This is a genomic window from Marichromatium sp. AB31 (assembly GCF_003718685.1).
GTDB classification, from domain to species: Bacteria; Pseudomonadota; Gammaproteobacteria; order Chromatiales; family Chromatiaceae; genus Marichromatium; species Marichromatium gracile.
Window position 1 is genome coordinate 1 of record NZ_RHFI01000006.1, and the last position, 111,360, is coordinate 111,360.

At 69.6% G+C, this 111,360-nt stretch carries 105 protein-coding genes, 1 tRNA gene and 1 pseudogene (1 of these 107 only partly in view); 61 read left to right on the forward strand and 46 right to left on the reverse strand.

The annotated features are described in order from the left end of the window. The 10 genes from EBL84_RS06310 to galE all read left to right on the forward strand — a co-directional run. The coding region (locus EBL84_RS06310) for a translocation/assembly module TamB domain-containing protein (protein WP_123140046.1) at positions 1-3,903 on the forward strand (3,903 nt) is incomplete at its 5' end. Continuing rightward, on the forward strand, positions 3,903-4,829 hold the full coding sequence (locus EBL84_RS06315) for a lysophospholipid acyltransferase family protein (RefSeq protein ID WP_123140047.1): 927 nt from the start codon (positions 3,903-3,905) through the stop codon (positions 4,827-4,829). The genes EBL84_RS06310 and EBL84_RS06315, both read left to right, overlap by 1 nt. 8 nt (positions 4,830-4,837) lie before the next feature. Beyond that, on the forward strand, positions 4,838-5,758 hold the full coding sequence (locus EBL84_RS06320) for a lysylphosphatidylglycerol synthase transmembrane domain-containing protein (RefSeq protein WP_223806169.1): 921 nt from the start codon (positions 4,838-4,840) through the stop codon (positions 5,756-5,758). A gap of 176 nt (positions 5,759-5,934) precedes the next feature. Further along, complete coding sequence (gene sdhC / locus EBL84_RS06325; RefSeq protein ID WP_123140049.1) at positions 5,935-6,318, forward strand: succinate dehydrogenase, cytochrome b556 subunit; 384 nt, start codon at positions 5,935-5,937, stop codon at positions 6,316-6,318. Continuing rightward, entirely contained in the window at positions 6,315-6,659 is a 345-nt protein-coding gene (gene sdhD, locus EBL84_RS06330; RefSeq protein ID WP_062271791.1) for a succinate dehydrogenase, hydrophobic membrane anchor protein, read from the forward strand. The genes sdhC and sdhD overlap by 4 nt, the downstream gene beginning before the upstream one ends. Positions 6,660-6,667: 8 nt before the next feature. Next, on the forward strand, positions 6,668-8,431 hold the full coding sequence (sdhA, locus tag EBL84_RS06335) for a succinate dehydrogenase flavoprotein subunit (protein WP_123140050.1): 1,764 nt from the start codon (positions 6,668-6,670) through the stop codon (positions 8,429-8,431). A 127-nt stretch (positions 8,432-8,558) separates the two neighbouring features. After that, complete coding sequence (locus EBL84_RS06340) at positions 8,559-9,251, forward strand: succinate dehydrogenase iron-sulfur subunit (protein WP_005222533.1); 693 nt, start codon at positions 8,559-8,561, stop codon at positions 9,249-9,251. An 87-nt stretch (positions 9,252-9,338) separates the two neighbouring features. Beyond that, positions 9,339-9,608 (forward strand): succinate dehydrogenase assembly factor 2, encoded by a 270-nt coding sequence (locus EBL84_RS06345; protein WP_123140051.1) that lies wholly within the window; start codon positions 9,339-9,341, stop codon positions 9,606-9,608. Between the two features lie 76 nt (positions 9,609-9,684). Next, positions 9,685-10,143: a protein YgfX gene (locus tag EBL84_RS06350; RefSeq protein WP_123140052.1), complete on the forward strand. Its 459-nt coding sequence runs from the start codon at positions 9,685-9,687 to the stop codon at positions 10,141-10,143. A gap of 50 nt (positions 10,144-10,193) precedes the next feature. After that, positions 10,194-11,207 (forward strand): UDP-glucose 4-epimerase GalE, encoded by a 1,014-nt coding sequence (gene galE / locus EBL84_RS06355; protein WP_123140053.1) that lies wholly within the window; start codon positions 10,194-10,196, stop codon positions 11,205-11,207. A gap of 6 nt (positions 11,208-11,213) precedes the next feature. Here galE and EBL84_RS06360 read toward each other — a convergent pair whose 3' ends face one another. The 6 genes from EBL84_RS06360 to mobA form a co-directional block, all read right to left on the reverse strand. Continuing rightward, entirely contained in the window at positions 11,214-11,477 is a 264-nt protein-coding gene (locus EBL84_RS06360) for a hypothetical protein (protein WP_123140054.1), read from the reverse strand. Beyond that, positions 11,474-12,436 carry a DUF72 domain-containing protein gene (locus tag EBL84_RS06365; protein ID WP_123140055.1) on the reverse strand — a complete coding sequence of 321 codons (963 nt, stop codon included), beginning with the start codon at positions 12,434-12,436 and terminating at the stop codon, positions 11,474-11,476. Before EBL84_RS06365 ends, EBL84_RS06360 begins: the two co-directional genes overlap by 4 nt. Positions 12,437-12,440: 4 nt before the next feature. Next, a complete protein-coding gene (locus tag EBL84_RS06370) occupies positions 12,441-13,799 on the reverse strand; it encodes a Do family serine endopeptidase (RefSeq protein WP_123140056.1) in 1,359 nt (452 codons plus the stop codon). Positions 13,800-13,933: 134 nt separating this feature from the next. Then, positions 13,934-14,407: an Hsp20 family protein gene (locus EBL84_RS06375; protein ID WP_123140057.1), complete on the reverse strand. Its 474-nt coding sequence runs from the start codon at positions 14,405-14,407 to the stop codon at positions 13,934-13,936. 300 nt (positions 14,408-14,707) lie between these two features. After that, a complete protein-coding gene (locus tag EBL84_RS06380) occupies positions 14,708-15,625 on the reverse strand; it encodes a hypothetical protein (protein ID WP_223806964.1) in 918 nt (305 codons plus the stop codon). 327 nt (positions 15,626-15,952) lie between these two features. After that, on the reverse strand, positions 15,953-16,591 hold the full coding sequence (mobA, locus tag EBL84_RS06385; protein ID WP_123140058.1) for a molybdenum cofactor guanylyltransferase MobA: 639 nt from the start codon (positions 16,589-16,591) through the stop codon (positions 15,953-15,955). Between the two features lie 133 nt (positions 16,592-16,724). Between mobA and EBL84_RS06390 the strand changes: the two genes are divergently transcribed. Continuing rightward, a complete protein-coding gene (locus EBL84_RS06390) occupies positions 16,725-19,139 on the forward strand; it encodes a diguanylate cyclase (protein WP_123140170.1) in 2,415 nt (804 codons plus the stop codon). Between the two features lie 14 nt (positions 19,140-19,153). Here the strand turns inward: EBL84_RS06390 and moaA are convergent, their stop codons facing one another. Further along, a complete protein-coding gene (gene moaA, locus EBL84_RS06395) occupies positions 19,154-20,176 on the reverse strand; it encodes a GTP 3',8-cyclase MoaA (RefSeq protein ID WP_123140059.1) in 1,023 nt (340 codons plus the stop codon). Positions 20,177-20,450: 274 nt separating this feature from the next. On the opposite strand from moaA, the gene EBL84_RS06400 reads away from it, so the two are divergent. The 3 genes from EBL84_RS06400 to EBL84_RS06410 all read left to right on the forward strand — a co-directional run bounded on the left by EBL84_RS06400 (position 20,451) and on the right by EBL84_RS06410 (position 23,846). Continuing rightward, positions 20,451-21,470, forward strand: a complete 1,020-nt coding sequence (locus EBL84_RS06400) for a PHB depolymerase family esterase (RefSeq protein ID WP_123140060.1) — start codon at positions 20,451-20,453, stop codon at positions 21,468-21,470. 164 nt (positions 21,471-21,634) lie between these two features. Beyond that, on the forward strand, positions 21,635-22,180 hold the full coding sequence (locus EBL84_RS06405; RefSeq protein WP_123140061.1) for a cytochrome b: 546 nt from the start codon (positions 21,635-21,637) through the stop codon (positions 22,178-22,180). Positions 22,181-22,214: 34 nt separating this feature from the next. Next, on the forward strand, positions 22,215-23,846 hold the full coding sequence (locus EBL84_RS06410; RefSeq protein ID WP_123140062.1) for a c-type cytochrome: 1,632 nt from the start codon (positions 22,215-22,217) through the stop codon (positions 23,844-23,846). A 59-nt stretch (positions 23,847-23,905) separates the two neighbouring features. On the opposite strand, the gene murU is transcribed toward EBL84_RS06410, so the two are convergent. Continuing rightward, a complete protein-coding gene (gene murU / locus EBL84_RS06415; protein ID WP_123140063.1) occupies positions 23,906-24,571 on the reverse strand; it encodes an N-acetylmuramate alpha-1-phosphate uridylyltransferase MurU in 666 nt (221 codons plus the stop codon). After that, positions 24,568-26,325, reverse strand: a complete 1,758-nt coding sequence (locus tag EBL84_RS06420) for a SulP family inorganic anion transporter (RefSeq protein ID WP_123140064.1) — start codon at positions 26,323-26,325, stop codon at positions 24,568-24,570. The genes murU and EBL84_RS06420 overlap by 4 nt, the downstream gene beginning before the upstream one ends. A 229-nt stretch (positions 26,326-26,554) precedes the next feature. On the opposite strand from EBL84_RS06420, the gene EBL84_RS06425 reads away from it, so the two are divergent. From EBL84_RS06425 to murI, 3 genes are all read left to right on the forward strand, one after another. Then, complete coding sequence (locus EBL84_RS06425; protein WP_123140065.1) at positions 26,555-26,872, forward strand: hypothetical protein; 318 nt, start codon at positions 26,555-26,557, stop codon at positions 26,870-26,872. 1 nt (position 26,873) lies between these two features. Continuing rightward, the gene (gene xthA / locus EBL84_RS06430) at positions 26,874-27,692 is read left to right on the forward strand and encodes an exodeoxyribonuclease III (RefSeq protein ID WP_123140066.1); all 819 of its coding nucleotides are present in this window, start codon (positions 26,874-26,876) and stop codon (positions 27,690-27,692) included. Between the two features lie 379 nt (positions 27,693-28,071). Further along, positions 28,072-28,905: a glutamate racemase gene (gene murI, locus EBL84_RS06435; protein WP_123140067.1), complete on the forward strand. Its 834-nt coding sequence runs from the start codon at positions 28,072-28,074 to the stop codon at positions 28,903-28,905. A gap of 87 nt (positions 28,906-28,992) precedes the next feature. Here the strand turns inward: murI and EBL84_RS17470 are convergent, their stop codons facing one another. From EBL84_RS17470 to EBL84_RS06460, 6 genes and pseudogenes are all read right to left on the reverse strand, one after another. Beyond that, positions 28,993-29,175, reverse strand: a complete 183-nt coding sequence (locus tag EBL84_RS17470; protein WP_255420155.1) for an endonuclease domain-containing protein — start codon at positions 29,173-29,175, stop codon at positions 28,993-28,995. A gap of 79 nt (positions 29,176-29,254) precedes the next feature. Continuing rightward, positions 29,255-29,302, reverse strand: a pseudogene (locus tag EBL84_RS17475) (hypothetical protein); the annotation flags it as partial. Between the two features lie 539 nt (positions 29,303-29,841). Beyond that, a complete protein-coding gene (gene mtaB / locus EBL84_RS06445; RefSeq protein ID WP_123140068.1) occupies positions 29,842-31,161 on the reverse strand; it encodes a tRNA (N(6)-L-threonylcarbamoyladenosine(37)-C(2))-methylthiotransferase MtaB in 1,320 nt (439 codons plus the stop codon). A gap of 196 nt (positions 31,162-31,357) precedes the next feature. Then, a tRNA-Ser gene (locus EBL84_RS06450) sits at positions 31,358-31,447 on the reverse strand. Positions 31,448-31,574: 127 nt separating this feature from the next. After that, positions 31,575-32,162 (reverse strand): murein L,D-transpeptidase family protein, encoded by a 588-nt coding sequence (locus EBL84_RS06455; protein WP_123140069.1) that lies wholly within the window; start codon positions 32,160-32,162, stop codon positions 31,575-31,577. Between the two features lie 21 nt (positions 32,163-32,183). Beyond that, positions 32,184-33,632 (reverse strand): LysM peptidoglycan-binding domain-containing protein, encoded by a 1,449-nt coding sequence (locus EBL84_RS06460; protein ID WP_123140070.1) that lies wholly within the window; start codon positions 33,630-33,632, stop codon positions 32,184-32,186. A 176-nt stretch (positions 33,633-33,808) separates the two neighbouring features. Between EBL84_RS06460 and EBL84_RS06465 the strand changes: the two genes are divergently transcribed. The 3 genes from EBL84_RS06465 to dnaQ are packed head-to-tail and all read left to right on the forward strand — an operon-like array spanning position 33,809 to position 35,732. Then, a complete protein-coding gene (locus EBL84_RS06465) occupies positions 33,809-34,570 on the forward strand; it encodes a class I SAM-dependent methyltransferase (RefSeq protein ID WP_123140071.1) in 762 nt (253 codons plus the stop codon). Further along, positions 34,563-34,994, forward strand: a complete 432-nt coding sequence (rnhA, locus tag EBL84_RS06470) for a ribonuclease HI (RefSeq protein WP_123140072.1) — start codon at positions 34,563-34,565, stop codon at positions 34,992-34,994. The genes EBL84_RS06465 and rnhA overlap by 8 nt, the downstream gene beginning before the upstream one ends. A gap of 6 nt (positions 34,995-35,000) precedes the next feature. Next, the gene (gene dnaQ / locus EBL84_RS06475) at positions 35,001-35,732 is read left to right on the forward strand and encodes a DNA polymerase III subunit epsilon (protein ID WP_123140171.1); all 732 of its coding nucleotides are present in this window, start codon (positions 35,001-35,003) and stop codon (positions 35,730-35,732) included. 110 nt (positions 35,733-35,842) lie between these two features. On the opposite strand, the gene fnr is transcribed toward dnaQ, so the two are convergent. Further along, positions 35,843-36,601, reverse strand: coding sequence for a fumarate/nitrate reduction transcriptional regulator Fnr (gene fnr, locus EBL84_RS06480; protein WP_062275660.1), 759 nt, complete (start codon positions 36,599-36,601; stop codon positions 35,843-35,845). Here fnr and EBL84_RS17055 point away from each other — a divergent pair. Beyond that, positions 36,543-36,791, forward strand: coding sequence for a hypothetical protein (locus EBL84_RS17055; protein WP_165913445.1), 249 nt, complete (start codon positions 36,543-36,545; stop codon positions 36,789-36,791). The genes fnr and EBL84_RS17055 overlap by 59 nt on opposite strands. A gap of 13 nt (positions 36,792-36,804) precedes the next feature. Here the strand turns inward: EBL84_RS17055 and EBL84_RS06485 are convergent, their stop codons facing one another. Beyond that, entirely contained in the window at positions 36,805-37,218 is a 414-nt protein-coding gene (locus EBL84_RS06485; RefSeq protein ID WP_123140073.1) for a sulfur globule family protein, read from the reverse strand. 258 nt (positions 37,219-37,476) lie between these two features. Here EBL84_RS06485 and EBL84_RS06490 point away from each other — a divergent pair, with 258 nt between their 5' ends. The 7 genes from EBL84_RS06490 (at position 37,477) to truD (ending at position 43,987) form a co-directional block, all read left to right on the forward strand. Continuing rightward, entirely contained in the window at positions 37,477-39,120 is a 1,644-nt protein-coding gene (locus EBL84_RS06490) for a CTP synthase (protein WP_190287899.1), read from the forward strand. Then, on the forward strand, positions 39,120-39,968 hold the full coding sequence (gene kdsA, locus EBL84_RS06495; protein ID WP_123140074.1) for a 3-deoxy-8-phosphooctulonate synthase: 849 nt from the start codon (positions 39,120-39,122) through the stop codon (positions 39,966-39,968). The genes EBL84_RS06490 and kdsA overlap by 1 nt, the downstream gene beginning before the upstream one ends. Before the next feature lie 79 nt (positions 39,969-40,047). Further along, positions 40,048-41,325, forward strand: a complete 1,278-nt coding sequence (gene eno / locus EBL84_RS06500; RefSeq protein ID WP_062275654.1) for a phosphopyruvate hydratase — start codon at positions 40,048-40,050, stop codon at positions 41,323-41,325. Between the two features lie 59 nt (positions 41,326-41,384). Next, positions 41,385-41,681 carry a cell division protein FtsB gene (gene ftsB / locus EBL84_RS06505; RefSeq protein WP_123140075.1) on the forward strand — a complete coding sequence of 99 codons (297 nt, stop codon included), beginning with the start codon at positions 41,385-41,387 and terminating at the stop codon, positions 41,679-41,681. Further along, positions 41,678-42,388: a 2-C-methyl-D-erythritol 4-phosphate cytidylyltransferase gene (gene ispD / locus EBL84_RS06510; protein ID WP_123140076.1), complete on the forward strand. Its 711-nt coding sequence runs from the start codon at positions 41,678-41,680 to the stop codon at positions 42,386-42,388. Before ftsB ends, ispD begins: the two co-directional genes overlap by 4 nt. Before the next feature lie 70 nt (positions 42,389-42,458). After that, the gene (gene ispF, locus EBL84_RS06515) at positions 42,459-42,929 is read left to right on the forward strand and encodes a 2-C-methyl-D-erythritol 2,4-cyclodiphosphate synthase (RefSeq protein ID WP_062275677.1); all 471 of its coding nucleotides are present in this window, start codon (positions 42,459-42,461) and stop codon (positions 42,927-42,929) included. Next, positions 42,926-43,987, forward strand: a complete 1,062-nt coding sequence (gene truD / locus EBL84_RS06520) for a tRNA pseudouridine(13) synthase TruD (protein WP_123140077.1) — start codon at positions 42,926-42,928, stop codon at positions 43,985-43,987. The genes ispF and truD overlap by 4 nt, the downstream gene beginning before the upstream one ends. On the opposite strand, the gene EBL84_RS06525 is transcribed toward truD, so the two are convergent. Genes EBL84_RS06525 through EBL84_RS06535 form a run of 3 tightly spaced genes read right to left on the reverse strand, consistent with a single transcriptional unit; the run spans position 43,984 to position 49,689 of the window. Then, on the reverse strand, positions 43,984-47,328 hold the full coding sequence (locus tag EBL84_RS06525; RefSeq protein ID WP_123140078.1) for an EAL domain-containing protein: 3,345 nt from the start codon (positions 47,326-47,328) through the stop codon (positions 43,984-43,986). The genes truD and EBL84_RS06525 overlap by 4 nt on opposite strands. A 4-nt stretch (positions 47,329-47,332) precedes the next feature. After that, the gene (locus tag EBL84_RS06530) at positions 47,333-47,764 is read right to left on the reverse strand and encodes a response regulator (RefSeq protein WP_123140079.1); all 432 of its coding nucleotides are present in this window, start codon (positions 47,762-47,764) and stop codon (positions 47,333-47,335) included. Beyond that, on the reverse strand, positions 47,761-49,689 hold the full coding sequence (locus EBL84_RS06535; protein WP_223806965.1) for an ATP-binding protein: 1,929 nt from the start codon (positions 49,687-49,689) through the stop codon (positions 47,761-47,763). The genes EBL84_RS06530 and EBL84_RS06535 overlap by 4 nt, the downstream gene beginning before the upstream one ends. A gap of 327 nt (positions 49,690-50,016) precedes the next feature. Between EBL84_RS06535 and cbiM the strand changes: the two genes are divergently transcribed. The 5 genes from cbiM to EBL84_RS06560 are packed head-to-tail and all read left to right on the forward strand — an operon-like array spanning position 50,017 to position 54,324. After that, on the forward strand, positions 50,017-50,643 hold the full coding sequence (gene cbiM, locus EBL84_RS06540) for a cobalt transporter CbiM (RefSeq protein WP_123140080.1): 627 nt from the start codon (positions 50,017-50,019) through the stop codon (positions 50,641-50,643). Between the two features lie 4 nt (positions 50,644-50,647). Then, the gene (gene cbiQ, locus EBL84_RS06545; protein ID WP_123140081.1) at positions 50,648-51,388 is read left to right on the forward strand and encodes a cobalt ECF transporter T component CbiQ; all 741 of its coding nucleotides are present in this window, start codon (positions 50,648-50,650) and stop codon (positions 51,386-51,388) included. After that, positions 51,381-52,544, forward strand: a complete 1,164-nt coding sequence (locus EBL84_RS06550) for an ABC transporter permease (protein ID WP_123140082.1) — start codon at positions 51,381-51,383, stop codon at positions 52,542-52,544. Before cbiQ ends, EBL84_RS06550 begins: the two co-directional genes overlap by 8 nt. Further along, a complete protein-coding gene (locus EBL84_RS06555; protein ID WP_123140083.1) occupies positions 52,541-53,293 on the forward strand; it encodes an ABC transporter ATP-binding protein in 753 nt (250 codons plus the stop codon). The genes EBL84_RS06550 and EBL84_RS06555 overlap by 4 nt, the downstream gene beginning before the upstream one ends. Further along, on the forward strand, positions 53,290-54,324 hold the full coding sequence (locus EBL84_RS06560) for an MlaD family protein (RefSeq protein ID WP_123140084.1): 1,035 nt from the start codon (positions 53,290-53,292) through the stop codon (positions 54,322-54,324). The genes EBL84_RS06555 and EBL84_RS06560 overlap by 4 nt, the downstream gene beginning before the upstream one ends. A gap of 4 nt (positions 54,325-54,328) precedes the next feature. Here EBL84_RS06560 and EBL84_RS17480 read toward each other — a convergent pair whose 3' ends face one another. Then, positions 54,329-54,460: a hypothetical protein gene (locus EBL84_RS17480; protein ID WP_255419368.1), complete on the reverse strand. Its 132-nt coding sequence runs from the start codon at positions 54,458-54,460 to the stop codon at positions 54,329-54,331. 123 nt (positions 54,461-54,583) lie between these two features. On the opposite strand from EBL84_RS17480, the gene EBL84_RS06565 reads away from it, so the two are divergent. Further along, positions 54,584-55,090 carry a hypothetical protein gene (locus EBL84_RS06565; protein WP_223806966.1) on the forward strand — a complete coding sequence of 169 codons (507 nt, stop codon included), beginning with the start codon at positions 54,584-54,586 and terminating at the stop codon, positions 55,088-55,090. Positions 55,091-55,502: 412 nt separating this feature from the next. On the opposite strand, the gene EBL84_RS06570 is transcribed toward EBL84_RS06565, so the two are convergent. The 8 genes from EBL84_RS06570 to murJ all read right to left on the reverse strand — a co-directional run bounded on the left by EBL84_RS06570 (position 55,503) and on the right by murJ (position 62,971). Continuing rightward, positions 55,503-55,721 carry a FeoC-like transcriptional regulator gene (locus EBL84_RS06570; RefSeq protein WP_062274077.1) on the reverse strand — a complete coding sequence of 73 codons (219 nt, stop codon included), beginning with the start codon at positions 55,719-55,721 and terminating at the stop codon, positions 55,503-55,505. An 18-nt stretch (positions 55,722-55,739) separates the two neighbouring features. Further along, the gene (gene feoB, locus EBL84_RS06575; RefSeq protein WP_123140085.1) at positions 55,740-58,073 is read right to left on the reverse strand and encodes a Fe(2+) transporter permease subunit FeoB; all 2,334 of its coding nucleotides are present in this window, start codon (positions 58,071-58,073) and stop codon (positions 55,740-55,742) included. After that, entirely contained in the window at positions 58,070-58,303 is a 234-nt protein-coding gene (locus tag EBL84_RS06580; RefSeq protein ID WP_005222635.1) for a FeoA family protein, read from the reverse strand. The genes feoB and EBL84_RS06580 overlap by 4 nt, the downstream gene beginning before the upstream one ends. Before the next feature lie 53 nt (positions 58,304-58,356). Then, positions 58,357-58,638 carry a FeoA family protein gene (locus EBL84_RS06585; RefSeq protein WP_123140086.1) on the reverse strand — a complete coding sequence of 94 codons (282 nt, stop codon included), beginning with the start codon at positions 58,636-58,638 and terminating at the stop codon, positions 58,357-58,359. A 106-nt stretch (positions 58,639-58,744) separates the two neighbouring features. Continuing rightward, positions 58,745-59,152 (reverse strand): DUF2177 family protein, encoded by a 408-nt coding sequence (locus tag EBL84_RS06590; protein WP_123140087.1) that lies wholly within the window; start codon positions 59,150-59,152, stop codon positions 58,745-58,747. Between the two features lie 67 nt (positions 59,153-59,219). Next, positions 59,220-60,107, reverse strand: coding sequence for an alpha/beta fold hydrolase (locus EBL84_RS06595; protein WP_123140088.1), 888 nt, complete (start codon positions 60,105-60,107; stop codon positions 59,220-59,222). Between the two features lie 55 nt (positions 60,108-60,162). Beyond that, complete coding sequence (gene ribF / locus EBL84_RS06600) at positions 60,163-61,107, reverse strand: bifunctional riboflavin kinase/FAD synthetase (RefSeq protein ID WP_123140089.1); 945 nt, start codon at positions 61,105-61,107, stop codon at positions 60,163-60,165. Between the two features lie 322 nt (positions 61,108-61,429). Beyond that, positions 61,430-62,971 carry a murein biosynthesis integral membrane protein MurJ gene (murJ, locus tag EBL84_RS06605; RefSeq protein ID WP_123140090.1) on the reverse strand — a complete coding sequence of 514 codons (1,542 nt, stop codon included), beginning with the start codon at positions 62,969-62,971 and terminating at the stop codon, positions 61,430-61,432. A 150-nt stretch (positions 62,972-63,121) separates the two neighbouring features. Between murJ and rpsT the strand changes: the two genes are divergently transcribed. After that, a complete protein-coding gene (gene rpsT, locus EBL84_RS06610) occupies positions 63,122-63,385 on the forward strand; it encodes a 30S ribosomal protein S20 (protein ID WP_123140091.1) in 264 nt (87 codons plus the stop codon). A gap of 121 nt (positions 63,386-63,506) precedes the next feature. On the opposite strand, the gene lgt is transcribed toward rpsT, so the two are convergent. Both lgt and EBL84_RS06620 read right to left on the reverse strand, forming a co-directional pair. Further along, positions 63,507-64,343 (reverse strand): prolipoprotein diacylglyceryl transferase, encoded by an 837-nt coding sequence (gene lgt / locus EBL84_RS06615; protein ID WP_123140092.1) that lies wholly within the window; start codon positions 64,341-64,343, stop codon positions 63,507-63,509. 42 nt (positions 64,344-64,385) lie between these two features. Continuing rightward, positions 64,386-64,943 carry a Smr/MutS family protein gene (locus EBL84_RS06620; RefSeq protein WP_123140093.1) on the reverse strand — a complete coding sequence of 186 codons (558 nt, stop codon included), beginning with the start codon at positions 64,941-64,943 and terminating at the stop codon, positions 64,386-64,388. A 248-nt stretch (positions 64,944-65,191) separates the two neighbouring features. Between EBL84_RS06620 and surE the strand changes: the two genes are divergently transcribed. The 12 genes from surE to ccoS all read left to right on the forward strand — a co-directional run bounded on the left by surE (position 65,192) and on the right by ccoS (position 77,552). Beyond that, a complete protein-coding gene (gene surE / locus EBL84_RS06625; RefSeq protein ID WP_123140094.1) occupies positions 65,192-65,944 on the forward strand; it encodes a 5'/3'-nucleotidase SurE in 753 nt (250 codons plus the stop codon). Positions 65,945-66,012: 68 nt separating this feature from the next. Beyond that, complete coding sequence (locus EBL84_RS06630) at positions 66,013-66,873, forward strand: peptidoglycan DD-metalloendopeptidase family protein (protein ID WP_123140095.1); 861 nt, start codon at positions 66,013-66,015, stop codon at positions 66,871-66,873. A 20-nt stretch (positions 66,874-66,893) separates the two neighbouring features. Continuing rightward, complete coding sequence (rpoS, locus tag EBL84_RS06635; RefSeq protein ID WP_123140096.1) at positions 66,894-67,943, forward strand: RNA polymerase sigma factor RpoS; 1,050 nt, start codon at positions 66,894-66,896, stop codon at positions 67,941-67,943. Between the two features lie 197 nt (positions 67,944-68,140). Beyond that, complete coding sequence (locus EBL84_RS06640; protein WP_165913453.1) at positions 68,141-68,971, forward strand: SEL1-like repeat protein; 831 nt, start codon at positions 68,141-68,143, stop codon at positions 68,969-68,971. A gap of 406 nt (positions 68,972-69,377) precedes the next feature. Continuing rightward, complete coding sequence (gene ccoN / locus EBL84_RS06645) at positions 69,378-70,811, forward strand: cytochrome-c oxidase, cbb3-type subunit I (protein WP_123140098.1); 1,434 nt, start codon at positions 69,378-69,380, stop codon at positions 70,809-70,811. 14 nt (positions 70,812-70,825) lie between these two features. Beyond that, positions 70,826-71,572, forward strand: coding sequence for a cytochrome-c oxidase, cbb3-type subunit II (ccoO, locus tag EBL84_RS06650; protein WP_123140099.1), 747 nt, complete (start codon positions 70,826-70,828; stop codon positions 71,570-71,572). Beyond that, positions 71,565-71,783: a CcoQ/FixQ family Cbb3-type cytochrome c oxidase assembly chaperone gene (locus EBL84_RS06655; RefSeq protein ID WP_123140100.1), complete on the forward strand. Its 219-nt coding sequence runs from the start codon at positions 71,565-71,567 to the stop codon at positions 71,781-71,783. Before ccoO ends, EBL84_RS06655 begins: the two co-directional genes overlap by 8 nt. Next, a complete protein-coding gene (ccoP, locus tag EBL84_RS06660; protein ID WP_123140101.1) occupies positions 71,770-72,684 on the forward strand; it encodes a cytochrome-c oxidase, cbb3-type subunit III in 915 nt (304 codons plus the stop codon). Before EBL84_RS06655 ends, ccoP begins: the two co-directional genes overlap by 14 nt. A 134-nt stretch (positions 72,685-72,818) precedes the next feature. Next, positions 72,819-74,237 carry a cytochrome c oxidase accessory protein CcoG gene (gene ccoG, locus EBL84_RS06665; RefSeq protein WP_123140175.1) on the forward strand — a complete coding sequence of 473 codons (1,419 nt, stop codon included), beginning with the start codon at positions 72,819-72,821 and terminating at the stop codon, positions 74,235-74,237. 39 nt (positions 74,238-74,276) lie between these two features. Continuing rightward, positions 74,277-74,795 (forward strand): FixH family protein, encoded by a 519-nt coding sequence (locus EBL84_RS06670; protein ID WP_123140102.1) that lies wholly within the window; start codon positions 74,277-74,279, stop codon positions 74,793-74,795. A 10-nt stretch (positions 74,796-74,805) separates the two neighbouring features. Continuing rightward, positions 74,806-77,313, forward strand: coding sequence for a heavy metal translocating P-type ATPase (locus EBL84_RS06675; protein ID WP_123140103.1), 2,508 nt, complete (start codon positions 74,806-74,808; stop codon positions 77,311-77,313). Positions 77,314-77,330: 17 nt separating this feature from the next. Then, positions 77,331-77,552 carry a cbb3-type cytochrome oxidase assembly protein CcoS gene (gene ccoS, locus EBL84_RS06680; protein WP_123140104.1) on the forward strand — a complete coding sequence of 74 codons (222 nt, stop codon included), beginning with the start codon at positions 77,331-77,333 and terminating at the stop codon, positions 77,550-77,552. Here the strand turns inward: ccoS and amt are convergent. The 3 genes from amt to EBL84_RS06695 all read right to left on the reverse strand — a co-directional run bounded on the left by amt (position 77,542) and on the right by EBL84_RS06695 (position 81,542). After that, complete coding sequence (gene amt / locus EBL84_RS06685; protein WP_123140105.1) at positions 77,542-79,800, reverse strand: ammonium transporter; 2,259 nt, start codon at positions 79,798-79,800, stop codon at positions 77,542-77,544. The genes ccoS and amt overlap by 11 nt on opposite strands. A 235-nt stretch (positions 79,801-80,035) precedes the next feature. Continuing rightward, positions 80,036-80,962: a GIDE domain-containing protein gene (locus EBL84_RS06690; RefSeq protein WP_123140106.1), complete on the reverse strand. Its 927-nt coding sequence runs from the start codon at positions 80,960-80,962 to the stop codon at positions 80,036-80,038. A 10-nt stretch (positions 80,963-80,972) separates the two neighbouring features. Further along, entirely contained in the window at positions 80,973-81,542 is a 570-nt protein-coding gene (locus EBL84_RS06695) for a LemA family protein (RefSeq protein WP_005222678.1), read from the reverse strand. A gap of 210 nt (positions 81,543-81,752) precedes the next feature. On the opposite strand from EBL84_RS06695, the gene EBL84_RS06700 reads away from it, so the two are divergent. The 4 genes from EBL84_RS06700 (at position 81,753) to rapA (ending at position 91,448) form a co-directional block, all read left to right on the forward strand. Then, positions 81,753-82,757 carry an efflux RND transporter periplasmic adaptor subunit gene (locus EBL84_RS06700; RefSeq protein ID WP_123140107.1) on the forward strand — a complete coding sequence of 335 codons (1,005 nt, stop codon included), beginning with the start codon at positions 81,753-81,755 and terminating at the stop codon, positions 82,755-82,757. A 7-nt stretch (positions 82,758-82,764) separates the two neighbouring features. Further along, positions 82,765-86,247: an efflux RND transporter permease subunit gene (locus EBL84_RS06705; RefSeq protein WP_123140108.1), complete on the forward strand. Its 3,483-nt coding sequence runs from the start codon at positions 82,765-82,767 to the stop codon at positions 86,245-86,247. 218 nt (positions 86,248-86,465) lie between these two features. After that, positions 86,466-88,310, forward strand: a complete 1,845-nt coding sequence (locus tag EBL84_RS06710; RefSeq protein WP_123140109.1) for a methyl-accepting chemotaxis protein — start codon at positions 86,466-86,468, stop codon at positions 88,308-88,310. A gap of 357 nt (positions 88,311-88,667) precedes the next feature. Continuing rightward, on the forward strand, positions 88,668-91,448 hold the full coding sequence (gene rapA, locus EBL84_RS06720; protein WP_223806967.1) for an RNA polymerase-associated protein RapA: 2,781 nt from the start codon (positions 88,668-88,670) through the stop codon (positions 91,446-91,448). On the opposite strand, the gene EBL84_RS06725 is transcribed toward rapA, so the two are convergent. The 3 genes from EBL84_RS06725 to EBL84_RS06735 are packed head-to-tail and all read right to left on the reverse strand — an operon-like array spanning position 91,445 to position 92,698. Next, positions 91,445-91,933, reverse strand: a complete 489-nt coding sequence (locus EBL84_RS06725; RefSeq protein WP_165913454.1) for a Slp family lipoprotein — start codon at positions 91,931-91,933, stop codon at positions 91,445-91,447. The two genes, rapA and EBL84_RS06725, sit on opposite strands and share 4 nt — an antisense overlap. Before the next feature lie 26 nt (positions 91,934-91,959). Beyond that, complete coding sequence (locus EBL84_RS06730; RefSeq protein WP_123140112.1) at positions 91,960-92,529, reverse strand: Slp family lipoprotein; 570 nt, start codon at positions 92,527-92,529, stop codon at positions 91,960-91,962. Beyond that, entirely contained in the window at positions 92,492-92,698 is a 207-nt protein-coding gene (locus tag EBL84_RS06735; protein WP_005222694.1) for a Trm112 family protein, read from the reverse strand. Before EBL84_RS06735 ends, EBL84_RS06730 begins: the two co-directional genes overlap by 38 nt. 536 nt (positions 92,699-93,234) lie before the next feature. On the opposite strand from EBL84_RS06735, the gene EBL84_RS06740 reads away from it, so the two are divergent. Both EBL84_RS06740 and EBL84_RS06750 read left to right on the forward strand, forming a co-directional pair. Next, entirely contained in the window at positions 93,235-94,803 is a 1,569-nt protein-coding gene (locus EBL84_RS06740; RefSeq protein WP_223806968.1) for a S9 family peptidase, read from the forward strand. 415 nt (positions 94,804-95,218) lie between these two features. Continuing rightward, on the forward strand, positions 95,219-95,665 hold the full coding sequence (locus EBL84_RS06750; protein ID WP_123140177.1) for a hypothetical protein: 447 nt from the start codon (positions 95,219-95,221) through the stop codon (positions 95,663-95,665). A gap of 10 nt (positions 95,666-95,675) precedes the next feature. Here the strand turns inward: EBL84_RS06750 and nifM are convergent, their stop codons facing one another. From nifM to EBL84_RS06785, 7 genes are all read right to left on the reverse strand, one after another. Further along, positions 95,676-96,524, reverse strand: coding sequence for a nitrogen fixation protein NifM (gene nifM / locus EBL84_RS06755; RefSeq protein WP_123140113.1), 849 nt, complete (start codon positions 96,522-96,524; stop codon positions 95,676-95,678). Continuing rightward, positions 96,521-96,988: a nitrogen fixation protein NifZ gene (locus tag EBL84_RS06760; protein WP_123140114.1), complete on the reverse strand. Its 468-nt coding sequence runs from the start codon at positions 96,986-96,988 to the stop codon at positions 96,521-96,523. Before EBL84_RS06760 ends, nifM begins: the two co-directional genes overlap by 4 nt. After that, positions 96,972-97,310, reverse strand: coding sequence for a nitrogenase-stabilizing/protective protein NifW (gene nifW / locus EBL84_RS06765; protein ID WP_123140115.1), 339 nt, complete (start codon positions 97,308-97,310; stop codon positions 96,972-96,974). The genes EBL84_RS06760 and nifW overlap by 17 nt, the downstream gene beginning before the upstream one ends. A gap of 13 nt (positions 97,311-97,323) precedes the next feature. Beyond that, on the reverse strand, positions 97,324-98,475 hold the full coding sequence (gene nifV, locus EBL84_RS06770; protein ID WP_123140116.1) for a homocitrate synthase: 1,152 nt from the start codon (positions 98,473-98,475) through the stop codon (positions 97,324-97,326). Positions 98,476-98,671: 196 nt separating this feature from the next. Then, positions 98,672-99,895 (reverse strand): cysteine desulfurase NifS, encoded by a 1,224-nt coding sequence (nifS, locus tag EBL84_RS06775; protein ID WP_123140117.1) that lies wholly within the window; start codon positions 99,893-99,895, stop codon positions 98,672-98,674. 56 nt (positions 99,896-99,951) lie between these two features. After that, positions 99,952-100,830, reverse strand: coding sequence for a Fe-S cluster assembly protein NifU (gene nifU, locus EBL84_RS06780; RefSeq protein WP_062277399.1), 879 nt, complete (start codon positions 100,828-100,830; stop codon positions 99,952-99,954). 202 nt (positions 100,831-101,032) lie between these two features. Continuing rightward, entirely contained in the window at positions 101,033-101,449 is a 417-nt protein-coding gene (locus tag EBL84_RS06785; protein ID WP_123140118.1) for a hypothetical protein, read from the reverse strand. A 564-nt stretch (positions 101,450-102,013) separates the two neighbouring features. Here EBL84_RS06785 and EBL84_RS06795 point away from each other — a divergent pair. The 6 genes from EBL84_RS06795 (at position 102,014) to EBL84_RS06820 (ending at position 108,381) form a co-directional block, all read left to right on the forward strand. Next, the gene (locus tag EBL84_RS06795) at positions 102,014-102,958 is read left to right on the forward strand and encodes a transketolase (RefSeq protein WP_123140119.1); all 945 of its coding nucleotides are present in this window, start codon (positions 102,014-102,016) and stop codon (positions 102,956-102,958) included. Next, positions 102,958-103,965, forward strand: coding sequence for a transketolase family protein (locus EBL84_RS06800; protein WP_190287900.1), 1,008 nt, complete (start codon positions 102,958-102,960; stop codon positions 103,963-103,965). The genes EBL84_RS06795 and EBL84_RS06800 overlap by 1 nt, the downstream gene beginning before the upstream one ends. A 4-nt stretch (positions 103,966-103,969) precedes the next feature. Next, entirely contained in the window at positions 103,970-104,563 is a 594-nt protein-coding gene (locus EBL84_RS06805) for a GNAT family N-acetyltransferase (protein WP_123140120.1), read from the forward strand. A gap of 35 nt (positions 104,564-104,598) precedes the next feature. Then, the gene (locus EBL84_RS06810; RefSeq protein ID WP_123140121.1) at positions 104,599-105,732 is read left to right on the forward strand and encodes a RuBisCO large subunit C-terminal-like domain-containing protein; all 1,134 of its coding nucleotides are present in this window, start codon (positions 104,599-104,601) and stop codon (positions 105,730-105,732) included. A 121-nt stretch (positions 105,733-105,853) separates the two neighbouring features. Beyond that, the gene (locus tag EBL84_RS06815; protein WP_190287901.1) at positions 105,854-107,794 is read left to right on the forward strand and encodes a hypothetical protein; all 1,941 of its coding nucleotides are present in this window, start codon (positions 105,854-105,856) and stop codon (positions 107,792-107,794) included. Between the two features lie 20 nt (positions 107,795-107,814). Continuing rightward, a complete protein-coding gene (locus tag EBL84_RS06820; protein WP_123140179.1) occupies positions 107,815-108,381 on the forward strand; it encodes a hypothetical protein in 567 nt (188 codons plus the stop codon). Here the strand turns inward: EBL84_RS06820 and EBL84_RS06825 are convergent. Beyond that, a complete protein-coding gene (locus EBL84_RS06825; protein ID WP_123140123.1) occupies positions 108,327-109,271 on the reverse strand; it encodes a DMT family transporter in 945 nt (314 codons plus the stop codon). The two genes, EBL84_RS06820 and EBL84_RS06825, sit on opposite strands and share 55 nt — an antisense overlap. Before the next feature lie 369 nt (positions 109,272-109,640). Between EBL84_RS06825 and EBL84_RS06830 the strand changes: the two genes are divergently transcribed. Continuing rightward, positions 109,641-110,000 (forward strand): HPF/RaiA family ribosome-associated protein, encoded by a 360-nt coding sequence (locus EBL84_RS06830; RefSeq protein ID WP_062275241.1) that lies wholly within the window; start codon positions 109,641-109,643, stop codon positions 109,998-110,000. A gap of 192 nt (positions 110,001-110,192) precedes the next feature. Beyond that, complete coding sequence (locus EBL84_RS06835) at positions 110,193-111,116, forward strand: SDR family oxidoreductase (RefSeq protein ID WP_123140124.1); 924 nt, start codon at positions 110,193-110,195, stop codon at positions 111,114-111,116. Positions 111,117-111,122: 6 nt separating this feature from the next. Here EBL84_RS06835 and EBL84_RS06840 read toward each other — a convergent pair whose 3' ends face one another. After that, on the reverse strand, positions 111,123-111,360 hold the 3' portion of the coding sequence (locus EBL84_RS06840; protein ID WP_123140125.1) for a DUF4147 domain-containing protein. 1,016 nt of this gene lie beyond the right edge of the window; the window shows 238 of its 1,254 coding nt (coding positions 1,017-1,254); its start codon lies off the right edge, out of view; its stop codon occupies positions 111,123-111,125.

The following is a 111,360-nucleotide window of genomic DNA, read 5'->3' on the forward strand; positions in this document are numbered from 1 at the left end:
ACCTTGCTGCTCGTCTTGGTGTTGCTGCTCGGCTGGCTGCTCGGCACCCAGCGCGGGCTGCACGGCCTGCTCGCGCTGGGCGAGCGTCTCGCCCCCGGGGTGGTGCAGGTCGAGCGCGCCGAGGGGCGGGTGCTCGGCCCGCTCGACCTCACCGGGCTGGCACTGCGCCTCGAGGGCATCAGTCTCGACGTCGAGCACGCCCGGCTCGACTGGTCGCCCGGCGCGCTGTTGCGCGGTCGGCTGCGGGTGCGCGCACTGACCGTCGCCGGGGTCGATCTCGCGCTCGCGCCGAGCCCGGAGGAGCCCGACCCGACGCCGCTGACCCTGCCCGATCTGAGCCTGCCGCTGGCCGTCGAGGTCGACTCGCTGACCCTCGAGCGGCTGCGGCTCCGCGCCCCGGAGACGGCCCCCTGGCTGGTGCTCGAACGCGCCGAGCTGGGCGCCGCGCTGACCCGGGGGGCGCTGACGCTGGAGGTGCTGGAGGTCGAGCTGAGCGAGCCGCGCGCCGCGCTCACCGCCGCCGGTGGGGCGACCCTGAGTGGTGACTATCCGCTCGATCTTGCCCTCGACTGGCGCCTCGGGCTGGACCCCGCGATCGCGCTCCGGGGCGAGGGCTTTGCGCGGGGTGATCTCGCCCGGCTCGCCCTCGAGCAGCGTCTGAGCGGCACGGTCGAGGCGCTGCTCCGAGGCGAGGTCGAAGGGGTGCTGGAGGCGCCGCGCTGGTCGGCGACGCTGGAGCTGGCCGGGGTGCGTCTGGCCGACATCCAGCCTGACGCGCCGGCGGTCGAGCTCAGCGCCAGCCTGCGCAGTGCCGGCGATCTCGATCGCGCCACCCTCGATGGACAGCTCGACGCCCGCGCCCCGGGGCTGCCCGACTTCGGTCATCTGGCGCTGCGGCTCGACGGCGACTGGCTGGCCCCGGCGTTGGAGCTGCGCGCGCTCGAGATCACCGAGCAGGTCTCCGGGGCGCGGCTCGCCGCCAGCGGTCGGGTGGTGCTCGACCCGGCGCCGCCGGCGCTGCAGCTCGAGGCCGACTGGTCGCGACTGCGCTGGCCGCTGAGCGGCGCGGCGCTGGTGCGCGCCCCCGAGGGCTCGCTGCGTCTCGACGGCACCCTGGAGGACTTCGCCTATCGTCTTGCCGCGGCGATCGAGGGGGAGTCCTTCCCCGCGCTCGAGCTGCGGGCGTCGGGGCAGGGGAGTTCGACCCAGGTCGCGCTCGACAGTCTGCGTCTGGAGACGCTCGACGGGACGATCAGCGGCGAGGGCGAGCTGGCCTGGGCGCCGGGGTTGCGCTGGCGTCTGGCGCTCGACGGCGAGGGGCTGGACCCGGGGCAATGGATCGACGGGCTCGACGATCGGGTCGCGCTGTCGCTGGCCAGCACCGGCGACCTCGCGGCCTTCGACTACCGGCTGGAGGCGAGCACCCGGGGGCCGGGTCTGCCGGTACTGGCGCTGCACGCCGAGGGTGCCGGCAGCGCCGAGCGGATCGCGCTCGAGCAGCTCACCCTCGACGGGCTCGATGGCCGGGTCAGTGGCGAGGCTGAGGTGACGCTCGCGCCCGAGACGGCATGGCAGGGCGCGGTACGGATCGCCGGGATCGACCCCGGGGTGCTCGACCCGGCCTGGCGCGGTCGGCTCGATGGCGCCATCGATCTCGACGGCGGGCTGGGTGCGGACGGGCTGCGCCTCGATGCCCGGCTCGAGCGGATCGCCGGCACCCTGCGCGGTTATCCGGTGGCGCTTGCCGGCCGGCTCGCGCTCGCCGGCGAGGTGCTGCAGATCGACGGGTTGCGGCTCGACTCCGGGCCGACCCGCGCCAGCCTCGCCGGCAGCCTGGCGCGCGAGCAACTGGCACTCGATCTCGGCTTCGACTCGCCCGATCTCGGCAGCCTGCTGCCGGACGCTCGCGGCCAGCTGCGCGTCTCCGCTCGGCTCGGCGGCAGCGTCGCCGATCCGCGCCTCAAGCTGCGCGCGCTGGCGCGCGATGTGCTGGTGGCGGGGCAGGGGGTGGCTCGGCTCGAACTCGACGGCGCGCTCGGACTCGATCCCGCCGCGCCGCTGGAGATCCGGCTCGATGCCCGTGATCTCAGCCTCGGCGGTGCCTGGTCGCGGCTGACGCTCGCCGGGAGCGGGACCACCGCCGCGCACCGGCTCGATGCCGAACTCGCCGGTGAGCTGCTCGAGGCCCGCCTCGGCCTTGCCGGTGGACTCGATGCCGAGGGCCGCTACGATGGGCGTCTGGCGGCGCTGCGGGTGGCCGGCGAGGCACTCGGCGACTGGTCGCTGACGCGTCCGGCGCCGCTGCGCCTAGCCCTGCCCGAGGCTGGGGTGGGGCCGCTGTGTCTGCGCGAGCGCGGCGGCTCGGGCGGCTGTCTTGACGCGGCGCTCCATGAGACCGGCTGGGAGGCTGGGATCGACGGACTGAGGCTCGATCTCGGGCTGGTCGAGCAGGCGCTCGACGACACGCTCGATCTCGCCGGGACGCTCGCCGTCGACGGCCGGCTGCGCGCCGAGTCGACGGTGCTCGACGGCGGGTTGGTGGCCCGGGTCGAGGACGGGCGGCTGCGTACCCTGATGACCCGGGGGGAGGAGGCGCTGGTCGAGTTCTCGGGCAGCGCGCTGCGTCTCGAGGCCGGTCCGGCTGCGCTCGTCGCACGGCTCGAGCTGCCGCTGCGCGGGCTCGGCGCCCTCGCCGGCGAGGTGCGTCTGCCGGACTGGCGGCTCGACGCCCCGGCTCGGCCCGATCAATCGCTAGGTGGTGAGTTGCGTGTCGATCTCGACGACTTCTCGCGTGTTCCAGACCTGTTGCCGGATATCGCCTCGATGCGCGGTACCCTGCGCGGGCGTCTCGCGCTCGCCGGCACCCTGGCCGCGCCCGGGGTGAGGGGCGAGGCGCGGCTGGCCGGGGTCGGCTTCGAGGTGCCGCTGGTCGGGCTCGAGGTCGATGACCTCGGGCTGACGCTGGAGGCGCGCTCGCGCGAGCGGCTGACGCTCGGCGGTTCGGCCCGGCTCGGCAAGGGGCTGCTCGAGATCGAGGGTGGCGCCGACCTCGGCGCCCTGGACGGCTGGGTGACCCTCGCCGGCGAGCGGCTGACGGTGGCCGACACCGCCGAGTACTTCGCCCTGGTCTCGCCCGAACTGCGTCTCGAGGCGGGTACGAGTGGGGCGCGGCTGCGCGGCGAGATCCGCGTGCCGGAGGCGCGTATCCGCACCCGTACCCTGCCCGCGGGCACGGTCTCGCCGTCGAGCGACGTGGTGCTCGCCGGCAGCGAGACCAGTCCGCCCTATCCGCTCGACATCGATCTGCGGCTGGTGCTCGGCGATGAGGTGACGATCGATGCCTTCGGCGTCAATGGCCGGCTCGCCGGCGCGCTCGGGGTGAGCCAGCGTCCCGGGCGCGACATGCTCGGCGACGGCCAGCTGCAGATCATCGACGGTCAGTACCGCTTCTCCGCCGGCTTCGGGCTCGGCGCCGAGCTGGGGGTGCCGCTGACCATCGAGCAGGGCCGGCTGATCTATGCCAAGAGCGTGATCGACAACCCCGGGCTGTTGCTCCAGGCGCAGCGCGAGGGCGGTGACACCTCGGCCGGGGTGCGTGTGCTCGGCACCCTGCGCGACCCGCGGCTGGCCTTCTTCTCCGACACCGATCCGGAGATGAGCCAGTCGGAGATCATCAAGTATCTGGTCACCGGCATCGCGCCGCAGGACAATGACCGGATCAACGACACCGGCCTCGCGGTCGGGACCTATGTCGCGCCCAAGGTCTACATGGAATACGAGAGCGGTCTCGGCGATGAGCCGAACAAGGTCAGATTGCGGTACGATCTCTCGCGTCGCATCGAGCTGCAGACCGAGACCGGTGAGAGCCAGGGTGCGGATATCTTCTTCAAGTTCGAGAACTGATGCTTGCGCACCCGAAACACTGGCCCAGCTGGTTGCTGCTGGGGCTGATCTACGCCCTCGGGCGTCTTCCATTCCCCGTACTCTGGGCGCTCGGCTCGCTGGCCGGGCGGCTCGGCTACCTGCTCGCGCGCGAACGGCGCGAGGTGGCCCGACGCAATCTCGCCATCTGTCTCGCCGATCGCACCCCGGCCGAGCGTGAGCGGGTGCTGCGCGCGCACTTCGGCTGGCTCGGCGTGGCTGCGCTCAGTCAGGGCGTCGGCTGGGGCATCTCGCGCGCGCGGCTGCAGCGACTGGTGCGTATCGAGGGGCGCGAGCGGATCGATGACGCAGTGGCCGAGGGGCGCGCGACGATCGTGCTGGTGCCGCACTTCGTCGGGCTGGAACTCGGCGGCGCGGCCTTCACCGCACTGGTCCATCCCGGCGTCTACATGTACCAGAAGATCCGCAACCCGGTGGTCGACTGGCAGGTGCGTCGTGCCCGGCGTCAGTACGGCAGCCGCTCGATCGAGCGTCACGACGATCTGCGCGGCCTGATCCGCGCGCTGCGCGAGGGCATCCCCTTCTTCTATCTGCCCGACCAGGACGGCGGACGCAACGGGGTGTTCGTGCCCTTCTGCGGGGTGAGTGCCTCGACCGTGCCCATGCTCGGGCGTTTTGCGGCGATGTCCGACGCCCAGGTGATCCCGACCTTCGCGCGCTATCTGCCCTGGGGGCGGGGGCTCGAGCTGCGCTTCGCGTCGCCGCTCGAGGACTTCCCGACGGGCGACCGCGAGGCCGATACCGCGCACATGAACCGGGCGATCGAGGCCGAGGTGCGGGCGATGCCGGAGCAGTACTTCTGGGTGCACCGGCGCTTCAAGACCCGTCCTCCGGGCGAGGCGCCGATCTATCCGCCGAAGCGCAGACGCAAGCGCAAGCGTCGATGAAGCGCGCGATGTCGTTGCGTCTCGGGCGGCTGCGCGACTGGCTGATCGGCGCGCTGCTGCTGGTCGCGTTGCTGGTCACGGTCGAGCTGGCGGTGGGCTGGTCGACCCTGCTCGCGCCCTGGGCGAGCTTCCCGCCGCTGACCCTGATCTGGCTGGTCGCGCTGCTGGCATTGAGCTATGTGCTGCGCGCAGTACGCGTCTACGAGTATTATGTCAGGCGCCTCGAAGGGCGTTTCGTGTTGGTGCTGCGCCTGAGCGTGCTGCACAATGTCGCGAACAATCTGTTGCCGATGCGCGCCGGCGAGCTGGTCTTCCCCTGGCTGATGCGGCGCTATTTCGGTCACGATTTCCTCGGGGCCGCCTTCTCGCTGGTGTGGATCCGCGTGCTCGACCTGCATTTTCTGGGGTTGATCGGGCTGTGGATCCTGTCGCTGCGTCATCCATCCTGGATCTGGTGGGGACTTGCCGGGTGCTGGCTGGCCATGCTGGTGGTGCTCGCCTGGGTGGGCCGTGGCGGCGCGCGCTGGTCGCCGCGTTCCCGACCGGGCCGTGCGCTGGCGCGGGTGGCCGAGGCCGCGCCGCGCGATCTCGGCGTGGTTGCACGCGTCTATCTGTGGACCGCCGCGAGCTGGTCGCTGAAGTTCGCCGCCTTCGCCGGCGTGCTCCAGCACTTCATGGCGGTCGACTTCTGGCGCGTGCTGGCCGGCGTGATGGGGGCGGAACTCTCGAGCGTATTGCCGTTCCATGGCATCGCTGGCAGTGGCAGTTATGAGCTCGCCGCCGTGGCCGCGCTGGTACCCCTTGGCGTGGATCCGCGGCTGGCGCTGAGCGGTGCGGTGAACCTGCACCTGTTCCTGCTCGGGGCGACGCTCCTGTTCGGGGCGCTCGCGCTACTGCTGCCGAGAGCGAGTATCGACGAAAACGATTGATGGTGCCGAAGAGGCCCGGATATCCTGTTGCGGACCACGAACCGGATGCGGTAGATCGCCGACCCGCACTGGCCCGCCGCTGGGACCTCTTCGTTTGCTGACAACTTACCAGAACCGCGCAAACGCCGGTGGTCGAATGATCGGCGTGCACCCTGCGCATCACCAAAGGTTCGAGAATGCACATCACTAGACCTGTCTTTCTGGATCTGTGGCGGATCAAGCTGCCGATTCCAGCATTCGTCTCCATCCTGCATCGTGTCAGCGGGGTGCTGATGATCCTGGCGATCCCGGTCGCCGCCGTCCTCTTCGATCGCGCGCTGTCCGATCCCGAGGGCTTCGCCCTCGCCGCGGCGCTGTTCGATTCCTGGTTCATCAAGGCGGCGCTCGCACTGATGATCTGGAGCCTGCTCCACCATCTGATCGCCGGTATCCGCTTCCTGGTGCTCGACCTGGGCCTGGGGCTCGACCGTCCGGTGGCGCGCGCCACCGCCTGGACCGCGCTGCTCGCCGCCCTGGCCGCGCTGGTTGCCGTGATCGCCCTGGGAGGGACCTTCCGATGAGTCGACAAGCTTCCGGTCTCATGGCCTGGCTGATCCAGCGCGCCTCGGCCGTCTATCTCGCCCTGTTCCTGGGCTATGTCCTGGTGTTCTTCAGCTTCGCCGCGCCGGCCGATCATGCCGCGCTGGTCGACTGGATCACCACCCCCTGGGTCACCGCCGGCTGGCTGCTGTTCCTGCCGCTGCTGCTCGCGCACGCCTGGATCGGCATCCGTGACGTGCTGATCGACTATGTCCATCATCTCGGCGCCCGTGTCGCGCTGCTGACCCTGTTCGCTTTCATCTTCGTCGCCTCCGGCCTGTGGGCCTTCAAGGCGATCATTACCGCCGGTCTCGGGGAGTAAGGTCACGCATGAGTATCCCAACACGCCATTTCGACGCGCTGATCATCGGAGCCGGTGGCGCCGGCCTCAACGCCGCGTTGCAGCTGGCGAGCGCCGACGTGCGCGTCGCCGTGGTCTCCAAGGTCTTCCCGACCCGCTCGCACACCGTCGCCGCGCAGGGTGGCGTCAACGCCGCGCTGGCCAATGTGCTGCCCGACTCCTGGCACTGGCACATGTTCGATACCGTCAAGGGTTCGGACTATCTCGGTGACCAGGACGCCATCGAGTTCATGTGTCGCGAGGCCATCCCCACCGTCTACGAGCTGGAGCACGCCGGCGTGCCCTTCTCGCGGCTCGACAACGGCAAGATCTACCAGCGTCCGTTCGGTGGCCAGAGCCAGAACTTCGGTGGCGACCAGGCCGCGCGCACCTGTGCCGCGGCCGACCGCACCGGTCACGCCATCCTCCACACCCTCTATCAGCAGAACATCCGCTCGCGCACCCACTTCTTCGACGAGTTCTTCGCGCTCGATCTGGTGCGCGATGCCGAGGGCGTGATCTGCGGTGCGCTGGTGCTCGAGATCGAGACCGGCGAGCCGATGCTGATCGAGGCCAAGGCGACGCTGCTCGCCACCGGCGGCTTCGGCCAGGTGTTCCGCACCACCTCCAACGCCCACATCAACACCGGTGACGGCGTGGCGATGGCGCTGCGCGCCGACATCCCGCTGATGGACATGGAGTTCTTCCAGTTCCACCCCACCGGCATCGCCGGCAAGGGCATGCTGATCACCGAGGGCGTGCGCGGCGAGGGCGGCTATCTGATCAACAAGGACGGCGAGCGCTTCATGGAGCGCTATGCCCCGCGTGCCAAGGACCTCGCCAGCCGCGACGTGGTCTCGCGCGCCATCGTCACCGAGGTCAAGGAGGGTCGCGGCTGCGGTCCCAACGGCGATCACGTGCTGCTCAAGGTCGACCACCTCGGCGAGGACATCATCTCCAAGCGGCTGCCGAGCATCCGCGAGTCGAGCAAGATCTTCGCCGGCGCCGACCCGGTGCGCGAGCCGATCCCGGTCTTCCCTACCGCCCACTACGCGATGGGCGGCATTCCCACCGACCGCTTCGGTCGGGTGGCGGTGCCCGCCGGTCACGGCGCCGAGGAGATCGTCCCCGGGCTCTACGCCGCCGGCGAGTGCGCCTGTGCCTCGGTGCACGGCGCCAACCGTCTCGGCGGCAACTCGTTGCTCGACATCCTGGTGTTCGGCCGCCTGGCGGGCAAGAACATCATCGACTACGTGCGCGAGAACCCCTATCAGCGCACCACCGACTCGGCCAGCCTGGAGCAGGCGATGTCGCGCCTGACCCGCTGGGAGCAGAAGGGCGAAGGCATCCCGGTGTCGCAGCTGCGCGCCGAGTTCCGCAAGTGCATGGAGGACCACGCCGGGGTGTTCCGCACCGAGGAGATCATGACCGAGGGCTACGAGCGTCTCTGCGAGCTGCGCGAGCGTCTGCCCGAGGTGCGCCTGCACGATCACTCCAAGGTGTTCAACACCGCGCGCATCGAGGCGCTCGAGCTCGAGAACATGATGGACGTGGGCATGTCGATCGCCGTCTCCGCGCTCAAGCGCCAGGAGAGCCGCGGCGCCCACTCGCGCCCCGACTACCCCGATCGCGACGACCAGAACTGGCTCAAGCACAGTCTCTACTATCGCGAGGGCGATCGCATGGACTACAAGCCGGTGCGCACCAAGCCGCTGACCGTCGAGTCCTTCCCGCCGAAGGAACGGGTGTACTGAGCCCCGCCTCGCGCCGCCGCGTCCAGGGTCCGTTTGCCGGGCCGTCGGGCGCGGCGCTGGTTGAACTCCATTCCGGTCGGGGCGGCGCCGCGTGCGTTCACCGCCCCGACCCCATCAGGTACCGAGCATGAAAATCAGCGTCTATCGCTACAATCCGGACATCGACGAACGGCCGCGGATGCAGGACTTCGAGGTCGAGCCCTTCCAGGGCATGATGCTTCGCGACGCCCTGCTGGAGATCAAGAAGCAGGACGAGAGCTTCAGCTTCCGTCACTCCTGCGGCGAGGGGGTGTGCGGATCGGACGCCGTCAACGTCAACGGGCGCAACATGTTGGCCTGTGTCACCCCGGTCGCCGAGCTGGGCAGGTCGATCAAGGTGCGCCCGCTGCCGGGTCGCCCGATCATCCGTGACCTGGTCGTCGACATGACCCAGTTCTACGAGCAGTATCGTGCGGTCAAGCCCTATCTGGTGCGCAACGATCCGCTGCCGGAGCAGGAGATCCTGCAGTCGCCGGCCGATCGCGACAAGCTCGACGGACTCTACGAGTGCATCCTCTGCGGCTGCTGTTCGACGGCCTGTCCGTCGTTCTGGTGGAATCCGGAGAAGTTCCACGGTCCGGCGGCGCTGCTGCAGTCCTGGCGCTTCCTCGCCGACAGCCGCGACCAGGCCACCGAGGAGCGGCTCGACGCCCTCACCGGGCCTTACAAGCTGTTCCGCTGCCACACCATCATGAACTGCGTCGAGGTCTGCCCCAAGGGCCTGAACCCGACCCGCGCCATCGGTCACATCAAGGACCTGATGCTCGACAAGGGAATCTAGGCCCGCGCGACCATGCCGTCCCCGGCCCGCCGCCTGTCGCGCCGGGCCGGGGCGTCCGACCGATGCCGCTTCACAGGAACCTCGTTCATGACCGATTCCACCCCCGCGTCCGAGCGTCAACGCCTGGCCTGGCAGTGTCGCCGTGGCCTGTTGGAACTCGACCATCTGTTCTCCCGCTTTCTCGAACTCGGCTACGATGATCTCGATGCCGCCGGGCGCGTGGCCTTCCAGCGCCTGCTCGGCGAGCAGGACCAGATCCTCAACGACTGGTTCATGATGGGCGTCGAGGCGCCCGACCCGGAGATCGCCGTCCTGGTGGAGCGGATCCTCGCGGTGGTCAGCGTACAGCGCGACTGACGCCGTCCTCCGGCACGCGTCTCTGCCCCGCGTGCCGGTCCCGCGGGCGTCGTCTCCAGCCTCATGGAGTCCGCCGATGTCCGCCACCCAATTCCCGCCACTGTCGATCCGCCCCCGTCGCTCGTCCCGTCTGCTGCTCTGGATCCTTCTCGTGCACACGCTCGCCGTTGCGGTGGCGCTGGCCTTGCCGCTGGGCCACTGGCGCTGGGCGCTGGCCGCGCTGATCCTGCTCGGCGCCGGTTTCGCGCTGCTCGATCGTGTCCATGCCCGACTGCCCTGGTCGCTCGTGGCGGCGCGTTGGGAGGCCGACGGCGGCTGGCGGCTGTGGTTGCGCGACGGGCGCGAGCTGAACGCGCGACTCAGTGCGGCGAGCTTCGTCGCGCCCCGACTGGTGGTGTTGCACTGGCGCGTCGGCCGGCTGCGGCGGCGCTCCCTGGTGCTGTTCGTCGATGCGCTCGACGCCGATACCCTGCGCCGGCTGCGGGTGCGGCTGCGCCATCGGGGCGTGGCTGAGGGCGCCGGGGGATTGGGTTAGACTGCGGGCGCTCGGAGAAGGATCGTCCATTGATCGAGAGGAGAGAGTCGATGCGTGTTCTGGTCACCGGCGGCGCCGGTTATATCGGCAGCCACACCTGTGTCGAACTGCTCGAGGCGGGCAACGAGGTGGTGGTCGTCGACAACCTCAGCAACAGCAGCGAGGTCTCGCTGCATCGGGTGCGGGAGATCACCGGCCGCGCAGTCGCGTTCCACGCCATCGATCTGCGCGATCGCGCCGCGCTCGCCGCGGTGTTCGCCGCCGCGCCGATCGACGCGGTGATCCACTTCGCCGGGCTCAAGGCCGTCGGCGAGTCGGTCGAGCAGCCGCTGCGCTACTACGACAACAACCTCGGCGCCACCCTCACGCTCTGTGAGGTGATGGCCGAGGCCGGGGTGCGCGATCTGGTGTTCAGCTCCTCGGCCACCGTCTACGGCGATCCGGCGCGGGTGCCGATCACCGAGGACTTCGCGCTCTCGGCGACCAACCCCTATGGCCGCTCCAAGCTCTTCATCGAGCAGATGCTCGGCGACCTGCATCGTGCCGACCCGCGCTGGAATCTGGCGTTGCTGCGCTACTTCAACCCGGTCGGGGCGCACCCGAGCGGGCGTATCGGCGAGGACCCGCGCGGCATCCCCAACAACCTCATGCCCTACGTCGCCCAGGTCGCGATCGGGCGACGGCCCCGGCTGCAGGTGTTCGGCGACGACTATCCCACCGCCGATGGCACCGGGGTGCGCGACTACATCCATGTCGTCGACCTCGCGCGCGGTCATCTCGCCGCGCTGCGCCGGTTGCGCGAGGCGCGCCCCGGGGTCGAGGCGATCAACCTCGGCACCGGACGCGGCTACAGCGTGCTGGAGATGGTCGATGCCTTCGAGCGGGTCAGCGGACGCCCGGTGCCCTACGAGATCGTCGCCCGCCGTCCCGGCGACATCGCCACCTGTTACGCCGACCCCGGCCGCGCCCGCGCGCTGCTCGGCTGGGAGGCCGTGCTCGACATCGATGCCATGGTCGGGGATGCCTGGCGCTGGCAGTCCGACAACCCCGGGGGCTATGCCTGAGGGCGGTCAGCGCCGTGGCGGCCAGGGTCGGGGCCAGGGGCGTGGTGGCCAGGGGCGCGGCGCTGGTCGCATCGGCACCACGACCTCGACCCGGGGCGGCGGCATGACCAGCGGCGGCGGTGCCGGCTGACGCTGGCTCGGGCGGGTGCTGTAGTGCTTGTCCTGTCGCGGCGCCGGCGCGTCCTCGAGCAGCGGGTCCACCCCGGCGATCGCGCCGGGGGCGCCGAGACCGAGCGCCAGTACCAGGATCGGGTCGAGTCGCCGTCTCATCCTTCCCCTCCCAGGATCTCCGCCCCCAGTGCCTCCAGGCTCAGCGGGGCGCAACCCTCGGCCTTGTTGTTGACGATCACATAGACCGACTCGCCGGCGCCGAGTGCCGCACGCACCAGCCGGGCGATCGCGGCGCGACTGGCCGGGTCGGGGTCGTGGAGACGGTCGAAGGGGGCGTAGCGCCGGCGCGCGGCCTCGTAGCCGAACCCGGCGTGGAGCATCCAGCGGATCACCACCGGACCCGGCGGCAGGTCGGCGAAGCATTGCTGTTGTGCGGCGAGGTCGGGGAGACGCGGGTGCAGGGCATGAGCCGGACGGGCACCGCCGTGACGCAGCGCCTCGGCCAGATCGCGGGTGAGCAGGCCGCGATCGCGCACCTCGACGGCATAGCAGGGCCCCTGCGGCAGGCGGTGGAGGAAGCGGTAGAGCGCCTCGGCGAAGCGGCGTGGTTGCTCGGCGAGGGCGCGCCCGAGCGGCGGGAACTGGAACAGCAGCACCCCGGCGCGGCTGCCGAGGCCCTCGACGAAGGGGGCGACGGCCAGCTCGGTGGCGCGCGTCGGGTCGAGGAAGCCCGGGTTGGTCGCCCGGGGCACCCCGCCGCCACCCCGCTCGAAGGGATCGGTGATCAGCGCCGGAGCCTTGACCAGGAAGCGGAAGTCGGGCGGTACCTGCTCGGCATAGCCGGCCAGGCGCGCGCGCGGCAGCGGCGCATGGTAACCGCTGTCGACGCCGACGGTGCGATACCAGGGGTGGGCGGCATAGGCGCCGAGCCCGTGGCGAGAGAGCCGGCTGCTGGGGTGGGCGCCGGCATAGACCAGTCCGTCCCAGCCGGGGAAGGACCAGGACGAGGTGCCGAGGCGTAGCCCCGCCGGGAGTGACTGCTCGGGTTGGGACCGGGGGGCGGGGGCGACGGTCTCGGCCGCCGTCGGGGCGCCGAACAGATCGAGCTGCTCGGTCATGGTCTCAGCGCCGCGACAGGCGCACCAGCTCGTCGCCGCGTTGCAGGCTCAGGCTGTAGAGCCCGCCGGCGCGGCGCAGTACGCGCGCCAGGGTCTGCAGTGCGTCGATGCGCACGCCGTTGGCGTTGAGGATGCGGTCGCCCTCGCGCAGCCCCGCCGCCCAGGCCGGCGAGTCGGGCTCGACCCTGCCCACCGGCAGCCCGGGGACGCCGCCGCTGCGATCGAAGGCGCCGATCAGCGCGCCGGCGAGGGCCTCGTCGATGCGCGCGCCGGGGAGGTAGTCGCGGTAGGGATCGGCGATCAGCCCGTTCAGGCGCAACGCGCGCCCGTCGCGGACGATGTCGAGCGCGACCCGGCTGCCGACCCGCAGCACGCCGAAGCGGTTGCGGACGTCGCTGGCGTTGGCGATCGGCTCGTCGTTGACGCCGAGGATGACGTCGCCGACCCGCAGCCCGGCCGCGGCGGCGGCCGAGTCGGGGTCGATGCGGGTGACCACGGCGCCGGCGCGGTGCTCGAGTCCGAGCGCGGCGGCCAGGGCGTGATCGATGTTCTGCACCGCCGCGCCGAACTGGCCGCGACGCATCTCGCCGTGCTCGACGAGCTGGGTCATGATCGCGCGCGCCATGTCCACCGGGATGGCGAAGCCGATGCCGATGTTGCCGCCGCCGGGGGCGAGGATGGCGGTGTTGATGCCGATCAGCTCGCCGCGCAGGTTGACCAGCGGGCCGCCGGAGTTGCCGGGGTTGATCGAGGCGTCGGTCTGGATGAAGTTCTCGTAGCCCTCGATGCCGAGCCCGGAGCGCCCCAGCCCGCTGACGATCCCCGAGGTCACCGTCTGGCGCAGCCCGAAGGGGTTGCCGATGGCGACCACGAAGTCGCCGACGGCGAGTGTGTCGGCGGCGGCGAAGGGCAGGGCGCTGAGCCCCGCGGCGGGGATCTCCAGCACCGCGATGTCGGTCTCGGGGTCGGTGCCGATCAGGCTGGCCTCGAGCGCGCGCCCGTCCTGCAGGGTGACGCGGATCTGGTCGGCCTTGTCGATGACGTGGTGGTTGGTCAGCACCAGCCCGCGGCGGGCGTCGACGATCACCCCCGAGCCGAGACTGCTGTTCTCGCGCTTGCGTTCGCGCGGCAGATCGAAGAAGCGGCGGAAGAAGGGGTCGCGCAGCAGCGGGTGGTCGGCGGTCTCGATCGCGGTGACGGTGGAGATGTTGACCACCGCCGGCAGCACCCGTTCGAGCATCGGCGCCAGGCTCGGCAGCGGCTGGCCGTCGACGGCCAGCGGGAGCGCGGCCTGGGGGAGCGGCGCGGTGCAGAGCAGCACGAGCGCGAGCGCGAGACGGGGGAGCGCGGAGGAACGCCTCATCGGTTGTCTCGATGTCCTCGGGATGGGCGAAGCAAGGGGCTGGACCGGTCGGGGGCGCCCCGGGAATGCGGCACGGGCCGGGCGTGCGCCCGGCCCGTGGTCCGGTGCATGGTCCGGGAGGACCCTCACCGGTATCAGGCGGCCTCGACCTTGCCGCTCCCCTGGTCGGCGAGATAGTGCTCGCCGTCGGCGCCACGGATGGCGATCCTGCGCGGCTTCATCGCCTCGGGGATCTCACGGCGCAGCTCGATGTGCAGCAGACCGTTCTCCAGTCGCGCATCCAGCACCCGCACGTACTCGGCGAGCTGGAACTTGCGCTCGAAGCTGCGGTTGGCAATCCCGCGATAGAGATACTCGCCGGGCTCCTCGGCCTGCTCCGGTCGCGATCCCGAGACGGTGAGGATGTTCTCCTTGACCTCGAGCCCGAGGTCCTGCTCGGAGAAGCCGGCCACCGCCATGGTGATGCGATAGTCGTTCTCGCCGCGCCGCTCGATGTTGTAGGGGGGATAGCCGCCGGGCTCCGAGTGATAGGCGTTCTCGAGCGCGGAGGTCATGCGATCGAAGCCGATCATGGAACGCAGCAGCGGGGAGAAGTCGATGGTCGTCATGTGCATATCCTCTTCATTGAGCAATATGGGATCGAGCGTTCCGTGGAACCGCCCGGTTTCAGTCAGCAGGCCTCGATGAGCGCCTGCGTTATGTAAAGTAGAATCGACCGAAAACGATGTCAAGGGGTGTCGGCAAATTTTTTATGTCAATTCGATCGACAGCCCTCGGCACCGTGATCTGGGGGCTGAGGCGCGGGTTGCAAGACGACTGTGAGATGAGGACGAGGGGAGACGAGGCGGACCGCTCGCGGGGATGTGCGCGATGGGGCCGCCCTGGACGGGCGGCCTGAAGTGAAGGGCTCAGGTGCGGCGGTTGCGGCGCTTGCTGCTTGCAACCAGACCGAGTGCGCCCACTGCCGAGAGCAGCAGGGTTCCCGGCAGGGGCACGGTCCCTGGGTTGGAGACCTGCTGTTGGATCTCGGTGGCCTTGATGTTGACGAAGGCGGTGCTGAAGGAGTCGGCCATCAGGCCACCGGCGCGCAGTTGGTTGAGGTCCCAGGCCGCGCCCTTGGTGGCGAGCGCGAGGTCGACATAGTCGGGGATGGTGGAGCCATAGCCGTTCAGTGCCAAGGCGCCGCTGAGCATGGTGAAGCCGCCGTTGCCGTCGGCCTGGTAGCCGGTGCCCTGACTGTCGAAACCGAGCAGGTTGCCGACGGTCTGGGTGCCGAAATCGGCCTCGACGACGACGTTGAGCATGGCATTGATGCTGTTGAGGTCGCCGAGGATGCTGTTGTAGTCGAGCGCGCTGTTGGTGTTGTCGCGATCCTCGTCGGTGATCAGGATGACGTTGAGCGCGGCGTCCGCGCGGGGTGTGTAGTTGTCGAGGAAGTAGTCGATGGCCGAGTAGCCGTCCTCGGTGCCGCCGGAGGTGACCAGGTTGCCGGTGGCCGAGCCGAAGGTGCCGGCGGACATCCAGGTGTCGTTCTCGCGCGCCTGATCATCGATGCCCACCCCGCCGGTTTGCCCCGAGGAGCTGGCGCCGAATCCGATCAGCGCATAGCGGTTCTCGCCGTCGGTGCCGTCACCGATGCCGTGTGAGATGAGCTGGCTTTCGAGCGAGCTGATCGCGCCCGACAGCCAGGCCTGTTCCCCGCCCATTGAGCCTGACTCGTCGATCAGGATGGCGATGTCGGCGATCTTGCCGGCCTGCGCTGCGCCACTCATGCAGAGTCCGGCGAGCAAGGCGACGCTCAACAGTTTGGGTGTGTGTTGCATCATGCGTGACTCCATGTTCCGTTTCTTTTGCTTATCGATTCCGCGACCCCTGAGACCTGCTGGATAGCCGCCCGCGTTGCAACCCAAGCCTTTCAACATGCGTTTTTGCCGGCGATCCGTCAGCGGCTCATAACTCAATCAAGCATGAATTGTGCCTTTGATGGCATTCGGTTTATATGTTTTTAATCAATTACTTATGATCCAACGCGCTGCGATCTGCGCAACGGTGTCAAATAATTCGACAGGTTCGGTGTTGTGTCGGGCGGGATTGATCAGCCAAGTTCAAGCTGAATCAATCAGATAGATAGAGGAGGGTGGTGTCGGGCGCTGTTACAGGGTGCGCGATGCCCCGTCGGCGTCTTTGCTGGCCAGGAGTCTGGCCTCGGCGTGGTGTCGCTGCTCGGGGGTGTTGAGGTTGAGATCGGGCCAGGTGGAGGCATTGTAGTGGGCGTGTGCAAGGCGATGGCGCGTCAGCCATGACCACAAGCGGCGCTCCCCGTCGGCGAGATAGCCCGCCAGATCGGGGGCCAGTGCGGTTGGCAGCAACGCATGCAGGGGTTGAGGCCGCACGCCATCATGTGCGCAGGCGACGACGGCTCCCTGTTCGGTCAGTGCGGTGCGTAGTCGTGCGAGCAGGTCACGAGGCGGGAGGGGGGCGTCACAGGGCAGGGTGAGGATCCAATCGGTCGATGCGGTGCGCATTGCGCCGAGGATGCCGGCGAGCGGTCCCGGGTAGTCGGGCAGTGGGTCGCGGATCACCGGGTGGCCGTAGGCTGAGTAGCGTTCGAGGTTGCGATTGGCGCTGATCAATATGCTGTCGACCTGGGGGTGCAAGGCCGTCAGTGTCCACTCGATCAGCGGTCGTCCGGCGACTGCAACCAACCCTTTGTCCATTCCGCCCATGCGCCTTGCACGCCCACCGGCGAGGATGACACCGGTGATTGCGTCATGAGCACTGGGTGGATGCATCCTGTCTACCCTCGGTGGTCTGGTGCGTGGTCCCGCAGCCGTTGCTTCGGGCGACAACAGTGAGGTGATCATGACCAGCAGTCGATCAGCCGCAGCTCGCCCCCGAAGTCGCGGATTGCCGATCGTGGGGTTGATGTTGGCATCCCTGCTGGGCGCCCCGGCACAGGCGCACGAATCACCGGTGACGCTGCAGCTGAAGTGGCGCCACCAGTTCCAGTTCGCCGGCTACTACATGGCCGAGCACCTCGGATTCTATCGCGAGCGCGGCATCGAGGTGCGCTTTCGCGAGGCTGGCCCGGAGACCGACGTGGTTGCTGCAGTGGTCTCCGGCGAGGCCGAGTTCGGGGTTGCCGCAAGCGAGCTGCTGCTCGCCGCTCAGTATGCGCCGGTCGTCGCCCTGGCGCCGATCTTCCAGCACTCGCCCTATGTGCTCTTGACCCTCGACGGCACAGCCGATCTGGCGACGCTTGCTGGCGAGCCGGTGATGCTCGATCGTGGTGCCGCCGAGATTCGTGCGCTCCTGCTGAAGATCGGGGTCCCCGCCGAGGCGCTCAGCATCCGCGGCTATCAGGACGGTGTGGCGGCGTTGCTCGCCGGCGAGGTCGCGGCGATCGCGGCCTATTCCACCACCGAGCCCTACTGGCTGCGCCGGGCCGGGGCCGCTCCGCGGATGTTCTCGGCGCGTGATCACGGTATCGATCTCTACGGTGACATGCTGTTCACCCGCAAGGCATTGCTGCGCGATCATCCTGATCTGGTGCGCGACTTCGTCGCCGCCAGTCTCGCCGGCTGGAAGGCGGCGCTGCGCGACCCCGAGCAGGCGATCGCGCTGATCCTCGCCGACTACAACACTCAAGGTCTCGATGCCGCGTTCTACCGTTTCGAGGCCGCCGAGACCCGGCGGCTGATCCAGCCCGAGGTGATCGAGATCGGGCACGTCAACCCCGGTCGCTGGCGCCACATCGCCGAGGTCTATGCCGGGCTTGGCATGTTGCCCGAGACGGTCTCGCTCGATGGCTTCGTCTATGACCCCGGACCGATCGATATCGCCCCGCGGGTGGTGCTGGCGCTGATCGCCGCGCTGCTGATCGCCGCGTTGCTGGGTCTGCTGAGCTGGCGGGTGCACAGCCTCAACCAGCGGCTGCGCCGCGAGATCGTGCAGCGTGAGAGCGATCATCGTCGACTCGCCGAGAGCGAGGCGCTGCATCGCCTGCTCACCGAGAACAGCGGGGATGTGATCTGGATGCTCGATATCGATCGCTGGCGCTTCGACTATGTCAGCCCCTCGGTGCAGCGACTGCGTGGCTTCAGCCCGGAGGAGGTGATGTCCGTGCCGATCGACGCATCGCTCACCACCGAGTCTGCGGCGCGTCTGCGCCAGCAGTTGTTGGAGGGGGCGATGCGGGTCGCCGCCGGGGACCACGAGGGGCTGTTCGCTCTCACCGAGATCGAGCAGCCGTGCAAGGGGGGCGGATCGGTACAGACGGAGGTGGTGACCTCGCTGTTGATCGATGGCTCCGGGCGGCCCTCCAAGGTGCTCGGGATCACGCGTGACATCACCGTGCGCAAGGCGCTGGAGGCCAAGCTGCGGATCCGCGCCGCTGCGATCGAGGCCGCCGCCGATGCTATCATCATCACCGATGTCGAGGGCTACCTGCTCTATGCCAACCCGGCCTTCACCCGTCAGACCGGCTATCGGTTGGAGTTGGGGCGACGGTTGCACTCGCGGGTGCTCAAGAGCGGTCGCCACGACAGCCATTTCTATGCCGAGATGTGGCAGACCATCCTCGCCGGTCGGGTGTGGCGCGGCGAGCTGGTCAACCGTCGTCGCGACGGCGAGTTCTACGAAGAGGAGATGACCATCTCGCCGGTGGCCAACGAGCGCGGCGAGATCGAGCGTTTCATCGCCATCAAGCGCGACATCAGCGTGCAGCGGGCGATGGAGCGGGCGTTGCGCACGGCCAACCAGCGTCTGCGCGAGAACCTCGACGAGATCAGCGAGCTGCAACAGGAGCTGGCCGAGCAGGCGGTGCGCGACCCGCTCACCGGACTCTACAACAGACGTCATCTCGACGATGCGCTGGCCCGCGAGCTGGCGCGGATGCGGCGCGAGGCATCCACGCTGGTGGTGCTGATGGCCGATATCGACCACTTCAAGCGCATCAACGATGGTTGGGGCCATCCGGTCGGCGACGGAGTGCTGCGCTCGCTCGCCGCCACGCTGCGCGATCACTTCCGCGAGTTCGATCTGATCTGTCGCTATGGTGGGGAGGAGTTCCTGGTGGTGCTGCCGGGGACCGATCTCGAGCAGGGCCTGGCCCGGGCCGAGTCGGTGCGCCGCTATTTTGCCGCGCAGCGCATCGCTCTGGGCGAGCAGCGCGAGCAGATCACCATCTCGATCGGTCTCGCCGTCTTCCCGCTCCATGCCACCGATCAGATGGCGCTGATCGCCCAGGCCGACGCCGCCCTCTATCGGGCCAAGCACGCCGGCCGCGACCGGGTGATGGTCGCCGACCCCGAGGTCGAGCCCGAGGGGCTGGTCGGCTGAGTCCCGACCACGACTCAGCCCCCGGTGTGGTTCATGTGACGCCGGATGCGCGGTGGCGCGACCAGCGAGAAGTCGTGGCCGCGCGGTTTGAGCGCCATCGCCGCGACGATCGCGCGCCTGACCGGCTGGTCGTCGTCGGGGTGGGCACGCAGTACCCGGCGCAGGTCGACCGAGTGCTCCTGGCCGAGACAGAGCAGCAGCCGGCCCTCGGTGGTGACGCGTACGCGGTTGCAGTCGGCGCAGAAGTTGTGGCTGTGCGGCGAGATGAAGCCGACCCGGGTGGCGGTGCCGGGAATGATGAAATAGCGCGCCGGACCGCCTTCGTGGGCGGTGCTGGGGATCAACTCGTGGTGTCGCGCCAGGTCGGCGCGGATCGCCTCGCTCGGATAATGGAGCGCGGCGCGATCGTGCTCGGTGATCGCGCCGAGCGGCATCTCCTCGATGAAGCGGATATCGAGGCCTCGTTCGATGGCGAAGGCGACCAGGTCGCAGACCTCGTCGTCGTTACGCCCCTTGAGGATCACGCTGTTGAGGCTCACCCGGCGAAAGCCGGCGGCAAGTGCGGCCTCGATCCCGGCCAGCGTGGGGGCGAGTTCGCCGCGCCGGGTGAGTGCGCGAAAGCGCGCCGGGCGCAGGGTGTCGAGGCTGATGTTGACCCGGTGCACCCCGGCGCCCACCAGCGCCGGGGCGAGGCGTGCGAGCTGGCTGGCGTTGGTGGTTAAGGTGAGATCGTTGAGGCCGGGCAGGGTGCCGAGCCGCTCGAACAGCCACAGCGCGTTGCGTCGCATCAGCGGCTCGCCGCCGGTGATGCGCAGCCGGCTCACCCCCAGCGCGCTGAAGCAGCGTCCGAGCCGGGCGATCTCCTCGAGGGTGAGCAGCTGCGCGCGCGGCAGGAACTGCTGACGCTCGGGCATGCAGTAGACACAGCGCAGGTCGCAGCGGTCGGTGATCGAGATCCGCACATAATCGATACGTCGACCGAAGGGATCGACGAGTATGGCGCGGTCGGCAGCCTGGGGCGAGTGCGATCGGGTCATGCAGGCCCTCCTCGTGGATGCGGTCGCCCGGGTTGGGGCACTCAACACTGTCTCAGCCCGTGGCGTGTACGGCAACCCGGCCCTTTGGGGTATTGAAAACCGGCGTGGCCTCTCGCCGGTTCTGTCGGTCGTCCCGCTGCCGTGCCCTGGCTGGGCCGGACCGCGTTGACGGCCACGCCGGCCTTACTCTAGCCTCGATCCTTTGGTGCGCCCCGGACAGGGGCCGTATCCGTCCACGATAAAGGCGCATCGATCGCGGTAGACAGGGGACCTTATGGCAGATTTCTTCAAGTCGGCGATGCAAGAGGCCGCGCGGCTCACCCAGGCCGGGCGCGTGGCCGAGGCAACCGCGCTGGTGCAGCGCGCCATGGGGTTGAGCGGGGCTGCCGACGGCGATGCCGCGGTGATCGAGGGTGAGTGCCGGCGGGTCGACCCCGCCGCCGCCTCTGGTGGCGAGATCGCGCACGGGCGCTGGATCGAGGACAGCTTTGCCAATACCGCCGGCGTGCGCCGCTATCGGCTCTATCTGCCCGAGCGTGCCGATGGGCTGGTGGTGATGCTGCACGGCTGCGGCCAGGGGCCGGAGGACTTCGCCACCGCGACGCGGATGCACCTGTGCGCCGCCGCCCAGGGACTGGCTACGCTCTATCCGGCACAGTCATCCGAGGCCAATGGCGCCAGCTGCTGGAACTGGTACGAGCCGGCCGACCAGGGACGCGATCGCGGCGAGTGCGCCATCCTCGCCGGCATGACCGAGGCGGTGATGATGGCCCATGGACTGGACGATCGGCGCATCTACATCGCCGGGCTCTCGGCCGGTGGGGCGATGGCCGCGACCCTGGCGGCGGCCTATCCCGAGCGCTATGTCGCGCTCGGGGTGCACTCAGGGCTGCCCGCCGGCTGCGCCCACGACCTGATCTCGGCGATGACGGTGATGCGCCAGGGCGCCTCGCCGCCAGCGCATGGACCGCTGCCGGCCTGTCCGACCATCGTCTTCCACGGGGATCGCGACACCCGGGTCAATCCGAGCAATGCGCTGGCGCTGATCGCCCAGGCGCGTGCCGGGGCGATGCAGGGCGCCGTCGAGATCGAACGTGGGTGCGCGCCGGCCGGACTGGCCTTCAGCCGTACCTGTTATCCCCAGGTCGCCGGGCGTGCCGAGGCCGAGCTGTGGCTGGTGCATGGTGCCGGGCACGGCTGGTCGGGTGGTGCCGCCGAGGCGAGCTATACCGAGCCGCGCGGTCCGGACGCATCCAGTGAGATGCTGCGCTTCTTTCTCCGACACGCGCGCTGAACCGTGCTCTGGCGTGATTCCATTGTGTTTGCATGGTCTCATGCCGCCGGGCGTGCCAGAATTCCTCGCGCCGGTCCCCGCCCGCGGCGGTACGCCGGTCACAGCCAGGTCGGCGCCGGCTCATCCCGGTGCTACCCCCGCAACCCCGCAAGAGGATCTCGACCTTGACCCAATCATCCGATTTCAAGCGCTATGGCCTGATTGCCCAGGCCTTCCACTGGACCATCGCCATCCTGCTGCTCGGTCTCTTTCTCAGCAATGCCATGCGCGAGATCACCCCGCGCGAGTCCGAGCTGCGGATGATGTGGCTGAACCTGCACATGTCGCTCGGCTTCCTGGTCTTCGGCCTGACCCTGGCGCGCATCGCCTGGCGTCGACTGGTGCCGCCGCCCGCGCTGCTCGATGCCCCGGCCTGGAGCCGCCTCGCCGCCAATCTCGGTCACGTGCTGCTCAACCTCGCCACCCTGCTGGTGCCGATCTCGGGCTATCTGCGCATCGCCTCCAAGGACATCCCCGCCGATTTCTTCGGCACCCAGGTGCCCTCGATCATCGGTGAGATGCCGGCGCTGCACGCGTTCGTCAAGGCGTGGCCGCACGGCGAGCCGATGGAGCTGTTCTTCTACGCCCTCATCGGCGTGCATGTGCTCGCCGCGCTCTGGCACCAGTACATCCGTCGCGACAACGGCCTGCACCGCATGCTGCCCTGGTAAGGGCGCGCGTTACGCCGACAGGAGGGACCCCGCGATGTCTCATCTCGCCGCCGTCATGGCGACGGTGCTCTTGACCGTGTCCGCGACCGTCTCCGGCGCCACACCACTCGAGCATGGTCGAACGCTCGCCGAGCAGGGCGATGCCGCGCGCGGCATCGTCGCCTGCGCCGGGTGTCATCGCGCCGACGGCGGCGGCGACGAGGCTCTGGGCGCGGCACGCCTGGCCGGTCTGGAACCGGCCTATCTCGCCACCCAGATCGAGCGCTTTCGCGCCGGCCAGCGCAGCCACCCGGTGATGAGCCCCTGGGCCGAGCGGCTGGAACCGGCCGACATCACCGCGGTGAGTGCCTATTACGGCGCGCTGGCGCCGGCCTCCAACGCCAGGGCGCCGAGCGATGTCGATGCCGTCGCCGGCCGGTCGCTGGCCGAGACCGGCGACTGGTCGGGGCGCGACCTGCCGGCCTGCGTACGCTGTCACGGCCCCGGTGGGACGGGTGCGGGCACGGTCTTCCCGCCATTGGCGGGGCAGCCCTACAGCTATCTGCTCGCCCAGCTCGAGGCCTGGGCGGCGGGGCGGCGCCACGGCGAGCCGATGGCGTTGATGGGCGCCGTCGCCGGGCGACTCGACGCCGACGAGCAGCGCGCGCTCGCGGCCTATTTCGCGACCCGCCCGCTGGCCGTCGCCGATCCCGTCGACGATCTCCTCGATCCGGCGCCGGCGCCGGCGCCCGTGACCGCCAGCGCCAGCACGCCCGCGACTGCGGTGGCTGGCGCGGACGCCGCCGTGCCCGAACACCTCGGCTCGGTGCCCGCCGGGCGCGCCGAGGCCGCGTCGCGCTTCACCCCGCCGGGCCGTGATGCGCTGCCCGAGGGGCCGTTCGGCGAGATGGTGCGACTCGGCGCGCGACTGTTCCGTCATACCAACACCGATCCGCGCTCGGCGTCCCATGTCGGCAACGACCAGACCTGCGCCGGTTGTCATCTCGACAATGGCCGTCGCGCCGACGCCTCGCCGATGTGGGCCGCCTGGGTGGCCTATCCGGCCTATCGCGGCAAGAACCAGCGGGTCGACACCATGGCCGAGCGCATCCAGGGTTGCTTCCGTTATTCGATGAACGCGCAGGACAGCGCCAGCGGCCAGGTGCCGGAGACCAACAGTGTGGTGATCGACGCCCTGCAGACCTACATCTACTGGCTCGCCACTGGCGCCCCGACCGGCGACACCGCGATGTCCGGGCGCGGCTATCCGCGTCTGCAGCCGCCCGCCGAGGGCTTCGACCGCACCCGTGGCGCGGCGCTCTACGCCGAGCACTGTGCGCTCTGTCACGGCGCCGAGGGCGAGGGGCTGCTGGTCGAGGGCGAGGTGGTGTTCCCGCCGTTGTGGGGGCCACGCTCCTACAACTGGGGTGCCGGCATGCATCGCGTCGATACCGCCGCGGCCTTCATCGCCGCCAACATGCCGCTGCTCGATACGGTGCGACTCACTCCCCAGGAGGCCTGGGACGTCGCCGCCTACATCAATGCTCACGAGCGGCCGCAGGACCCGCGCTTCGACGGCTCGGTGGAGCGGACCGCCGCGCGTTTCCACACCAGTCCCTTCGACCTCTACGGCGAGCCGCTCGGTGACGGCGGCGCCGTGCTCGGTCAGGGCACCACCGCGGACTGAGGACCGCTCGCGCGCCCGGGCGTGCGGCGGCGGGGTCGATTCCCGCAGCCGCCGTCGGTTCAGCCGCGCTCGCGCAGCAGGGCGTCGAGCGCGGCGAGACGCTCCGGGGTGCCGATGTCGAACCAGCGTCCGCGATGGTGCAGTCCGCCCACCCGGTCGTCGGCCATCGCCGCGCGCAGCAGGGGCGCGAGCCGGAAGGCGCCCTCGGGCTGCTCGGCGAACAGCGCCGGGTGATAGAGCCCGATCCCGGCGAAGGTCAGGCGCGGCGCGTCGCCATCGCGCACCCGTCCGTCATCCAGCGAGAAATCGCCCTCGGGGTGGTGCAGCGGGTTGTCGACCAGCGCGAGCTGCGCCAGATCGCCCGGGGCGAGGCGCAGTGCGCCCGGGTCGAGGTCGCACCAGACATCGCCGTTGACCACCAGGAAGGGCGCGTCGCCGAGCAGCGGCAGGGCGCGGCGGATGCCGCCGCCGGTCTCCAGCGCGCGCTCCTCGGGCGAGTAGCGGATCTCCACTCCGAGGCCCGAGCCGTCGCCGAGCGCGCGCTCGATCTGTGCGCCGAGATGGGCGTGGTTGATCACCAGCTCGCGGATACCCGCCGTGGCCAGACGCTCGATGTGATGGACGATCAGCGACCGGCCGCCGGCCTCGAGCAACGGCTTGGGGGTGTGGTCGGTCAACGGGCGCATGCGGGTGCCGCGCCCGGCGGCGAGGATCATCGCCTTCATGATGGATGACACTCCTGGAAGATACGTTGCTCGCAGCCGGCGCAGACCCGTTTGTCGAGCTTCTGGTAGATGGCGCGGATGGCCGCGGTCTTGGACTGGAAGACGTTGCGCGCCTCGGTCTCCTCGAAGCAGCCGTAGCGCTCTAGCGCGTCCCACAGCCCCTGCTTGACGTGGATCAGATACATGCCGCCGCCCTCGAGGCGTCGGCGCCGCTCCTCCTGCAGCAGCGCCTGGCCGCCCTGATAGTCGACGAAGTTGATGCCGCTGCACACCAGCGCCAGATGCTTGCGCTCCGGGTGCTGGCTGCGCAGCTGGTCGAAGGCCTGCTCGACATGGGGCACCGAGCCGAAGAACAGCGAGCCATCGACCCGCATGATGTGCAGCTGCGGGCACTGCGGCAGCTCCGGGTCGCTGGAGAAGGCGCGATGGGCCAGACGCGGGTCGGGCGCGCGGGTATGGATCCGCGGCTTGGAGGTGCGATCGAGATAGAGCACCAGCGACAGCAGCACCCCGGCGAAGATCGCGAACTCCAGCTCGAGGAGGATCGCCGAGAAGAAGGTGACGGCGAGCACCGCGGTCTCGCGCTTGGAGGCGTGGAGGATATGGCGGATCTCGGCGCGATCGATCAGCCCCCAGGCGACCAGGAACAGCACCCCGGCCATCGCCGCCTTGGGCAGATAGCTCGCCAGCGGCGCGACCAGCAACACGATCACCATCAGCAGCACGCCGGCGAGGATCGCCGCCAGCGGGGTGCGGGCGCCGGCCTCGTAGTTGACTCCGCTGCGGTTGAACGAACCGGTGGCGACATAGCCCGAGAAGAAGGAGCCGGCGAGGTTCGACAGCCCCTGGCCGATGAACTCCTGGTTGCCGTCGATGCGGTAGCCGCCGCGCGCGGCCAGCGCGCGCCCGATCGACACCGCCTCGGTGAGCGCGAACAGGGTCACCGCCAGCGCCACCGGGGCGAGTTCGCGGATGTGGTCGAAGGTGAGCGAGGGCGCCGAGAGTGGCGGCAGGGTCGAGGGCAGGGCGCCGACGGTGACGATGCCGGTGCGCGCCGCGCCGAACAGCTGATCGAGCCCCAGCGCCACCAGGCTGCCGCCGAGCATGGCGACGATCATGAAGGGGATGCGCGGCACCCAACGCCGGCAGGCGAGTCCGATCAGCACGGTGGCGAGCCCGACCAGGGCCGCGGCCGGGTTGATCTCGGGGAGATGCTTGAGGAACTCGAAGAGGATCTCGTGGAGGTGGCCGCTGCTGTCCATCTCGACGCCGAAGAAGTGCTTGAGCTGCTTGGCGGCGATCAGTACCGCGGCGGCGGCGGTGAAGCCGACCACCACGGCATGCGAGATGAAGTTGACCAGCGCACCCATGCGCGCCAGCCCGAGCGCCAGTTCCAGCACCCCGACCATGAAGGTCAGGGTCAGCGCCAGGGCGACATAGTCCGGCGTGCCCGGCACCGCCATCACCGAGAGCGATGAGAACACCACCACCGAGGCGGCGGTGGTCGGCCCCGAGACCAGGTGGCGCGAGGAGCCGAACAGCGCGGCGATGATCGCTGGCACCATGCCGGCATAGAGCCCGTATTCGGGCGGCATCCCGGCGATGGTGGCGAAGGCCACGCCCTGGGGCAGCACGACGATGGCGCCGGTGAGCGCGGCGACGAGATCGGCGCGCAGTTCGGCGGGGCCGACGCCGGGGAGCCAGGCCATGAAGGGCGTCAACCAGGACCAGCGGGAGGGCGGGGACGACTGCATCGGCGAGACCTCGGGTGATGGTTGGCGGAGCGGGGCGGGTGCGGGCGGCCCCGTTGGCGGGCATCGAGCGCTGCATTCTAAGTGAGCGACGGGACGATGAAAAATCGTCTCCCGGCGCGGCGGGCATCGGTGCGGCGCTTGGGTGCCCGGTCGACACATGCTAGCCTCGCGGCGATGGCACCCGGCCAGCGTCTTCCGTCACCACCGATCAACGAGCGTCCCCGATCCCATGTCCAGTCCAGCCACCGCCCTGCCGCCCGATCAGCTCCTCGACCGTCTGTTGGCGTTGCTCGAACGGCTCTATCGCGACACCGCCGACTATCGCGCGCGTTGCGACGAGGCCCAGTGCTGGTACGACCGTGGCTATGCCGACGGCATGCGCGCGGCGCTCGCCGCACTCGGTCACGGTGCGGCGCTCGCCGCCCGCCCGTTGCCCGAGATCGAGCCGCTGGCGCCGACCGAGCGGGTGACGCCCTGGGGGCGGGCCCATGCCCATGGGGTCGAGGTCGGCGGGCGCGAGACCCGCGACGTGCTGGGAGGTGCCTGAGATGTTCAAGATCGTCTCCTTCAACATCAATGGTATCCGTGCTCGCCAGCATCAGCTCGAGGCGCTCAGGGAGGCGCACGACCCCGACATCGTCGGGGTGCAGGAGTGCAAGGTCGCCGACGAGCAGTTCCCGCGCGCGGCGGTCGAGGGGCTGGGGTATCACGCCCGCTTCCACGGTCAGAAGGGACACTATGGCGTCGCCCTGCTCAGCAAGGCCGAGCCGCTGGCGGTGGTCAAGGGGCTGCCGGGCGATGCGCCGGACGCCCAGCGGCGGCTCATCACCGGGCGCTATGCGCTGTCCGACGGCACGCCGATCACGGTCATCAACGGCTACTTCCCCCAGGGCGAGTCGCGCGATCACCCGCTGAAGTTCCCCGCCAAGCAGCGCTTCTATGCCGGACTGCTCGAGTATCTGCGCGGTCAGTTCTCGCCCGCCGATCTGTTGGTGGTGCTCGGCGACATGAACGTCGCCCCCTCGGACCTCGACATCGGCATCGGCGCCGACAACGCCAAGCGTTGGCGGCGCAGCGGCAAGTGCAGCTTCCTCCCCGAGGAGCGCGAGTGGCACCGCGCGCTGACCGACTGGGGGCTCTGTGACGCCCATCGCGAGCTGCATCCCGACAACGCCGAGACCTTCAGCTGGTTCGACTACCGCTCACGCGGCTTCGAGCGCGAGCCCAGGCGCGGACTGCGCATCGACCAGCTGCTGGTGACCGCGCCCTTGCGCGAACGCCTGATCGAGACCGGCATCGACTACGAGATCCGCGCCATGGAGAAGCCCTCCGACCACTGCCCGGTGTGGGCGAGCTTCGAGGGCTGAGGGGGCGGTCGGGCGCTTTCAGCCGCCAGTCGGCAGCCGCCAGGAATTTGAACCGCGAAGCCGCGAAGGGCGCCAAGGGGAATAAGCCGCCAGCCGTCAGAGATCAGCCACCAGAGGGTGCGGACTCGCGCCGTCTGTGGCCTCACGCCGACATCACACAGCATTCACTTTGCGCGCTTCGCGCCTTCGCGGTTCAATCTTGGCCGCTGGCCGCTGGCCGCTGGCCGCTGGCCGCTGGCCGCTGGCCGCTGGCCGCTGGCCGCCCCTGCGCGGTTCAATCCTCCGGCGGCCGGCGTCGCCACCGATTGTCAGGTCGTCGGGCGCGGCCTACACTCGTGCGGGTCTCGACCAACTCTTCGCTTCCTCAGGCCACTCCAGGATGATCCGACAGCAACCGATCGGCGTATTCGACTCCGGCGTCGGCGGGCTGTCGGTGCTGCGCGAGATCCGTCGCGAGCTGCCTGGCGAGGCCCTGCTCTATGTCGCCGACTCCGCCCACGCTCCCTATGGCGACAAGCCGACCGTGACGATCGAGGCGCGCTCGCTGGCGGTTGCCGAGTTTCTGATCGCTCAAGGGGCCAAGGCGATCGTGATCGCCTGCAACACCGCTACCGGGGTGGCGGCGCGAGTGCTGCGGGCGCGTCATGCGCTGCCGGTGGTGGCGATGGAGCCGGCGGTCAAGCCCGCCGCCGCGCGCACCCGCAGTGGTCGTGTCGGCGTGCTCGCTACTCGTCAGACGCTGGCCAGCGCCAACTTCGCGCGCCTGCGTACCCGTGTCGCCGGGCAGGCCGAGGTCCTTGCCCAGCCCTGTCCCGGACTGGTCGAGCGCATCGAGCAGGGGGATCTCGACGGCCCGCTGACCCACGCTCTGCTCGAGGGTTATCTGACGCCGCTGCTCGAACGAGGGGTCGATACCCTGGTGCTCGGCTGCACCCACTACCCGCACCTGCGCCCGCTGATCGAACGGCTCGCCGGGCCGGAGGTCGCGGTGCTCGACTCCGGGGCCGGCGTCGCCCGTCAGGTGCGCCGCCGGCTCGCCGAGGCCGGTCTGCTCGCCCCGCCCGGTCGGATCGGCGGCGAGCGCTTCTGGACCAGCGGCGAGCTGGAGCGCGTCGCGCCCCTGATCGCGCGCCTGTGGCCGGGGGCGCCGTCGTTGGCCGTGCTGCCGGAGCCGATCGAGTCGGGTGTCTCGCTGTTGCGCGAGGGGGCTTGAGCGCGACGAATCAACCAACCCCTTGTTTCAATCGGGGTTGTGTCGGGTTCTTCCTTTCTGGATGTTGATTCCTGCGCTTCTGGCCCTTCAGGTCGGGCCGTGGTCGATGGCGCGATGGATCGTCTCCAACACGACGTCGGTCTCGTTCAGGGCCTGACGGCTGTCGAATCGCAGCACGGTCAGACCGATATCGGCCAGCGCCTGATCGCGTCTCGCGTCCTTGGCCCTGTGCTCGGGGACTCGGTGCTGACCGCCGTCGATCCCGATCACCAGTGCGGCCTTGGGGCAGTAGAAATCGACAGATGAAGCCGAGCAGCGGTTTTTGTCGGTAGAGCCGCAGACCGTGGACCTGTTTGCGACGCAGCCACTGCCGGAGCGCCTGTTCGGCCTCGGTCATGTTGCTGCGGAGGTGACGGGAGAAGGGCTTGAGCGACTTGTTGTAGGGTTGCAAGCTCGACCTTCCTGCCCCTTGGCTGAATCAGGCGTCAGTTCATGGCCTGTGGAGAAGGTGGTTGCTCGTCGCGTGAAGTCCGGTTTTGTGTTGATGCTCGGAGGTTGGGGGATGGTCGGGGGGGGGCTCCTTTTACCTTGCTTTTTTGATGGGAAATCCCCCCTAGCCAGCCTTTTCCAAAGGGGGGTACCTCAGGGTGTTCAAAGGGGAAGCCTCAGGGGGTTGTCCCCGCAGTTGCTGCACTGGCTCATCGCGCAACGCATGGCGTAGCGGCGCAGGTTGCTGGAAGGCGCGGCTGGCGTACTGGTGAGTAACGTCTCCAACCCAGATCTTCCTCTGACGCAGGAGGGGCATCCCCTCATTGACGTCTCCAACCCTGCTCCCCCTTCCGGCGCAGGGGTCATCCCTCATTAAACGTGTCCAACGCAGTCCCCCTTTGACAAAGGGGGGTAGGGGGCTCGCTGAGCTGGGCGTCACCCGTCTGATCAACGCGCCCGGATCGCCCGCCCGAGCAGATGTTCTCCATCGTCGTCGACGCCGGTGATCTCGACCTCGACCAGGGTGTTGGTGTCGATCGGGTCGGGCAGGGCAGTGAAGCGGACCGGTAGGTAGTTGGGGGTGTAGCCCTGGCCCGGCAGGGCGCGTGCCGGGTCGGGGGGCTGCTCGCAGAGCACCTCGAGACGGGCGCCGCGCTGTTCGTGCAGCAGCTGGGCGCGGCTGGCGGCGGCCAACTGCTGCAGCGCCTGGCTGCGCGCGCGCTTGGTGGCGGTATCGACGCGTCCGGGCAGGGTGGCGGCCAGGGTGCCGGCGCGGGGCGAGTAGGCGAAGGCGTGGATGTGGCCGAAGCCGACGGTCTCGACCAGCGACAGGGTCTCGCGCCAGTCCTCCTCGTCCTCGCCGGGGAAGCCGACGATGACGTCGGTGGTGACGTTGAGCTCGGGGCGCGCCGCACGGCCCGCGGCGACCAGTTCGATGAAGGCCTCGCGCTTGCAGCGTCGGGCCATGCGGCGCAGCACCCGGTCCGAACCGCTCTGTACCGGCAGGTGCAGGTGCGGCATCAGTCGTGAATCGGCGAACAATCCCCAGAAGCCTTCCGGCAGGTCCCAGGGTTCGAGCGAGCCGAGCCGCAGGCGCTCGATGCCGGTGTCGGCGAGCACTGCGGCGATCAGCTCGCCGAGGTCACTGCCCTGGTCATGGCCGTAGCCGCCGAGGTGGACGCCGGTGAGCGCGACCTCGCGCACCCCCTGGCGCGTCAGACGGTTGATCACACTCACCACCTGAGCGATCGGACGGCTGCGCTCCTCGCCACGGGCGCGGGTGGTGATGCAGAAGGTGCAGTTGTAGCGACAGCCGTCCTGCACCTTGACGAAGGCGCGTTGGCGCCCACGCGCGAACAGCGCCTCGGCGCCGCCGGCGGTAGCGCTCTCGGGCATCAGCGGCAGCGTCAGGGTGGCGCGCGCGATCTCCACCAGCCGGTCCTTGTCGGCGTTGCTCACCACCAGGTCGACGCCGGACTCGCCGGCCAGCGCCTCGGCCTCGAGCGCGGCCAGACAGCCGCTGACGATCAGCCGCGCGCGCGGGTTGTCGCGCTGGGCGCGACGCAGCAGCTTGCGCGACTTGCGCACCGCCTCCTGGGTAACGGCGCAGGTGTTGATCACCACCAGGTCGGCGCCCTGGTCGTCGTCGGCGAGCTGGATTCCGGCGCGGCGGAACTGCTCGGCCCATTCCTCGAGTTCGGCCTCGTTGAGACGGCAGCCGAGGCTGTGTAGGCGGATGGTGGGAGCGGGGGCATTGGTGCGGTGCATGATCGGCCGGGACTGCGGTGGAGCTGGTGTTGCGCGGAGCGGCAAGTATTATAGGGGGTTGCCGGGACGAGGGCATCCGCTCGGTCGTGCGCTGGGCCAGGATGCGACGAATCCCGGGCTGGGCGTAGCGCCGGCCTTCGATCGATGATGCTGGGATTGGGGGTCTTGCGCGGATCGGACGATCCAGAAGGGAAGATGGCGGAGAGGGTGGGATTCGAACCCACGGACCCGCAAGCGAGTCACTTGATTTCGAGTCAAGCCCGTTCGACCACTCCGGCACCTCTCCAAGTGCTGGCGGTCCGCGCATGGCGCGGCAGCGAGTCGCGCAATATTAATGGTGTCGTCCCGGCTTGTCTAGCCCTGTTTTGCGGGTTGGTGTCTCCGTCCCGCGTCTCGGGGCGCGCCGGGACCGCTCAGGGCAGGATCTCGATCGGGGTGCCGTCGGCCACCAGCGACCAGATCTGCTCGATCGCGGCGTTGTCGACGGCGATGCAGCCGGCGGTCCAGTCGCCGTTGCGGCGGGTGTCGGGACCGGTGCCGTGGACCATGATGGCGCCGCCGGGGTCATCACCGTGGAGACGCGCGCGCAACCGGTCGCCGGGGCCGGGGTAGGAGATGTGCAGGGCGCGGTGGAAACGGCTGGCGGGGTTGCGCCAGTCGATGCGATAGCGTCCCTCGGGGGTGCGGCCATCGCCCTCGCGGCGTTTGTGGCCGAGCGGCTGGAAGCCGAGCGCGATGGCGTAGCTTTGCAACACCGCGCCGTCGCGCAGCAGATAGAGTCGGCGCTCGGCCTTGCGCACGAGGACGCGATCGGCCATGCCGGGGCGCGGGGGGCGGAAGTCGTCGGGCGCGCTGGTCGGGCGCAGTGGCTGGGGGAGGGCGAGCAGCGACATCGCGCGAGCCGATGGCAGGAGCGTCAGCCCGAGCAGCGTGCCGAGCAGCGCCCGGCGCCCGGGGGTGGGCGATGGGCGTTGCTCGGCGGTGTGGATGACGCGGGACATGCGCGCATCCTCGCGATCGGATCAGCTCTTGCGATAGATGCGCAGGGTGTCGCCGATGTCGAGACGCGAGTCGGAGAGGGCGTTCCAGCGCTGGAGGTCGTCGACGGTGACGCCGTAGCGGCGGGCGATCACGCTCATCGAGTCGCCGCTGCGCACCCGATAGGTGACCAGCGCGTTGCTGCCGGGGATGCGCAGCTTCTGCCCCGGGCGCAGGGTGTCGTCGAGATCGAGATGATTGCTCTCGGCGAGTGCGCGTACCCCGAGGTCGTGACGGCGGGCGATGGCGCTGAGGGTCTCGCCGCGCTTGACCACGTGGACCAGTGCCTTGGGCGTCGTGCGCACGGGCTTGGCAACGGCGACCGCCGGGCGTGCCTGCGGGGTGGTGCGCTCGCGGATATGGACGCGGCTCGAGGCGCTGTAGGCCGCGGGCGTGACCACCTCGGCCTGGGCCAGCGCCTTGCGCAGCAGCGCACCGCTGCCGGCCGGCACCAGCAGGTTGGCCTGGGCGCCGGGGGCGGTACGCGCGCGCTTGAGACCGGGGTTGAGTCGCTTGAGGGTGGCCAGTTCGACGCCGCTGGCGCTGGCGAGCTTGGCCAGCTCGACCGCGCCCGGGGTGCGGATCAGCTCGAGCTGGGGGCGATCGGGGAGCGGCGGCAGGGCCAGGCCGTATTGCCCGGGGGTGGCGACCAGACGCGCGGTGGCGAGGATCTGCGGCACATAGTCGCGGGTCTCGGTGGGCAGTTGCAGCGACCAGAAGTCGGTCGGCTTGCCCTGGCGGCGATTGCGCTCAACGGCGTTGGCCACGCAGCCGGGGCCACAGTTGTAGGCGGCCATGGTGAGCGCCCAGTCGCCGTCGAACTGGGCGTTGAGCTGTTCGAGATAGTCGAGCGCGGCGCGGGTCGAGGCGAGCACGTCGCGCCGCTCGTCGTACCACTGGTCCTGGCGCAGTCCCATCGCACGTCCGGTATAGGGCATGAACTGCCAGATCCCGGCGGCGGCCTTGGACGAGGTGGCACCGGGGTTGTAGCGGCTCTCGACCTGGGGCAGCAGCGCCAGCTCCATCGGCAGGCCGCGCCGTGCGATCTCGTCGACGATCAGGCGCAGATAGGGGCGGGCGCGGTCATTGAGTCGGGTGAGATAGCGCGGATCGCGCTTGAAGCGTGCGATGACCGCCTCGACCCGCGGGTTGTGCTGGTCTTGCAGCCGCATGCCGGCGCGCACCCGCGTCCACAGGTTGCCACCGCCGCCGGTGGTCGCGAGACCCTTGCCGCTGTCGGTGGCCTCGAGGCTGCTGATATCGACCGCGGGTCGGACGAAGCCGTATTCGCGGGCCGAGACGATCTGGGGGCGTGCGTCCGAGTCCTGTTCGGCGCGGGTGAGTGGTGAGTCCTTGACGCAGCCCGAGAGGACGGGCGCGAGCAACAGGGGCAGCGCGCACAGCGTGCGTGCCAGACGTGAAACATCAGGCATTGAATCCCCGGGAGGCGTTAAGTGTTTGTAAAGCAGGATTTTTTGAATTTTCGCGCGTCATCATAAGCCAAACCCGGGGGGGATTTCCAGACCCGAGGTCGGGAATTGGGTGCGCCTGAGGAGACGACAGCGCGGGGCCGCTGCGGTTACCATGACCGCCTCGAAGAGGCTGCCGCATGACTGCTTGCAAGGGGCCAGACTCCCCGCTCGCCCAACTCCAGCGCTGGTATCGCTCGCCGCTCGGCACCGAGCTGGCGCGGCTCGAGTGCGCCTGCGTACAGCAGTTGCTGCATGACACCTTCGGCTATTATCTGGTGCAGGTCGGCGTCACCGAGAGCTTCCGCGACGCACTCGCCACCAGCCGGATCCGGCATCGCATCGCCATGCCCTGCGATCCGCCGCCGCTGGCCCGGGCCCCGGCGATCGTCGGACGGGCCTCGCAGTTGCCGTTGGCCTCCGACAGCATCGACGCGCTCTTCCTGCCCCATACCCTCGACTTCTCGCCCGACCCGCAGGCGGTGCTGCGCGAGGCCGAGCGTACCCTGATCCCCGAGGGACGACTCATTGTCATCGGCTTCAACGCCCTCAGCACCTGGGGCTTGCGCGCTCTGCTGCGTGGCGCGCGAGGGCCGGCACCCTGGTGCGGTCGCTTTCGTACCCATTATCAGATGGAGGCCTGGTTGTCCGATCTCGGTTTTGCGCTCGAACGGCGCGAGTTCCTGATGTTCCGTCCCCCCCTGACCCGGGCGCTCGGCCCCGGCGGGCCGCGTATCGAGACCCTGGGGCGGCGTCTGCTGCCGGCGCTCGGCGGGGTCTATGTGCTGCGCGCGGTCAAGCGGGTGTCGACGCTCACCCCGCTGCGTCCGTCGTGGCGGGGTCGCCGACAATTGTTGCCGGGACGGGTTGAACCGACCGCACGGAGGAATCCACATGTCTGAGGCGGTGCACGCCTATACCGATGGCGCCTGCAAGGGCAATCCCGGCCCCGGCGGCTGGGGGGTGCTGCTGTGCTGGGGCGAGGCCGAGAAGAGCCTTTGCGGCGGCGAGCGCGAGACCACCAACAACCGCATGGAGTTGATGGCGGTGATCATGGCGCTGGAGTCGCTCAGGCGGTCGAGCGAGATCGAGATCACCACCGACTCGCAGTACGTCAAGCGCGGGGTGGGCGAGTGGATGCCGCGTTGGAAGCGCAACGGCTGGCGGACCGCCAGTCGCCAGCCGGTGAAGAACCGTGACCTGTGGGAGCGGCTCGATGCCGCGCTCGCCGACCATCAGGTGCGTTGGCACTGGGTCAAGGGGCATGCCGGCCACCCCGGCAACGAACGCGCCGATCAGCTCGCCAATCAGGGTATCCCGAGGTAGATGGCCATGCAGCAGACACGTCAGATCGTGCTCGATACCGAGACCACGGGTCTCGACCCGCAGGACGGGCATCGCATCATCGAGATCGGCTGTGTGGAGCTGGTCGACCGACGCCTGACCCGCAACAACTTCCATTGCTATATCCAGCCCGATCGCGAGATCGATGCCGGCGCGGTCGAGGTGCACGGCATCACCAACGACTTTCTCGCCGACAAGCCGCGCTTCGGCGAGGTGGCCGAGGCCTTTCTCGACTATGTGCGCGGCGCCGAGCTGATCATCCATAACGCCGCGTTCGATGTCGGGTTCCTCGACCACGAGCTGCGGCTGTGGCAGCCGGAGGCGCCGCGCATCGAAGCGCTGTGCTCGGTCACCGATACCCTGATGATGGCGCGCCGCCTCCATCCGGGACAGCGCAACAGCCTCGATGCGCTGTGCAAGCGCTACGACGTCGACAACTCGCAGCGCGACCTGCACGGCGCCCTGCTCGACGCCGAGATCCTCGCCGATGTTTATCTGGCGATGACCGGTGGGCAGGTGAAGCTCGGGCTCGGCGAGGTCGAGACGGCGGGCGAGGGCGCTCAGGGCGCGACCGGGGAGCACGGCCGGATCAGCGCCGAGCGCCCGCCGTTGCGGGTGGTGCGGGCCGATGAGCGCGCGCTCGGGGCGCATGCGGCGCGGCTCGATGCGATCGACAAGGCGAGTGCCGAGGGCTGTCTGTGGTTGCGCGAGCCGGGTTGAGCGGCGGTGTTCCGTGTGCCGGGGCGTGAGTTGCGCTCACCCCCGCTCGCGTCTCAGTGGAGCGGTCCGCGCGCGCCTGAGGGGAGGCGGACTCGGTCGCTCCAGTGCGCTCAGCGCTGCTGGTTCTGGCGTCGGCCCTGACCGTTGCCGCCGACCAGCGCCTCGAGCGCGGGCAGGTCGAGCAGTTCGATGTGCTTGCGGTCGACGCGCATCAGGCCGTCGTCCTGGAAGCGGGTGAACAGCCGGCTGACGGTCTCCACCGCGAGCCCGAGATAGTTGCCGATCTCGTGGCGCGACATGCTGAGATAGAAGTCGGAGGGCGAGAGCCCGCGTTTGTGCAGGCGCTGCGAGAGGCTGAGCAGGAAGGCGGCGAGACGCTCCTCGGCGTTCTTCTTGCCGAGCAGCAGCAGCATGTCGGTGTCGTGACCGATCTCCTTGCTCAGCAGCCGGTACATCTGATGCTGCAGACTGGGGATGGAGCAGGTGAGCTCCTCGAGTCGCTGGAAGGGGATCTCGCAGATCGCCGAGGTCTCGAGCACCTTGGCCGAACAGGCGTGCTCATCCTTGTCGATGGCGTCGAGACCGATGATCTCGCCGGGCAGGTGAAAACCGAGTACCTGCTCGCCGCCCTCGGGGCTGGGGGCGAAGGTCTTCACCGAGCCGGTCTTGACCACGTAGAGCGAACGGAAACGATCTCCGTCGCGAAACAGGAAATCCCCCCGATGGAGCGGTCGGGTGCGCTTGACGATGTCGTCGAGGCGCTCGACGTCCTCCTGTGTCAGCCCCATGGGCAGACACAGGGATGAGAGCGTGCAATTCTTGCATGCGACCCGAATCGTCTCTAACGAAACCACTTTTCGCTGGCTCACGACAACACACCTTTCCGCCGACTCACCCGGAATGAGTGGTCGTATTGATCTGGATCAAATATCTTCTTTTTTAACCGGAACCATCCTGGATTACAAGCCGGTTAACGTGTCGGCGTACTCGTCATGGCGACGATTACCCACAAAAAAACCGCGCCAGGACTGGCGCGGCTTCTTGTCGGCGCTGCGCTGAGCGCAGCTGCGGATTACTTGGAGCCGCTCTCCGCAGGGGCTGCCGGCGCGGCCGGTGCGCCGTAAGGCGCATAGGGGACGCCACCGTAGTAGGGCGCGCCGTAGCCGTAGGGTGCGCCGTAGCCGTAAGGTGCGCCATAGCCGTAGGGGCCGTAACCGCCGTAGTAGGGGTAGTCGTAGCCATAGCCGTAGCCACGGCCCCAGCCGCGCCCGCGGCCCCAGCCGCGCCCGCCGCCGCTCATGTTCATGTTGAAGTCGCCCCAGCCGTCTCCGAACATGTCGTTGAACCAGTCACCCCAGCCGGAGCCGTAGCCGGGGCCGTAGCCACCCCAGCCGGGGCCGCCCCACCATGCCTGGGCGGTGTTCATCGAGAAGGCAGCGGTACCGGTGATGGCAGCGATACCGATCACTTTCGCAAGCTTATGCATATTGCCACTCCTGACTATTGAAATGCTTCAGCCGTTGTGGTCCGCCCGCCGGGGCGGAGGGGCGCGTCGGTCTGCGAGACGAGGCGCAAGCGGAATATACGCGGCACGCCTGGCTTTGTGAAGGCGACGGGGTGGCGAATCGTGTACGTCGGGTCGGGCTCGGCAACCCATGATGCGCCGCGGATTGAGCCGAGCACGCGATTTTGGTAGTTTGTCCGGGCATTCGGGCGACCGCCCTCGACTCCCTCCTGCTTCCATATGACAAAGTATATTTTCATCACCGGCGGTGTTGTCTCATCGCTGGGAAAAGGCATTTCCTCGGCATCGCTCGGCGCACTCCTCGAGGCGCGTGGCCTGAAGGTCACGATGATCAAGCTCGACCCCTACATCAACGTCGATCCGGGCACCATGAGCCCGTTTCAGCACGGTGAGGTCTACGTGACCGATGATGGGGCCGAGACCGATCTCGATCTGGGCCACTATGAGCGTTTCCTGCGCACCCGCATGGGTCGCAACAACAACTTCACCACCGGCCAGATCTACGAGAGCGTGCTGCGCAAGGAGCGCCGCGGCGAGTATCTGGGCCGCACCGTGCAGGTCATCCCGCACATCACCGACGAGATCAAGCAGAGCATCCGGCTCGGCGCCGAGGGCGCCGATATCGCGATGGTCGAGATCGGCGGCACCGTCGGCGACATCGAGTCGCTGCCCTTCCTCGAGGCGATCCGTCAGATGCGCGTCGAGGAGGGTCGCGAGAACGCGATGTTCATGCATCTCACCCTGGTGCCCTATATCCGCACCGCCGGCGAGATCAAGACCAAGCCGACCCAACACTCGGTCAAGGAGCTGCGCTCGATCGGCATCCAGCCCGACATCCTGCTGTGTCGCGCCGAGCATCTGCTGCCGGAGGACGAGCGGCGCAAGATCGCGCTGTTCACCAATGTCGACGTGGCGGCGGTGATCTCGGCGATCGACGCCGACAACATCTACCGCATCCCGCGTCTGCTCCACGCCCAGGAGCTCGACGCCCTGGTGGTGCGCCAGTTCCAGCTCGACGTGCCCGAGGCCGACCTCAGCGAGTGGGATCGGGTACTCGACGGCTTCGACAAGCCCGAGCACGCGGTGCGCATCGGCATGGTCGGCAAGTACATGGACCTGACCGAGGCCTACAAGTCGCTCTCCGAGTCGCTGGCCCACGCCGGAGTGCACACCTCGACCAAGGTCGAGGTGGTCTATGTCGACTCCGAGCAGGTCGAGCGCGAGGGCACCGCCTGTCTCGAGGGGCTCGACGCCATCCTCGTCCCGGGCGGCTTCGGCGAGCGCGGCGTCGAGGGCAAGATCGCCACGGTGCGCTATGCCCGCGAGAACCGCGTGCCCTATCTCGGCATCTGTCTCGGCATGCAGGTGGCGGTGATCGAGTACGCCCGCGATCTGGTCGGTCTCGAGGGCGCGCACAGCACCGAGTTCGATCCCAAGACCCCGCATCCGGTGATCGGCCTGATCACCGAGTGGCGCGACGACCAGGGGCGGGTCGAGACCCGCGACGCCGACGGCGACCTCGGCGGTACCATGCGTCTCGGCGGTCAGAACTGCCGACTCGAGCCGGGCAGCCTGGCGCGCAGCGTCTACGGCGAGCCGCAGGTGCGCGAGCGTCATCGTCACCGCTACGAGTTCAACAACCGCTACCTCAACCAGATGAAGGACGCGGGGATGCGTTTCTCCGGCTGGTCGCTCGACAACCGGCTGGTCGAGATCGTCGAGATCCCCGACCACCCCTGGTTCATCGCCTGCCAGTTCCACCCCGAGTTCACCTCGACCCCGCGTGACGGCCATCCGCTGTTCCGTGGCTTCGTCGAGGCGGCGCTCAAGCAGCGCCAGCTCACCGGCGGGCAGGACGACTGATGCGCCTGGCGCACTTCGAGGTCGGACTCGACCGGCCACTGTTCCTCATCGCCGGCCCCTGCGTGATCGAGAGCGCGGGGCTGGCCGAGGAGACGGCCGGACGGCTCAAGGAGATCACCGACGCGCTCGGCATCCCCTTCGTCTACAAGTCCTCCTTCGACAAGGCCAACCGCTCCTCGCTCGGCAGCTTCCGCGGCCCGGGCATCGAGCGTGGTCTGCAGATCCTCGAGGCGGTGCGCCAGCGCATCGGCGTGGCGGTGCTCACCGACGTGCACGAGGACACCCCGCTCGACGAGGTCGCGGCGGTGGTCGACGTGCTCCAGACCCCCGCCTTCCTCTGCCGTCAGACCAACTTCATCCGCGCCGTGGCCGCGCAGGGCAAGCCGGTCAATCTCAAGAAGGGGCAGTTCCTCGCCCCCTGGGACATGAAGCACGTGGTCGACAAGGCCCGTGACACCGGCAACCAGCAGATCATGGTCTGCGAGCGCGGCGTCTCCTTCGGCTACAACAACCTGGTCTCGGACATGCGCGCGCTGGCGGTGATGCGCGAGACCGGGTGCCCGGTGGTGTTCGACGCCACTCACTCGGTGCAGCTGCCCGGCGGCCAGGGCACGAGTTCGGGCGGTCAGCGCGAGTTCGTGCCGGTGCTGGCGCGCGCGGCGGTCGCCGCCGGCGTCTCCGGGCTGTTCATGGAGACCCACCCGGACCCCGATCAGGCGCTCAGTGACGGTCCCAACGCCTGGCCGCTGGGACGGATGCAGGCGCTGCTCGAGACCCTGGTCGAGCTCGACCGCACGGTCAAGCGCAGTGGTCTGATCGAGCAGAGCGGGTCCGAGTCGTCGAGTTGAAGGGGCCCGCGTCAGACCTGGCGCGCGCCAGACATCCCAGAATTCATCATCGACCCTAATTTCTGAGGAGAATCGAAGCATGTCCGAGATCGTCGACGTCCGTGCCCGCGAGGTACTGGACTCCCGGGGTAACCCGACCGTCGAGGCCGATGTGATCACCGCCGATGGTGCCATCGGTCGCGCCATCGTGCCCTCGGGCGCCTCCACCGGCTCGCGCGAGGCGCTGGAGCTGCGCGACGGCGAGGCCGAGCGCTTCTGCGGCAAGGGTGTGCGCACCGCGGTGGCCAACATCCAGGGCGAGTTGCGCGAGGCGCTGATCGGCATGGACGTGCTCGACCAGCAGGCGCTCGATCGCCGCATGATCGAGCTCGACGGTACCGACAACAAGGGCCGGCTCGGCGCCAACGCCCTGCTCGGGGTGTCGCTGGCCAACGCCCATGCCGCCGCGCAGGAGAAGGCCGTGGCGCTGTTCCGCTCGATCTCGAGCGGTCCCTACCGCCTGCCGGTGCCGATGATGAACATCATCAACGGCGGCGAGCACGCCGACAACAGCGTCGACTTCCAGGAGTTCATGATCATGCCGGTGGGTGCCACGAGCATCCGCGAGGCGGTGCGCTACGGCGCCGAGGTCTTCCACGCGCTCAAGTCGGTGCTGCACGCCCGTGGCCTGGCCACCAGCGTCGGCGACGAGGGTGGTTTCGCCCCCGACCTGGAGTCCAACGAGGCGGCCATCGAGGTCATCCTCGAGGCGATCGAGAAGGCCGGCTACAAGGCCGGTGAGGACATCTTCCTGGCGCTCGACGTCGCCGCCTCCGAGTTCTACGAGGACGGCCAGTACCACCTCAAGGGCGAGGGCCGCACCCTCGACGCCGAGGGCATGGTCGACCTGCTCGAGTCCTGGGTCGATCGCTACCCGATCCTCAGCATCGAGGACGGCCTGGCCGAGGGTGACTGGGACGGCTGGAAGACGCTCACCGAGCGTCTCGGTGCGCGGGTGCAGATCGTCGGCGACGACCTCTTCGTCACCAACACCAAGATCCTGCGCGAGGGCATCGACAAGGGCATCGCCAACTCGATCCTGATCAAGGTCAACCAGATCGGCACCCTCACCGAGACCCTCGAGGCGATCGCCATGGCGCACGCCGCCGGTTATACCGCGGTGGTCTCGCACCGCTCCGGCGAGACCGAGGACACCACCATCGCCGACCTGGTGGTCGCCGCCGGCACCGGTCAGATCAAGACCGGCTCGCTGTCGCGCTCCGATCGCATCGCCAAGTACAACCAGCTGATGCGCATCGAGGACCAGCTCGGCGACGAGGCCGTCTACGCCGGTCGCGACGCCTTCAAGTGGCTGTGAGCGACGATCCTGGTCGTCGCTGAGCCTGCTCCGGGCCACCGTTCTCGAGCACCTCATCCATGCGCCTGCTGATCGCGTTGCTGGTGTTCGTGCTGTTGGCGCTCCACTACCGGCTGTGGGTCGGTGAGGGGAGTCAGGCCGAACTCGCCGCGCTGCGCCAGGAGATCGCCGCGCAGCGCGGCGAGCTCGAGCGTCTCGGTGCGCGCAACGCCAAGCTGCGCGCCGAGGTGGTCGATCTCGGCAGCGGGCTCGAGGCGCTCGAGGAGCGTGCCCGCGCCGAGCTCGGCATGATCCGGCCCGGAGAGACCTTCCTGCAGGTGATCGAACCTCGCCGCTCCGAGGAGCCCCCGCATTGACCGCCACACCCGCCTTCTGGGCGGTGATCCCCGCCGCCGGCGTCGGCCGACGGATGGGGAGCGCCATCCCCAAGCAATACCTCGAACTCGCCGGCCGACCGGTGATCGAGCACACCCTCGAGTGCTTCATCGACCACCCCGCCATCGCCGGGGTGGTGGTCGCCGTCGACCCCGCCGACCCCTATTGGCCGGAGACCCGCTACGCCACCCATCCCCGGGTGATCCGCGCGCCGGGCGGCGCCGAACGCTGCAACTCGGTACTCAACGGGCTCGAGGCGCTGAGCGCGCACGCCGCCGCCGACGACTGGGCGTTGGTGCACGATGCCGCGCGCCCCTGCCTGCGTCGCTCGGATCTCGACGCCATGCTCGAGGGGCTAGCCGATGATCCGGTCGGCGGCATCCTCGCGGTGCAGGTGCGCGACACCATGAAGCGTGCCGGGACCGAGGGACGGATCGAGACTACCGTCGAGCGCAGCGCCCTGTGGCACGCCTTCACCCCGCAGATGTTCCGCCTCGGGACGCTGCGTCAGGCGCTGCGCCAGGCGCTCGCCGAGGGCGCGCTGGTCACCGACGAGGCCTCGGCGATCGAGCGTCTGGGGCAGGCCCCGCGGCTGCTCGAGGGGCAGTCGGACAACCTCAAGATCACCCGTCCCGAGGATCTGGCGCTCGCCCGCTTCCATCTGCAGCAGCAGGGTCGCCTCGACTGAGGCCCGCCGCTGCACCGGGGCGAGGGACGCGTCCCGGTTTCCTTCAATCTGCCTTCGGAGAATGCGCTCCATGTTGATTGGTCAGGGTTTCGATGCCCATCGTTTCGCCCCCGGATGCCGACTGGTGCTCGGCGGTGTGGAGATCCCCCATGAGCTGGGACTGACCGCCCACTCCGACGGCGACGTGCTGATCCACGCGCTGTGCGACGCCCTGCTCGGCGCCGCCGGGCTCGGCGACATCGGCCGTCACTTCCCCGACAACGATCAGGCCTATGCCGGGATCGACAGCCGCATCCTGCTGCGTCGGGTGATCGCCAGCCTGCACGAGCGCGGCCTGCGGGTGCACAACGCCGACATGACGCTGATCGCCCAGCAGCCCAAGCTCGCCCCCTATATCGACACCATGCGCGAGGTGCTCGCCGGGGACCTGCAGTGCGATCCGGCGCGGGTCAACGTCAAGGCCACCACCATGGAACAGATGGGCTTCACCGGTCGCGGCGAGGGCATCGCCGCCTCGGCCTCGGTGCTGTTGGTCGAATGAACCAGCCGCCGCTGCCCGGGCACATCCCCTTCGCGCGGTTGCCGCGCGCCCATGGCGCGCCGCTCGGGCGCGGCCGGCTGCGGGTCGAGCCGGAGGACTTCCAGGTCGAGGAGCGGCTCGCCTTCGACCCCGACGACGACGGCGAGCACCTGCTGCTGTGGGTGCGCAAGCGCGAGGCCAATACCGAGTGGGCGGCGCGGCGGCTGGCCGCTTGCGCCGGGGTGGCGGTCTCGGCGGTCGGCTATGCCGGGCTCAAGGACCGTCACGCGGTCACCTGGCAGTGGTTCTCGCTGCCGCGCCCGCGTGCCGGCGAGCCCGACTGGTCGGTGCTCGCCGCCGACGGCATCGAGGTGCTTGAGGTCCACGCCCATCGGCGCAAGCTGCGTCGCGGCGCGCTGATCGGCAATCGCTTCCGTCTCCTGGTGCGCGACCTCGCTCCCGCCCCCGAGGCCTTGGCCGAGCGGATCGCGGTGATCGGTGCGCGCGGCGTGCCCAACTATTTCGGCGAGCAGCGCTTCGGGCGCGATGGCGGCAACCTCGTTCAGGCCCATGCGCTGTTCAGCGGGGCGCCGGTGCCCCGGGTCTCGCGTCATGTCCGCGGTCTGTGGCTGTCGGCGGCGCGCTCGCAGCTGTTCAACGAGGTGCTCGCCGGACGGGTGGCCGACGCCTGCTGGGATCGGCCGCTCGCCGGGGATCGCATGCAGCTCGACGGCTGTAACTCGCACTTCGCCGTCGAGGCCGTCGATGAAACGCTGCTGACGCGCTGTGCCCGACTCGACGTACACCCCACCGGCCCGCTGTGGGGCGAGGGCGCGCCGCCGAGCCGGGACGCGGTGCTGGCACGTGAGCAGGCGGTGGCCGCGGCCTTCCCCGGCTGGCCCGAGGGGCTGGCCGCGGCGGGGCTGGCGCAGGAGCGGCGCGCGCTGCGTCTGCCGGTGTTCGATCTCGTCGCCGAACAGGTCGACGGCGGCGTGCGCCTTGCCTTCGAGTTGCCCGCCGGGGCCTATGCCACCGCGGTGCTGCGCGAGCTGCTCGACGACTGGAACGACGCCGCTTAGCGCGGCCCGAAGCGTGCGGCGAAGGCCTCCGGGGTGAGCGGCGGCGCGCACAGATAGCCTTGATAGGCCTCGCATCCCCGCTCGCGCAGGAACTCCAGCTGCGCCTCGGTCTCGACGCCCTCGGCGACCACGCGCAGTTTCAGGTTGCGCGCCATCGCGATGATGGTGGCGGCGATCTCCATGTCGTCGCGCTGTGCCGGGATGTCGCGCACGAAGCTGCGGTCGATCTTGAGTTCGTCGATGGCGAAGCGACGCAGATAGGCCAGCGACGAGTAGCCGGTGCCGAAGTCGTCGATCGACAGACGGATGCCGAGCGCGCGCAGTGCCTGGAGGCACTGCTCGGTCTCGTCGCCTCCCATCAGCATGCTCTCGGTGAGTTCGAGCTTGAGCCGGTGCGCCGGCCAGCCGGTCGCGCTGAGCGCCTGCTCGATGCGACCGACACAGTCGGGCTGCAGCAGCTGGCGCGCCGAGAGGTTGACCGCGATGGTCTCGAGCACCAGCCCGGCGTCGAGCCAGCGCATCCCCTGACGGCAGGCGGTGTGCAGCACCCAGTCGCCGAGTTGCAGGATCAGTCCGGTCTCCTCGGCCAGGGGGATGAAGCGCGTCGGCGCGACCAGCCCCTGGTCGGGCGTGTTCCACCGCACCAGTGCCTCGCAGCCGACCAGCGCGCCGCTGACACAGTCGAGCTGCGGCTGGAAGTGCAGCAGGAACTCCTCGTTTTCCAGGGCATGGTGCAGTCGCGCCTCCAACTCGAGTCGCTCGGCGGCCTGGGCGCTCAACTCCGGGGTATGGAAGCCATAGCTGCCGCGTCCCTGCGCCTTGACCTGATAGAGCGCGACCTCGGCGTGCTGGATCAGCTCGCTGGCCGAGCAGCCGTCCTGTGGATAGACCCCGATGCCGATGCTGGCGCCGACATGGACCTCGTGGTTGCCGGGCAGGGTGAGCGGCCGTCGCAACAGCTCGAGCAGGTCGCGGGCGACGCTCGCCGCCTGGCGCGGCTGGTGCAGCCGTTCGAGCACCAGCAGGAACTCGTCGCCGCCGAGCCGCCCGAGGGTGTCGCCCTCGCGCAGCCGGGTCGCGAAGCGTTGCGCCAGGCGTTCGAGCAGGTTGTCGCCGGCGGGATGGCCGAGGCTGTTGTTGATGTGCTTGAAGCGGTCGAGATCGATCAGCAGCACGGCGATGTGGTGACGATGACGCTGCGCGCGCTCGAGGGCGTGGCTGAGTCGTGATTGCAGCAGCAGCCGGTTGGGGAGCCCGGTGAGCGGGTCGAAGTGCGCCAGGCGTTCGCGTGCCGCCTCCGAGTGCCTGAGCTGGCTGAGATCGGTCATCACCCCGACATAGCGCTCGGGGTTGCCGGCGGTGTCGGTGACCAGGCTGATCGACAGCAGCACGGGGCGCACCTCGCCGCTCTTGGTGCGGTTCCAGATCTCGCCTTGCCAGTGTCCGTGTTCGAGCAGGCTGGCCCACAGTTGCTGGTAGAAGGCGCGTCCCTGACGCTCGGAGCGCAACAGGCTGGGATTGCGACCGATGACCTCCGCGGCGCTGTAGCCGGTGATCTGGGTATAGGCCGGGTTGATCGACAGGATTCGGGGGCTGAGATCGGTGATCACCACGCCCTCGTGGGCGCTCGCCAGGACCGCGGCCGATTGGCGTAGCGCGTTGGCGGTGCGCGCACGGGTGACCGCCAGCGCGGCGAGCTGGGCGAACTCGGCGATATGCACCTGGGTGGCGGCATCGGGCAGGCCGGGGGTGGAGCGATAGACGGCGAGTATGCCCAGCGCCTCGCCGGTGTCGTCGTGAAAGGGGAAGGACCAGCAGGCGCGCAGCCCCGCCGCCTGGGCCTGTTCGAGGCAGCTTCGCCAACTGGGGTGCGTGCTGATGTCGGCGACCAGCGTCGGATGGGCGTCGTGGAGTGCCGTGGCGAAAGGCGCCTGCTCCGGGGCGCAGTCGTCGAGTGCTGCGTTGAACTGGGGGGCGAGCCGCGGCGCGGCACAGGTACGCAGGCGCGTGTCGAGCGGAGCGCGAACCAGTACCGAGACCCGCAGCCGGTGGTCGACCTGCTCGAGCCGGGTGGCGATCTCGCCGAGCAGCTCGGGCAGGCCGCGCTCGTTGAGCAGGCCGTCGAGTACCGTCATGCGGGTCTCGCGGAAGTGTTCGGCGCGTTTGCTGTCGCTGATATCACGCCAGGCGCCGATCACCTCGGTGCGGGCTTCGTTGTCGTGGCGTAGTACGCGCAGCTCATCCTCGATCCAGTGTACGTCTCCGGCATGATCGAAGAACCGGTACTGGTGTCGCAACTGCCCCAGGGTGACGAGTTGGTCCATCGCGCGACAGGCCTGCTCCCGGTCGTCGGGGTGGAGCTGGCCACGCCACCAGGCGGGGTGCAAGGCCTGGTGGCGGGTGAAGCCGAGCAGTGCGGTGACGTTGTCGCTGACCCAGGTCGGCTGTATCTGGTGCTGGTCGATGCCCAGGGTGTAGAGCACCACCGGACTGGCCTCGAGCATCAGCCCGAGATGGGTCGAGGTCTGGCGCAGTGCGGCACGCTCGCGGGCCAGTTCGGCCTGGTGAGCGATGCGTTCGAGCGTGGCGGTGAGCTGGTGGAGATAGCCGGGCTGCTTGAGGACATAGGCGTCGACCCCGAGCTGGAGCGCGCGCGCGACCACGCGTTCGCCCCCTTGCCCGGAGACGATCACCACCGGCAGTGCGAAGTCGCGGTCGTCGCGCAGCTGCTTGAGCGCCTCCAGCGCATCCAGACCGGGGAGGCGGTAGTCGAGCAGCAGCACGTCGAAGATCGAGGTGTCCTCGGTGGTGCTCGGTAGCTGGTCGAGCGCCTCCTCGGCGCTGCCGACCAGGGTGAGGTGGATGTGGGGGGCGTGACGGGCGAGGTGGCGGGCGGTGAGGTCGGCGTCGTCGGCGTTGCGCTCGGCATAGAGGACGCGCAGCCTGAGTCCGTGACGCGCCTCGGCGTTGCGGAAGCGTCGCAAGGCGCGGGCGAGCCGACCGGGGAGTTCACGGGCCTCGATCTCATCCTTGATCAGGTAGTCGTCGGCGCCGGCCTGGAGCGCGCCGGCCGCACTGTCGGTATCACCCGCGCCGGTGAGCACGACCACGGCCAGGGGGAAGTGCTGCTCACGGATCCAGTCGAGTAGCTCCAGCCCCGAGCCATCCGGCAGCCCCAGATCGAGCAGCACCAGATGGTAGCGCTCCGGGTGGCGCAGTCGCGCCTTGGCCTCGGCGAGCGTTGCCGCATGATCGACGCCGATCCGGGGTGCCGAATGGGCCAGCCGCTGGCGTGTCAGCTCGAGGTCGGTGACGTCGTCTTCGACGTAGAGGATGTCCATGGTCCTAGCTTGGGGGCCTGTTGATGCAGCACCAATAGCGATTGATCTGATGCAGACCTTCGAGAAAGCGCTCGTAGTTGATCGGCTTGACGACATAGGAATTGGCGCCGAGGTCATAGGCGGCCTGGATGTCGCGTGGCTCGTCCGACGAGGTCAGCACCACCACCGGGATCAGGCGCCCGGGCTCGCTGCGCCGCAGTCGTCTCAGGACCTCGAGCCCGTCGATCCCCGGCAGCTTGAGGTCGAGCAGGATCAGTTGCGGCGGGGGCTGGGTGCCGCGCTCCCAGTGCTCGACCCTGGCCAGGACCTCCTCGCCGTCGCGTGCGACGCTGATCCAGTCGGGGTCGATGTGGGGGGTGAGCGCGCGCAGTATGAAGTCGAGATCGACCGGGTCGTCCTCGACCAGCAGCATCGAGCAGTGCGGTCCGGCACTCATCGTGATAGCTCCAGATAGAAGGTTGCACCATGCCCGGGAGCGCTCTCGGCCCAGACCCGCGCCCCCATGCGTTGGGCGGCCTTGTGTACGATTCCCAGGCCGACTCCGGTGCCCGGATAGTCCTCGGCGCGGTGCAGGCGCTGGAAGACCTCGAACAGGCAGTCGTGGAAACGCATGTCGAAGCCGATACCGTTGTCCGAGATCGCCATCACCACCCGCCTGCCCTGATCCCGGGCGAGGATCCGGATGCGTGGTCGTGGGGTCGCGTCGCGGCTGAACTTGATGGCGTTGTCGACGAGGTTGCGGAGGATGATCTGCAGTCCGTCGGGGTCGGCCCTGACGGTGAGTTCGGAGACATCGACCTCGAGTTCGATGTCGCGCTCGACGATCAGCGCGTGTCGTTCGGCGAGCACCATCTCGATCACCCCGCCGAGTTCGACCCGGCGTCCGGTCAGCACCTGGCGCTCCATCCGCGAGTAGGTCAACAGGTCGTCGATCAGCGCGCGCATCTGCTCGACGCCACGGCGGATGTTGGCGATGAAGGTGGCGGCCTCGGGCGAGAGTTCGGCGCCATGCTGTTCAAGGAGTAGCTGGCTGTAGCCGTCGATGCCGCGCAGCGGCGCCTTGAGGTCGTGGGAGACGGAGTAGGTGAAGGTCTCGAGTTCGCGGTTGAGCGCGGCCAACTCCTCGGTGCGGGTCGCCACCCGTGACTCGAGCTCGGCGTTGAGCCGCCGGATCTCGTCCTGCTGGCGTTGGCGCTCGGTGATGTTGCGGGCGATGCCGAGGACGCCGGTGAGACGCCCGGCGCCATCGTAGACCGGGGTCTTGATGGTCTCGGCAAGCTCTTGGTGACCGTCGCTGGCGAAGGTGATCCACTCGTCGTTGCGTCTGGCGCGACCGGCGGCGAGTGCGGCCTGATCCTTCTCGCGGAAGAACCTTGCCAGTTCCGGGGCGACGAAATCGGCGTCGGTACGGCCGACGATCTCGTGCTCGGGGGCACCGAAGAAGGACTCGAAGCGCGGGTTGCAGATCAGATAGACGCCGTGCGGATCCTTCAGCCACACCAGGTCGGGGAGGTTGTCGAGCAGGGCGCGCAGTTGCGCCTCGCTGTTGGCACGTCGCTGACGGCTATTTAGCAGCAGGTGCAGTAGTCCCCCGGTCACGAGCGCGGTGATGATGCCGCCGAGTCGAATCAGCCAGCTCGGCCAGGACGAGGAGTGCCAACCCTCGGTGGGAATGGCGGCAAGCTCCCAGGTGACCCCTGGTAGAGCTACCGTCGCGGTCACCGGGGCGAGCCGAAAGACCTCGGGATCGCCGAATACCATCCGTGGTGGGGCGATGTGTTCGTGTCGAGCGCGCAGCCCGAGACGTAACTCGGTATTGGCTGCGGTCAAGCCGCTGACGCGGTAGAGTCGCTCGACATCGATCACCGCTGAAACCACTCCCCAGGTCCCCGGTCCTTGCGCGGTGGCGACGAACACCGGGGTGCGGGCGATCAGCCCGACGCCCCCCTGGATCAAGGGCAGTGGGCCGTCGACCACGGTCTGGCCGCTCTCGATCGCCTGTAGCGCAGCGAATCGCTGCTGCGGGTGGTTGCGGTAGTCGAGTCCGAGCGCCGCTTCGTTGCCGTTGAGCGGGTGGATCATCCTCACCACCAGGTCGGGGGCTGCGGCGACATTGCGCAGCAGCTGTTGGTGCTTGGTGAGGTCGGTGACGATCTCGGTGAAAGCGGTCTGGTCGAGATCGGGCTGGGAGGCGATCAGGGCGCTCAGTGCGCGGGTGAGTAGCAGGTCGCTCTGCAGCATGCCCTCGAGTCGGCCGCGCAGCGCCGAGACGCGATCGACGACGGAGTGACGGAGGAGCTCCTGCCGGTGGGCCGTGGCGAAGTGATCGAGCAGCCCCGTGGTCGCCAGAATCGGCGCCATCACCAACACGACCGCCAGCGGATGTTGCCCGCGGTGGGGTGCGCCGTGGGGGGCAGGGGGGGGCGGCGACTCCATGAGTCAGGTGTTGTTGATGTGTGCTGGGCCACCAATTGATTTGGCTCGGTGGTGCTGATGAGCCCTGGTTGGTGGTGAGACTCGAAGATCGTTGCTGAGCTTGGTACGCATGGCTTCCTCGGGACAGGAGTGCTATCGACTAGCATAATCCACACCTTGCACAGGGCGCCGGTGGACTGGCGCGCTGACGGGGTGATACCGTCGACACTATTTTCATCCATTGCAATCGCTCAACGGGGCTGCCAGCCTCTCATGCATATCGTCGATGGTGTCCTCTCCATGCCGGTCCTGCTCGGCTCCGGTGTCCTGGCGCTCGCCGGGGTCGGTCTCGGGCTGCGCGCGCTTGACGAGTCGAGCATCCCGCGCGCCGGGCTGCTCACCGCTGCCTTCTTCTCCGTCTCCCTGATTCATATCCCGTTGGGACCGACCAGTGCGCACCTGTTGCTGACCGGGCTGATGGGCGTGCTGCTCGGCTGGGCGGTGTTCCCCGCGATCTGTGTCGGCCTGCTGCTGCAGGCGCTGTTCTTCGGCTATGGCGGGGTGACGGTGCTCGGCGCCAATACCCTCAATCTGGCGCTGCCGGCGTTGCTCTTCGGTCTGGCCGGCCGCGCCGTGTTGGCGCGGCTGCGCCCCGCTGCCCTGTCCTGGTGGGTGATGCCGCTCGGTGCCTTGGTCGGGGCCGGCGCCTTCGCCGGCTCGGCGTTGCTGGTGGCCGGGTCGCTGGCGGCCAGCGGCGAGGGGTTCTGGGCGGCGGCCCGTCTGGCGCTGATCGCGCAGCTGCCGGTGGCGCTGATCGAGGCGGTGGTGACGGCCGCGGCACTGCGACTGCTGTGGACGGTTCGGCCCGAGCTGCTGGCGCGATCGGCGCGCGCCTGCTGAGGCGATGCCGGGGAGCCGTGCCGGTGCCGCGTCGCGCGGGCCCGATCCTCGGGTGCGGCTGCTCTGCTGTCTGGGCTGGGCGCTGGTGGTGGTGGGGCTGGAGGGCTGGGCGGCGCTGTCTGCTGCCTTGCTCGCCGGCGTGCTGCTGACACGGTGGGCGGGCATCGCGCCGCGCCGTCTGGTGCGCCTGGTGCTGGTCTTCGAGGGCTTGATGCTGCTCACCCTCGGGCTGTTGCCCTTCACCGTTCCGGGGCAGCCGCTGTGGCAGGGCGGTGGGTTGGTGCTCAGCGAGCAGGGACTGACCCTCGCCGGGGTGATCGCCGCGCGCGCCAGCGCGGTGGCGCTGGTGACGTTGGCGCTGCTCGCCGGGGTCGGCGCGGACGGGCTCGGCGCGGCGCTGCGCGCCCTGCGGGTGCCCGGTGCGCTGATCGAGTTGCTGCTGCTCAGCGCGCGCTATCTCGATGTGCTCGCGCGCGAGCAGACGCGGTTGCGCGCGGCGATGCGCGCCCGTGCCTTTCGTCCACGCAGCGATCTTCATACTTTGACCAGCTATGGTTTCCTCGTCGGGATGCTGTTGGTGCGCGCGCTCGAGCGCGCCGAGCGGGTGGGAGCGGCGATGCGCTGTCGAGGTTATGCCGGGCGCATGCCGCTACCCGAACTGGCGCCGCTGCGTGGCGCTGATCTCGGGTTCGCGGTCGGGTTTGCGCTGCTGCTGGCGGTGTTGATGGTGCTGGAGCATGGTTGAAGGGGATGGCGTGAGCGCGCGCGCCGGCTCGCCGCCGGCACGCGCCGAGCTGGTGGGAACGGGCGCGCGCGCGGTGTTGCGTCTCTCCGGCGAGTGGCGGCTGGCCGGCGCCCCGCCAGCGGCTGAGGTGGTGGTGGCGCGTCTTGCGCGCGCGCAGGTGAGTGAGCTGGCCTTCGACACCACAGGTCTCGGGGGCTGGGACTCGAGCCTGCCGAGTCTGCTGCTGGCGGTGCGCGCGCACTGCCGGGCGCACGACATCGAACTGGCGCCTGCAGGACTACCCGAGGGGGTCGGCGCGCTGCTGACGCTGGCCGAGGCGGTGCCCCTGCAGTCCGCGCCTCCCATCGATGCGCGCCCGCGCGTGCGCCCGCTGGCCCGGCTCGGCAGGCGGGTGATCGACGCGTCGCGTGCGAGCGGGGCGCTCTTCGCCTTCGTCGGCGAGGTGGTGCTGGCGCTGGGGCGATTGGCGCGGGGGCGGGCGCGCTTCAGACGCGCCGAGTTCTGGCTGATCGTCCAGCAGGTCGGCGCCGAGGCGCTGCCGATCGTCAGCCTGGTGAGCTTCCTGGTGGGGCTGATCCTCGGGTATATCGGCGATCAGCAGCTGGCGCGCTTCGGCGCGCGCATCTATGTCGCCGACCTGGTGGGGCTGGCGGTGGTGATGCAGATCGGCGCCCTGGTCACCGCCATCGTGCTCGCCGGACGTACCGGCGCGGCCTTCGCCGCCCAGCTCGGCAGCATGCAGGCCAACGAGGAGATCGACGCGCTGCGCACCCTGGGGATCGACCCGGTCGAGTTCCTGGTGCTGCCCAGGCTGCTCGCGCTGATCGCGATGACCCCGCTGCTCGCGCTCTATGCCGATCTCATGGGCATCCTCGGCGGCGCCTTCGCCGCCGCCGTGGTCGGTGGCATCAACCCCACCGAGTACGCGGTGCAGACCGTCCAGGCGGTGGGCTGGAACCACTTCGTCCAGGGTCTGATCAGCGCCGGGGTCTATGGCGCGGTGGTCGCCGTCTCCGGCTGTCTGCGGGGGATGCAGAGCGGTCGTGATGCCGCTGCGGTGGGCGCCACCACCACCTCGGCGGTGGTCACCGCGATCCTCCACATCGTCATCGCCGCGGCGGTGCTGACGGTGCTGTTCGACGCGGTGGGACTGTGAGCGCGCGGGCGCAGATCCGTCTCGAGCGGCTGAGCGTCGGCTATGGCGGGCGCGCGGTGCAGCGTGATCTCGATCTGGAGATCCGGCGCGGCGACATCTTCGTGATCATGGGCGGGAGCGGTTGCGGCAAGAGTACGCTGATGCGCGCCATGACCGGGCTGTTGGCGCCGCTGGCCGGGCGTATCCTGTTCGACGGCGAGTCGTTCTGGGAGGTCTCGCCGGCGGCGCGCGCGCGTCGCATCCGCCGTCACGGGGTGATGTATCAGGGCGGGGCGCTGTGGAGTTCGATGACGCTGGAGGAGAATGTGGCCTTGCCGTTGCAGCAGTACACCGACCTCGGACCGCGCCAGGTCCGTGAGCTGGTCGACTACAAGCTCGCGCTGGTCGGGCTGGGCGGGTGCGGGGCGCTCTATCCGGCCGAGATCAGCGGCGGCATGCGCAAGCGCGCCGGGGTGGCGCGGGCGATGGCGCTCGACCCCGAGGTGCTGTTCTTCGACGAGCCCTCGGCGGGGCTCGATCCACTGAGCGCACGCCTGCTCGACGAGCTGATCGTCGAACTCAAGCACAGTCTCGGCACCACCATGGTGGTGGTCACCCATGACCTGGCGAGCATCTTCGCCATCGCCGACGAGGCGGTCTTCCTCGATGTCGAGCGCGGCACCATGCTCACCACCGGTGACCCGCGCTGGTTGCGCGATCATGCCGCCGATGCGCGGGTGCGCGCCTTCCTGCGCCGGGGGGTGGCATGAGTCGTCGCGCCAGCCCCACCCTGATCGGCGCCTTCGTGCTCGGCGCGCTGGCGCTGTTGGTGTTGGCGCTGATCCTCTTCGGCGGCGGCGCGCTGTTCCGTGAGCGGGTCGGCCTGCTGACCTATTTCCCCGGCTCGGTGCAGGGGCTGTCGGTCGGCGCCGAGGTGCAGTTCCAGGGGGTGACGGTGGGGCAGGTGACCGCCATCGAGCTGGACTTCTCACCCAGCGACGGTGCGGTGCGCATCCCGGTGCGCTACGAGGTCTGGCCCGAGCGGGTGCGTATCAGTCAGGGTACCGAGCCGCGTGATGCGCGCGTGGTGCTGCGCGAGCTGGTGGCGCGGCGCGGGCTGCATGCCCGGCTCGAGTCGCTGAGCTTCGTCACCGGTCAGTACGTGGTCGCGTTGAACCTCGATCCGGCGCTGGTCGACGAGGTTCCCGCGGTGGCTGCCGCCGCGGGCGGGGACGATGTGGTGGTGCCGGCGCTGCCGGCAATCCGCGATCAACTCGGCGAGATGCTGGGGAACCTGCGTCTGGACGAGCTGGTCGATGAGGCGAGCGCTGCCTTGCGCGGTCTCGGCACCTTGCTCGGCTCGGACGAGGCCGGCGCACTGATGGGCAATCTCGACGCCACCCTGACCGGAATCCGCGCCCTGGCCGAGACCCTGGAGCGGCGGCTGCCGCCGCTCGTCGGACGGCTCGACCAGACCCTGGTCGCCTATGAGCGCCTGGCGCGGCGTATCGATGGCGAGGTGGTGCCGGTGGCCACCCGTATCGGTGAGACCAGCGCGGCCCTGACCCGGCTGGCCGAGACGCTCGAGGCCGAGGTCGGACCGCTCTCCGGTGCCGCGCGCAGCACCCTGGGGCAGGCCAGCCAGACGTTGCGTCATCTCGATGGACTGGTCGAGGATGGGCGTGGCACCCGCGTGCGACTCGACCGCGCGCTCGCCGAGCTGACGCGCTCGGCGCGTGCGCTGCGCGAGCTGGCCGACTATCTGGAGCGCCACCCCGAGGCGTTGCTGCGCGGCAAGTGAGTGCTCAGTCCGGTGACGCGGGCGTGGTGACGGCCTGCGCCTGGATGTCCTGGGTCTGGGGTGACTGGGGCGCGAGTGTGGTCTGGACCCCGCCGAAGAGGACGGCGGCGAGTGCCAAGGCTCCGAGAATACCCATGTTACGGCTCCTGGGTTGGTGGTGGATCGCATCGAAGAATCTCACCGTCCCTGGCGTGGATCGGTCGAGTCAATAATATAAGAATGCACTAATATTTTGAACCCATCTCGATGGAGGCTTGCCATGACCGACTCCGGGGGGACCAGGGATGGACGCCGGCGCGCCCGCCCGATCCTGATCTGGACGGTCGTCGCGGTGCTGGTCGCGTTGCCGGCCGCCTGGCTGGGGGGGCGTGGACTGCTGAGTGGTCTCGGTACCGATGCACGCTGGGCCGATCCCGATCCGCATTGCGACCTCGCCAGCCGCGACTGCACGCTGGCCCTTCCCGGCGGTGGCGGGGTCCGTCTGGCGGTGGCACCGCGCGACCCCATCCCACTGGTCACGCCCTTGCGGCTGCGGGTGGAGGTCGAGGGGCGTGAGGTCGGCGCGGTAGCGGTCGACTTCGTCGGCGTCGACATGGAGATGGGCTATAACCGCGCGCAACTCGACCCCATCGGCGCGTCGCGTTTCGCTGGCGAGGCCATGCTCCCGGTCTGTGCGCGCACCCTGATGCGCTGGGAGGCGCGGGTGTTGCTCGAGACCGCGGATGGCCTGCTGGTCGCTCCCTTCCGCTTCGAGACCCAGCGTTAGCCTTTAGCCGCCAGCCGCCAGCCGCCAGCCGCCAGCCGCCAGCCGCCAGCCGCCAGCCGCCAGCCGCCAGGATTCAACCGCAAAGCCGCGAAGCACGCAAAGTGAGTGACGTGTGATGTCGGCGTGAGGCCACAGGCGGCGCGGGTCCGCACCCACTGGCGGCTGATCGCTGACGGCTGGCGGCTTATTCCCCTTTGCCCCCTTCGCGCCTTTGCGGTTCCGCTCCTCTGATAGCTGATAGCTGATAGCTGATAGCTGGTAGCTGGTAGCTGCAAAAGGAACGCCGCCCGACCCCGAGGGATGCGAGCGGCGCAGGGAGAACTCGGGGGCCTGGTGGTGGCCAGGGTGGTGGCCAGGCCCGGTGCGGTCGCCACGTCCCTGTGGCGGTCGACCGCGGGTGGTCAGGTCGGGTTCAGCCGACCCATTCGTAGAGTTCGATCGCGGTCGGGTCGCAGCTGCAGCAGCCGCTGCAGGGGGTGCCGCCGGGCAGCTTGCGCACCCGGCCCTTGCGTTCGAGCAGCTCGAGCATGCCGCGCAGCGCCTCGGGGTCGGTATCGAACCGGTAGGAGAGGTCGCGCAGCGCGGCGCGCCCCTGGGTGCGCAGATGACTGGTGAGATCGGACATGATCATGGGTGTCCCTCCGTCGGTTCAGGCCGGGTCGCGCGCCGGCGTGGCGAGTGCCGGGTCACGTCGCGACCACCAGCGCATCCCCAGCACGGTGGCGAGGAAGAGCGCGGTCATGATGCCGATCCAGATCGACGAGCTGACCGGGTCGCGGGCGAAGATGGCTGCCTGGTAGAAGATGGTCGCGCTCACATACCCCAGGCCGGTGGTCCAGAGGGCGGCGAACAGCGCCCAGCCGCCACTGGTCTCGCGGGCGATGGCGCCGATGGCGGCCACGCAGGGGAAATAGAGCAGGATGAACAGCAGATAGGCGAAGGCCCCGGCGGCGCCGTCGAAACGCTCGTGCATGGCGCCGAAGGTGGCGCTGGTGACCTCCTGCTCGGCAGCGGCCAGTTCGGGGTCGCTGACCTCGCCGATGCCGACGCCGAGCGGGTCGGACCAGGTGCCAAGCGCATCGCCCAGTGCCGCCGGGATGGTGGCGAGCGCCTCGGTGAGACCGGCGCCGAGGTCGTAGGGCGCGGCCTCCTCGTCGCTCGCCTCGGGGTCGGCGCCGAGCGCCGAGTAGGTGGCGTCCAGGGTGCCGACCACCGCTTCCTTGGCGAGCACGCCGGTGAAGATGCCGACGGTGGCCGGCCAGTTCTCGGCGTCGAGACCCATCGGCGAGAAGGCCGGAGCGATGGTGCGACCGATCTCGGCGAGCATCGAGCTGTCGCTGTCCTCGTTGCCGACGCTGCCGTCGGTGCCGAGGCTGTTGAGCACGTTGAGCACCAGCACCATCGGCACGATCACCTTGCCGGCGCGGAACATGAAACCGCTGGTGCGCTCCCAGGTGCGGCGCAGCACGCCGCCGAGGGTCGGCAGGTGATAGGGCGGCAGCTCCATCACGAAGGGCATCGCCTGGCCCTCGAGCAGGGTGCGCTTGAGCAGGAAGCCGGTGAGCACGGCGGCGAGGATGCCGATCAGATAGAGTCCGAAGACGACGTTCTGACCGCCGACCGGGAAGAAGGCGGCGGCGAACAGGGCATAGACCGGCAGCCGCGCGCCGCAGGACATGAAGGGTGCCATCAGTACGGTGAGGATGCGGTCGCGCGGCTGCTCCAGGGTGCGCGCGGCCATGATCGCCGGCACGTTGCAGCCGAAGCCGACGAGCAGCGGCACGAAGGACTTGCCGGGCAGTCCGATCGAGCGCATGAAGCGGTCCATGACGAAGGCCGCGCGGGCCATGTAGCCCGAGTCCTCCAGCACCGACATGAACAGATAGAGGAAGGCGATCACCGGGATGAAGGTGGCCACCACCTGGATACCGCCGCCGATGCCGTCGGCCAGCCCGAGGACCGCCCACTCCGGGGTGCCGAGACCGGCGAGCAGGTGCGCCACGCCGTCGACGAAGAGGGTGCCGGCGGCGATGTCGAAGAAGTCGATGAAGGCCCCGCCGATGTTGATGGTGAACATGAACATCAGGTACATCACCGCGAGGAAGATCGGGATGCCCAGGGCGCGGTTGAGGATCACCCGGTCGATGCGGTCGGAGAGGCTGCGCGGCATCTCGCCGCTCTGTGTCAGCGAGGCCTGGGTGACGGCGTGGGCGAAGCCGTAGCGGGCGTCGGCGATGAGGATGTCGATCTGCTCGGCGTCCTCGCCGAGCAGTGCGGCGACCTCGTGCGCGGGCACGGTGTCGCCGATCAGCTCGCGGGCGAGGTCATCGCCTTCGAGCAGACGGGTGGTCAACCAGCGCGCCGGATCGCCGTGCCTGCTGGCGATCGGCTCGATGCGCTCGTGCAATTGCTCGATCACGCGCTCGAGCGCCGGGGCGTAGTCGATCCGCGCCTGCGGGATCGGCGGGTGCTCGACGGCCTGTTGCAGCGCCGCGCGCAGGGCGTTGAGCCCGTCGCCGGTGGTCGCCACGATCGGCACCACCGGACAGCCGAGGCGCTCGGCCAGTGCGGCGGCGTCGACCCGCAGCCCGCGTTCGGCGGCGACGTCCATCATGTTGAGCGCGACCACCATCGGTCGCTCCATCTCCAGCAGTTGGGTGGTGAGATAGAGGTTACGCTCGAGGCTGGCGACGTCGACGATGTTGAGGATCAGGTCGGCCTCGCGGGCGTGGACGAAGTCGCGGGCGATGCGCTCGTCGAGCGAGACCGCGCCCTCGCTGACATCCAGCGAGTAGGTGCCGGGCAGGTCGATGAGGGTGTAGTCGGCCCCCTCGAAACGGAAGTGACCGGTCTTGCGTTCGACCGTCACCCCGGGCCAGTTGCCGACGCGCTGACGCGAGCCGGTCAGCGCGTTGAACAGGGTGGTCTTGCCGCAGTTGGGATTGCCGATGACCCCGATGCTGTGCGTCGTTGATGTCGTCATGCCCGCTCGACCTCCAGGATGGCTGCCTCCTCGCGGCGCAGGGTCACGCGGGTGCCGCGCACCCGCACCTCCACGGGATCGCCCATCGGGGCCACCCGGACCACCTCCAGGGCGGCCCCCGGGGTCAGTCCCATCGACAGCAGCTTGCGGCGGTAGGCATCGGCGCCCGGGCGATAGCCGCGGACGGCCCCGTGGTCTCCGACGACGAGGTCTTTCAGGGTCGTGTTCATGGTGACGTCTTGAGCGGTTGCAGTGGAGTGCGGACGGCGTGAGGGGTCGAGGCTCAGGCGGTGGCGGCGTCGGTGACCAGGATCTTGGCGGCCATGCCGCCGCCGAGTGCGATCCGGGTCTCGCCGCGGGCGACGATCAGACCGCCGCCCTGGCGCTGGACGACACGCAGTTCGGCACCCTGGTTGAGCCCGAGCTCGGTGAGTCGGCGCACCAACTGGCGACCGCCCAGTAGGTTGCAGACCCGCACCAGGGTGTCGTTGTCGGCCATGGTGAGCGGATAGGAGGGGTGCGGGGACTGCTGCTGAAGGGGGAGCGAAGTCGGTGCCATGTGCATGCGGGTGCCGCCTCGTGCGTCAATAAGAATGATTCGCAGCATATTCCTCCAGCTGCTTTATTGCAAATCGTTCTCAATGACGGGGTTCGGACGGTCTCCGCGCCGATCAGCCGAGCAGCCGGGCGAGATAGAAGCCGGCGGCGCCGACCAGGGTGCACAGCACCACGCCCCACAGGGTGTCGACCAGCACCAGGCGTAGCGGCCAATCGGGCAGCGTGGCCATGTTGGTCAGCTCGTAGGTGATGTAGGTGAAGAAGCCGAAGCCGGCGGCCAGCAACAGGGTCCTGTCGAGCGAGCCCGCCTCCACGCCGGGGAGGATCGCCATCACCAGGATGCCGGCGACATAGATGAGATAGAAGGCGATGGCCGCCGGCCAGCGGGTGGTGTCGGCGAGCAGATGAGCGAGCTGGGCGCGGTAGAAGCCGCGCGCGATCACCCCCAGCCACAGCAGGTCGATGGCCATGAAGACCGTGAAGGTGAGCAGATAGAGCTTGACGACGAACCACGGACCCATGACGCGCTCCCGGGGTGATGATGGGCCTTCGTCGATGCCGGGAGGCAGCCCCCGGCCTCGGCCTCGATCAGTGTTCCGGCAGTGTCTGCAGGAAGTCGGTGAGGGTCGCGACGAAGGCCTGTGGCGACTCCTCGTGTGGCAGGTGGCCGCTGTCGGCGATGACTTCAAGCCGGGCGCCGGGGATGGCCGCGGCGATGCGCTCGCTCTCGGCGACCTTGACCGTCTGGTCGTGGGCGCCGGTGACCACGAGCGTGGGCGGCGTGACCCCGGCGAGTCGGGGTTCGAGCCCGAGCTTGCGGGTGGCGAGGAACAGCTCCCAGAAGGCGCGCGGCCAGGGGCCCTGCATCATGTCGGCGCGGAAGGCGGCGAGCACCTCGGGGTCGAGCCGCTCGGGGCGGTACCAGAAGGCGCGGATCGCCTTGTCGTAGAGCCGTGCGATCAGCCGGCCCATCAGCCAGGAGAAGAAGGGCGTGAGGGCGCGCATCAGCGGCTTGACGAAGCCGGGGATCTCGCTGGTGGCGTAACCGCTGAGGATCATCGCGTCGACCAGCGCCAGCGCCTCGACCCGCTCGGGGTGTTCGAGCGCGGTCATCAGCGCCAGGGTGCCGCCGGTGGAGTTGCCCACCAGCACCGCGCGCTCGAAGCCGAGCGCCGGGATCAGCGCAGCGATCAGCGCGCTCTGGTCGTGGGCACTGTAGCCGGGTTGGCCGTCGGCGCCGGGCAGCGGTTTGGAGCTGGCGCCGAAGGCGGGGCGGTCGAAGGCGACCACGGTGTAGCCGGCCTCGGCCAGCGGCGCCATCACCGCGCGCCAGGAGCGCAGGCTGAGGAAGCTGCCGTGCAGCAGCAACAGCAGCCGGGGGCCGTCGCCGAGACGGCGGTAGTGGAGACGGAAGCCGTTGCAGTCGATGAACCGGGCGGTGTCGGCGGCCGGGTCGGTGGGGGCGATTGGATCCATGACGATGATGCTCTCGCTCTCGGGGTTGCGGGCGGCGCCGTGGCCGCTCGGGGGGTCAGGGGGCGGGCGCCGGGGTGCGGCCGAGATAGGCGCGCGCGGTGTCCGCGTCGAGCTGGATCTGGTGCTTGAGCGCCTCGAAGGAGGCGAAGCGCTGCTCGTCGCGCAGCTTGAGACAGAACTCGACCTCGACCTGACGCCCGTAGATGTCGGCGGCGAAGTCGAACAGATGGACCTCGAGCTGATGGGCGCGCCCGTCGACCGTGGGGCGGGTGCCGATGTTGGCGACCCCGGGGCGGGGCACGGGGCCGAGTCCGTGCATCCGCACCGCGTAGACGCCGTGCAGCGGGCTGACCCGGCGGTGCAGGTCGATGTTGGCGGTGGGGAAGCCGATGGTGCGTCCGCGCTTGTCGCCGTGACCGACCCGTCCGGCGATGCGATAGGGCCGCCCGAGCAGGTGCTCGGCCTGCTCGAGATCCCCTCGGGCGAGCGCCTCGCGCACCCGGGTGCTGCTGATGCGCTCCTCGGCGTGGGTCACGGTATGGAGGTTCTCCAGGCTGAAGCCGTGTGCCGCGCCCATGCGCCGGAGCAGCGCGAAGTCGCCCGCGCGACCGTGACCGAAGCGGAAGTCGTCGCCGACGAGCAGGTGATTGACCCCCAGCCCCTCGATCAGCAGCTCGTGCACGAAGCGCTCGGCCGGCATCGCCGCGAGCCTGGGGCCGAAGCCGAGCACCATCACCCGCTCGATGCCGCAGTGGGCGATCGCCGCGAGCTTCTCGCGCAGCCGGGTGAGCCGCGCCGGCGCGGTCTCCGGCGCGAAGCACTCGAGCGGCTGCGGCTCGAAGGTGATCACGGTCGCCGGCAGCCCGAGCGCGCGCCCCTGTTCGAGCAGACGCTGGAAGATGCTGCGGTGTCCGAGGTGGACGCCGTCGAAGTTGCCGATGGTGGCGACACAGCCCCGGTCGCCGGGACGCAGGTTGTGAAGACCGCGGATAAGCCTCATGGCAGCAGTGCAGGGAACAATGGGCAAAGGTGCTGAGTATACGCGTCGTGGGGCGACGATGGGGCGTGAGAGGCTCAGCCGCCAGCGAGGGATCGAACCACAAAGGCGCCAAGGACGCCAAGGGGGTGAGACGTAGGCTGGGATGAGTGACCAAGCGAAGACCGCACGCATCGGCATCCGGCCTGTCGGTTATAGCCGCCAGCGATCAGCCCCCAGCCCGCAGCCGCCGGAGGGGAAGGGTGATCGCCATGATCATCGATTGATCCTTCCTCTCCCTTCGCGTGCTTTGCGGCTTTGCGGTTCAATCCGCTGGCCGCTGGTGTCAGCGCCGTCGCTCGGGGGCGGCGAGGTGGCGCGGCCGCACGCCGGCGAGGAGGACGAGGGCGGCGTAGAGGGTGGCGCCGGCGAGGATGGCGCCGCCGAGGTGCCAGGCCCGGTCCCAGGGGGCGAGCGCGCCCCAGTCGAGTGTGCCGAGCGCCCAGTGCAACATCCCGGCCATCGCCAGGCTGGCGCCGAGCACCGCGGCGCCGAGCGCGGGCCAGCCCGGGCGCGGGCGGTAACTGCCGTCGCGTCTCAGTGCGCGCAGCAGCAGCAGGGCGTTGAGCAGGGCCGCTAGGGTGGTGGCCAGCGCCAGTCCGGCGTGTCCGAGCGGCCCCATCAGCGCGAGGTCGAGCACCAGGTTGATCCCGAGGGCGATCAACGCGATCCGTACCGGGGTGCGGGTGTCGTGACGGGCATAGCAGCCGGGGGCGAGCACCTTGATCGCGATGAAGGCGAGCAGGCCGAGTGCATAGGCGCTCAGCGCCCTGGCGGCGTGGGTGACATCGGTGTCGCCGAAGGCGCCGGACTGGAACAGGGTGGCGATCAGCCCCTCGGCGAGCACCGCGAGCCCCACCGCCGCCGGCAGTCCGAGCAGCAGCGTCCAGCGCAGTCCCCAGTCGAGGGTAGCGGAGAAGCGTCGTGCGCTTGCCGCGCCGCTGCCACGGGTGAGTCGGGGCAGGATGACCACCCCGAGCGCGGCGGCGAGCAGCCCGAGCGGGAACTCCATCAGCCGTTCGGCGTAATAGAGCCAGGAGATGCTGCCCGGGGTGAGGAAGGAGGCGAGCAGGGTGTCGAGCAGCAGGCTGAGCTGGACCACCGAGACGCCGAGCAGCGCCGGTCCCAGGCGGCGCAGGATGCGCCGCACCACCGGCGAGTCGAGGGCGAGACGCGGGCGTGGCAGCAGGCCGAGCCGGGCGAGCGCCGGGAGCTGCAGCGCGAGCTGTGCGGCACCGCCGAGCAAGACCCCCCAGGCCAGCGCGAGCACCGGACGCTCGAGTCGGGGGGCGAGCAACAGCGCCGCGCCGATCAGCGCCAGGTTGAGCAGCACCGGGGTGAAGGCGGGTACGGCGAAGCGCTCGTGACAGTTGAGCACCGCACCGGCCAGCGCGGTGAGGCTGATCAGCAGCACATAGGGCAGGGTCAGGCGCAGCAGCTCGGCGGCGAGGGCGAGCTGGTCGGTGTCCGCGCCGAAGCCGGGGGCGAAGAGCAGGATCAACAGCGGCGCGACGAGGGTACCGAGCGCGGTGAAGAGCACCAGCAGCAGCCCCAGGGTGCCGGCGAGTTCGTCGACGAGTCGTGTCAGGCCGGCGCGCCCGCCGTGGCGACGGCGTTCCTCCAGTGCCGGTACCAGGGCTGCGGCGAAGGCGCCCTCGGCGAACAGCCGGCGGAGGAAGTTGGGGATCTTGAAGGCGACGAAGAAGGCATCGGTGGTGGCGTCGGCGCCGAAGGCACGGGCGATCACCAGATCGCGGACGAAGCCGAGGATGCGCGAGAGCAGGGTGTTGCCGCCGACCACGAGTGCTGAACCGGAGAGCGATGACACCTGGCGGGACTCCTCGTGAAATCGCACATTATAATGGCGCAAGAAGCATTTAGCGCATCAAGGTCCTTGACAATGGACAGAGATGGCGGAAGAATGCTCGGTCTTTATCCGCTCTTAAGATCAATTCGCCGGATTTCCAGGAGACCCCCGTTGGCCAACTCAGCACAAGCCCGCAAGCGCGCCCGTCAGGCCGAAACCCGCCGCCAGAGCAACATGGCGCAGCGCAGCACGTTGCGCACCTTCGTCAAGAAGGTGATCAAGGCCATCAAGGCGGGCGACAAGGAAGCAGCCGTCCAGGCCTTCCAAGACGCCGCTCCCCGTATCGATCGTGCCGCCCGCAAGGGTCTGATCCACGCCAACAAGGCCGCTCGTCACAAGAGCCGCCTGAACGCACACATCAAGGCGATGGGCTGATCCGTCGAAGCAACCGCTTCCGGCACCGAAAAAACCGGCCACTGGCCGGTTTTTTTGTGTCCGCGTCCCGGCGCTCCGGCGCCCGCTCCGGGCGCGCAGTCCGGACCTCGGGCGTACCCCATCAGGCCCGCTCGCCGGTCGGGCGCCGATAGGCAAGCGCCAGCAGCAAGGCCCCGGCGAGGATCATCGGCAGGGTGAGCAGCTGGCCCATGGTCAACCAGCCGAAGGCGAGATAGCCGAGATGGGCGTCTGGCAGGCGCACGAACTCGACACTGAAGCGCGCCGCCCCGTAGCCGACCAGGAACAGCCCGGAGACGGCCATGGTCGGGCGCGGCCGGCTGGAGAACAGCCACAGCACGACGAACAGCACCAGCCCCTCGAGCAGCGCCTCGTAGAGTTGCGAGGCGTGCACCGCCGGGCTCAACAGCGTGGTGGCCGGCTGGTCGAGACACTGGCGGGGAAACTGCTCGCAGGGCAGCTGAACCCCCCAGGGCAGATTGGTGCGGTGTCCCCAGAGTTCGCCGTTGATGAAGTTGCCGATCCGCCCGGCGAGCAGACCCAGCGGCACCAGCGGGGCGAGGAAGTCGGTGGCCTGGAAGAAGGTCAGGCCCTGGCGGCGCGAGAACAGCGCGGTGGCGATCAGCACCCCGAGCAGCCCGCCGTGGAAGGACATGCCGCCCTCCCAGACCCGGAGCAGGGCCAGCGGGTCGGCGGCTACCTGGTCGAGCCCGTAGAACAGCATGTAGCCGAGCCGCCCGCCGAGGATCACTCCGATCACCCCGTAGAAGATCAGGTCGTCGACCATGACCCCGCTCCAGCCGCTGCCGGGACGGGCGGCACGCCAGCGTCCCAGCCCCCAGGCGGCGGCGAAGCCGAGCAGGTACATCAGGCCGTACCAGTGGATCTGGAGCGGGCCGAGGGCGAGGGCGACGGGATCGATGTCGGGGTAGGTCAGCATGAGGGCGATGGTCTCACTCGGGGATGGCGGTTGGATGAATGCTCAGCGGCGCTGCTGACGGCGCGACTTGTCGGGGTTGCGCAGCAGCACGTAGAGCGCGCCGGTACCGCCGTCGCGTCGCGTCGCCGAGCAGAAGGCGAGGACCTGATCGTAGAGCCGCAGCCAGTAGTTGAGCTTCTGCTTGAGCACCGGCTGGTTGCCCGATGAACGGTAGCCCTTGCCGTGGATGATGCGCGCGCAACGGATCCGGCGATGTCCGCACTCGGCGAGGAAGTCGCCGAGCAGCGCCTTGGCGTAGGTGGCGTTGAGGCCGTGCAGGTCGACCTCGAGCCCGACCTCGATGGCGCCGCGCTGCAGCTCGCCGAGCACCCTGCGCTGGATTCCGGGGCGCGAGAACAGCAGGTACTCCGGGGTCTCGAGATTGACCTCGGAGAGTCCCGCGATGGGTTCCGGATCATCGAGCTCGGGTTCGCGCGGGCGCGGTACGGGCGGCGGTCGGCGCCGCTCGCTCGGTGGTGGCGTCTCGACCTCCAGCCGGGTGACCTCGCCGACCGTTTGCAGGAACAGCTCCACATCGGCTTGCTCGATCTGTCTCTTCATGCGGGGGTCCGGGCTGTGGGTTGTCCTGGGCATTGAATGAGGATGGCCGTGGCCAGGCGCGGGGCAGTATATCAGGGGCACGCGCCGGGGCACGGGTGTCGGCGCCGCGCCTTTTGCGTATGATCTGCGCTCATCCTGCCGCTCTGTCACCCGGTCCCTGTCCGCGTCTCCGGGGGCGTCGGCGCCGACGCTGGCGTGCCCCGTCAGCCTGTCCGCATCCATCTCAGTAATCGACAGACAACCAACGCATGAAGATCCTGGTCAGCAACGACGATGGTTATCAGTCACCCGGACTGGTGGCATTGGCCGAGGGGCTGCGCGCGCTCGGCACCGTGCACGTGGTGGCGCCCGAACGCGATCGCAGCGGCGCCAGCAATTCGCTGACGCTCGACGTCCCGCTGCGCGTCAGGCGCCGGCCCAACGGCTACATGAGTGTCGACGGCACGCCGACCGACTGCGTGCATCTGGCGCTCACCGGGCTGCCCGAGATCGAGCCCGATATCGTGGTTGCCGGGATCAATCACGGCCCCAACCTGGGTGACGACGTGATCTACTCCGGCACCGTCGCCGCCGCGACCGAGGGACGCTTCCTCGGGCTGCCGGCGATCGCGGTGTCGAGCGCGGTGCATGCGCCGCGTCATCTCGACAGCGCCGCGCGGGTCGCCGTCGAGCTGGTGTCGCGACTGCGCGAGCGGCCGCTCGAACCGAACCTGATCCTCAACGTCAATGTGCCGGATCTGCCCTATGAGTCGCTCGCCGGCTTTCGCGCGACGCGTCTGGGGCAGCGTCACAAGGCCGAGCCGGTGGTCGCCGCGCAGGATCCGCGCGGACGGACCATCTACTGGGTGGGGCCGGCCGGCCCGGAGCAGGACGCGGGCGTCGGCACCGATTTCCATGCCGTGCGCAATGGCTTCGTCTCGATCACGCCGCTGCAGGTCGACCTGACCCGACACAGTGCGCTCGAGACCCTTGATCGATGGCTGGACGGCGAACGCCGTTGAGCGTCTGTCGCCCCACCCCTTGTCTATCGCGCGTCGACACCCATTGAAGGATGACTGGAGGCGACACTGTGGTGACTTGTCCCCGAGGAATGGCCCCCGACCGTACCCCGAGCAGGCGCTCCGGGGTCGGGTGGCTGGTGCTGCTGGCGCTGGTCTCGGCGCTCGGGCTCGGTGGTTGCGGCTCGACCGGGCCGGCGCCGGTCTATGACTGGGACTGGCAGGGTCCGGTTCCCGACGGCTTCTATCTGGTGCGCCCCGGCGACACCCTCGGCGAGATCGCCGCGCGACGCGGCCAGCGGCTGCGCGCCCTGGCCGAGTGGAACCGACTCGAGGCGCCTTACACCATCTATGCCGGGACCCTGCTGCGGATCGACCCCCCGACCGGTGCACGGGCCCGTTCCGGTCCTCCGGCACGCGCCGTGACGCAGCACGCCGGCGCCGACAAGGCGACGACACCGCCCCGTCGGCCGTCGTCGTCCAGGCCGGTGGTCGCGCGCGTCGACACCAGCCCGGCGGGCGCGCCGGGGAGTCGTCGGGCCGCTTCCGGGGTGGACTGGGAGTGGCCGATCGACGGTCCCGTGGTGCAGGACTTCCGCAACGCCGACCGCACCCGCCAGGGGATCCGCATCGGTGGTCGCGTGGGTCTGCAGGTGCGTGCCGCGGCACCCGGCAAGGTGGTCTACAGCGGTAGTGGACTCAAGGGATACGGCAACCTTATCATCGTCAAGCACAGCGAGAAGTATCTGAGCGCGTACGGATTCAACCGCAAGCTGTTCGTCAAGGAAGGGGCGCAGGTCAAGCGCGGCCAGCCCCTGGCCGAGATCGGACAGTCCCCGGATGGCGCCTATCTGTTGCATTTCGAGATTCGCCGCCACGGCACGGCTGTCGATCCGGTACTCTACTTGCCCGTGCGTAAACAACCCCGTTGATTCAACGGAGGGAGAGGTGGATGCCAACCGCCAAAGGTCGACAGGCCCACGACAACCCCAACGCGACCGAGGACGATGTCCCGGTCTCGGGCTATGAGCGTGACGACGAGGATGGTCAGGAAGAGGGTCGCGACTCTGACACTGTCGATCAGAGCGACGCTGAAAACGATGGTGACAGCGACGGGGCGGGCGAACGGGCGCGCAGTGCGACGACCGCCCGCCTGCCATCGAGTGACGCCGACTTCGACGCCACCCGGCTCTATCTGAACGAGATCGGCGGCTCGAAGCTGCTCACCGCCGAGGAAGAGGTGCACTACGCGCGCCTGGCGCAGGCCGGAGACAATGCCGCGCGTCAGCGGATGATCGTGAGCAACCTGCGGCTGGTGGTGAAGATCGCCCGGCGCTATCTCAATCGCGGTCTGCCGCTGCTCGACCTCATCGAGGAAGGCAACCTCGGGTTGATCCGCGCGGTCGAGAAGTTCGACCCCGAGCGTGGCTTTCGCTTCTCGACCTACGCGACCTGGTGGATCCGTCAGACCATCGAGCGGGCGATCATGAATCAAACCCGCACCGTGCGCCTGCCGATTCATGTGGTCAAGGAGATCAACGTCTATCTCAAGGCCGCACGCCAGCTCGCCCAGCAGCTCGATCACGAGCCGACCACCGAGGACATCGCCGAGCTGCTCGATCGTCCGATCACCGAGGTCAAGCGCATGCTCGGGCTCAACGAGCGCATCGCCTCGGTCGATACCCCCTTCAGCAAGGATGCCGACAAACCGCTCGTCGACATGCTCCAGGACGAGGGCGCCGACGACCCCACCGAACGCATCCAGGACACCGATATCCAGACCAATCTGGAGCACTGGCTGGGCAAGCTCAACGACAAGCAGCGCGAGGTCGTCGAGCGCCGTTTCGGGCTGCACGGCTATGAGCACTCGACCCTGGAGAGCGTCGCCCAGGAGCTCGGTGTGACCCGTGAGCGGGTGCGTCAGATCCAGATGGACGCGTTGCGCCGGCTGCGTGACATCCTCGAGAAGGAAGGGTTCTCGGTCGACGCGTTTTTCAAATAGTGTTCCTCGTGCATTGAGCACTTTTCGTGACGGTTGCGACATGCCCTGCGTCTTGTCGCATGCCTTTGTGTTTGCTGCACCGATGTGGAATATTGGGCCTTGGCGCTGCGTGGCCACTGCGTGAACGGACGATCTTCGTTGTCGCCGCGTCGTTGATTCGTGTTGCTCCCGCTCCAGTTTCTCCCGGTGTCGTCGTCATGGAACAGTGTCCGCAGTGTGGAAGCTACAACACCCGCAAGTCGCGCTTGCAGTCCGGTGGGCGGAGGGCACGCCCCTGGTTTCGATCCTGGTTTCGCTGCTGTGACTGTGGTGCGCGCTTCCTGAGTACCGACTACCTGCTCATCCAGCAGTGGGCGATGGCTGGCATCGCCCTGGCGGTGATCGGGGGCGCGGGGGTGTGGGCGGCGCTGCGCCAGCCCGATGGCGGCGCGGTCGAACGTGAGCGCCCCGCGTCGGAGGACCCGGTGCTGGCCGTCCTGGCGCCCGAGCCCTATGGTTTTTCGCTTCCCTACGCCAATCCCGAACTGCTGGCAGCGGCCGAGTCCGGCGATGCCGAGGCGCAGTACCAGCTGGGGTTGGCGATCGTGCAGCGGCACTGGGAGCGTGGCGAGCAGCGTCGTCTCGGCGAGGCCGCCGAGTGGGTCGCCAAGGCCGCCGAACAGGGGCACGTGCGCGCCCAGTTGGTGATGGGCGGACTCTACGAGAAGGGACGCGGGGTGATCCAGGACTACGAGTTGGCGCTCGCCTGGTATCGGCGCGCCGCCGCCCAGGGTAATCCCCAGGCGATGGCGCGACTGGGGCGGATGCTGCGTACCGGTCGTGGTGTCGAGAAGAACCTGGTCGAGGCCTATGTCTGGCTGAATCTCGCCTCGGCGCGCGGCGATCCCCATGCCGAGATCGATCGTGACCGGCTGCGCCGCATGCTCTCGACCGAGGAGGTCAATCGCGCCCAGGATCGTTCGCGCCATATCGATCGCGACCTGCCACACCCCACCGGCCCCGTCCAGCCACTGCCGCTCGGCTTCTAGTCCTCGGCGCCATCGCTTGCGCCCTTGCCGACGAGCGGTGCTCCCCGATCCGTCGCGCCGCCCTTGTGCGCATGCCGGGATGGACGCAACTTCTCCGTGTGTGATCCCGCTCCCGCCCGGTTCGCGGCGGCAGTCTTGCAACCGCGCTCGCCGCTGCCAGCGCTTGGAGGACGGCGGTGGGAATTACCTGAGCGTTTTGGTTGACTTTGGGGCGCGGATCCAGTGTTATTTGCTCGGCGGTGTCGGGGCCGACGGCAGCGGATGGATCGGCTTCGAGTCGACCGTCGGGGCGTGATCGGTGGCATCGCCGGGACGCCCGAGCAGGGTGGTGCGCGTTCGCACCTCGGGAGTCGTCACGGATGCGGCGCTTCCCGGCTCATCCATCGTCGTGTCCAGAGGAGCCGTTATGGATGCCAATCTGGAGCAGAAATACGACCTCGACGTCGTACGCTGGTTCACGGTCATGGCCGTGGTCTATCTGGTCGTCGGTGCCGCCGTCGGGGTCTACATCGCCTCCGAGCTTGCCTGGCCGGCGCTGAACTTCGACTCCCCCTATCTCTCCTTCGGGCGGCTGCGCCCGCTCCACACCAACGCCGTTATCTTCGCCTTCGGCGGCTGTACCCTGATGGCCACCGCCTTCTACACCGTGCAACGCACCTGCGGGGTGCGGTTGTGGAGTCCGCGGCTGGCGCGCTTCACCTTCTGGGGCTGGAACCTGGTGATCCTGCTGGCGGTGATCACCCTGCCGCTGGGGCTGACCCAGTCGAAGGAGTACGCCGAGCTGGAGTGGCCGATCGACATCCTCATCGCGGTGGTGTGGCTGGCCTTCACCATCAACTTCATCATGACCATCGCCCGGCGCAGGACCTCGCACATCTATGTGTCGAACTGGTTCTTCCTCGGCATGATGGTGATGATCGTCTATCTCCACGTGGTCAACAGCCTCGCCATCCCGGTCGGGCTGTTCAAGTCCTACTCGATCTTCTCCGGGGTGCAGGACGCGATGATCCAGTGGTGGTGGGGGCACAACGCCGTCGGCTTCTATCTCACCGCCGGCTTCCTCGGCATCATGTATTACTTCGTGCCCAAGCAGGCCGGTCGTCCGGTCTACTCCTATCGCCTCTCGGTGATCCACTTCTGGTCGCTGATGTTCGGCTACGTCTGGCTCGGCGCCCATCATCTGCAGTACACCGCGCTGCCCGACTGGACCGGCTCGCTCGGTGCGGCGGTCTCGATCGCCATGATCATCCCCTCCTGGGGCGGGGCGGTGAACGGCATGATGACCCTCTCCGGGGCCTGGGACCGGTTGCGCACCGACTATGTGCTGCGCTTCCTGATCATCGCCCTGGCCTTCTACGCGATGTCGACCTTCGAGGGACCGGTGATGTCGCTGAAGACCGTCAACGCGCTCTCGCACTACACCGACTGGACCATCGGTCACGTCCACTCCGGGGCGCTCGGCTGGGTCGCCGGTATCTCCATCGGCGCCATCTACCACCTGATGACCCGGCTCTATCACACCGAGATGTACTCGATACGGCTGATCAACCTGCACTTCTGGACCGCCACCATCGGCACCGTGATCTATATCGTCGCGATGTGGGTCTCGGGGATCATGCAGGGGCTGATGTGGCGCGCCTATGACGAGTACGGGACCCTCGCCTACACCTTCGTCGAGTCGGTCGACGCCATGCATCCCTATTACGCGATGCGCGCCACCGGCGGCATGATCTTCCTGTTCGGCGCCGTGATCATGCTGTTCAACGTGCTGATGACCGTGCGCAAGTCGCTCGCCGAGGGCAATCTCGATCGTGCCCGCGCGCTGCCGGCGCCGGCCTGAACCGGAGTTGTCCCATGAGCAGGCAGAAGACCAAGCCGAAGAGCTTCCAGGAGTGGATGGAAGTCAATATCTGGGGGCTGCTGATCGTGCTCGCCCTGGTGCTGTCGGTCGGCGGGCTGGTGGAGATCGTGCCGCTGTTCTACATGAAGAACACCATGGAGCACGCGCGTTTCCCCGAGATCGTCTGGGCCAAGGCCGGCGAGGCCCCGATCGTCACCGTCGACGCCGACGGGCGCGAGCAGTGGAACTGGACCGCGGGCGAGGGGGTGCGACCCTACACCCCGCTGGAGCTGGTCGGGCGTGATATCTACCAGCGCGAGGGCTGCTACACCTGTCACTCGCAGATGGTGCGCCCCTTCCGCGACGAGAAGGAGCGCTACGGTCACTACTCGCTCGCCTCCGAGTCGATGTTCGACCACCCCTTCCAGTGGGGCTCCAAGCGCACCGGGCCGGACCTGGCGCGGGTCGGCGGCAAGTACTCCGACGCCTGGCACCGCCAGCACCTGCGCGACCCGCGTGCGGTGGTGCCCGAGTCGGTGATGCCCGGCTATCCCTGGCTCGATACCCGCTACCCCAGCGGCTGGCGGATCCAGTGGCACATGCGCGGGCTGCGCTCGCTCGGCGTGCCCTACACCGAGGCCGACATCGAGGCCGCCCCGGCGCTGCTCGAGGGCAAGACCGAGATGGACGCCCTGGTGGCCTATCTGCAGGTGCTCGGCACCATGGTCGCACTCGACGAGGCCAAGACCTACCGTGAATAGCCTCAGCGATTACTTCCACACCGACTGGCAGGCGATGACGGTCAACGACTGGGTCGGCACCATCCTCACCGTGGTGGTCTTCGTGCTGATGGTGGTGGCCTACTTCCTGGTCTTCCGCCCGAAGAACCGCGACCGTCTCGAGTCCATGAAGCACATCCCCTTCGATGACGACGACGACGAAGGCACGGGAGCGCGCGATGGCCGACCATAACCCCTTCCCCGGCGAGAACAACACCGGTCATATCTGGGACAGCGACCTGCGCGAGCTGCAGAACCCGCCGCCGCGCTGGTGGATGATCGGCTTCTGGACCTCGATCCTGTGGGTGATCGGCTACACCATCCTCTACCCGAGCTGGCCGGTGGGCGAGGAGCCCACCCCCGGCATCCTCGGCTGGACCCAGATCGAGGAGTACGAGCGGGGGGTGGCGCAGATCGAGGCGCGGCGCGCCGAGTTCGAGTCACGCATCGGCGCGCTCGGGGTCGAGGAGATCCTCGCCGACCCCGGGCTCACCCAGTACACCCTGGCCTCGGCCAAGGTGCTGTTCGGCGACAACTGCGCCGCCTGTCACGGCAGCGGCGGTCAGGGCAACCCCGGCTATCCGGTGCTCGCTGACGACGACTGGCTCTATGGCGGCAGCACCGCCAAGCTCACCGAGACCATCACCCAGGGGCGCAAGGGCAACATGCTGGCGCACCAGGACATCCTCAGCGCCGAGGAGGTCGACACCCTGGCGCGCTGGACGGTCGAGATGAGCCAGGGCGAGCCGGGCAGCGAGGCCGGTTGGCAGCTGTTCTCGACCAAGGGCTGCAGCGGCTGTCATGGTCCGACGGCCAACGGCGTGCTCGCCGAGCTGCCCGGCGGCGAGGTGATCACCGTCGGCGCGGCCGATCTCACCGACCGCATCTGGCGCTTCGAGCCCGGCGGTTACGAGAGCGCGCGCCATACCATCCTCTACGGCGTCAACCAGTCCGGGGTGGAGCAGACCCGCGAGGCGGTGATGCCCGCCTTCGGGCCGACCGCGCGGGTCGAGGACGTCGAGATCCGCCGTCTCGATCCCCAGGAGATCAAGAAGCTGGTGGTCTACGTGCGCCTGCTCGGCGGTGGTCTCTGAGACGCCGGTGCTTGGTCATGGGGTGCCGCGCCCCAATGCTCTGACGGGTACGCTGCCCCTGACCGCCGAGTCGTGGGGCATCAATCGGGGCGGTCGTGCCCCGTCGCAGCGGGGTCTCGCCCCGAGGGATGTCGATGAGTAGCCGAGATCGCGCCACCGAGGTCGAGGGTCTGTACGCCGAGGCCGCGCAGTGGCATGTCAACGCCGGCGGCGAGACCATCCACGCCAAGCGGCTGGCGGGTCGCTGGCGCACCTTCAAGTGGCTCACCGCCTCGGTCTGGCTGGTGTTCTTCCTCGGACCCTATGTGCGCTGGGACGGTCGTCAGGCGGTGCTCTTCGACATCCCCAACCGTCAGTACCACCTGTTCGGCGCCACCGTGCTGCCGCAGGACTTCTGGATGCTGTCGCTGCTGCTGCTGTTCTTCGCCATCCTGCTGGCGGTGGTGACGGCGGTGGTGGGGCGCGCCTGGTGCGGGTATTTCTGCTTCCAGACGGTGTGGACCGATGTCTTCACCTGGATCGAGGAACGCCTCGAGGGACCGCCGGCAGCGCGCCGTCGGCTCGACCAGGCGCCGTTCGCCGTCAGGCTGCGGGCGCGCCTGCCCAAGCACCTGCTGTGGCTGGTGATCGGCTGGTTCACCGGCTTCAGCTTCGTCGCCTGGTTCGTCGATGCGCCAACGCTGTGGTGGACCTTCTTCACCGGCGAGGCCGGGGTTGCGGCCTATGTCACCGTGGCCCTGTTCACCGCCGGTACCTATGTGCTCGCCGGCTTTCTGCGCGAACAGGTCTGCTTCTGGCTCTGTCCCTATGCGCGCATCCAGGGGGTGATGCTCGATCCCACCACCCTGGTGCCGGCCTATGACACCGGGCGTGGCGAGCCGCGCGGACGGTTGCGGCGGGGCGGCGAGGCCGCCGCCGGGCAGGGCGACTGCATCGACTGCAACCAGTGCGTCGCGGTCTGTCCCACCGGGGTCGACATCCGCCAGGGGCAGCAGGAGGGCTGCATCACCTGCGCGCTGTGCATCGACGCCTGCGATCAGGTGATGGACAAGGTCGGTAAGGCGCGCGGACTGATCCGCTACGCCTCGCTCGACGAACTCGAGGGACGACAGACCCGGCCCCTGGCACTGCGCCCGCGGGTCTGGCTCTATGGCGGCATCCTCACCCTGGCGCTCGCCGGGATCGTCTACGGTCTGGCCTCGCTCGCCGCGCTCGATCTCAAGGTGCTGCACGAGCGCGCGCCGCTGTTCGTGCGTCTGAGCGACGGTTCGATCCAGAACCGCTATACCCTCAAACTGCTCAACAAGACCCCGGACCCGCTCGCCGTCGAGATCCGGGTGAGCGGACCGCCCGGGCTCGAGGTGAGCGGGCTGGAGCGGCCGATCCAGGCCGCCGCCGGGGTGGTGACCCCGGCGCTGGTGTTCGTGCGGGTGCCGGAGTCGGCGCTCGCCGCCGAGCAGCAGCCGGTGGTCTTCCATGCCGAGGCGCGCCGTCGCGACGGCCAGCGGCTCGACACCGCGCGCGAGAGCGTGTTCATCGCCCCCGCGCCCTGAGTTGCCGTGCCCGTCCCGACGGGTGCGGAGGAGGTCAAGATGCCGATACAGTCGGGCGCCGTCCATCCGGCGCAACCCCTCCCGGCCTGGCGCAGCCCCTGGGTGATCGCCTGGGTCGGGCTGATCGTGGTGGTGTTGCTGGTCAACCTGCTGATGGTCTATCTCGCCGTCGCCACCAACCCCGGTCTGGTCAACGCCGACTACTACGAGCGCGGTCAGGACTACGAGCGCACCCTGGTCTCGCGTCGCGCGCGCGATCCGGGTTGGGTGATGCAGGCCGACATCCCGCCGCTGCAGCCGGGGCGCGTCGAGGCGATCCGGCTGTTCCTGGTCGATCGCGCCGGCCAGCCGGTCGAGGCCGACGCCGTCACCCTCCACGCCTATCGCCCGGCCGACGCCGCGCGCGACTTCAGCGTACCGATGCGCCGCGAGGGCGCGGGGCGCTATGTCGCCGAGGTCGCCTTCCCGCTGCCCGGGGTCTGGGACACCCTGATCGCCGTGGGGCACGGCGAGGACGAGTACAGCCTCGACCAGCGTCTCGAGGTCGGCACGCGCTGACGCCTGGGCGATGGACGCGATCATCGAGGAGCATGCGCCGACGACCGGGGAGGCGCCCGCGCGCTGCCATCACTGCGGTCTGCCGATCGGGCCCGGCGGTGGCGAGCGGGCACGGATCGCCGGGGTCGAGCGCCGCTTCTGTTGCAGCGGTTGCAAGGGGGTGTGCGAGGCGATCCATGCCGCCGGGCTCGAGGGCTTCTATCGCCGTACCGGCGCCGACGAGCTGCTGGCGCCGCCGCCCGAGCCGCCGCGCGACCTCGAGCACTACGATCTCGATGCGGTGCAGCAGGCCTTCACCGACACCAGCGCGCGCTGCCGCGACATCCAGCTCCAGGTCGAGGGCATCCACTGCGCCGCCTGCGTGTGGCTGATCGAGAACGGTCTGCAGTCGCTGCCCGGGGTCGAGGAGGCGCGGGTCAACCTCACCGGACGGCGGCTGCGACTGCGCTGGGACAGCGAGCGGCTGCGCCTGTCGCGGGTGCTCGCGCGGCTCGCCGCGCTCGGCTATGCCGCCGTCCCCTTCGACCCGGAGGCCGCCGAGGGTGCGCTGGCGCGCGAGAACCGCGACCTGCTGTTCCGTCTCGCCTGGGCCGGGTTCGCGATGATGAACCTGCTGTGGATCTCGATCGCGCTCTACAGCGGCGCCGATCAGGGCGAGTTCCGCGGGCTCTTCCACTGGCTCGGGTTCGCCCTGGCCACCCCGACCCTGCTCTATTCGGGCGCACCCTTCTTCCGTGGCGCCTGGGCCGGGCTGCGCCACGCCCGACTGGGCATGGACCTGCCGATCGCCATCGGGGTCAGCGTCACCTACGGCTATTCGCTCGCCGTCACCCTGGGGTTGGGCGACCAAGGTCACGTCTACTGGGACACCGTGGTCAACTTCCTCTTCGTGATCCTGCTCGGGCGTTATCTCGAGGCGCTCTCGCGACGACGCGCGGTGGCCTCGACCCAACGCCTGTTCGACCTCCAGCCCCGGGTGGCGACGGTGCTCGACGTGCACGGCGAGCCGTGCCTGGTTGCGGTGCGCGCGATCACCCCGGGGATGACGGTGCTGGTGCGTCCCGGCGAGCGCATCGCCGTCGACGGCGAGGTCATCGCCGGCGAGAGCGGCGTCGATGAATCGATGCTCAGCGGCGAGTCGCGCCCGGTCGCCAAGGGGCCGGGCGCGACGGTCGCCGCCGGTACCCTCAACGGCGCCGGCGCGTTGCGGTTGCGCGTCGGCGGGGTGCTCGCCGAGACCGCGCTGGGGCGGATCATCGCCCTGGTCGAGTCGGCGCAGAGTTCGCGCGCACCGATCCAGCGTCTCGCCGACCGGGTGGTGCCCTGGTTCGTCGCCGCCACCCTGGGGCTGGCGCTCGTCACCTTCATGATCTGGGTACGTCACGACCTCGAGTCGGCGCTGATGGCGGCGACCGCGGTGCTGATCGTCACCTGTCCCTGCGCCTTCGGGCTGGCCACGCCGATGGCCGTGGCGGTGGCCTCGGGGCGGGGGGCGGCGCGCGGCATCCTGATCAAGCACGGCGCGGTGCTCGAACGGCTCTCGGCGATCCGTCATCTGGTCTTCGACAAGACCGGCACCCTCACCGAGGGCCGGGCGCGGGTGGTGGCGTTGCGTACCCCCGATGAGGACTGGCGCGCACCCGAGACCGGGCTGACCGAGGCGCAGCGCGCGGCCCTGGCCGCGCTCGGCGCGCTCGAGCAGCACTCCGAGCACCCGCTGGCGCGCGCCGTGGTCGCCTGTTGCGCGGCGCTCGGCGTGGCGCACGGCGGGCTGCCGGTCACGGGGTTCGTCGCGCTGCCCGGTCGCGGGGTACGGGGGCGGGTGGCAGGGCGGGAGGTGCTCGCCGGCAGCGCCGAGTGGCTGGCCGGGGCGGGTGTGGCGCTGCCCGAGGGCGAGCCCGGCGAGGTCTGTTGCGCGATCGACGGCGAACTGGTGCTGGCGCTGCGTATCGAGGACCGGCTGCGCGCCGATGCCGTGCAGGCGTTGGCGCGGTTACGCGCCGCGGGGCTGCGCCTGACCCTGCTCAGCGGCGATCGCGCGGCGCGCGCGCGCGCCGTGGCCGAGCGTCTCGGCGGCATGGCGACCATCGCCGAGGTGCTGCCCGAGGACAAGGCGCGGGTGGTCGAGCGGCTGCGCGCCGAGGGCGCGGCGGTGGCCATGGTCGGCGATGGCGTCAACGACGCCCCGGCGCTGGTGGCCGCCGATGTCGGCATCGCCATGGGCAGCGGCACCGATGTCTCGATCGAGTGCGCCGACATCGTGCTGATGGCGGGCGAACTCGAACGCGTGGCGGAGGCCGTGGTGCTGGCGCGGCGCACCCTGCGCGCGATCCGCCAGAACATCGCCATCTCGATGACCTACAACCTGATCATGGTGCCGCTGGCGATGGCCGGTATCATCACCCCGCTGATCGCCGCGGTGTCGATGCCGCTCAGCTCGCTGGCGGTGATCGCCAACTCTGCGCGTATCCGCCCCGGTCTCGACGACTCACCGGGACCGGCGCGCGCACCTCGCTGATTCGCGGAGACCGACCGATGGACGTCATCTATGCACTGATCCCGGGCATGCTGGTGCTCGGCCTGGCCGCGGTCGCGGTGCTGTTCTGGGCCGCGCGCAACGGCCAGTTCGACGACCTCGACGGCGACGGGCGGCGCATCCTCATGGACGAGGACGAGATCGACCCGCGCCGCCTCCCCGACGCCGACCCCGACGAGGAGTCGTCGGGGTCGGCGTCGGAGGATAGGCTTAGGTACTGAAGCCGGCGACCTGGGTGTTGAGGGTGCCGACCTGGGTGCGCAGCCCGGTGGCGCTCTCGGCGATCAGCGCGCTGCCCTGACTGCTCTCCTCGGAGACGTCGTGGATCGCGCGGATGCGGGTGTCGACCTGCTCGGAGAGCGCGTGCTGCTGCTCGACCGCCTCGACGATCTCGCGGTTGACCGCGCTGATCTCGGCCACCGACTCGACGATCTCACCGAGCGCCTGCATCGTCGCCGCGGCCTGCTCGGCGCTCTGGTTGGCCTCGGTCATGCCGCGTCTGAGCGTTTCGGCGGTGCGCTGGCTCTCGCTCTGCAACTGCTCGATACGCTCGCGGATGTCGTCGGTGGCCAGCCGGGTCTTGGTGGCGAGCTGACGGATCTCGCCCGAGACCACGGCGAAGCCACGCCCGTGCTCGCCGGCGCGCGCTGCCTCGATTGCGGCGTTGAGCGCGAGCAGATTGGTCTGATCGGCGATCTCGCGGATCAGGTCGACCACCTCGCCGATCGACTGGCTCTGCGCCGAGAGCGATCCGGCCTGCTCCGAGGCGCCGTCGAGCTGGCCGGCGAGCTGGCTGACCAGGGTGTTGAGCCGGCCGATCTGGCCGCTGCCGTGCTCCACCCGTTGCTCGGCGCTGTGTCCCGAGGCCAGCCCGCGCTGGGCGCTCGCCAGGGTGTGTCCGGCGTGGCCGAGCATCTGCTCGACGAAGCGTCGCGCCTCCTCGGCGTCCTGGCGCTGACGCCGCGCGCCGTCGCGGGTCTGGTGGGCGAGGGCGGCGAGCTGGTCGCTGTCGAGCTGGACCCGACCGGCGACCTCGGTCATCACCCGGATGCTCTCCTGGAAGCGATCGAGCATGCGGTTGAAGGCGAGCGCCGTCTCGCCGGCCTCGGTGGCGTTCTCCACCGGCGCGCGCAACCGCAGGTCGCCGCTCTCGACGATCTGTTGCATGGTGCGCATGGTGTCGAGCCAGACCGTGCGGGCACCGTGCTCGACCACGTTGAGCCCCTCGTCCTCCTCCTCCGGGCTGACCCGCAGATCGTGGAACAGCCGCAGTCCGAGGAACACCACCAGGCCGCTGCCGAAGGCCCAGGCGAACACCGCCGCCACCCCGATCAGCTGCACCCCGAGCTGACTGAGGTGGCCGCCGGTGGCGAGCTGGTCGGCGGGGGCGAAGAGGGCGAGCGCCAGCGTCCCCCAGACCCCGCCGAAGCCGTGCGCGGCGATCGCCCCGACCGGGTCGTCGAGCCGCGCGAGATGGAGCAGCGCCGATTCGATGCCATAGACCAGCAGACCGCCGATCGCACCGATCCACAGCGCGTTGCCCGGCTCGACGAAGGCGCAGCCGGCGGTGATCGAGACCAGCCCGGCGAGGGTGCCGTTGAGCACCCGCTCGACCGGGACCCGGCCCTGATTGAGGGTGAGCGCGAGCAGCAGGCTGGCGAGCCCGCCGGCGCACGCCGAGAGCACGGTGTTGAGGATGATCTTGGGCACCGAGGCATCGGCGGCGAGGGCGCTGCCGCCGTTGAAGCCGAACCAGCCGAACCAGAGGATGAAGATGCCGAGCGTGGCTAGCAGCAGGTTGTGACCGGGGATGGGCTGCGGCTCGCCCTGCGCGTCGAAGCGCCCGCGGCGGGGGCCGAGCACGATCACCCCGGCGAGCGCCACCCAGCCGCCGACCGAGTGCACCACGGTGGAGCCGGCGAAGTCCATGAAGCCCATTGCCTCGAGCCAGCCGGGGGTGGTGTCGGCGAAGGCGCTGCCCCAGGCCCAGTGTCCCGAGACCGGATAGATCAGCAGGCTGATCATCGCCGAGATGATCAGATAGGCGTTGAACTTCATCCGCTCGGCCACGGCGCCGGCGACGATGGTCGCGGCGGTGCCGACGAAGGTCGCCTGGAAGAGGAAGAAGGCATAGTCGCCGGGCGCGTCGAGCAACGAGCCGTTGAAGCCGTGCAGCCCGATCCAGCCGTTCTGGCTGGTGCCGAACATCAGCGCGAAGCCGATCAGCCAGAACAGGATCACCGCGACCAGGAAGTCGCTGATGTTCTTGATCGCGACGTTGTAGCTGTTCTTGGCGCGCACCAGGCCGGACTCGAGCGCGGTGAACCCGGCCTGCATCAGGAACACCAGTCCGGCGGCGATCAGTACCCAGATGAGATCGAGTCGTGCACCGACATCGAGCGCTTCTGGTGGTGCGGCGAACACATTGGGGCAGAAGGCAAGGGAAAGAATAATAAGGGCTTTGTGCATGTCCGGGTCCGATCCTTGATGAGTGACTGATCGATATTGGTGCATGTCGATCGGGCGTCACCTCGATGCCCCTTTTTAAAGCATGGGATATGCCAATCTGGTGTTTGTCCTGCCCTTATCAGGGCAAGATGCTGTCGTTGCCGGTGAGGTCAAGTCGGGGTTGATGGACGGCGGACGAGTGGTCTGGTGTGCGGCGAGGGGCCATGTGGTGTGGCGGGAGGAGCGGGTGCAGCCCTCAGGCGCCGAGCCGCAGCGCCGGGGCCAGGGCGCTGCCGAGCGCGAGCAGGCCGGTGAGGATGGCGCCGGCGGCGGTGCGCCATTGCAGTTGGTCGATCAGGGTGGCCTCGTCGCCGCTGGCGATCAGTGGGCGCAGTCGTGGGTCGGGGCCGCGTCCCACGCGTGGTCGCGGCGGGGTCGCGGCGAGCTGGCGCTCGGCGTGCTCGGCAAGCTGTGCGGCCTTGGTGCGTGCCCGCTCCCACTCATCGAGATCGATCTCGCCGTCGCCGTTGCGATCGAGCGCACGCATCCGCTCGGGATCGCGTTTCCAGCGGTTGAGCAGCGCGCGGGTGAGGCGATCGCGCGCCTCGGGGCCGCGTCGCGGGGTCTCGAGATGACCGAGGACATAGAGCAGGTCGTGGTGCTCGATGCGCTCCTCGCGCATCCGCCAGCGCCGCGCGCCGCCGAACAGTTGCTGCCAGGCGCTCGGCGCGGTGCCGGGGGGCGCGCCGCGGTGTGGGCCATACCAGACCCGCGCGCGATGACAGCGTATCTGGGCGCCGCGTGGGTCGACCAGACACTGCCCGCTGCCGTCGTCGATCAGGAAGGGGGTCTCGGAGCTGTCCGCCTCGACCTTGACCCAGCGCTGCTGCCGGCCGCTGTCGCGGCGCTCCTCGATACGGTAGCGATACCACAGACAGGGGGCGCCGGTGAGCGGTGCCAGCAGGGGCGCCTGGTGGGGCGCGGCCAGTCCCTGCAGCTCGACCTGTCCCTGGGCGGCGGAGCGGATCCGTGCCGTCGGGGTGTCGGTGACCCGGCGCAGGTCGTGGTAGCGGCCGAGGGTCCAGCGCAGCGCGAACAGCGCCGCGGCGGTGACGATCGTCCAGCCGATCCAGAACTGCTCGGCCGGGGGCTGCGCCAGGGCATCGGCGAGCGTCTCGAGCATGGTCGCCGGCTCAGCCGAACAGGGCGTCGAGATCGACGTCGGCGCGCGCCTCGCTGAACTCGAGGAGGCTCGCCGGGGTGAAGCCGAGCCGGCGCGCGATCAGCAGATCGGGGAACTGCGCGAGCCGGACGTTGAGCAGATTGACGCTCTCGTTGTAGAGCTCGCGACGGTCGGCGATGGTGTCCTCGAGCTGGGTGATGCGCGCCCCGAGGTCGCGGAAGGCGCGGTCGGCCTGCAGCTCGGGGTAGGACTCGGCGATCGCCAGCAGCTGACCGAGTCCGGCGCGCAGCGCGGTCTCGGCGGTGCCGAGCTGGCGCAGGTCGCCGCGCTCGCGGGCGGCGAACACCGCCCCGCGCGCCTCGACCACGCGCTGCAGGGTCTCCTGTTCATAGCGCATGTACTGACGACAGACGCTGACCAGCTTGGGCAGCTCATCGTGACGCTGCTTGAGCACGACATCGATGTTCGACCAGTTCTTGGCCACCTGATGCTTGAGCCGCACCAGGGCGTTGTAGACGGCGATCGCGTAGATGGCGAGCAGCGCCAGGGCGACCAGCAGGATGACAAGCGTCAGGCTCATGGCTGTGACCTCGTGTGGTGTCCGTCGGGCCGTGTGCATCCGCGTCCGGCACGCACGCCATGCTACACGCCCCTCCCGACCCTGTCCCGGATCCGGTCTATGCTTTGGGGGGATCGTCACGTCGGTGTCGGTTGATTCCGTGATAAGGGCACGAGCCCCTTGCTGAGACGGTCGTCGGTCGTCACGGCAGGGGCGGGACAGGGATGCTTAATGATGCTGCGGATGTTCATCACTGGGGTACTGTTGCTGCTGCCGGAACTGGTCGGCGCCGAGTCGCCCCTGCCGGTGACCACGGTCGAGCTGGGGGCGGTGCTGGTGCATCCGGTGCGCGAGGCGCCGGCCGAGGCGGTGGCACTCAACGACACCCGGCTCGGTGCCGAGATCAACGGGGTGATCGCCGCGATCGATGTGGCCGTCGGCGATCGGGTCGAGCGCGGTCAGGTCCTCGCCCGGGTCGACTGCACCCCGCACCGCATCGAGGTCGCCCGCGCCCGCGCCGCGCTCGATGCCGGGCGTGCCACCCTGGAGTTCAGCGAGCTGCAGCTCGACAACGCGCGCCGGCTCTCGGAGCGACGCAGCATCTCGCAGGAGGAACTCGACAAGCGCGAGGCCGACGCGCGCACCCGCAAGGCCGAGCTCGACCGGCTCCAGGCCGCGCTCGACGCCGCCGAGTACACCGCCTCCAAGTGCACCATCGCCGCGCCACTCAATGCGGTGGTGATCGAGCGCATCGCCAGCGTCGGCGACTATGCGGTGCCCGGTACCCAGATCCTGCGTCTGCTCGACGACGAGAACGTGGAGGTCAGCGCCAAGGTCCAGGAGCAGGATCTCGACGGTCTGGAGGCCGCTGCCGAGATGCGCTTCGCCGGTCGGTTGCGCGACCATCCGGTGCGGCTGCGCACCGTGCTGCCGCTCCTCGAGCGGCGGCTGCGCACCTACGAGGTCCGGCTGCGCTTCGCCGCCGAACCGGCGCCACCGGGTGCCACCGGGCGGTTGCGCTGGCGGGTCGGCGGCGGGCGCATCCCCGCCGATCTGTTGGTGCAGCGCGATGGCGGTCTCGGGGTGTTCGTGCTCGCCGACGGCCACGCACGCTTCCTGCCGCTGCCCGAGGCGCGTGCGGGCCACCCGGCGGCCACCAGTCTGGCACCGGCCACCCGGCTGATCGTCGACGGGCGCTTCCGGGTCGAGGACGGTCAGGCGGTGAGGGTGGATTGAGACGGCCATGTTCGCGCTGCTGATCCGCAACCACGTCCTCACCAACCTGACCTTTCTGCTGGTGGTGGTGCTCGGCGCCATCGCCTATCTGCAGCTGCCGCGCGAGCAGGACCCGAGCGTCAACTTCAATTGGGTGACGGTGCGGGTGATCTGGCCCGGGGCCTCGGCCGAGGACGTCGAGACCCGGGTGACCGAACCGCTGGAGGAGGGCATCGAGCGGGTCGACGACACCAAGTTCGTCAGCAGCAACAGCCGCCAGGGGATCGCCTCGATCCTGGTGCGCTTCGAGGACATCGGTCCCGCGGCCTTCGACAAGCGCATGGACGACCTCAGGCGCGAGATCCAGAGCCAGCTGCGCGAGCTGCCGGCCGATGCGCGCCAGCCCGAGATCGTCGAGGTCAGTAGCGCCAACGCCTTCCCCACCGCCACCCTGGCGCTGGTCGGGCGCGCCGCCGATGAGCAGCTGCGCCGCTCGGCGGTGCAGGTGCGCAAGGACCTGCAGCGGATGTCCGGGGTCGACCGGGTCGAAAGCATCGGTCAGACCGACCCCGAGCTGCAGGTCGACTTCTCCCCCGAGCACCTGGTCGGGCTCGGCGTCTCGCCGGTCGATCTCGCCGATACCGTCACCGCCTATTTTCGCGATCTCGCCGCCGGCAGTATCTCGCTGGGCGATCAGCAGTGGTTCGTGCGCGTGGTCGGTACCAGCGACGATCCGCGCTATCTCGAGGATCTGCCGATCGTCACCGCCTTGGGTGAGTTGCCGCTGCGCTCGGTGGCCGAGATCGTGCGCGGTCATGACGAGCCCGACGAACTGGTGCGCTACGGCGGGCATCCGGCGGTGTTGCTGTCGGTGTTCAAGGCCGACCAGATCAACAACATCGAGCTGCTCGCGCGCATCCGCGACTACATGGACGGGGCCAACGCCGGGTTCGCCACCCTGGGCCTGGAGTTGGTGCTGCTCGAGGATCAGACCCTGGCCACCCAGCACGCGGTGCGGGTGATGGAGCGCAACGCCCTGGTCGGGTTGGCGCTGGTGCTGGTGATGGTGTGGCTGTTTCTCGGCCTGCGGGTGGCGGTGCTCACCAGCATCGGCATCCCCTTCGTGCTCGGCGGGGTGTTCATCCTGCTCGCGTTGTTCGGCCAGACGCTCAACTCGACCACCCTGCTGGCGGTGGTGATCAGCCTGGGGATGCTGGTCGACGATGCGGTGGTGGTGGTCGAGGCGATCTACTACAAGCTGCGCGAGGGCTACGAGGGGGTGGCCGCGGCCGTTGCCGGGTTGCAGGAGGTGGCGGTGCCGGTGGGCTCGGCGGTGCTCACCACCATCGCCGCCTTCCTGCCGTTGATGCTGATTCCCGGGGTGCTCGGCGATTACATGAAGTTCGTCCCGGCGGTGGTCACCCTGGCGCTGTTGATCAGCCTGGTCGAGGCCTACTGGATGCTGCCGAGCCACATGCTCGAGGCGCGCGTCGACCCGGCTCATCCCGGCAAGGTGCAACGCGCCCGGTTGCGCGCCACCGACTGGTTGCGGCGGCGCTTCGCGCGGGCGCTGGTGCGTTTCCTCGGGCTGCGCTGGTGGATCGCGCCGCTCGGTGCGGTGCTGCTCGGCGGTGCGGTGGCGATGGTCGCCGGCGGGCTGGTGCGGGTCGACTATTTCGCCACCGATCTCTATCGGCTGTTCTACATCAACGTCGAGATGCCGCCCGGCACCAAGGTCGAGAAGACCCTCGCCACCCTCGAGACGATCGAGCAGCGGGTGCGCGCCGAGCTGCGTGAGGGCGAGGCGCGGGCGCTGATCAGCTATGCCGGGCAGCGCTTCACCGAGACCGAGCCGATGTTCGGCGAGGAGAAGGGGCAGGTGTTCGTCAGCCTCGAACCGGCCGCGCCCGGACGGCGCGGGGTCGAGGCGCTGATCTCGGCGGTGCGCGCGGCGGTCGAGGCGGTGCCGGGACCGCTCGAGGTCTCCTTCCTGCGGCGCAAGATCGGGCCGCCGACGCTCAAGGCGATCAACGTCAAGGTGCGTGGCGACGACGTCGCCGAGCTGCGCGCGGCCAGCGCCGAGATCAAGCGCTTCCTCGCCGCCACCCCGGGGGTGGTCGACATCAGCGACGACGACACCCGCGGGCGCATGGAGCTGGAGGTGCGTCTCGACCCCGATGCCATCGTTCGCGCCGGGTTGAGCCCGGCCGAGGTGGTGCGGATGGTGCGCCTCTATGCCGACGGCGAGGTGGTGGCGAGCATGCAGCACCAAGGCGAGCGTCTCGAGGTGCGGGTGCGCGGCGCGCCGCGCGCGCTGCTCGACACCCGCTCCTTCCTCGATCATCCGGTGGGGCTGCCCGACGGCAGCGAGATCGCCCTCGGCAAGCTGCTGCGGGTCGAGACCCAGCGCACCACCAGTAACATCCGTCACTACGATTTCCGGCGCGCGATCACCGTCGAGGCCGACATCGACAGCACCCGGACCGACACCGTCAGCGCCAACCTCGCCATCCGCGCCTTTTGGGCCGAGACCCGTGATCGCTACCCCGGCGTCGACATCGATCTCACCGGGCAGAACGACGACATCGAGGAGAGTCTCAATGCCATCCTGGTGCTGTTCGTCGTCGGTCTCGGGCTGATCTATCTCATCCTCGGCGCCCAGTTCGTCAGCTACCGCCAGCCGCTGCTGGTGCTCGCCACCGTGCCGATGGCCTTCATCGGCGTGGTGGTGGGACTGTTCGCCAGCGCCAATCCGCTGAGCCTCTACACCCTCTACGGGGTGGTGGCGCTGGCCGGGATCGCGGCCAACGACTGTATCGTGCTGATCAGCACCGCCAACCGCTATCTCGCCAACGGGCTGGGGGTGGCGCGCGCCGTCGTCGCCGCCGCGCGCCGCCGGGTGGTGCCGATCATCATCACCTCGCTGACCACCATCGCCGGGCTGGTGTCGCTGGCCACCGGGCTCGCCGGCGAGTCGTTGATGTGGGGGCCGGTGGCCACCGCGATCGTCTGGGGGCTCGGCTTCTCGACCCTGCTGACGCTGTTCTTCATCCCCGCGCTCTATCTCGTCTTCACCCGCCCGCCGCCCTCGCCGCTGCAGCGCCTGGCACTGCTGCCGCTGCTCGTCGAGGGCGAGCCCGGGCCCTGGGCGCGGTGGTCGGAGCGGCTCGGTGGCGGGGCCCGCCGCGCGCGCGTCGCGGCCGCGCGCATCCCCGACCTGGAGTGGCGCGAGCGCTATCGCGCCGCGGTCGCCGCGGTCGACGCCGGCGAGCTGGAGCCGGCGATCCGCGAGCTGCAGTGGCTTGCCGACCAGGCCCCGGAGTCGACCCTGTTCGCCTCCGCGCTGGTGCAGGCGCTGTTGCTCTATCTCCACCGTCTGGGTGGCGATGCCGGTTATGTCGAGCGCGCCCGGCGTTATCTCGCGCGTGCTCGCCGGCTCGACCCCCAGGCCCGTCACCTGCTCGAACTCGAACGCGTGCTGCGCGGTTTCGAGACCGAGAGCGCGGCCTGAGCGGTCATCATCCATGCTCGGATAGCCTATATTCTTTGGTGTATGACCCGATTGAAGCGGCTGCGTGCTGTTGACGCCGAAGGGGGTGCGCGACGGTGCAATCGAAGGGTCTCGAGCGGCGCATGTGCCCTCGGCGACCCGACCGGGCAAGCGGGCTGGGCGCGCTCCCCCTGCCACCGAGCGCGATGATGCATGATCTCCTGGTGAGGAGCCGTAGTATGCGCATTCGTCTCAAGCTCATCGCCCTGGCCGTCGTCGTCTTGCTGGCGTTGACGACGGTGCTGGGCGCCACCTGGTGGGCCTGGCAGCGGGCCGCCTCGCTCGACGAGTCGAAGGAGCAGTTGCTCGAACTCGCGCTCGAACTGACCGGTCTCGAACGCGAGGCCCGTCTCTTCATCGACCAACTCGATCCGGCCTCCATCGATCGCTTCCAGGCGCGAGCGCAATCGCTCGTGCGTTTGCGTGCCGCGCTGCGCGCGCGGCTCGATCGGCAGGGGCTCGGAGGGGAGGTCCTGGAGCCCTTTACCGGCGCGTTCGACCAGGCCACCGACGCCTTCGAACGCCTGGTGGCGACCTACCGCGAGGTCGGGCTGGATCCACGCTCGGGGCTCTACGGCAGCCTGCGCGAGGCGGTGCATCAGGCCGAGGCGGCGGTCGAGGCGCTGGGGCGTGACGATCTGCTGGTCGGCATCCTCCAGCTCAGGCGCAACGAGAAAGACTTCATGCTGCGCGACGTGCGCGACTATGTCGCCCGTTTCGAGGACAACCATGCCCGGCTGCTCGCCGACCTGGGGGGCGCGGAGACGACGACCCGTGCCGCCCTGGAGCGTTACCGGCGTGATTTCCTCGCCCTGGTCGAGGGGCGCGAGCGGATCGGACTCGCGCCCGACGCCGGGCTGCGCGGTACCTTCGAGACGCGACTCGCCGAGAGCCAGAGTCGGCTCACCAGGGTCGTCGATGAGGTCGACGCGCTGCTGGGGGTGGCGCGCCAGCGCACCGCGCTCGCCCTGATCGGGCTGGTGACGACGGTCTCCGTGCTGGTGGTGGCGCTGGTGTTGGGACTGGCCCGCCAGCTCGATCGAGGCCTCGGGCACAGCGCCCGGGTGATGCAGCGGATTGCCGAACAGCGCGATCTCACCCAGACCATCGCCCTCGCCGGGCGTGACGAGCTGGCGCAGATGGGGCGTTATTTCGACGCCATGATCCAGCTGCTGCGCGAGTTGCTCCAGCAGGGCGGGGAGGCGAGCGCCGCGCTGCGCGGGGCGACCGCGACGCTCAGCGAGAGTTCGGCGAGCACCATCGCCGGGCTGCGCACCCAGCGCGCCGAGACCGAGCAGGTGGCCAGCGCGGTCACCGAGATGGCCGCCACCATCGAGGAGATCGCGCGCAATACCGACGCCACCGCGGAGCAGGCACGCGAGGCCAGCGGCAATGCCCAGGCCGGTCAGCGGGCGGTCGGTGAGACGGTGGCGCGGATCGAGGCGCTCACCGAGCGGCTCGCCGAGTCGGCGCGGATCGGTGCGACCCTGGTCGAGCACGCCGAGCAGGTCGACTCGGTGCTGGCGGTGATCGGCGCCATCGCCGAGCAGACCAATCTGCTCGCGCTCAACGCCGCGATCGAGGCGGCGCGCGCCGGCGAGGCCGGGCGCGGTTTCGCGGTGGTCGCCGACGAGGTGCGCGCGCTCGCCGATCGCACCCAGGGCTCGACCCGCGAGATCGGCGAGACGCTCGAACGGGTGCGTGCCGAGGCGCGCGCGATGATGGGCGAGATGGATGCCAGTCTGGAGCAGGGGCGAGGGAGCGTCGCCAAGGCCCGCGAGGCCGGTGAGCTGCTCGAACGCATCGCCGTGGAGATGGAGCGGATGCTCGACATGACCACCCAGATCGCCACCGCCGTGGAGCAGCAGAGTCAGGTCGGTCGCGCGCTCGATGCCAATCTGGTGACCATCCGCGACCTCACCGAGGAGACCGCCGCGCGCGCCGAGGACGACGCCCGCACCGCCGGGCAGGTCGCCGCCCAGGCCGAGGTCCTGGCGCGCAACATCGCGCGCTTCGAGACGTGAGGCGGCAGCGGTCAGCAGGCGGCAGCGGCCAGCCGCCAGCCGCCAGCCGCCAGCCACTAGCCACCAGCCACCAGCCGCCAGCCACCAGCCACCAGCCACCAGCCGCCGGTCGCCGGTCGTCAGCCGCCAGCCGCCAGCCGCCAGCCGCCAGCCACCAGCCGCCAGCCACCAGCCGCCAGCCGCCAGCCACCAGCCACCAGCCGCCGGTCGCCAGCCACCGGTCGCCGGCCGGACTATGCTAGCCACTGGCGGCTGATCGCTGGACGCTGGTGGCCGAGCGCGTTTTCGCCCCTGGGGTTGCCGGGTGCGTCGGTGTAGCATAGCGCGCTTTTCTCCGACGACTTTGAATCGAGCATGATGGATGATTTCGTACCCGGCCAGCGCTGGCTGAGCGAGACCCAGGGTGAACTGGGTCTGGGCATCGTCTCCACCGTTGACGCGCGTTGCGTGCAGATCGCCTTTCCTGCGGTGGGCGAGACGCGGCTCTATGCGCGCCAGAGCGCGCCCCTGGTCCGGGTCGAACTCGCCCCCGGTGAGCGGATCCGCGACCGTGCCGGGCGCGAGTTGGTGGTGGTCGATACCCGCACCCAGGGTGGACTGATCAACTATGTCTGCGAGGACTGTGAGGGGGCGCGCTGCGAGCTGCCCGAACTCGAACTCGACGACCGCCAGCGCTTCAACCGGCCGCAGCAGCGGCTGCTCGCCGGGCGTATCGACAGCGACCGCTGGTTCAGTCTGCGCTATCAGACCTGGCTGCGCGGACAGCGCGAGGCCGACTCCGAGGTATTCGGTCTGCTCGGCGCACGGGTCGCGCCGGTGCCGCACCAGCTCCATATCGCCGCCGAGGTCGCCGAGCGCGAGGCCCCGCGGGTGTTGCTCGCCGACGAGGTGGGGTTGGGCAAGACCATCGAGGCGGGCCTGATCCTGCACCGCATGTTGCTCACCGGGCGTGCGCGTCGGGTGCTGGTGGTGACCCCGGAGCCACTGCTCAACCAGTGGCTGGTGGAGATGCGTCGACGCTTCAACCTGCGCTTCGCGCTGTTCGACCGCGCGCGCTTCGACGCCATCGAGGAGGACAACCCCTTCCATGCCGAACAGCAGGTGCTCTGCAGCCTCGATCTGATCGCCGGGGAACCCGATGCCGCGCGTGCGGTGCTCGACGGGCAGTGGGACCTGCTGGTGGTCGACGAGGCCCACCACCTGACCTGGGACGAGGAAGACGCGAGCCTCGAGTACGAGCTGATCGCCGCGCTCGCCGAGATCACCCCCGCGGTGCTGCTGCTCACCGCCACTCCCGAGCAGCTCGGGCGGGCCGGGCACTTCGCGCGGCTGCGGCTGCTCGACCCGGCGCGCTTCCACGACTATGCCAGCTTCCAGGCCGAGGAGGCCGAGTACGCGCCGGTCGCCGAGCTGGCGGCGCGGTTGCTCGACGAGGCCCCGCTCGAGCCGGACCAGGCGGCGCTGCTCGCCGGGCTGGTCGGTGACACCGAAGGGGTCGATCGCGCCGAGCTGATCGAGCGTCTGGTCGACCGTCACGGCACCGGGCGGGTGCTGTTTCGCAACACCCGCGCGGCGATCGAAGGCTTCCCCGCGCGCGAGCTGATCCCGCACCCCCTGCCCGAGCCCCCGGCCTTCGCCGCGATCCCGGGCACCGGCGCGCGGCTCAACCCGGAGCGTGGCTTCGGGCCCGACTGGGAGACACACGACCCCAGGGTGGACTGGCTGATCGAGACCCTGCGCGCGCTGCGCCCGGCCAAGGTGTTGCTGATCTGCGCCGATGCCGCGACCGTGCTGACCCTGCGCGAGGCCCTGCAGCGACGCGCCGGGATCCATGCCGCGGTGTTCCACGAGGGCATGTCGATCGTCGAGCGTGATCGCGCCGCGGCCTATTTCGCCGCTGCCGACGAGGACGGAACCCAGCTGCTGATGTGTTCGGAGATCGGCAGCGAGGGGCGCAACTTCCAGTTCGTCCATCATCTGGTGCTGTTCGATCTGCCGCTCGAGCCCGATCTGCTCGAGCAGCGTATCGGTCGGCTCGATCGTATCGGTCAGACCGAGACCATCCGCATCCACGTCCCCTATCTCGCCGGCGGTCCGGGCGAGACCCTGTATCGCTGGTATGCCGAGGGGCTGGGTGCCTTCGAGCAGCCGCGACCGGCGGCCACCACGGTGTTCGAGTCGCTCTCCGATCAACTGCTCCAGGTCCTGCGCGACCCCGAGGACCTGCCGGCACTGATCGACGCGGCGCGCGCGCGCAGCACGGCGCTGGAGCAGGATCTGGCCGGTGGTCGCGATCGCCTGCTCGAGCTGCACTCGCACCGTCCCGAGCGCTCCGCCGCGCTGGTCGAGGCGATCGAGTCCGAGGACGGCGGTCGCGAGGTGGCCGACTACATCGGCCGTTTCTGGGATGCCTTCGGGGTCGAGTACGAGCCCGGCAGCGGTGGCTCGGTGATCGTGCGCCCGGGGCAGAAGATGCTCCAGGAGCACTTCCCCAGGCTCGACGCCGAGGGGCTGACCGCCACCTTCGATCGCACCGACGCGCTCGCCCACGAGGATCGCGAGTTTCTCACCTGGGAGCACCCGATGGTGCGCGAGGCGATGGAGCTGCTGTGCGACTCCGATCTCGGCACCTCGGCGGTGACGCTGATGCGCGACGCGCGCTTCGAGCGCACCACCATGCTGCTCGAGGTGCTCTATGTCGCCGAGTGCGTGGCGCCGCGCGAGTTCGATGTCGGGCGCTTCCTGCCGCCGACCCCGTTGCGCCTGCTGATCGACCCCGAGGGCAATGATCTGGCCGATACGCTCGCCCACGACACCCTCGTCGGCGAGTGCCTCACCCGCAACATCAAGCTCGCGCGCTCGGTGATCAAGTCGCAGACCCCGAGACTGGCGGCGATGCTGCTGCGCGCCGAGACGCTGGCCCAGCAGGCGTGCGAGCGTCTCGAGGTGGCGGCGCGGGCGCGGATGCGCGAGGGTCTCGATGGCGAACTGGCGCGGCTTGCCGCGCTCGCCGAGGTCAACCCCAATGTGCGTGCCGATGAGCTCGAGGGGCTGGCGGCGCGGCGCGCGCAGCTCGAGCGCTATCTCGGCAAGACCCACCTGCGACTCGACGCGGTGCGGGTGGTGGTGATCGCCTAGAAGCCGATACCGATGCCGCCGCCGACCCCGTGGAAGCCGCCACTGCCGATGCCGATACTGATCCAGGGACGGGTCACCGGCCGGCTGGCGGGGCGCTGCGCGTCGGCTGTCGGCCAGAGTTGTAGCGATGCCTGATCGAGCCGTGGCGGGTCGTCCGTGACCAGGGTGACCCGTCCGGTGGCGGTGAGCGTCTGTCCCGGACGATATTCGGCCGGATCGAGGAACCCCGGTCGACGGATCAGGAAGTGCCCGCGCGCGGGGAGGCTGGTGCGTGGACGACCGCAATCGTCGAGCGGGTGGGCCTCGACCATCAGCTCGGTGGTGGTGGCGAGGTTGCGGGTGCTGAGCAACACGCCGCCCCAGCTCACCACCGTGCCCTGATCGCTGGCGCGTGCCGTCTGTGGGGCGAGCGCGGTGTCGCCGACGGGGTGATGACAGTGCTCGGGCGTCCCGGCGCAACCCTGTAGCAGCAAGCTCCCGAGCAAGAGCCCCGCAGATCTCCCGAGGCGCATCACCACGGACCGTACCAAGGGCCTCGCCAGGGGCCGTACCAAGGGTAGGGCGCATAGACCCCGGCGGGATAGCGCGGCACCGGGATCGGCTCCGGCCACAGGTGCGACTGCTCGACCGCGACCACCGGGTAGCGATAGGGATAGTCGCCGACCGGGCGGGTACGGGGCGGCAGCAGGATGCCGACGACGGTCAGGGTGCGCTCCTCGGGATAGCCTGCAGGGTCGACGAAGCCCGGGAACTCGGCGAGGAAGCGTCCCTGGCCGGGGGTGTCCGGGTTGGGTTCGCCGCTGCTGTCGAGTGCTCGGGCGAGCAGCTCGATGGTCGTGTGCTCCGCGTGGTTGTGCACCGCGAGGATGGTGCCGCCCCAGCGGACCCGCTCGCCGAGATGGGCCGTCGGGGCCTGCTGTGCCGCGGCCGGGGTGGTGGCCACCCCGGTGGCGTGGCGGATGGCCTCGGGCACACCGCTGGCGCAGCCGGCGAGCCATAGCGGCAGGCCGAGCGCGAGGATGGCGCCGAGCCGGCGGGCCGGTTCAGCCCGCCTTGGCTTCGCGGTAGGTGTCGAGTTCATCGGCGGAGAGCCTGCGTGCCTCGTCCTCGAGCATCACCGGGATGTCGTCGCGGATCGGGTAGGCGAGCTGGGCCGAGACCGAGATCAGCTCGTTGCGCGCCTTGTCGAAGATGAGTGGACCCTTGGTCACCGGGCATACCAGGATATCGAGCAGTTTCTTGTCGAGCATTCTGTTCTCCTCAGCAATGGATGGGGGCTGGCCGCGCCGCTGCCCCAGGTTGGGCTGAGTTTACCCGCCCGACGGTTGCGCTGGCGAGCGCGCCGGGCGGACGGGGACGAGCGTCGCGAGGGCGTGATCGGGTTGCAGGGGGCGACTGGCGGTCGCCAGCCGCCAGCTACCAGCTACCAGCTACCAGCCACCAGTCGCCAGTGGGTAGTCGCCAGTGGGTAGGCGCTCTCGACAACAGCACGGCGTGCCATCAGCCGTCGCGCACGTCCTTGACGTCCGTGCTTGAGGACAGGCGGCCACCGGCCGGCTGATCGCTGGCAACCTGAACACCTCTTTGCGTTCTTTGCGGCTTGGCGGTTCAATCTTCTGGCCGCTGGCCGCTGGCCGCTGGCCGCTGGCCGCTGGCCGCTGGCCGCTGGCCGCTGGCGGTGGAGATCGCGCCCGGCGTCGTCTTAGAATGCCTCTCCAATGTGTTCGTCCCGGGACTTCGGGTGTCGGGGCGGCCCCTGCAACCACTGGGATCCTCCGCATCGCCCATGTCCATGCCATCGCTTGCCCGTTGTCGGGGGCGCTGTCTGCTGCGCCTGCTCGTCGCCGTCATCGCCCTGGTCGCCATCCTCGGTTCACTGTGGCGGCTGCATGCGGCCAGCGCCGGGGTCGAGATCAGCACCCAGCGCATCGACGGGGTGCCGCTGACCCTGTACCGGCCCGCCGGGGTCGAGCGCGCCCCGGCGGTGGTGATCGCCCACGGCTTCGCCGGCTCGCAGCGGATGATGCAGCCCTATGCCCTGACCCTGGCGCGTAACGGCTACGTCGCCGTCACCTTCGACTTCGCCGGTCACGGGCGCAACCCGGCGCCCTTCGTCGCCTCGCTCGAGGATCAGCAGCGGCGTCTCGCGATCCTCACCGCGGGGCTCACCCCGGCGGTGGCGCTCGCCCTCGAACACGCCGACCCGAGCGGGCGGGTGGCGCTGCTCGGTCATTCGATGGCCGGTGACGTGCTCGCGCGCCATGCCGCGGCCCACCCCGAGACGGTGGTGGCGAGCGTGCTGCTCTCGCCCTATCTCTCGCCCGAGACCGAGGTGGCGCCGATCCGCAACCTGTTGCTGGTCTATGGCGCGCTCGAACCCGAGATGCTCCACGCGCAGGGGCTCGAGCGGCTTGCGGCGATGCTCGACACCGAGGTGGCGCCGGGCGAGGTCCACGGCGCGCCGGAGACGGGCGACGGGCGCGGGCTGATGTTGGTCGAGGGCGCCGAGCACATCGGTGTGCTCTATGCCGAGGGAGGCCAGCGCCTGGCGCTCGACTGGCTCGATCGCAGCTTCGGCCATGTCAGCCAGGGCGGCGTCGATCGGCGCGGCGGCGCGCTGGCGCTGCTCTTTCTCGGGCTGGTGGCGCTCGCCTGGCCGCTGGCGGCGCTGCTGCCGCGTGCGGCCGCGACGCCGCGCGGCGCCGGGCTCGGCTGGCGGCGGCTGTGGCCGGTTGCGGTGGCCCCCGCGATCCTGACCCCGCTGCTGCTGTGGCCGCTGCCCACCGGCTGGCTGCCGATCCTGCTCGGTGATTACCTGTCGCTGCACTTCGGGCTCTACGGGCTGCTCACCCTGGCCGGGTTGTGGTGGGTGCGTCGGCGCGGCGGGGGCGGCGAGACGCCCGCGTTGCCGCCGGTCGACTGGTCGCGGCTGGCGTTGGCCACGCTCGCGGTGATGCTCTACTTCGGGGTGGCGCTGACCTTGCCGATCGATCGCTTCGTCACCACCCTGGTGCCCGACGCCCACCGTCTGCCGCTGGTGCTGGCGATCCTCTGCGGCACCGCGCTCTATTTCGCTGCCGACGAGTGGGTGACCCGGGGACAGGGCGCCGGGCGCGGCGCCTATGCCGCGACCAAACTGCTGTTTCTGCTGTCGCTGGCGCTGGCCGTGGCGCTCAACCTCGCCGAGCTGTTCTTCCTGGTGATCATCATCCCGGCGATCCTGGTCTTCTTCCTGGTCTACGGGCTACTGAGCGGCTGGGTCTATCGTCGCGTCAACCATCCGCTCGCCGGCGCCCTGGCCAACGCCCTGGCCTTCGCCTCGGCGGTGGCGGTGACCTTCCCGGTCGTGGGGTGAGGGGGCAGCCGCCAGCCACCAGCCGCCAGCCGCCAGCCGCCAGCCCCCAGCCACCAGCCATCAGCCGCCAGCCGCCAGCCACCAGCCACCAGCCGCCAGTCATCAGCCGTCGCGCAGGTGTCTGGCGAGGGGAGGCCGCCACTGGTGGCTGGCGGCTGACCGCTGGAGGCTCTTCCCCCCTTTGCGCCCTTGGCGCCTTTGTGGTTCAAACTTTCGCTGGCCGCTGGCCGCTGGCCGCTGGCCGCTGGCCGCTGGCGCTGTTACGGTCTTCGCACCCCGGTCGCTCTGGATGTAGACTGACCGAACGCCGGCGGACAGGATGATGAGCCGCGATCCCACACAAACGCGGCCACGCCGGTTGTCTGTTCACGACAACGATCGCGCTTACCACCAATCGAGCCGGAGGAGCATGGCCATGGTCGCGTTTGCCCAACTGCATGCCCAGAACCACAAGATCATCGAGCTCTCGAACGTCTTTCTGTATCTGGTGCGAGAGCGTTCGATGTGTGACACCGAGGTCGCCTGCGATCTCTTCTTCGATCTCACCACGCGCATCCGCGAGCATATGGAGCTGGTCGATCGCGAACTCTGCGGTCGGCTCATCGCCCGCCCCGAGCAGCAGGTGAAGAACACCGCCAACCGCTTCCTCTCGGGCTCGATCGAGATCAAGCGCATCTTCGCCGCCTATGTGAAGCAATGGTGTTCGCAGCAGCGTCACAGCCTCACCATCGGCGATCACGCCGCCTTCCTCCAGGACACCGAGCAGATGATGGCGCTGGTGATGGACCGTATCCAACGCGAGACCGAGCACCTCTATCCGCTGATCCGTCAGGTCCAGGGCAACGACAAGGAAGTGGCCTGAGCCAACCGACTCAGGCCACCGCGCCGGCTTCATGCAGCGCGGCGATCCAGTCGCGCTGGCGTCGCCGCGCGGCCTGCTCGCCGAGCTGCGTGCGCAGCCGTTCGCGGACCGCGTCGAGCGGGATCGTCTCGGCCGGGTGGATACGCTCGCAGCGCAGCAGGTGCAGGCCCAGCGGGCTCTCGACCACGGTGCTGATCTCACCGCGGGCGAGCGCGAACAGCGCGGCGTCGAGTGCGGGGTAGAGCTGGCCGGCAGTCAGGGTGCCGAGCCGACCCTCCTCGAGCGCGGTCGGGCACTCCGAGTGACGCTTGGCGAGCGCGCCGAAGGCATCCGGGTCGGCGGTGAGCCGCTCGGCCAGCGCCGCGATGCGCGCGCGCGCGGTCTCGGGGCGGTTCTCCGCGTAATCGGGGTTGATGGTGATGAGCAGGTGGCGGGCCTCGCGACGCTCGGGCTGGACGAAGCGCTCGCGGTGGCGCTGATAGAAGGCGGCCAACTCGTCCTCGCTCGGTGCCGGGGCCTGGGCGCCGATGCGACGCAGCACGGCGTCGAAGCGCAGCTCGCGCTCCAGGGCGCGGCGCAGCGCGGCGACATCCAGTCCGCCATCGGCGAGCGCCGCCTCGAAGGCGACCTCATCCTCGTAGCGCTCGAGCAGCTCGGCAAGGCTCGCGTCGAGCTGTTGGTCGGTGATCTGCGTGGCCGCCGCCTCGGCGGTGGCGAGCACCAGTGCCTCGAGCTGCTGACTGCGCTCGGCCAGACGCTCGGCCTCGGCGCGCTGGACGGCGTCGAGCTGGGTCGGTGGACACTGGAAGCGACTGGCCGAGGCGCGGATCAGGTGGTAGGGGTCGATGCGCGCCTTCATCCGGCCTCCTGGGGTTCGGGTTGGTCTTCGGGTTGGTCCAGCGCCGACTCGGGCACCAGCAGCGGCGTACGCCCGGCGAACAACACCTGATAGCACACCCCCTGCGGGTGATCGCGCTCGACCCGCAGCACCTCGCCGACCTCCCCGGGCTCGACCAGTACCTCGCCGCGCAGCGCCAGTCGGCGGGCGGCGGCGACCCGCTCGCGCGCCTCGAAGCGGCTCGGGGTCCAAGGCGCGTCGGCCGCCTGCAGCTCCTCCTCGCGACAGCCGACCACGCGGCCCTCTTCGATGAAGTGCACCGCGTAGATGATCTGGTCCTGGAGGAAGGTACCGACGTCACGCACGTGGCCGACGGCGCCGCGACGTACCAGCAGATCGCCGCGCGCGCCCTCGGGGAAGGTGCCGTCGTTGCGCAGGTTGCGGATCACCCGCACCGCATCGCCGAACTCAAAGTTGGGGCGCATGGTCACCTCCCGCCGGGTCGAGTTGGAGATCGACCCGCACGCCGCTGCGCGGTCCGTGCAGATGGAAGACCCGGAACACGCGCTCGGTGCGCGCGTCGGACGCGACGAAGTCGTGATAGGCGCGGGTGAGCAGCTCGGCGCGCCGCCGGTGACGAGCCTCGGCCTGTTCGGGCAGGGGCTCGGCGTCGGCCAGATAGTCGTGGAAGCGCTGCAGGATGTGCAGCCGGTTGACCCGGACCACGGCCGGGTCGTAGTCGATCTCAAAGTGCTCGAGGAAGTCCTCGGCGCTGACCAGGTCGTGCAGGTCGCTGTCGTCGTTCATCGGCGGCTCCGGTTCAGGCGGTGTGGGCGGTTGCAGTGGGCAGTTCGCAGAGGAAGCGCTGCAGGTCGGCGGCGACCGGGGCGCGCTTGGTCGCGGTGACGAAGCGGCGCACCAGCGGCAGCAGTCGCTCGGCCTGATCGAGTCCGACCTCCTGGTGCAGCAGCTCGGCATAGGCCTGGCGCACCGCCTGGCGGCCCGAGTGCTTGCCGAGCACCAGGCGGTGATGGCGCCCGAGTTCGGCCGGGTCGATGCCCTGGTAGTTGAGCGGGTCCTTGAGCAGGCCGTCGACGTGGATCCCGGCCTCGTGGGTGAAGGCACCGTCGCCGACCAGGCTCTTGTGCCAGGCCACCGGGCGTCCCGAGGCCTGGGCGACCAGGGTCGAGACCTGCTCGAAGGCGTGCAGGTCGACCCCGGGGTCGATCCCCTGGGTGTGTCTGAGTCCCATCACCACCTCCTCCAGCGCGGCGTTGCCGGCGCGCTCGCCGAGTCCGTGCACCGTGGTGTTGAGGTGGGTCGCCCCGGCACGGGCCGCGGCCAGGGTGTTGGCGGTAGCCAGCCCGAGGTCGTCGTGGGCGTGCATCTCGATCTCCAGGTCGCAGGCGGCACGCAGCGTGGCGATGCGTGAATAGACGCCGAAGGGCTCCATCAAGCCGACGGTGTCGGCGAAGCGGATGCGGCGCGCACCGGCTGCCTGGGCGACCTCGGCGGCGCGGGCGAGGAACTCGGGATCGGCGCGCGAGGCGTCCTCGGCGCCGACGCAGACCTCCAGCCCGAGCGCGCGCGCCTCGGGCACGCAGCGCGCGATCTGGCGCAGCGCCCAGTCGCGATCACGGCCGAGCTTGCACGCCAGCTGCTGGTCGGAGAGCGGGATCGAGAGGTCGACGAGATCGGCGTCGAGCCCGGCGCAGCGGGCGATGTCGTCCGCGCGCATCCGGCACCACAGCATCAGCCGCGCGGCGAGCCCGAGTCGGGCGATGGCCTGGATCGCGTCACGCTCGTCGGCGCCCATCGCCGGGATGCCGATCTCGAGCTCGGGGACGCCGAGGGCGTCGAGCGCGCGGGCGATGGCGAGCTTCTCGGCGAGCGAGAAGGCGACCCCGGCCGACTGCTCGCCGTCGCGCAGGGTGGTGTCGTTGATGGTGATCGGGCGGACTGAATCCTTCATCTGTGGGCTCCGTACAGCACTTGACGAGACTTGTTAGCAAAGGAAGTGCCAGCGTCTTCGATGACGTGGGTTCTCAGCGGGTTGCGCGCCAGGAGACCGGGGCGTTGCAGGGTTTGCGACAGGGTGGAGAGGGCGGGCGTGTCGCAGAGCCGACGCGTCGCGGCACCGGCATGGTGCGCCGGTGCCGCGCGTCGGGTCAGGCGTAGGCCGGCGAGAAGCCGGGCGTGTGTGCGTCGCCGAGCGGACCGTCCTCGCCCCAGTAGGGCGAGAGTCGGCGCAGCTGTTCGATCACCGGGACGAGGGTGTCCACCGCGCGATCGATCTCGGCGGCGCTGTTGTAGCGTGAGAGCGAGAAACGGATGGTGCCGTGGGCGGCGGTGAGCGGGATGCCCATGGCGCGCATCACGTGCGAGGGCTCGAGCGAGCCCGAGCTGCAGGCCGAGCCGCTGGAGGCGGCGATGCCGTGACGGTTGAGCAACAGCAGGATCGACTCGCCCTCGATGAACTCGAAGGCGATGTTGCTGGTGTTGGGCAGACGGTTGTCGGGATCGCCGGTGACGAAGCAGTGGGGCACGGCGGTGAGGATGCCGCGCTCGAGCCGGTCGCGCAGCGCGCGCACCGTGGTGCGCTCGTGCTCGAGCGCGGCGCCGGCCAGCTCGCAGGCGAGCCCGAGCCCGACGATGCCGGCGCTGTTCTCGGTGCCGGCGCGGCGACCGCGTTCCTGGTGACCGCCGCGCAGCAGCGGTCGGAAGCGGGTGTTGCGACGCACGTAGAGCACGCCGACGCCCTTGGCGGCGTGGAGCTTGTGCCCGGAGAGCGAGAGCATGTCGATGGCGCTGTCGGCGAGCGCGATCGGCAGCTTGCCCACCGCCTGCACCGCGTCGGTGTGGAACATCACGCCCGCCGCGCGTGCCATCTCGGCCATCTCCTCGACCGGGAACAGGGTGCCGGTCTCGTTGTTGGCCCACATCACCGAGACGATGGCGACCCGCTCGGTGAGCAGCGCGCGATAGGCATCGAGATCGAGTCGCCCGTGGCCGTCGACGCCGAGACGATGGATCACATAACCCTCCTTGGCGAGCTGGTCGCACAGGCTCAGCACCGCCGGGTGTTCGACCTCGGTGGTGATGATCTCGCGCCGCTCGGGCTGGGCGCGCAGCGCCGAGAGGATGGCGGTGGCGTCGGACTCGGTGCCGCAGGAGGTGAAGATGATCTCGGAGTCGTGCGTCGCGCCGAGCAGGGCGGCGACCTGGGCGCGTGCGGTGCGCAGCGCGCGCCCGACGCGATCGCCGTAGCGATGGATCGAGGAGGGGTTGCCGAACTGCTCGGTGAAGAAGGGCAGCATCGCCTCCACCACCTCGGGGGCGACCATGGTGGTGGCGTTGTTGTCGAGATAGATGCCGGGGGTCTGTTCGCTCATCGGTGGCTCCTCGCTGCGGATGGGGATGGGTGGCGATCGCGTCGCGCCGTGGGACGTCAGCAGGCGATCTGCTGGGGCGCGGCGGGGATCACTCGCAGCGGTTCGCCGAGCTCGGCGCTGAGCCGCTCCTGGATGCCGGAGAGGGTGAGCGAGGCCATCTGACAGCCGGCGCAGGCGCCCTTGAGGCTGACATAGACCGTGCGGCCGTCGACGTCGACCAGTTCGAGGTCGCCGTGGTCGCGCTGCAGCTCGGGGCGCAGGGTGTCGATCAGCCGCTCGATGCGGCGGATGCGCTGCAGGGTGTTGACGCGGGGCGCGGCGGGTTGCGGGGGTTCGGGGGCGCGCGGCGCCTGGACCGCCACGGCGGTGGGATTGACCCGGGCGATGATCTCCTCGATCTCCTCGTGACAGGCCGAGCAGCCGCCGCCGGCCTTGGTGTAATGGGTGACGGCGGTCACCGAGTCGAGCCCGTTGGCGCGTACCGTCTCCTCGATCATCCCGGCGTCGACCCCGAAGCACTTGCACACCAGCGCGCCCTCGGCGTGGTCGTCGTCCTCCCAGCGCTCGCCGCGATAGTTGGCGATCGCCGCCTGCAGCGCCTCACGCCCCATCACCGAGCAGTGCATCTTCTCGGCGGGCAGGCCGCCGAGGACATCGGCGATGTCCTGGTTGGTGACCGTCAGCGCCTGATCCAGGGTCATGCCCTTGATGATCTCGGTCAGCGCCGAGCTCGAGGCGATCGCCGAGCCGCAGCCGAAGGTCTGGAAACCGGCCTCGAGGATCACCTCGCGCTCGGGATCGACCCGGAGCGAGAGCCGCAGGGCGTCGCCGCAGGCGAGCGAGCCGACCTCACCGACGCCGTTGGCGTCCTGGACCGGGCCGGCGTTGCGAGGGTTGAAGAAGTGGTCCTGGACCTGCTCGGAATAGTCCCACATGGATTGCTCTCCCGTGTCATTTGGCTGGGGCCGGCGCGTGCTGCCCGGGGCTTGTCGAGTCAAAAAGCAAGCTCCGCGCCAGTCTTTGAAGAAGGCCGGAGGGCGCGGGTTGAGCGGGCTGCGACACGGTTGCATGAGGCGGGTTGTCGGGTCCTGGACAAGTGGTGCGCGCCCCGGTGGTGGCAAACCCGACAGCGGCGTCTCAACCGAGCAGCGCCTCGTAGGCATGCCGCAGCAGGTCGAGTTCGACCGGGGGGAGGGCGCTCGCCTGGGTCAGCGCGATGAAGCGCGCGCCCTGGGCGCCGACCTCGGCGATGGGTGGGTCGTGGTCGACGAAGCGGGCGAGGAAGACCGGCGCGGTGGTCTCGTCGACGGCGAGCTGGACCGGGAAGCGCAGGGTGATGGCCAGCGCGCCCTGGGCCAGCGCCAGCTCGCGCTCGAGCGCGCGCAGCAGCGCGCCGGGATGGACGACGACCTGAGGCGTCGTTCCCGACTCGATGATCCGGCTCCCCGGCGGCAGCGGCCCGGGGGCGCAGATACCGCCATGGCCGAGACGCAGGAAGCGCGTTCGGGCACTGACCGGGTGCTGGTGATAGAGGATGAGGTGGGGATCGCTCATGGCACGGCCCTCCTGGATGGCTCGGGGTGATCCGTGCGGTATTGCACGGGGCGTGCCGGGACCAGCGAGCAGGCGCCAGCCGCCAGTCGCCAGTCGCCAGTCGCCAGCGATCAGCCACCAGTCGCCAGTCGCCAGTCGCCAGTCGCCAGCGACCAGCCGTCAGCCGTCAGCCGTCAGCCGTCAGCCACCAGCGACCAGCCGTCAGCCGTCAGCCACCGGCCGCCAGCCGCCAGCGACCAGTCGCGGCCTGTCCTAGAGCGTTGACGCCGAGAACGCTCGCTGACCGGTGCCGACAGTTGATGGGACGTCACGCCGTCGTCGCGGCCGCACACTCACGGATGGCCGGGCGCTTGAATCCCTTTGCGGTCTTTGCGGCTTGGCGGTTCAATCTTCTGGCCGCTGGCCGCTGGCCGCTGGCCGCTGGCCGCTGGCCGCGCATCATCCCCGCGACGGCCGTCCGCTCATGCTAGGATTTCGCCGCCGGGCGGGGGTCGTCCGGGGCGGCGGTCCGGCCTGGTCCGCGCGCGGCTTGATTTGAGGCAGGCAGTCGAGACGATCATATCTATGGAATCCATCCCAGCGCGCCCCGGTGCCACGACCGCGCCGGGCGACATCCGTTGTGTCGCCACCGCGATCCGGCGACGGGTGCTCGAACACACCCTCGAGAACAACGGCGGCTATCTCAGCCAGGCCTGTTCCTCGGCCGAGATCCTCGCCACCCTCTATCTCGGGGTGATGCGGCTCGGGCCGAGCACGGCCCCGCCCACCCCGCGGCCCTTCGCCGGGGTGCCCGGTGCGGACAATCCGCACGCCTTCACCGGCGCCGACTACAACGGCGCGCCCGCGCCCGAGCTCGATCGCTTCATCTTCTCCCCGGTGCACTATGCGCTGGTGCTCTACTCGCTGCTGATCGAACTCGGTCGGTTGGGGCCGGATGCGCTCGATGCGTTCAACCGCGACGGCAGCACCGTCGAGCTGATCGGTGCCGAGCACTCGCCGGGTCACGAGGTCACCGCCGGGTCGCTGGGTCAGGCGTTGAGTCAGGCCGGCGGGATCGCGCTGGCGCGCCGGCTGCGCGGCGACACCGGTCGGGTGTGGGTGTTCATGTCCGACGGCGAGTTCCAGGAGGGACAGACCTGGGAGGCCTTCGCCGCGCTGGCGCATCATCGGCTCGGCAACATCGGGGTCTATGTCGACGCCAACGCCCAGCAGTGCGACGGTCCGATGGACACGGTGATGACCACCGAGCCGCTGGCCGCGCGGCTGCGCGCCTTCGGCGCCGAGGTGCGCGAGGTCGACGGTCACGACCCCGTGGCGCTGGCCGAGGCCGGGGAGGGGGTCGGGGAAGACGGCGTCCCGCGGGTGGTGATCGCCCGCACCGACCCCTGTCGCGGCATCGACCGGTTGCGCGAGCGCTGGCCCAAGCTCCACTACGTGCGCTTCAAGAACGAGGCGGAGTTCAATCTGTATCGCGGCCTGCTCGCGGGCCTGTCCGAGGGGGATGCCTGATGGAGATCGTGCAGCGGCCGCACCGCGACAACCTGGTGCGCTGGGCCGAGCAGCGGCCCGAGGTGCTGGTGCTCTCGGCCGACCTGACCAGCTCGTGCGAGGCCGACGGTTTCCGCGACGCCTATCCCGAGCGCTTCTTCTCGATGGGCATGGCCGAGCAGAACATGATGGGCTTCGCCGCCGGGTTGGCGCGCGAGGGCTTCTTCCCCTATGTCCACACCTTCGCGGTCTTCGTCTCGCGCCGCCCCTTCGACCAGGTGGCGATGTCGATCGCCTACCCGAATCTGCCGGTGCGACTGATCGGCTTCCTGCCGGGGATCACCACCCCGGGCGGCGTCACCCACCAGGCGGTCGACGACATCGGGCTGATGCGCCTGCTGCCGAACATGACGGTGCTCGAGTGCGGGGACGCCACCGAGGTCGAGCAGGTGCTCGACCTCGCCCAGGCGGTGCCGGGGCCGGTCTATGTGCGCATGCTGCGCGGCGAGGTGCCGCGGCTGTTCGACCCCGCCGAGCCGATGGTGCTGGGGCGGGCGCGGCTGCTCGGCGAGGGCGAGGACCTGATCGTGCTCTCCTCCGGGATCTGCACCGAGGAGGCGCTGCGCGCCACCGGCGCGTTGCGCGCCCACGGGCTCTCGGTCGGTCATCTGCACGTCTCCACCCTCAAGCCGTTCGACGACCCCCGGGTGCGCGCGGCGCTCGCCAGCGCCCGGCTCGGGGTCATCACCCTGGAGAACCACAGCATCGTCGGCGGGCTCGGCTCGGCGGTGGCCGAGCTCATGGCCGAGCGCGGCATCGGCGCCCGGCTGATCCGTCTCGGGCTGCGCGACACCTATGCCCACGGCGCCAGTCGTCAGTACCTGATGCGCGAGTACGGGCTCGACGCCATGGCCCTGGTGCGCGCCGCCGAGCGGCTGGTCGGTGAGCCGCTGGGCATCGACGAGGACGCACTCGCCGCGGTGCGCCTGGAGACCATGGGGCGCGCCGAGCGGACCGAGGACCTCTGAGGTCGTGGCGCCCGTGCTCGAGACCGCGCGGCTGCGGCTGCGTCAGTGGCACGGGCGCGACCTCGCCCCCTTCGCCGCGCTCAACGCCGATCCCCGGGTGATGGCCTGGCTGCCGCGTCCGCTCAGTCGCGCCGAGAGCGCGGCCATGGCGGCGCGCTGCCGGCGCTTGATCGCCGTCCAGGGCTGGGGCTTCTGGGCCGTGGAGACGCGCGCCGAGGGTGCTTTTCTCGGGCTCGTCGGGCTGCATCGCTGTGGCGCCGAGCTGCCCTTCGCACCCGCCGTCGAGATCGGCTGGCGTCTGGCCCGTCACGCCTGGGGCCAGGGCTATGCCGGCGAGGCGGCGCGCGCGGCGCTGGGCTTCGGCTTCACGCGTCTCGGGCTCGACGAGATCGTCGCTTTCACCAGTCTCCACAACCAGCGCTCGCTGGCGCTGATGGCGCGTCTCGGCATGCGCGCCGATCCCCAACCCTTCGAGCACCCGGCGCTGCCGCCGGGACACCGCCTGCGCGCGCACCGGCTGTGTCGTCTGGCGCGCGCCGACTGGCGCGACACGGCGGCGTCCGACCCGGCGCGCGACCATCGGGGCGGGATCGGCTAGTCTATGGCCCTCGATCGTCACCGGACCCCATCGTCATGCAGGACAGCACCCGGCTCGCGCTGAGCGGCGAGCGACTGACCGCCACCTATCACCTGCGCGCGAGCGCCGCCGAGGCCGAGGCGCGCGCGCGGGCGATCTGCGTCGAGCAGACCGTCGAGTTCCCCCCCGAGCTGATCGCCGAGACCGCGATCCATGATCAGGTCATCGGCGAGGTGCGCGCGCTGCGCCCGCTCGCGCCGGGGCGCTTCGAGCTGGTGGTGGCCTATCCGGTGGAAGCGGCGGGGGCCGAGCTGACCCAGCTGATCAATCTGCTGTTCGGCAACATCAGCATCCAGCCCGGGGTGCGGCTGGTCGATCTCGAGTTGCCGCCGGGGCTCGCCGCCGGTTATCGCGGTCCGCGCTTCGGGCGCGAGGGGCTGCGTGCCTGTTGCGGCGATCCGGCGCGCCCGCTGCTCTGCACCGCGCTCAAGCCGATGGGGCGCTCGCCCGCCGAGCTGGCCGAGCTGGCCTACCGGCTGGCGCGCGGCGGCATCGACCTGATCAAGGACGACCACGGGCTCACCGATCAGTCCTTCTGTCGCTTCGAGCCCCGGGTGCGGCTGTGCGCCGAGGCGGTGGCCCGCGCCAACCGCGAGTGCGGCGGTCACACCCGCTATCTGCCCAATGTCACCGCCCCGGCCGGCGAGCTGAGGGCGCGCGCGCAGCTGGCGCGTGCGGTCGGTGCCGGCGGGTTGCTGGTCTGTCCCGGGCTGGTCGGGTTCGATGCCATGCGCGCGCTGGCCGATGACGACACCCTGGGGCTGCCGATCCTCGCCCATCCCGCCTTCCAGGGCGCGCACTGCGCCAACTCCGACGGCGGGCTCGCCCACGGCGTGCTCTATGGCCTGTTCAACCGGCTGGCCGGGGCCGATGCGACCATCTTCCCGAGCTGGGGCGGGCGTTTCGCCTATACCGCGGAGGAATGTCGCGCGCTGGTCGCCGGTGCCAGCCGTCCCTTCGCCGGGCTGCGCCCGATCCTCCCGGTCCCGGCCGGCGGGATGCGGCTCGATCGGGTCGGCGAACTACTCGAATTCTATGGTCGCGACGCCATTCTCTTGATCGGGGGCGATCTGCATCGCGGAGACCTGAGCGCCAACTGCGCCAGGTTCGTCGCCGCCGCGACGGCCTGAGGCCGGTGCCGGGGACGGGCACGACGACCATGCACGAGGGAACGGAGACCCACCGCCGTCCGCTCCGTTGTCGTCATCCGGCGTGCGCCCCTGCGCATGCCCTGCCCGGAGGTGATTGCCCGTGATACGCTGGTTCCCGAGCCGGTCGACTCGAACACATCCGCTGCTCGGTCGGCGCGCCCTGGTCTTCGCCCTGGCCAGCGCCCTCTGTCTGACGCTGGCGCTGGGCATCGTCTACGGGCGCGAACCGGTCTATCGCGCCACCGCTTCGGTGCTCACGGTCAAGCCCAAGGCGGTCGATGCACCGAGCGCTACCGCCGATCCCGAACACGTGATGATCCAGCGTCGGCTGCTGCTCGGCGAGTCGCTGCTCGGTCGGCTCGCCATCGATCTGGCCGAGGCCGGGCTGGCGGTCGATGTGGCGGCGCTGCGCACGCGGCTCGCCGTCGAGCCGATCCCCGAGACCAACCTGCTCGAACTGCGCGCCGAGGGCGGTGACCCGGAGCGTTTGGCGGCGATCGTCAATCACTGGGTGCGGGCCTACGAACGGCTGCGCGCCGAGCAGGTCTCGGTCAGCGCCGGGCGCACCACCACCGAGCTCGAAGAGGAACAGGCGCGGCTGGAGCGGCGCATCGAGTCGGCGCGCGCCGAACTCGAGACCTTCGCCGCCGAGCACGACATCGTCGGCATCGAGCGCGCCGAGAGTCGCGCGCTCGCCGAGCTCGAGGATCTCAACGACGCACTCGGCAAGGCGCGCAACCGCGAGGTCGAGGCACTCGCCCGGCTGCGTGCGCTCGACGAGGCGGTGGCGCGCGGCGAGCGACTGATTCCGCGCGAGCAGCAGAACGACATCGCCCGGCTGCAACGCTATGTCGAGCGTGGCCGCGAGCGGCTCGATCAGCTCTATGCCCGCTACACCCAGGCCTATATCGATCGCGACCCGGCGTTGCGCGATCTGCCCGGCGAGCAGGCCGCGCTCGAGCAGTCGTTGGAGCGTGCGCTGCTGGTCGCGCGCATCACCGTCCGCGACGAGGCCCGTCAGGAGCTGGAGGCGGCACGCGAGACCGTCGCCCTGCTCGAGGACGATCTCGATCGTCAGCAGCGCGCGGTGCAGACCTTCTCGCGCCACTTCGCCACCTTCGAGGGGCTGCGCGAGGGACTCGACGGGCTCGAGACGCGTTTTGCCGAGAACGCCCAGCGACTCGCCGAGATCGCGCTGCGCGACTTCGAGCAGTATCCGCCGATCCAGGTGGTCGAGTGGGCCTATACGCCGAGCGCGCCGATTCGCCCCGACTATGCCCGCGATCTGCCGATCGCACTCGCCGCCGCGCTCCTCGCCGCGCTCTTCCTGACCTGGCTGACCGACTATCTCGGCGAGCGCTCCACGGCGCCGCGGGTCTCCTATCTCGGGGTGCGCATCGAGCGTGGCGAGGACGGTGACGGGGTGCGCCTGGTCGAATCCGCAGCGCCGGCGCCCGAGGACGGTGCCGGGCAGTCGGCGACGCTCGAGGCGCCGCGCGCGCGCGCGGCGGTGATCGACCTGCCGCGGTTGCCACGGCTGCTCGAGCCGGCCGAGATCGAGCTGCTGTTGCGTGATGTCGATACCGAGGTGCGTGGTCACTGCGCGCTCTTGCTCTCGGGGGTCACCCCGGCGGAGCTGATGCTGCTCGATCGCGACTGCTTCGACCCGGTCGCGGGCACGCTCTCGGTGCCGGGCGCGGGGCGGCGCGAGCTGGCGCTCGCGCCCGGGGCCTGGGGCCGGCTCGAACCGCTGCTCGATGGTCTGAGACGCGGTATCGGGCCACTCGCCGCCGAGCGACTCGACCGTGCGCTGGGCAAGGCCGCCGGGGCCTCGATGTTGCCTGAGCGGCGTGGGGTCGACGCCCAGGCGCTGTGGCACAGTTATCTGGTGTATCTGGCGCACCAGGGCGCCGATTTCGAGTGGTTGCAGCGTCGGGTCGGTCCGCTGGCCCCGGAGCTGCGCTCGGCGTTGCGCAAGTTCATGGTGGCCGGTGAGCGCGGCGAGGGGATCGACTGGGTCCATCCGGTCTTGCGTGACTGACAATCGATGGAGGGTTGGAGATGGCACTGAGGATCAAGAGTCACTGGTCGAACCCGGACCGTGCGCGCTCGCTCGACGAGGTCGCCGGCGCGCTGGCCTTCATCGCCTGGCGCATCGCCCTCGATCGCGCGATCAACCTGCACTGCGAGCGCTTCGTCTATCGCGACGACGCCCAGCGTCTGGCGGTGATCGAGGAGTATCTGGTGTTCCTCATCCAGATCGCCGATCGGCTCGCCCATGCCCGTCTCGACGAGGACCGGCGGCGCGACCTGATCACCGGGTTCGCGCGTCGGGTCTTCGATCACGTCCAGGACAACGCCACCGACCTGCTCGGGCCGGGGGCGCACGGCGCGGCCTTCATCGAGCGGCTCAACGCCCGCTCCGGGGAGTATGCCGAGTACGGCTTCACCGACGAGGGACCGAGCTATGCGCTGCTGCGGCACCTCGGCTTCGAGATCCAGCGCCTGATGGGCGAGGGGCAGGAGAATCGCTGGGTGATCGATCAGGTGATGGACCAGGATGGCTGGGAGGCCTACCGCCGCTTCGATCGCGCCTTCGCTGACCTGTTCGAGTCCGACCCCGTCTGATCCGCTCCGGCGTCGCGCTCGCGGCGCGCCAGCGCCATGCCGCCGAGGATCAGCGCCAGGGCGAGCAGGTGGCGGGAGGCGAGCGGCTCGCCGAGCAGTCCCACCCCCACCCCCAGCGCCCACAGCGGGATCAGATAGTTGAGCTGGGAGACGAAGGCCGCGCCGGCGCGCTTGACCAGTCGCATGTAGAGGATCGCTGCGAACGCGGTCGAACCGCCGCCGAGGGCGAGCAGTGCCAGCAGGTGGCGCTCCTCGGGGTGGATTGCGGTCGGTGTCGCCGGCAGCGCGAGCAGTGTCGGCAGCAACATCAGGGTCGCCAGGGTGGTGGTCGCCGCGGCGCTGTAGAGGGCGTCGCTCGGAGGCCGCAGTCGCGCCAGGATGGCGGCCACGGCATAGCAGCAGACGCCGAGCAGGATCACCCCCATCGCCGGCAGTCGCGCCGGGTCGACATCGCCCCAGGCCGCCGGTCCAATGAGCACCACGACCCCACAGAAGCCGACGAGGAAGCCGCCTGCGCGGTGTCGGGTGATGCGCTCGCCGGGTACGAGATAGTGCGCCATGCCGAGGGTGGCCAGCGGCATCGTCGCCATCAGGATGCCGGCCTGGGCGCTGGCGATCGTCTGCTGTCCCCAGGTCACCAGCGAATAGGGCAGGGCGTTGCCGAACAGCGCGATCAGCACATAGGCGCCCCACAGCCGTGCGCTGTGCGCCGGACGGCGGGCGAACAGCAGCGCCGCCGGGAGCAGCAGGGCGCAGGCGATCAGCAGCCGGGCGGCGACCACCAGCTGAACCGGCAGCGCCTCGACGCCGATCCCGGTGAGCGCGAAGGCCGAGCCCCAGAGTGCGGTGAGCGCGAGGAGCAGCAGCCAGTCGGTCGGGCGGTGGTGCATGGGGCAGGAGCCTGGGCGGTTCGATCAAGGGGGGCGGTATGTCATGGTGCGGGCTCGGGCGCGCGTCGCCCCATTTCGGGGCCGATGGGGCACGGGCGATGCTCGCAATCGCTGATCCGGGTCATTGTCGGAGCGTGCAAATCCATTGCAACGGTTGTGGTTGGGGGTTTTGCCCTTGCTTTTCGCCGGTCCCGGCATCATGATCCACGGCACTGCCGCAGTCCATCGCACCGCGTCCGTTCTCCTCCCCGGAGAAGCTCCTGAGACGCCATCACAGTCGATGCGGTAGCCCTCATAGCGAATCCACTCGGTCGCCGACATCGCGGTCTGTATCTTCCGCCTGGACCGAGTCTTGGGAGAAGATCAAGTATGTCCATTAAGATAGGCGGCGACACTCTCGCGCTCGATGCCGATATTCGTCGTCAGATTGAATCCGAGGCCAAGAAGCTCGAGGATCGCTTCACCGATGAGCGGATCGAGACGCAGGCCACCATCCAGGAGGAGTTCGACCGGTTGCACGGTCATCGCGTGCGCTGTGAACTCCGCATCAAACTCGCGCAGGGTCGCCAGTTGGTGGTGCGCGATGCCAGCAAGACCGCCGTCGAGGCGATCACCGGGGTGTTCGGCGCGGCGCGGCGCAGCGTGCGTCGGGTGCGCTGGCAGGGTGTGCTCGAGCGGACACCGGCCGGTCAGTCCGGCGAGCACGCCACCGAGATGGCTGGTCACTGAACCGGCCTCGTGCCGGGATGAGCGCCGCCATCCCGGCCGCTCCCGCCACCCCGCCCGGGCTTCGCTCTGTCCCTCACCGTCCCCACATCCTTCGCCATGGGCGGACGCGGGTATGCGTATCCGGCGTCCGCGTCGACTTCGAGCGATCGTCGTGCGCGGTGGTCGCGACCGTAGAACAGGAGTTACTCGAACATGAAGGTTGCAATCATTGGCGGGACCGGCTTCGTCGGTGCCCATCTGATCGATCATCTGCTCGCCGCCGGTCATGTGCCCCGGCTGCTGGTGCGCCCGGGCAGCGAGTCCAAGGTCGAGCGTGGCGTCGAGTGCGAGCTGGTGCCCGGCACCGTGGCCGAGCGCGTCGCGCTCGATGCCTGCGTGCGCGGCGCCGATGCGGTGATCTATCTGATCGGCATCCTGCGCGAGTTCCCGGCGCGCGGCATCACCTTCGAGGGGCTGCAGCATCAGGGCGTGGTCGATACCATCGCCGCGGCCCAGGCCGCCGGCGTGGGCCGTTTCCTGCTCATGAGCGCCAATGGGGTGCGACCCGATGGGACTGCCTACCAACGCACCAAGTTCGCCGCCGAGGAGGCACTCAAGACCTCGGGGCTGGCCTGGACCATCTTCCGCCCCTCGGTGATCTTCGGCGATCCGCGCGGGCGCATGGAGTTCTGCTCGCAGCTCAACAAGGACATCATCGCCGCGCCGATCCCGGCGCCGCTGTTCTACGACGGGCTGCTGCCGCAGCAGGCCGGGGCCTTCGAGCTGGCGCCGGTGCATATCGACGATGTCGCCCGCGCCTTCACCCTGGCGCTCGGCGAGCCGCGCACCGAGTCCCAGACCTACAGCCTGTGTGGCCCGCAGCGGCTGAGTTGGAAGGCGATCCTCGGCACCATCGCCGCGGCCGTGGGTAAGCAGAAGGCGATGGTCCCGGCGCCGGTATTCGCGGTCCGGGCGATGGCCGGGTTGTTCGACCGTTATCCCTGGTTCCCGATCAGTCGCGACCAGATCCAGATGCTGCTCGAGAGCAACGTCTGCAGCGAGAACGACAGCTTCGCCCGGCTCGGTCTGACCCCGACCCCGTTCAACGTCGATCAGCTCGGCTATCTCAACGGCTGACCCGGCTCAGCGCCTGATCGCCAGCACCAGGTCCATGACGTTGGTGCCGGTGGGGCCGGTGCGCAGCAGCTCGCCGGTGGCGGCGAACAGGCTGCCGGCGTCGGCGCCGGCGAGGTGCTCGGCGGGGTCGAGTCCGAGCCGACGTGCCCGCGTGCAGCTCGCCCCGTCGATCAGCGCCCCGGCGTCCTCGGTGGGCCCGTCGCTGCCGTCGCTGCCGGCGCTGAGCAGGGTGACGTCGTCGCGG

Bases quoted from the DNA above. Each gene is read 5' to 3' on its own strand.
- EBL84_RS06315 (WP_123140047.1), top strand. From the start codon at position 3,903: ATGCTTGCGCACCCGAAACACTGGCCCAGCTGGTTGCTGCTGGGGCTG.
- EBL84_RS06320 (WP_223806169.1), top strand. From the start codon at position 4,838: ATGTCGTTGCGTCTCGGGCGGCTGCGCGACTGGCTGATCGGCGCGCTG.
- sdhC (WP_123140049.1), top strand. From the start codon at position 5,935: ATGCACATCACTAGACCTGTCTTTCTGGATCTGTGGCGGATCAAGCTG.
- sdhD (WP_062271791.1), top strand. From the start codon at position 6,315: ATGAGTCGACAAGCTTCCGGTCTCATGGCCTGGCTGATCCAGCGCGCC.
- sdhA (WP_123140050.1), top strand. From the start codon at position 6,668: ATGAGTATCCCAACACGCCATTTCGACGCGCTGATCATCGGAGCCGGT.
- EBL84_RS06340 (WP_005222533.1), top strand. From the start codon at position 8,559: ATGAAAATCAGCGTCTATCGCTACAATCCGGACATCGACGAACGGCCG.
- EBL84_RS06345 (WP_123140051.1), top strand. From the start codon at position 9,339: ATGACCGATTCCACCCCCGCGTCCGAGCGTCAACGCCTGGCCTGGCAG.
- EBL84_RS06350 (WP_123140052.1), top strand. From the start codon at position 9,685: ATGTCCGCCACCCAATTCCCGCCACTGTCGATCCGCCCCCGTCGCTCG.
- galE (WP_123140053.1), top strand. From the start codon at position 10,194: ATGCGTGTTCTGGTCACCGGCGGCGCCGGTTATATCGGCAGCCACACC.
- EBL84_RS06360 (WP_123140054.1), bottom strand. From the start codon at position 11,477: ATGAGACGGCGACTCGACCCGATCCTGGTACTGGCGCTCGGTCTCGGC.
- EBL84_RS06365 (WP_123140055.1), bottom strand. From the start codon at position 12,436: ATGACCGAGCAGCTCGATCTGTTCGGCGCCCCGACGGCGGCCGAGACC.
- EBL84_RS06370 (WP_123140056.1), bottom strand. From the start codon at position 13,799: ATGAGGCGTTCCTCCGCGCTCCCCCGTCTCGCGCTCGCGCTCGTGCTG.
- EBL84_RS06375 (WP_123140057.1), bottom strand. From the start codon at position 14,407: ATGACGACCATCGACTTCTCCCCGCTGCTGCGTTCCATGATCGGCTTC.
- EBL84_RS06380 (WP_223806964.1), bottom strand. From the start codon at position 15,625: ATGATGCAACACACACCCAAACTGTTGAGCGTCGCCTTGCTCGCCGGA.
- mobA (WP_123140058.1), bottom strand. From the start codon at position 16,591: ATGCATCCACCCAGTGCTCATGACGCAATCACCGGTGTCATCCTCGCC.
- EBL84_RS06390 (WP_123140170.1), top strand. From the start codon at position 16,725: ATGTTGGCATCCCTGCTGGGCGCCCCGGCACAGGCGCACGAATCACCG.
- moaA (WP_123140059.1), bottom strand. From the start codon at position 20,176: ATGACCCGATCGCACTCGCCCCAGGCTGCCGACCGCGCCATACTCGTC.
- EBL84_RS06400 (WP_123140060.1), top strand. From the start codon at position 20,451: ATGGCAGATTTCTTCAAGTCGGCGATGCAAGAGGCCGCGCGGCTCACC.
- EBL84_RS06410 (WP_123140062.1), top strand. From the start codon at position 22,215: ATGTCTCATCTCGCCGCCGTCATGGCGACGGTGCTCTTGACCGTGTCC.
- murU (WP_123140063.1), bottom strand. From the start codon at position 24,571: ATGAAGGCGATGATCCTCGCCGCCGGGCGCGGCACCCGCATGCGCCCG.
- EBL84_RS06420 (WP_123140064.1), bottom strand. From the start codon at position 26,325: ATGCAGTCGTCCCCGCCCTCCCGCTGGTCCTGGTTGACGCCCTTCATG.
- EBL84_RS06425 (WP_123140065.1), top strand. From the start codon at position 26,555: ATGTCCAGTCCAGCCACCGCCCTGCCGCCCGATCAGCTCCTCGACCGT.
- xthA (WP_123140066.1), top strand. From the start codon at position 26,874: ATGTTCAAGATCGTCTCCTTCAACATCAATGGTATCCGTGCTCGCCAG.
- murI (WP_123140067.1), top strand. From the start codon at position 28,072: ATGATCCGACAGCAACCGATCGGCGTATTCGACTCCGGCGTCGGCGGG.
- mtaB (WP_123140068.1), bottom strand. From the start codon at position 31,161: ATGCACCGCACCAATGCCCCCGCTCCCACCATCCGCCTACACAGCCTC.
- EBL84_RS06455 (WP_123140069.1), bottom strand. From the start codon at position 32,162: ATGTCCCGCGTCATCCACACCGCCGAGCAACGCCCATCGCCCACCCCC.
- EBL84_RS06460 (WP_123140070.1), bottom strand. From the start codon at position 33,632: ATGCCTGATGTTTCACGTCTGGCACGCACGCTGTGCGCGCTGCCCCTG.
- EBL84_RS06465 (WP_123140071.1), top strand. From the start codon at position 33,809: ATGACTGCTTGCAAGGGGCCAGACTCCCCGCTCGCCCAACTCCAGCGC.
- rnhA (WP_123140072.1), top strand. From the start codon at position 34,563: ATGTCTGAGGCGGTGCACGCCTATACCGATGGCGCCTGCAAGGGCAAT.
- dnaQ (WP_123140171.1), top strand. From the start codon at position 35,001: ATGCAGCAGACACGTCAGATCGTGCTCGATACCGAGACCACGGGTCTC.
- EBL84_RS06485 (WP_123140073.1), bottom strand. From the start codon at position 37,218: ATGCATAAGCTTGCGAAAGTGATCGGTATCGCTGCCATCACCGGTACC.
- EBL84_RS06490 (WP_190287899.1), top strand. From the start codon at position 37,477: ATGACAAAGTATATTTTCATCACCGGCGGTGTTGTCTCATCGCTGGGA.
- kdsA (WP_123140074.1), top strand. From the start codon at position 39,120: ATGCGCCTGGCGCACTTCGAGGTCGGACTCGACCGGCCACTGTTCCTC.
- eno (WP_062275654.1), top strand. From the start codon at position 40,048: ATGTCCGAGATCGTCGACGTCCGTGCCCGCGAGGTACTGGACTCCCGG.
- ftsB (WP_123140075.1), top strand. From the start codon at position 41,385: ATGCGCCTGCTGATCGCGTTGCTGGTGTTCGTGCTGTTGGCGCTCCAC.
- ispF (WP_062275677.1), top strand. From the start codon at position 42,459: ATGTTGATTGGTCAGGGTTTCGATGCCCATCGTTTCGCCCCCGGATGC.
- truD (WP_123140077.1), top strand. From the start codon at position 42,926: ATGAACCAGCCGCCGCTGCCCGGGCACATCCCCTTCGCGCGGTTGCCG.
- EBL84_RS06525 (WP_123140078.1), bottom strand. From the start codon at position 47,328: ATGGACATCCTCTACGTCGAAGACGACGTCACCGACCTCGAGCTGACA.
- EBL84_RS06530 (WP_123140079.1), bottom strand. From the start codon at position 47,764: ATGAGTGCCGGACCGCACTGCTCGATGCTGCTGGTCGAGGACGACCCG.
- EBL84_RS06535 (WP_223806965.1), bottom strand. From the start codon at position 49,689: ATGGCGCCGATTCTGGCGACCACGGGGCTGCTCGATCACTTCGCCACG.
- cbiM (WP_123140080.1), top strand. From the start codon at position 50,017: ATGCATATCGTCGATGGTGTCCTCTCCATGCCGGTCCTGCTCGGCTCC.
- cbiQ (WP_123140081.1), top strand. From the start codon at position 50,648: ATGCCGGGGAGCCGTGCCGGTGCCGCGTCGCGCGGGCCCGATCCTCGG.
- EBL84_RS06550 (WP_123140082.1), top strand. From the start codon at position 51,381: ATGGTTGAAGGGGATGGCGTGAGCGCGCGCGCCGGCTCGCCGCCGGCA.
- EBL84_RS06560 (WP_123140084.1), top strand. From the start codon at position 53,290: ATGAGTCGTCGCGCCAGCCCCACCCTGATCGGCGCCTTCGTGCTCGGC.
- EBL84_RS17480 (WP_255419368.1), bottom strand. From the start codon at position 54,460: ATGGGTATTCTCGGAGCCTTGGCACTCGCCGCCGTCCTCTTCGGCGGG.
- EBL84_RS06565 (WP_223806966.1), top strand. From the start codon at position 54,584: ATGACCGACTCCGGGGGGACCAGGGATGGACGCCGGCGCGCCCGCCCG.
- EBL84_RS06570 (WP_062274077.1), bottom strand. From the start codon at position 55,721: ATGATCATGTCCGATCTCACCAGTCATCTGCGCACCCAGGGGCGCGCC.
- feoB (WP_123140085.1), bottom strand. From the start codon at position 58,073: ATGACGACATCAACGACGCACAGCATCGGGGTCATCGGCAATCCCAAC.
- EBL84_RS06580 (WP_005222635.1), bottom strand. From the start codon at position 58,303: ATGAACACGACCCTGAAAGACCTCGTCGTCGGAGACCACGGGGCCGTC.
- EBL84_RS06585 (WP_123140086.1), bottom strand. From the start codon at position 58,638: ATGCACATGGCACCGACTTCGCTCCCCCTTCAGCAGCAGTCCCCGCAC.
- EBL84_RS06590 (WP_123140087.1), bottom strand. From the start codon at position 59,152: ATGGGTCCGTGGTTCGTCGTCAAGCTCTATCTGCTCACCTTCACGGTC.
- EBL84_RS06595 (WP_123140088.1), bottom strand. From the start codon at position 60,107: ATGGATCCAATCGCCCCCACCGACCCGGCCGCCGACACCGCCCGGTTC.
- ribF (WP_123140089.1), bottom strand. From the start codon at position 61,107: ATGAGGCTTATCCGCGGTCTTCACAACCTGCGTCCCGGCGACCGGGGC.
- lgt (WP_123140092.1), bottom strand. From the start codon at position 64,343: ATGCTGACCTACCCCGACATCGATCCCGTCGCCCTCGCCCTCGGCCCG.
- EBL84_RS06620 (WP_123140093.1), bottom strand. From the start codon at position 64,943: ATGAAGAGACAGATCGAGCAAGCCGATGTGGAGCTGTTCCTGCAAACG.
- surE (WP_123140094.1), top strand. From the start codon at position 65,192: ATGAAGATCCTGGTCAGCAACGACGATGGTTATCAGTCACCCGGACTG.
- rpoS (WP_123140096.1), top strand. From the start codon at position 66,894: ATGCCAACCGCCAAAGGTCGACAGGCCCACGACAACCCCAACGCGACC.
- EBL84_RS06640 (WP_165913453.1), top strand. From the start codon at position 68,141: ATGGAACAGTGTCCGCAGTGTGGAAGCTACAACACCCGCAAGTCGCGC.
- ccoN (WP_123140098.1), top strand. From the start codon at position 69,378: ATGGATGCCAATCTGGAGCAGAAATACGACCTCGACGTCGTACGCTGG.
- ccoO (WP_123140099.1), top strand. From the start codon at position 70,826: ATGAGCAGGCAGAAGACCAAGCCGAAGAGCTTCCAGGAGTGGATGGAA.
- ccoP (WP_123140101.1), top strand. From the start codon at position 71,770: ATGGCCGACCATAACCCCTTCCCCGGCGAGAACAACACCGGTCATATC.
- ccoG (WP_123140175.1), top strand. From the start codon at position 72,819: ATGAGTAGCCGAGATCGCGCCACCGAGGTCGAGGGTCTGTACGCCGAG.
- EBL84_RS06670 (WP_123140102.1), top strand. From the start codon at position 74,277: ATGCCGATACAGTCGGGCGCCGTCCATCCGGCGCAACCCCTCCCGGCC.
- EBL84_RS06675 (WP_123140103.1), top strand. From the start codon at position 74,806: ATGGACGCGATCATCGAGGAGCATGCGCCGACGACCGGGGAGGCGCCC.
- ccoS (WP_123140104.1), top strand. From the start codon at position 77,331: ATGGACGTCATCTATGCACTGATCCCGGGCATGCTGGTGCTCGGCCTG.
- amt (WP_123140105.1), bottom strand. From the start codon at position 79,800: ATGCACAAAGCCCTTATTATTCTTTCCCTTGCCTTCTGCCCCAATGTG.
- EBL84_RS06690 (WP_123140106.1), bottom strand. From the start codon at position 80,962: ATGCTCGAGACGCTCGCCGATGCCCTGGCGCAGCCCCCGGCCGAGCAG.
- EBL84_RS06695 (WP_005222678.1), bottom strand. From the start codon at position 81,542: ATGAGCCTGACGCTTGTCATCCTGCTGGTCGCCCTGGCGCTGCTCGCC.
- EBL84_RS06700 (WP_123140107.1), top strand. From the start codon at position 81,753: ATGATGCTGCGGATGTTCATCACTGGGGTACTGTTGCTGCTGCCGGAA.
- EBL84_RS06705 (WP_123140108.1), top strand. From the start codon at position 82,765: ATGTTCGCGCTGCTGATCCGCAACCACGTCCTCACCAACCTGACCTTT.
- EBL84_RS06710 (WP_123140109.1), top strand. From the start codon at position 86,466: ATGCGCATTCGTCTCAAGCTCATCGCCCTGGCCGTCGTCGTCTTGCTG.
- rapA (WP_223806967.1), top strand. From the start codon at position 88,668: ATGGATGATTTCGTACCCGGCCAGCGCTGGCTGAGCGAGACCCAGGGT.
- EBL84_RS06730 (WP_123140112.1), bottom strand. From the start codon at position 92,529: ATGAACTCGACACCTACCGCGAAGCCAAGGCGGGCTGAACCGGCCCGC.
- EBL84_RS06735 (WP_005222694.1), bottom strand. From the start codon at position 92,698: ATGCTCGACAAGAAACTGCTCGATATCCTGGTATGCCCGGTGACCAAG.
- EBL84_RS06740 (WP_223806968.1), top strand. From the start codon at position 93,235: ATGTCCATGCCATCGCTTGCCCGTTGTCGGGGGCGCTGTCTGCTGCGC.
- EBL84_RS06750 (WP_123140177.1), top strand. From the start codon at position 95,219: ATGGTCGCGTTTGCCCAACTGCATGCCCAGAACCACAAGATCATCGAG.
- nifM (WP_123140113.1), bottom strand. From the start codon at position 96,524: ATGAAGGCGCGCATCGACCCCTACCACCTGATCCGCGCCTCGGCCAGT.
- EBL84_RS06760 (WP_123140114.1), bottom strand. From the start codon at position 96,988: ATGCGCCCCAACTTTGAGTTCGGCGATGCGGTGCGGGTGATCCGCAAC.
- nifW (WP_123140115.1), bottom strand. From the start codon at position 97,310: ATGAACGACGACAGCGACCTGCACGACCTGGTCAGCGCCGAGGACTTC.
- nifV (WP_123140116.1), bottom strand. From the start codon at position 98,475: ATGAAGGATTCAGTCCGCCCGATCACCATCAACGACACCACCCTGCGC.
- nifS (WP_123140117.1), bottom strand. From the start codon at position 99,895: ATGAGCGAACAGACCCCCGGCATCTATCTCGACAACAACGCCACCACC.
- nifU (WP_062277399.1), bottom strand. From the start codon at position 100,830: ATGTGGGACTATTCCGAGCAGGTCCAGGACCACTTCTTCAACCCTCGC.
- EBL84_RS06785 (WP_123140118.1), bottom strand. From the start codon at position 101,449: ATGAGCGATCCCCACCTCATCCTCTATCACCAGCACCCGGTCAGTGCC.
- EBL84_RS06795 (WP_123140119.1), top strand. From the start codon at position 102,014: ATGGAATCCATCCCAGCGCGCCCCGGTGCCACGACCGCGCCGGGCGAC.
- EBL84_RS06800 (WP_190287900.1), top strand. From the start codon at position 102,958: ATGGAGATCGTGCAGCGGCCGCACCGCGACAACCTGGTGCGCTGGGCC.
- EBL84_RS06810 (WP_123140121.1), top strand. From the start codon at position 104,599: ATGCAGGACAGCACCCGGCTCGCGCTGAGCGGCGAGCGACTGACCGCC.
- EBL84_RS06820 (WP_123140179.1), top strand. From the start codon at position 107,815: ATGGCACTGAGGATCAAGAGTCACTGGTCGAACCCGGACCGTGCGCGC.
- EBL84_RS06825 (WP_123140123.1), bottom strand. From the start codon at position 109,271: ATGCACCACCGCCCGACCGACTGGCTGCTGCTCCTCGCGCTCACCGCA.
- EBL84_RS06830 (WP_062275241.1), top strand. From the start codon at position 109,641: ATGTCCATTAAGATAGGCGGCGACACTCTCGCGCTCGATGCCGATATT.
- EBL84_RS06835 (WP_123140124.1), top strand. From the start codon at position 110,193: ATGAAGGTTGCAATCATTGGCGGGACCGGCTTCGTCGGTGCCCATCTG.